The organism is Herbaspirillum sp. (genome assembly GCF_017744395.1).
Classification (GTDB): Bacteria; Pseudomonadota; Gammaproteobacteria; order Burkholderiales; family Burkholderiaceae_D; genus Herbaspirillum.
This window is the reverse complement of record NZ_JAGIBI010000003.1, coordinates 633,945-749,287: the sequence shown is the minus strand read 5'-3', so window position 1 is coordinate 749,287 and position 115,343 is coordinate 633,945. Positions and strand designations below refer to the sequence as shown.

Here is a 115,343-nt window from a genome sequence, read left to right as displayed (position 1 = left end):
CACCGGCTCCACCGCGGTAGGCAGGCTGCTGATGCAGCAATGCGCTTCCAGCATCAAGAAACTTTCGCTGGAACTGGGCGGCAACGCCCCCTTCATCGTGTTCGACGACGCCGACCTGGATGCCGCGGTCGAAGGCGCGATCGCGTCCAAGTATCGCAATGCCGGCCAGACCTGCGTCTGCGCCAACCGCATCTACGTGCAGGATGGCGTCTACGATGCCTTCGCCGCCAAACTGGTGGCGGCGGTACAAAAGCTGAAGGTGGGCGACGGCGTGGACAAGGACACCACGCAAGGGCCGCTGATCAATGAAAAAGCCGTACAAAAAGTCGAACAGCATGTCGCCGACGCCGTGGCCAAGGGCGCCCGCGTGCTGCTGGGCGGCAAGCGGCACGCGCTGGGCCACGGCTTCTTCGAGCCGACCGTGCTGGCCGACGTCACCCCGGCCATGCAGGTGGCGCGCGAAGAAACCTTCGGCCCGATGGCGCCGCTGTTCCGCTTCAAGACCGACGAAGAAGCCGTGGCGCTGGCCAACGATACCGAGTTCGGCCTGGCCAGCTATTTCTATTCGCGCGACATCGGCCGCATCTGGCGCGTCGCCGAAGGGCTGGAGTCGGGTATGGTAGGCATCAATACCGGCCTGATCTCCAACGAGGTGGCGCCCTTCGGCGGCGTCAAGCAATCCGGCCTGGGGCGAGAAGGATCGCACTATGGCATCGACGACTACCTGGTCGTCAAATACCTGTGCATGGGCGGCATCTGAATCGCCGCTGCTGAAACCGGAGCTTACCCGCGCCCCATCTTTTCCAGCAGCCCCGCCTTCACCTGCGGCCACTCGTCATCGATGATGGAAAAGCGCACCGAGTTGCGCTTGCGCCCGTCCGGCATGATGCGCTCATGGCGCACGATGCCTTCCTGTTTGGCGCCGATGCGCAGGATGGCGGCGCGTGAACGATCATTGAGCTCATCGGTGGTGAACTGCACGCGCACGCAGGCCATCTGCTCGAACGCCTGCCGCAACAGCAGGTACTTGGCCTCGGTATTGATGCCGGTGCGCTGGAAGGATTGCGCCAGCCAGGTATGGCCGATCTCCAGCTTGCGGTTGGCGGCTTCCATCTTCCAGTAGCGCGTGGTGCCGATGACTTTCCCGCCGGCGCGCTCGACGATCACGAACGGCATGACGGTGCCGGCCATGCGCCCTTCCAGCGCGACGGCAAGGTACTTGTCGATGGTCTTTTCGCCGGGCACCACCGTCAGCGTCATGTTCCACAACTGGCCGTCGGCCGCGGCCTCAAGCAAGGCCTGGCGATGCCCGGCCTCCAGCGGCCGAAGTTCGACGAGGGTGCCGGTCAACACCGGCTGCGGGGGCAAGAAAGCGGACATGCGGCTCCAGGCGAATATGAAACGATGACAGGCCGCCATGATGCCGCACCGGCTCCACGCATGCGATGGACAGATTGGCGCAAATGCGGACGCAACAGATGGCGGCTTGCCCCGCGGCGCCGCTCAGTGCGGCGGCAACGCCTGGATGAATTCCCCCAGTTGCCGCGCATAGAAACGCGCCATGCCGGTAGTACCGTGGCCGCGCGTCTGGGCGCTGGCCGGGATCAGCAGCAAGCGGGCATTGGGCATGTCCTTCAACGCCTCTTGCAGCAAGCCGGTTTCCGGCGGATTGCGTTCGTCGTCGGCGGAGTTGATCACCAGCAGCGGCACCTTGATCTTGGACAGACCCGGCATGGCGTTGTAGTCGGCCGACGAGCCCCACTGGTAGATGAAATCGTTGGCGTCGGCCGTCACCGGCGCGGCCAGGCGTTCCTCCGCCAGCTTGTCGGCCTGGGCATGGGTGCCGGCGATCTGCTGGTAGGCCAGCGTGCCGCCGTTGGTGCCGACCACGAACATGGCGTTGGCCAGGCGCAGCGACGGCGGCTGCGCGGTGTAGTTGCCGTTGTTCCAGGCCGGGTCTTGTTTGATCGACTCCACCAGCAGGCGCCGCATCATCCAGTTGCGGCTGGCCATTTCGTTGGGTTGCGAGGCCATCGGCACCAGGGCGTCGGCGAAGCCGGGATAGGTGCCGCCCCACAGCCAGGTCTGCATGCCGCCCATGGAATTGCCGATGATCAGGCGCAAGCGGCGGATGCCCAGGCCTTCCGTGAGCATGCGGTATTGCGCCAGCACCATGTCGGCGTAGTTGTACTGCGGGAAGGCGGCGCACAGGCCGTCCGAAGGCTTGCTCGACTTGCCCACGCCGATGCCGTCCGGGATCACGATGAAGTATTTGCTGGCGTCGAGCGGCTGGCCCGGCCCGAACAGCTCGCCGCCGAAGTCCTTGCCCAGCATGGCGCCTGCCGTTTGGTAAGTGCCGTGCAGCACCAGCACGGCCGGATTGTCGCGGTTGCCGATGGTGGTGTAATGCAGCCGCAGGTTGTCCAGCGACTGGCCGTCATGGAAGACGAACTTCGGCGCGACCCAGTCGCCCTCCACCGGCGCGGGATGGCCGGCCGCCCCCGCCGGCGATGAAGCCCCCAGGCCGATGGCGGCCGACGACATCAGGATGCCGGCAAAACGCCGGCTGCAGGAAAACAGGTTCATGGCAATCCTTGTAGGAAATTTCTGCTTGCGGAAAACGCCATCCTAACCGCGCTTCCCAAGCCGCGCAAAACTGCGGCGCAGCATCAGCCGACGTAAGCCATGGTGGCCTGCATCAGCGCCACCACCTTGCTGCCGCTCGCGGTGATCGCATGGACTTCGCCGCTGCAGACCGCCAGCGACTTCCCGGCATTCTGCACCCGGCCGATCGCCAGGAAACGCTCGCCGATGGCCGGGCGCATCAGGTTGATCTTGAATTCGACGGTGACGACCTCGCGCCCGGCGGGAGCCTGGGTCAGGGCGGCATAGCCGCAGGCGCTGTCGACGATGCTGGTGGTCGCGCCGGCATGCAGGTAGCCGTGCTGCTGCGTCAAGTGCCCGGAAAAAGGCAAGGCGATATGCACCTCCCCCGCGGTTATCGAAGCCAGCTCGGCGCCCAGCGTCTTCATCAGGCCCTGGGCGTTGAAACTGGCGCTGATCCGCGCCTCGATATCGCTCATCCGGATGTCTCCTTTTTATTTTTCAGGTATGAACCGCGCCGGTGAAGATGTAACAACTGTAAGACGCCGCTTACAAAATCTTGCAACCGGAATTTATCGGCCGTGTAAAGATCTACAGCATATCCGCCCGCGCTCGGATCGCCAAACCATCCGGTGCGCCGTGTCGGAGCTCCCTAACTTTCAGAAAAACGTCATCATGAAAACAATCCACAAAATGACCGTCGTTACCGTCACCCTCTGCGCACTGACCGTGTTGAGCGGCTGCAGCAACATGTCGCGCCGGGATAAGAATACCGCCATCGGCGCCGGCGTCGGCGCGGTGGCCGGCGCCATCCTGACCGGCGGCAGCGGCATCGGCACCGCCGGCGGCGCCGCGGTCGGCGGCGTGATCGGCCACCAGGTCGGCAGGTAATCCCCTCGCGCCGGCAGGCCGCTTCAAGGCACCGTCCGTACCGTCAGATTTTCCGGCTATACTTTCCCGCTTGAACAACACCGGCGGCGCCGGCGCTTCCCGCGCCCGGCGCCGCCGCGCATCGTCCCGGAATAAGGCTGGCATCCATGGCATTGACGCTTGAAGACATCGACCTGCTGTTCGACCGGCACGGCCACACGCAATACACCGGCGAACCCGTCACGCAACTGGAACACGCGCTGCAGACCGCCGCCCTGGCCGAACAGGAAGGCGCGCCGGCCAGCCTGATCGTGGCCAGCCTGCTGCATGACCTTGGCCACATGTTGGAAGACAATGGCGACACGCCGACCATGGCCGGCATCGACGACCTGCACCAGTACCGCATCCTGCCCTTCCTGCGCAACCTGTTCGACGAAGACGTACTGGCGCCGATCCGCCTGCACGTCGACGCCAAGCGCTACCTGTGCGCGGTCGACCCGGCTTATTTTTCGGCCCTGTCGGAAGATTCGGTGCGCAGCCTGAAGCTGCAAGGCGGCATCTTCGATGAGAAAGATGCGCAGGATTTCATCGCGCGGCCCTATGCCGCCGACGCCGTACGGCTGCGGCGTTGGGACGACCTGGCCAAGGATGCGCAGCGCGCCACGCCCGACTATGCGCACTTCTCTGGCTATTTCGCCCGGTGCCTGCGGGCATCCGCCTGACGGCGAACAGAACAGCCAAGCCCATCCCAGCAGCCGACGCGGAACATATCCGCGACTGTCAGACCTCGCCTGTCCCGCACTCCACCGGCAAGGCTTCCGCATGCCAATGCAGCATGCCGCCGGCCAGGTTGGCCACTTTCCCGAAACCGGCCTTGCCCAGCAAGGTACAGGCTTGCGCCGAGCGTACGCCCGAGCGGCATACCGCCACCACCGGCCGCTCGCGGTCCAGTTCGTCCAGCCGCTGCGGCAATTGCGACAGCGGCACCAGCCGCGCGCCGGCAAGATGGCCCAGGCGGTCGATGAATTCCGATTCTTCGCGCACGTCCACGATCTGCACCGCCGCCGCATGTTCCAGCAGCGCCATCGGCGCGATTTCCCAGATGCCGCTGAAGCGCAGGGTCAGCGGCGCCCAATCCGGCATATCCAGCGGCGGGGCGTCTCCCTCGGGACGGCCGCAGCGCAGATTGGCCGGCACCGCCTGCGCCATCAGCTTGGGATGCGGCAGGTTCAGGTTGTTCATATAACCGACGAAATCGCCGGCATCCACATCGCCGCCCAGGCGCGGATTGAACAGGCGCTCCTCGGCCACGCTGGTGACGGTGACGCCGCGGTAGTCATGCGCCGGGTACAGCAGGCAGGCATCGGGCAGCGTCAGGATCTGCTCCCGTACCGATGCAAACAATTGGCGCGGGTCACCCTGCTGGAAATCGGTGCGTCCGCAGCCGCGGATCAGCAGGCTGTCGCCGGTGAATGCCATGCTGCGGTCGTCCAGCACGTAAGTCAGGCAGCCGTTGGTATGGCCGGGCGTGGCGCGCACCTCCAGATGGCGCGTGCCGAAAGCGATGCGGTCGCCATGCCTGAGCGGGCGGTCCGCAAGCTCGGCGCCGGCCGCCTGCGCCACGGCGATGGCGCTGCCGCAACGCTGGTGCAGGCGCCAGGCGCCGGTGACGTGGTCGGCATGCACATGGGTGTCGAGCGTGGCCAGCAGGCGCAGGCCGAGTTCATCGAGCAGCGCCAGGTCGCGCGGGACCTGCTCGTAGACCGGGTCAATCAGCAGCGCTTCGCCGCCATCGCCGAGCAGGTAGGTGTAGGTGGACGAAGCGGCATCGAACAACTGGCGAAAGATCATGGTCGGTAGCGTGGAACTCAAAGCGTGAAAAGGACGCCGCGCAAGCGCGCGGCAGTCTTTTCATCATACCAAACCGCCCGGGCAACAAAACGCATGCGCCCGGCGCTCCCCAATCCCTCCTTCCGGACACAGTTCCGCGGGCGCCGCATTTTGTGTTTGACAAAGCCCGACTTAAGTCGCATTCTGTATACAGAACACGATAAATAGGCAATATGCCAACACAACCCGGCCATAACCAAGGAGACGAGCCATGCAACTTACCCCCCAGCAGCTCAAGGATTTCGATGAACTGGGCTACCTGTTCCTGCCCGAATGCTTCAACGCCGAAGAAGTCGCCCTGCTGAAGCAGGAAGCCGCCAATGTACTGGCGCAGCAGCGCCCCGAAATCTGGCGCGAGAAGAACGGCGCGCCGCGCACCGCCTTCGCCGCCCACACCTACAACGACGCCTGCAATATCCTGGCCTCGCATCCGCGCCTGGTGAAGCCGCTGCAGCAATTGTTCGGCGAAGAGGTCTACGTGCACCAGTTCAAGATCAACGCCAAGGCCGCCTTCACCGGCGAAGTCTGGCAATGGCACCAGGACTTCCCCACCTGGCAGGCCGACGACGGCATGCCGGAAGCGCGCGCGATGAACATCGCCGTGTTCCTGGATGAAGTGATGCCAATCAACGGCCCGCTGATGCTGGTGCCGCGCAGCCATAAGTCAGGCGCGCTCAAGTCCGAACACGACCTGGAAACCACCTCGTATCCGCTGTGGACGCTGGACCAGCCCACGGTCACCGAAATGGTGGAAAAGAACGGCATCGTCACCCCCACCGGCCGCGCCGGCGGCGTGCTGATGTTCCATGCCAACCTGGTGCACGGCTCGGCCGGCAACATCACGCCGTATCCGCGCCGCATCGTCTACCTGACGCTGAACGCGGTTTCCAATGCTATCCGCAAACCGACCCGCCCGGAATTCATCGCCCACCGCGACTTCACGCCGGTCAAACCCGCCAGCGACGACGCCCTGGTCCGCTACATCGGCAAGAAGGCGGCATAACGCATCCGTAAATGGCGGAAAAAACGGGCGCATGGCAAATTTGTCATGCGCCTGTTGCATTTCTGGGGCATCATCGCGCAACATCGTGCAGCGGCCTGGCACATATGCTCATCAGCTGGCAATCGCGGCCATCGCAGCCTATCCAATCAATACAAACGCCCCTGGACCGCCCATGGAAATCCTGCGCAACATCAATCTCGCGTCCCTGCTGGACACCACCATCAGCCTGACCGCCGCCTTCATCCTGGGCGGCGCGATCGGGCTGGAACGCCAATACCGCCAGCGCACCGCCGGCTTGCGCACCAATGTGCTGGTGGCGCTGGGCGCTGCCGTGTTCGTCGACATGGCCAACCGCATCGGCGGCCACGAAGGCGCCGTGCGCGTGGTGGCCTATGTGGTATCGGGTGTGGGTTTCCTCGGCGCGGGCGTGATCATGCGCGAGGAAGGCAATGTGCGCGGCATCAATACCGCGGCCACGCTGTGGGGCTCCGCCGCGGTGGGCGCGGTGGCCGGCGCCGACCTGATCCTGGAAGCCATCGTCGCCACCATCTTCGTGCTGGCCGCCAACACGCTGCTGCGCCCGGTGGTCAATACCATCAACCGCAAGCCGCTGGACGTGCCGTCGGTGGAAGTCACCAACACCCTGCACCTGATCGTCGACAGCGCGCACCAGAAGCACGTGCTGGCGCAGGTCAACCAGATGCTGGAACAAAGCCGCTATCCGACGCACGACCTGGAGGTGCGGCCCTTCACCGAAGACGAAGTGGAAATCGAAGCGACGCTGGCCGCCACCTCGGTCGACGGCGACGAGCTGGATGCCCTGATCGCCCGCTTCCAGGCGCTGCCGGCGGTCAAGCAGGCCTTCTGGAGTCCCAGCACGACCGATTGACGACAGCCGTTCGGGCCTAAGAAGCTAAGCCACGTTATAACAGCGCGCAGCGGTGCCGCCCCACACCTGCGTCTGCTCGGATGCCGACAGGCGCGTCTGCGCCCACTCCCTGACCACGCCCGCCACGCGCGCGTAGGACGCCGCCAGCAGGCATACAGGCCAGTCCGATCCGAACATCAGCCGCTCCGCGCCAAAAACCTCAAGCGCGGTGTCCAGGCACAGCACGATGTTTTCATAATCCTTTTGCCGCAGGCCGCGCACCCAGTCGGCCTCGGTCACCAGCCCCGACAATTTGCAGGCCACATGCGGCAACGCCCCCAGCGCGCGCAGTTCGCGCCGCCATTGCTGGTAGGCCTCCTCCCCTTTGCAGAACTCGGTCAGGGCCGGTTTGCCCAGGTGATCCAGCACCAGCCAGTGGGCATCGTGGCGCGCGCAGAATGCCTGGACCTCCGGCAACTGGCGCTGGTAGACCAGCACATCGTAGACCAGCCCCTGCCCTTGCAGCCAGGCCACGCCGCGGTTGAAGTCGGGTTGCGCGACGAAGGCGGCGACATCGCGCTCATCCTGAATCACGTGGCGAAACCCCAGCAACTTGTCGCGCCCCCACTCGCCGACATGCTCGGCCAATTGCGGGCTGGCGATGTCTTCCCAGCCGACCACGCCGGCAATGCGCGCATCCTCGCGCGCCAGCGCCAGCAGGAATCCGGTTTCCTCCCGCCCCGCGCGCGCCTGCACCGCGATCGAGGCATCCAGCCCTTCGGCCATGAGCACCGGATGGAATTCGCCGGGCAAGCGGTCCTGCGCCAGCAGCTCCATGCCCGGGCCGATCCACGGATAGTCTTCAGGGCGATAGCGCCAGAAGTGCTGGTGGGCGTCGATGCGTTGCGGTTTCATGATGGCCTTGAAACGGAGACGGTAAAAGGAAAACGGACGCGCAGGAAAACATCCGGCGCGTCCGCAAACACCGCGCTTAGTCGTACAGCACGGCAACGATCTTGGGATCGTCGATGTTGCTCTTGTCGTACCAGTAGAAGCCGGTATCGATGACCTTCGGCAGCTTCTCGCCCTTGATCGCCTTGACCGCGGCTTCCACGGTCTTGTAGCCGATGCCGACCGGATTCTGGGTGATGGCGCCGGCCATCTGGCCGTCGCGGATCGCGTCCTTCTGCTGCTTGCCGGAGTCGTAGCCGATGATGACGACCTTGCGCTTCATTTCCTTGGCGCCGTTGAGCGCGCCGATCGCCGAACCTTCATTGGCGCCGAAGATGCCCTTGAGCTTCGGATAGGCCTGCAGGATCGACTTGGTAACCTCGGTCGACTTCAGGTGGTCGCCGCCGCCGTATTGCACGCTGACCACCTTGATCTTCGGATGGGCCGACTTGATGCGCTCGACGAAACCGTCGCGGCGGTCGATCCCGGTGCGACTGGTCTGGTCGTGCGCGACCACCGCCACTTCGCCCTCATTGCCGATCAACTCGGCCATCTTGTCGGCGGCCAGCGCGGCGGCGGCTTTGTTGTCGGTAGTGGCGGTGGTGACCGGAATGTCGCTGTCAACGCCGGAGTCGAAGGCCACCACCGGGATCTTGGCGGCCTGCGCCTTCTTCAGCAGCGGCAGCGCGGCCTTGCTGTCCAGCGCGGCGAAACCGACGGCCTGCGGTTTCTTGGCCAGCGCGGCCGACAGCATGTCGATCTGCTTGTCGACCATGGCCTCGGTCTCGGGGCCTTCGAAGGTGACCTTGACCTTGTAGTCCTTGGCCGCCTGGTCGGCGCCCGACTTCACCGCCTGCCAGAACTGGTGCTGGAAGCCTTTCGAAATCAGCGGAATATAAGTTTCCTGCGCCATGGCGCCGCCGGATCCGACGGCGAAAGCCAGTCCCAGTGCGGCGCCGATGAGTTTGCTCTTGAACACGTTGAGTCTCCTTTTGTTATCGATGATGGGTGCCGGTCGCCCGGCGCGGATGAAACCGGTATTGCTCGGTCGTTGCGATCGCCCGGGCCGCTCACGCGCGCTGGCGGCGGCGCAGGATGTCCAGGTAGACGGCCAGGATGATGATCACGCCGGTCACCACCGTCTGCCACTCCTGCGCCACCGACATGATGCGCAGGCCGTTGACCAGCACGCTCATGATGAACGCGCCGATGATGGTGCCCAGGATAGTGCCGGTGCCGCCCGACAGCGAAGTGCCGCCGATCACCACCGCGGCGATCGCGTCCAGTTCATAGCCCTGGCCCAGCGCCGGCTGCGCCGAGTTCAGGCGCGAGGCGATGATCAGGCCGGCGATGCCGCAGATGGCGCCCGAGAAGGTGTACACCGAGACCTTCCAGAAATCCACCTTGACGCCCGACAGGCGCAGCGCCTCTTCGTTGCTGCCCAGCGCGAAGGTATAGCGGCCGAACACGGTCTTGTTGAGGATCACCGAGGCGGCGACGGCCACCAGGAACAGGATCAGCACCGCGTTGGGAATCGGCAGCGCGGGAATCAGGTCGCCGATCAGCGAGTCCTGGGCGATGGCCGAGAAGCCTTCGGTGTCGTTGAAATAGATCGGGCGCGTGCCGGAGATCACCAGCGACAAGCCTTTCAGCAGCATCATCATGCCCAGCGTGGCGATGAAGGGCGGCACCTTGAGCTTGGCGATCACCATGCCCGAGATCCAGCCCGACAGCGCGCCGAACAGCACCGCGGTCAGGATCCCCAGCGGCAGCGGCATGCCCCAGTTGGTCAGCACCACGCCGGTCATGACGGCGCAGAAGGTCATCATGGTGCCCACCGAGAGATCGATGCCGGCGGCGATGATGACGTAGGTGCAGGCGATCGCCAGCACGCCGTTGACCGCCGTCGACTGCAGGATGCTGACCATGTTGTCCACGGCCAGGAAATTGGGTGAGGCGAAGCTGAAGAACACCATCATCAGCAGCAGGCTGGCGAAGGCCAGCAGCTTCTGGCGCGCGGCCGGGTTGAAGAAACGGGCGCGCAATCCCGCGCCAGAGGAAGTCGGGTTGTCTGCCATGGATGCGGAAGCGGCGGTTGGGTTGGGATGGAGGTTGTTGGCCATGATCTGGTATCCGAAAATTATTGAACGACAGCCGATTCGCGCTGGGTGGCCAGCTGCATGATCTTTTCCTGGGTCGCCTCGGCGGCCGACAGCTCGCCGGTGACGCGGCCCTCGCACATCACCAGGATGCGGTGGCTCATGCGCAGCACCTCGGGCAATTCCGAAGAGATCATCACGATCGCCTTGCCCTGCGCGGCCAGTGCGTCGAGCAGCTTGTAGATTTCGCTCTTGGCGCCGACGTCGATGCCGCGCGTGGGTTCGTCGAAGAACAGGATGTCGCAGTCGCGCAGCAGCCACTTGGCGATCACCACCTTCTGCTGGTTGCCGCCCGACAGCAGGCGCGCCTGCTGCTCCACCGACGGCGTCTTGATCGCCAGCTGCCGCACATAGCCGCGGGCGGTCTCCCGGATGGCGCGCTCGTCCATGAAGCCGGCGCGGGTGAAACGCCCCATGCTGGACATGGCGATGTTGGCCTGCACATCCATTCCCACGGCCAGGCCGAAATGCTTGCGGTCTTCCGACAGGTAACCGATGCCGTGCGCCACCGCATCGGCCGGCGACTTGATCATGGCGCGCCTGCCGTGGATGAAGATCTCGCCCGCCTCCAGCGGATCGGCGCCGAAGATGGCGCGCGCCACCTCGGTGCGGCCGGCGCCCATCAACCCGGCGAAGCCGAGGATCTCGCCGCGCCGCAATTGGAAGCCGACGTCCCGGATCGCGCGGCCGCGCGACAGGCCGCGCACCTCCAGCACGACATCATTGCCCGAGGTGTCGGGCGGTACGCGCTGGGCGCCGTCGAGCTGGCGGCCGACCATCATGGCGATGATGCTGTCCATCGAAGTGCCCTCCATGGGCACCGTGGCGATGTACTTGCCGTCGCGCATCACGGTGACGCGGTCGGCGATCTGGCGCAGCTCGTCCATCTTGTGCGAAATGTAGACAATGCCCACGCCTTGCGCCTGCAGGTCGCGGATGATGCGGAACAGTTCCGCGATCTCGGCATTGTTGAGCGCCGCGGTGGGCTCGTCCATGATCAGCACGCGCGAGTCGAAGGACAGCGCCTTGGCGATCTCCACCATCTGCTGGCGCGCCACGGTCAACTCGCCCACTGTTGTGCGCGGGTCGAGGTCCAGCCGCATGCGTTCGAAGATGGCCGCGGCCTGGCGGTTCAGTTGCTCCTCGTCCAGGAACAGCCCCAGGCCCTTCCTCGGCTCGCGCCCGATGAAGATGTTCTGCGCCGCCGACAGGTGGCTCATCAGGTTCAGCTCCTGGTGGATGATGCCGATGCCCAGCGCCTGCGCGGCGCGCGGATCGCCGATCTCGACGGCGCGGCCGTCAAGCAGGATCTCGCCGCTGTCGCGCTGATAGACGCCCGAGAGGATCTTCATCAGCGTCGACTTGCCGGCGCCGTTCTCGCCCATGAGCGCGTGCACCTCGCCCGGCACCAGGTCGAACTGGCAGTCGTCCAGCGCCAGCACGCCGGGAAAGCGCTTGCTGACGTTGCGCAGGGCGATCAGCGGCGGCCGGGCCTGCTGCGTGTTGTTTGTCTCTTGATTGTGTTGCATGCTCACCTCGGATGCATTGCGGCTCTTCTGGGTAGCCGTCGATTTTTTATTTCCATCTGCCACATTTCGTCGTCCTGACGAAGGCCGGGACGACGGCTATTGATCGTCCTGCGTCGAAAGATCGAAGATCTTTTCCATCGCGATCCACTTCTGCCCCGCCGGCGTCCATGGCGTGGGCGCCTGGAAGCGCCACATCAGGTCTTCCCACTCGCGCACCTTCGGGTCGTTTTCCATCGCGTCGGCCATAGCCGACGCGTCATAAACCGCGTCGTCGGTTTCCATCACCATCGCCATGCGCGTGCCCAGGCGGTAAATCTCCATGCCGGTCACGCCATGCCGTTTCAGGTGTTGCGCGATCTCGGGCCAGATGCGGCGGTGATGCTGCTCGTACTGCGCGATCAGCGCGGGATCGTCCTTCAGGTCCAATGCCAGCAGATGTCGCATGGCGGCCTCAGCTCAGCGCGCGGTCGAGGTGGGTATACCCGCCGTCGACGAAAATCCATTGGCCGGTGGTATGCGACGAACGTCCCGACAGCAGGAACACCGCCATATCGGCCATTTCCTCGGAGGTGGTGAAGCGCTTGCCCAGAGGGATCTTGCTGGTGATGGCGTCCAGCTTTTCCTGCGGGTTGTCGAAGGTGGAGATCCACTTTTCATACAGCGGCGTCATCACCTCGGCCGGGATCAGCGCATTGACGCGCACGCCGTCGTTCAGCAGCGACGCAGCCCATTCGCGCGTGAGCGACAGTTGCGCCCCCTTGGCTGCGGTGTAGCCGCTGGTGTTGCCCTGGCCGGTGACGGCGGTCTTGGACGAGATGTTGAGAATGGCGCCGCGCGTGGCCTTCAAGTGCGGCACGCAGTAATGCGCCATCGTGTAGTAATGGACGAGGTTGCGTTCCAGCGAGCCGACGAAGGCGGCAGAACCGGCATCCAGGCCGACGCCGTCGTTGACGCCGGCATTGTTGACCAGGCCGTCCAGGCGACCGAAGCGCTTCACCGTCTCGGCGACGGCCTCGCGACATTTGGCGTCATCCTGCAGTTCAAGCTGGAACAATGCCGCGCGCGGCTGCAATTGCAGCAGGCGCGTCCAGAATTGCGGGTCGGGTTCGCTGCGCGCGAACACCACGGGAATGGCGCCTTCGGCCGCCAGTTGCAGCGTGATCGCGCCGCCGATGCCGGAAGCGCCGCCGGTCACGATCACCACTTTGTCTTGCAGGTTCAAATCCACTTCTGTCTCCGTTTGCTTGTTTTTTATTTGGCTTGCCGGGTGGATGCGCTTGCGGATTTGCTATCCGCGGAACAAGTATTGCTCCAGCGATTCCGGCTTCATCTCGATCGAGAATCCCGGCAGGCTGGGCGGCATGTAGGCCGCGTTCTTCACCACGCAGGGATCGACGAAATGCTCGTGCAGGTGATCGACGTATTCGGTCACCCGCCCTTCCTTGCTGCCCGAGATGCAGACGTAGTCGATCATCGACAAGTGCTGCACGTACTCGCACAGGCCCACGCCGCCCGCGTGCGGGCACACCACCAGCTTGTACTTGGCGGCCATCAGCATCACCGCCAGGATTTCATTGACGCCGCCCAGGCGGCAGGAATCGATCTGCACCACGTCGATGGCGCCGCGCATGATGAATTGCTTGAACAGCACGCGGTTCTGGCACATCTCGCCGGTGGCGACCTTGACCGCGCCGATGCCTGCGCGGATCTTGCGGTGCCCCTCGACGTCGTCCGGGCTGGTCGGCTCTTCGATGAACCAGGGCCTGGCGAAAGCCAGCTGGTTGACCCAGTCGATGGCCTGGTCGACTTCCCACACCTGGTTGGCGTCGATCATCAGTTGGCGGTCCGGCCCCAGCACTTCGCGGGCGATGGTGACGCGGCGCTTGTCATCGGCCAGGTCGCGGCCGACCTTCAGCTTCACGTGGTTGAAACCCTGGTCGATGGCCTCCTGGCACAGGCGGCGCAGCTTGGCGTCGTCGTAGCCCAGCCAGCCGGCCGAGGTGGTGTAGCAGGGATAGCCTTCCTGCTGCAGCGTGCGGATGCGTTCGGCCTTGCCGGCTTCCTTCTCGCGCAGCAGCGCCAGCGCCTCGTCGGGCGTGATGCAATCGGTGAGGTAGCGGAAATCGATGGCGCGCACCAGCTCTTCCGGCGACATGTCGGCCACCAGTTTCCACAGCGGCTTGCCTGCGGCCTTGGCCCACAAGTCCCAGGCCGCATTGACCACGGCGCCGGTGGCCAGGTGCATCGCGCCCTTGTCCGGGCCGATCCAGCGCAACTGGCTGTCGGAGGTGACATGGCGCCAGAAGCGGCCCATGTCGGCGGCGATCCATTCCAGTTCCTGGCCGACCACCAGGTGTTCCATTGCCTTGATGGCGGCACAGCAGATCTCATTGCCGCGGCCGATGGTGAAGGTCAGGCCATGGCCCTTGAGCTTGTCGTTGTCGGTGTCGAGGATGACGTAGGCGGCGGAGTAATCCGGATCCGGATTCATCGCGTCCGAACCGTCCAGCGATTGCGAGGTGGGAAAACGCACGTCGAGGACGCGCATGGCAGTGATCTTGGTCATCGTCAGTCTGTATAGGTTACCGGCGCCTGCCAGATAACTCACAAATGAAATTTATTTTTATATGTGAGTTACAGAGAATACTCGCTATTCTTCTTTGCCCATCACATCAAACCGATGATGTTTCTATCGTCATCGATATCAAAACAGAGATGCCAAAAGACGCGATCAAAAACAACCAGTAAAAAATACTTTTACAAATAAAATCTTCTGCCTTATAACTTCTTCTGAAATTTGCGGCGAAAAACACCTGCCATCCCGCCCGTCCCAGGCAATCCAAGACCATGCCCAGAACCCAAAAAATGACGACTCAGGAATCCGCCATCGCTCCAACCGCCGCCGACATCGACGACGCGGCCGCAACCGGTAGCGCCAGGAACCGCTATGCGGCCCCCGCGCTGGACAAGGGCCTGGATATCCTGGAACTGCTCAGCCGTTCCGAGCAAATGCTGACGCTGAACCAGATCTCCCGGCAGCTCGGCCGCAGCGTCAATGAAATCTTCCGCATGGTGGTTACGCTGGAGCAGCGCGGCTACCTGGTTGCCGACAACGACCACTACCGCCTCTCGCTGAAGCTGTTCGAACTGGCGCACCACCACCAGCCGATACGCTCGCTGGTCGGTACCGCGCTGCCGCACATGCGCGAGCTGGCCAACCGCGCCGTGCAATCGGCCCACCTGACGGTCTACGAAGCCGGCCGCGTGATCGTGGTAGCCCAGGTCGACAGCCCCGAGCGCTGGGCCTTCGGCCTCAAGGTCGGCGCGCTGGTGAGCCTGACCGACACCGCCTCCGGCCACGTGCTGCTGGCCTTCCGCGACGAGGCTGAACGCGCCCGCATGCTGGCCGACCACGTGCACATGGACGGCGAACAGGAAATCGAAACGGCGCAGTTGATGCGCCAGATAGAAGACACCCGCAAACGCGGCCACTCGCGCATGGAAAGCCGCCAGATCCGCGGCGTGGTCAACCTGTCCTATCCGGTCATGGGCGCCAACAACCGCATGCTGGCGGCGCTGAACGTGCCCTATATCGAACGCATCGACAAGAAGGTCAACCCCAGCCTGGACGAGGTGCAAGGCATCGTGCAGGAAATCTCGGCGCGGCTGTCTCGGCTGATGGGCGATTCCAGCTTCGGTTCCTAGGGCCTAGCCGTCAGCCGCCGAAGCGCACTTCCGGCAAGCCGCGCACATCCGCCAGCGGCACCGCGAACAGGGCGCCGGCCAAGGCGTCTTCGGCGCGCCGCTCGGCCGACATGCCCTCATGCGCCGTCGTGACATACAGCAAGTCGAGTTGCGCGCCGCCGAAGGCGACACAGCTCGGCTGCGCGGTCGGCACGTCGACGATATGGTCGATACTGCCGTCGGGCGCGAAGCGCACCACGCGCGATCCGCCCCATTGCGCATTCCAGACGAAGCCGTCCGCATCCACCGTCGAGCCGTCCGGGCTTCCCGGCTGGCCCGACAGGTCGGCGAACACGCGCTGGTTGGCGACGGCCCCGGTGCGCGTATCGTAGTCGCAGCACATGATGCGCTCCTGCAGCGTGTCGCAGTGGTACATCAGGCTGCCGTCGGGACTGAAACAGATGCTGTTGGAAATCGCGATGCCCGGCAACGGCAGGCGATCCAGCGTCAGGTCGGTATTGAGCCGGTAGAAGCTGGCGATCGGCTCGCGCCCGGCATCCTCGTTGAGCGTGCCGAATACGAAACGGCCCTGGCGGTCGCAACGGCCGTCGTTCAGGCGCGTGCCCGGCAAGTCGTCCTCGATGCGGCAAATCGGGGTGATGGCGCCGCTGGCCAGGTTGAAGAAGGCCAGCCGCGACTCCAGGCCAATCAGCAATTGTTCGGCGTCGGCGGTAAACGCAAAGCAGCACAGGCGCTCCGGCATACCCCAGCTACGCGTGGCGCCGCTGCCGGGATGGTGGTTCCACAGGCGGGAGGCATGGATATCGGTCCAGAACACCGACTGCGACCGCTCGCACCACAGCACGCCCTCGCCCAATTCATGGCCGCCATCGACCACCAGTTGCGCCTTCATCGACATATCCTCACATTACGTTAATCACAATCGCGCCTGCCCGCGTGCATCTTCCATACTTGCATGATATCGGCGGCAAGCAAAAAAGGGCAGGCTTGCGCCTGCCCTGAAACTACATCAAGACCACCTCAGGAAGGATTTACAACTTAACTTAGAACGAGTGCGCAATACCGAAGTAACCACCGGTCTGACTCAGGCCGGAGACGCCGGTATTGCCGCCGTTTTCCAGCGCGTGCGAAGCACCGGTGCCATTGCGGACAGTACCCACATCGACATACAGCAGCGTGCGCTTAGACAGGAAGTAATTGATGCCGGCCATGTACATGTTGGCATTGCCTCCACCATTGACACCGCCTTCGGCATTGTTCGCGCTCAGATGGAACAAGCCGCCGACCAATTGGAATTGCGGAGTCACATCGTAATTGGCGCCGACCCAGTAGTGGTTGGCCTTATCCGGTGCGCCGGCAGCTGCATCCGGTGCGCGCAGGTTTTCGTAACCCACAAACAGCTTCAGCTTGTCGAACTTGTAGGTACCGCCCAAGATAAATTCCTTGGAGTGATTCCAGATGTCGTCGTATGTGCCTACCTTGGCACCGGTCGCGTCGGTTCCGCTGCTACGTTTCACATCATAGATTGCGCGCAATTCCAGGCCATTCTTCTGGTAGACCAGGGAAATGCCATCCTTACGGCCATCGCCGCCATTGATGGTGCCCTGGTTGAAAGAACCTGCCTTTTCACCCAGGCTGGTCTGCAGCGTCGCAGAGAAGCCACCGAAATCCGGAGTCGTGTATTCAATCACGTTGCTGGCGCCAGGCCAGTTGCGGCCGTTAACCAGGGTAGCGGTGCCGATTGCTTGCTGGCCAGTCGGATCCAGGAACCAGATATCATTATTGATAAATAGGTTCTTACCGAACTTGAGAGAGCCGGCGGAGCTCGACGACAGGCCCACATAGGAACGACGATTGAACAGAGTGGAGGTTGAACCGGTATCGGTGCCATTGAAGGCGCCCTTGGTCGAATTAAAACCGGATTCCAGCAGGAAGAAGGCATTGGTGCCGCCGCCCAGGTCTTCCGTGCCCTTGAAACCGATCATGCTGGTACCCCATTGGTTGTTGGCGGCGCTCCACTTGGAGCCCTTGGTGCCATCCGGGTTGACCGCATTGGTCTGGAAATCGATGCCGGCAACCACACGACCATAGATGGTCACGCTGGTTTGCGCCTGCGCTTGTGCCGAAAATGCTCCCACCAGCGCGAGCGCGCACAGGGTCTTTGCTCCAGTAAAGGATGGCTTCACTTGCTTCATGAATAGTCTCCGTGGATATTGCTGTTTAGATTTTTTCGTCGGTGGGCTTGGTCGTGCAGGCTCGCACTCTTGACCGTCCGAACCTGACTCGATCCTGACAGTCTCCCAACTTTTTGTTTATGGTGCTGCCCGACCTACTCTGCTCATTCCCGGCGCTGCGTTCGTTTATTTTTGCGCGCTTGGAATGTGGCTAGATACTAAGTATTCGTGCCATGTCTTGCCAATGAATTCTTTCGCAATTCCGATATGCGATTTGATATCATCAATCGCAGCAGAAAACTTAACGTAAAAAAATCTAAAGCAAGCTTCCGCGAAAGCCTATGAAAAACAGTGACCCCAACTGGTTTCTTCGCGCGCGATTAAAGACACGCCAACTCCTGCTGTTAATCGCCCTCGACGACACTCGCAACATCCACCGCGCCGCCAGCGAACTGAACATGACCCAGCCGGCCGCTTCCAAGCAGCTGAAGGACCTGGAAGACATGCTGGGCGTCTCGCTGTTCGAGCGTTTGCCGCGCGGCATGCGGCCGACCATCTACGGCGAGGCGATGATCCGCCATGCGCGCATGGCGCTGACCAGCCTGTCCAAGGCGCATGAAGATATCGTGGCGCTGAAGTCCGGCCTGTCGGGCCAGGTGGATGTGGGCGTGATCCTGTCGCCGGGCATGGCGCTGCTGCCCCCGGCGATCGCACGCGTGAAGGAACAGGCGCCGATGCTGCGCATCGGCGTCGAGGTGGAAAGCAGCAACATCCTGCTGTCGCGGCTGCTGCACGGCGAGCTCGATTTCATCATCGGCCGCATCCTCGATGAAGAGGCCAAGCACGGCCTGGACTACCAGGAACTGGCCGACGAGCCGGTATGCGCGGTCGCGCGCGTGGGCCATCCACTGCACGCGCGCACCGACCTGAAGCTGTCGGAACTGGCCGGCGAGCCGTGGATCATGGCGCCCAAGGGCAGCATCCTGCGCGCGCGCTGCGACCAGATGTTCCGCGAGGAAGGCCTGGCGCCGCCATCCAACGTGGTCGACACCACCGCCATCCTGTTCATCACCAGCCTGCTGCAGCAGACCGACTTCCTGTACGCCATGCCGACCGAAGTGGCGCGCTATTACACCCAGGCGCGCCTGATGGATATCCTGCCGATCGAACTGCCCTGCCGCATGTCCGGCTTCGGCATCATCACGCGCCAGGACAACCTGCTGTCTCCCGGCGCCACCATGCTGCTGCAGGCGATCCGCGAAGTCGCGAAAATGATTTACTAAACGGCTGGAAAACACGAGGACAGCGCTTCTCGCGGCACATTATGCGGCCGGAAAACAACACTGCGGCGCAGAGTTTTATTAAGAAATGTAAGGAAGAGTAAGCGGCGCTGAAATTCCACTCACACGTCTCATCGCCGAATGAGGCTTGCGCGCCACACTTAATACATCGCACCGGAATCGAACGCCGCCAAAACAAAAAAGAGTCGCCACATGGCGACTCTTTTTTTCATTAGCAAGCCTTGGGGATATCAGTTCCGATATCCGGCAAACCGCATCACACCCATCCCGCGTCGACGATGAATTCCTGCGCCGTGCACATCGCACTGTCGTCGGCCGCCAGGAACAGCACCATGCGCGCCAGATGCCAGGGCAGCAGCTCGCCCGGCAGGCACTGGTTGCGCGCGATCGCCTGCTTGCCTTCCTCGTCCAGCCACAGCTTGATCTGGCGCTCGGTCATGACCCAGCCCGGCGTGACGGTATTGACGCGGATCTTGTGCGGACCGAGGTCACGCGCCAGGCCGCGGGTCAGGCCCAGGGTCGAGGCCTTGGCCGTGGTGTAGACCGGGAAGCCGCCGCTGGACTGGTGCCAGCTGATGGAACTGAAGTTGATGATGGAGCCGCCGCCGCGGCGCTTCATGCCCGGCACCACCGACTGCACGGCGAAAAACGACGGCCGCTGGTTGATGGCGATGCGGTCGTTCCAATAATCCAGGCTCACGTCTTCCAGCTTGTGGCGCTCATCGTTGGCGGCGTTGTTGACCAGCACATCGAAGTCGCCGACTTCACCTTGCAGCTCAGCGATGGTTTTCTGGAAACCGGGGATGTCGCGCAGGTCGCAGTGGCGGAATAGCGGTTTGGGGAAACCGGCTTGCGCCAGTTCGTTGCACAGCGCCTCGCTGGCATCCTTGGCGATATCGACGAACGCCACATGTGCGCCCTGCTCGGCGAAGGCGCTGACGATCGCCGCGCCGATGCCGGTGCCGCCGCCGGTGATGAAAACGCGCTTCCCCTTGAGGCTGGGGAAGCTCGCCAGTTGTACGTTACCGCTCATCTTTTCTCCTTGATGGCCGGCATCATGCCGATGCCGGCGCATTGTTCGATCGTTCTACAGAGTCTTGTCGCTTAGTGCGAGTGCTTGGGCACGGCGGCGCCGCGGCAACCGACCAGGAAGTCGAAGTCGCATCCCTGGTCCGCCTGCAGCACGCGGTCGACGTATAGCGACTGGTAGCCGCCGGCCATCGCCGGCTGCTGCGCGGCCAGCTTGGCGGCGCGTTCGGCCTGGCGGCGCGCCATCTCCTCATCGCTGATGTCCAGCTGCAGCTTGCCGGCATAGGCGTCGAGTTCGATGAAATCGCCGTCCTGCACGATGCCCAGCGGGCCGCCGGCGGCCGCTTCCGGCGCCACATGCAGGATCACGGTGCCGTAGGCGGTGCCGCTCATGCGGGCGTCGGAGATGCGCACCATGTCCTTGACGCCGGTGGCCAGCACCTTGGGCGGTAAGCCCATGTTGCCGACTTCGGCCATGCCGGGATAGCCCTTGGGCCCGCAGTTCTTCATCACCAGCACGCAGCTCGCATCGACATCCAGCTCAGGGTCGTTGATGCGTTCCTTGTAGTGCGCGAAGTCTTCGAACACCACGGCGCGGCCGCGGTGCTTCATCAACTCGGGCGACGCCGCCGACGGTTTCAGCACGGCGCCGCGCGGCGCCAGGTTGCCGCGCAGGATGCACATGCCGCCGTCCTCGATCAGCGGCTTGGCCAGCGGGCGCACCACTTCATCGTTATAGATCGGCGCATCCTTGACGTTGTCCCACATGGTCTTGCCGTTGGCGGTCAGCGCATCCGGGTGCGGCAACAGGTCAGCTTCACCCAGGCGGCGCATCACCGCCGGCAAGCCGCCGGCGTAATAGAACTCTTCCATCAGGAACCGGCCGGAAGGCTGCAGGTCGACGATGGTCGGCGTGCCGCGGCCGATGCGGGTCCAGTCTTCCAGTTCCAGGTCGACGCCGATGCGGCCGGCGATCGCCTTCAGGTGGATCACCGCATTGGTGGAACCGCCGATGGCGGCATTAGTGCGGATGGCGTTCTCGAAGGCCTTGCGGGTCAGGATCTTGGACAGCTTCAGGTCTTCCCACACCATGTCGACAATGCGCATGCCGGACAAGTGCGCGAGAACATAGCGGCGCGCATCGACCGCGGGGATCGCTGCATTATGCGGCAGCGACACGCCCAGCGACTCGGCCATGCAAGCCATGGTCGACGCGGTGCCCATGGTGTTGCAGGTGCCGGCCGAACGCGACATGCCGGCCTCGGCCGCCATGAAGTCATGGATGGTGATCTCGCCGGCCTTGACCTGTTCGGACAATTGCCACACCACGGTGCCGGAGCCGATGTCGCGGCCCTGGTGCTTGCCGTTCAGCATCGGGCCGCCGGTCACCACGATGGCCGGCACATCGACGCTGGCCGCGCCCATCAGCAACGCGGGCGTGGTCTTGTCGCAACCGGTCAGCAGCACCACGCCATCGATCGGGTTGCCGCGGATCGACTCTTCCACATCCATGCTGGCGAGGTTGCGCGTGAGCATGGCGGTCGGGCGCAGGTTGGATTCGCCGTTGGAGAACACCGGGAACTCCACCGGGAAACCGCCGGCTTCGATGATGCCGCGCCGCACGTGCTCGGCGATCTTGCGGAAGTGGGCGTTGCAGGGCGTCAGCTCCGACCAGGTATTGCAGATGCCGATCACCGGCTTGCCCTGGAACTCATGGTCGGGGATGCCCTGGTTCTTCATCCAGCTGCGGTACATGAAGCCGTTCTTGTCGGCGGTACCGAACCAGCCAGCCGAACGCAGCTTGCGGGACTTGTCTTTTTTGTCGTCACTGCTCATTGTGAATATCCAGATGCCTTGAAGTGGGATTCTTGCGCGGCAAACCGGCCTCCTGGCCCGCCCGCCGCCCTGCCGGCCTTACTTGTTCTTGTTGTAGACGTCGAAGCACACCGCCATCAGCAGCACGAAACCCTTGATCATCTGCTGGTAGTCGATGCCGATGCCCATGATGGACATGCCGTTGTTCATCACGCCCATGACGAAGGCGCCGATGACCGCGCCCATCACCTTGCCGACGCCGCCCGAGGCCGAGGCGCCGCCGATGAAGCAGGCCGCGATCACGTCCAGCTCGAAGCCCAGGCCGGCCTTCGGGGTGGCGGTGTTCAGGCGCGCCGCGAAGATCAGGCCGGCCAGCGCCGACAGGATGCCCATGTTGACGAAGGTGAAGAACGACACGCGCTCGGTCTTGATGCCCGACAGCTTGGCCGCCTTCTCGTTGCCGCCCACGGCGTAGACGCGGCGGCCCAGCGTGGTGCGGTTGGTGATGAAGGTATACAGCACCATCAGCGCGAACATGATGATGAGCACGTTGGGCATGCCCTTGTAGGTCGCCATCAGGTAGCTGAAGGCGATGATGGCGGCGGCGAACAGGCAGTTCTTGATCAGGAAGAACAGTTGCGGTTCGTCTTCCATGCCGTGCTTGGTCTGCTTGCGGCGGCCGTGGATCTTGACGCCGATCAGCACCACGGCGGCGATCACGCCGACGATCAGCGAGGTGGCGCGGAACTGCGTGTTATCGGTCAATTCGGGAATGAAGCCCGAGGACAGCATCTGGAACGCCGGCGGGAACGGGCCGAGCGACTGGCCCTGCAGCAGCGCCAACGCCATGCCCTTGAACACCAGCATGCCGGCCAGCGTGACGATGAAGGACGGGATCTTGAAGTAAGCGATCCAGTAGCCTTGCGCCGCGCCGATCACCGCGCCGGCGATGATGCAGACCACCGAGGCGGTGACGAAGTCCCAGCCGTAGTCCACCATCAGCACCGCCGCCAGCGCGCCGATCAGGCCCACCACCGAACCGACCGAAAGGTCGATGTGACCGGCCACGATCACCATCAGCATGCCCAGCGCCATGATCACGATGTAGCTGTTCTGCAGCACCAGGTTGGTCAGGTTCAGCGGACGCATCAGCGTGCCGTCGGTCATGATCTGGAAGAACGCCATGATCGCCACCAGCGACAGCAGCATGCCGTACTCGCGCATGTTGTTCTTCAGGAAGCCGGCGTAATCCTTCTTCTCGCCCTGGGCCGCGATGTCGCTGGCCGCCACCGGTTCGTTCTTGCTCATGTTCATGGTCTCCATTTTCAATTCCTCAAATCCTCTTGTTGCGCATGATGGCGCGCATGATGCTTTCCTGGCTGGCCTCTTCGCGCGGGAACTGGCCCACGAACTGGCCTTCGTTCATCACGTAGATGCGGTCGCACATGCCCAGCAGCTCCGGCATTTCCGACGAGATCATGATGATGCACTTGCCCTCGGCCGCCAGGCGGCTGATGATGTTGTAGATCTCGAACTTGGCGCCGACGTCGATGCCGCGCGTGGGTTCGTCCAGGATCAGCACTTCCGGCTGCGAGAACAGCCACTTGGAAAGCACCACCTTCTGCTGGTTGCCGCCCGACAGGTTGACCACCTTCTGCAGCACGCTGGAGCAGCGGATGCGCATCTGGCTCTTGAAGTCGGCCGCCACCTTGTATTCGCGCGCCTCGTCGATGACGGTGCGTTCGGCCACGCCGGCGAGGTTGGCCAGCGAGATGTTCTTCTTGATGTCTTCTTCCAGCACCAGGCCGTCGCCCTTGCGGTCTTCGGTGACGTAGGCGATGCCGTGCGAGATCGCCTTCTGGATGGTCGACAGGTCCACTTCCTTGCCATGCAGGAAGGCCTGCCCGGTGATTTTCTTGCCGTAGGCGCGGCCGAAGATGCTCTTGGCCAGTTCGGTGCGGCCCGAGCCCATCAGGCCGGCGATGCCGACGATCTCGCCGGCGCGCACGGTCATGTTGACGTCCTTGATCGCCAGGCGGTCATCCAGCACCGGATGGTGCACGCGCCAGTCGCGCACTTCGAAGATGACCTCGCCGAGCTGCGGGTCGCGCTTCGGATAGCGGTCGGCCATCTCGCGCCCGACCATGTGGGCGATGATGCGGTCTTCGCTGATCGGTTCGGCGCGGCAGTCGAAGGTATCGACCGTGGTGCCGTCGCGCAGCACGGTGATGGAGTCTGCCACCTTGGAAATTTCGTTGAGCTTGTGCGAGATCAGGATCGAGGAAATGCCCTGGGCCTTGAGCTCCAGCAGCAGCTCCAGCAGCGCATCGCTGTCGCTTTCATTCAGGCTGGCGGTGGGTTCGTCCAGGATCAGCAGCTTGACTTCCTTGGACAGCGCCTTGGCGATCTCGATCAGTTGCTGCTTGCCCACGCCCAGGCTGTTGACCAGCGTCAGCGGCGATTCCTTCAGGCCGACCTTGGCCAGCAGTTCCTTGGCGCGCACGTAGGACTGTTCCCAGTCGATCACGCCGCCGCGCGCCTGCTCGTTGCCGAGGAACAGGTTTTCCATCACCGACAGCAGCGGCACCAAGGCCAGCTCCTGGTGAATGATGATGATGCCCAGGTGCTCGCTGTCGCGGATGTCGCGAAAGGAACGCACGTCGCCCTTGTAGACGATGTCGCCCGAATAGGAGCCATGGGGATAGACGCCGGAAAGGACCTTCATCAGCGTCGACTTGCCGGCGCCGTTTTCACCGACGATGGCGTGGATCTCGCCTTCGCGCACGGCGAGGTTGACGTTGTTGAGCGCCTTCACGCCGGGGAAGGTTTTCTCGATGCTGCGCATTTCGAGAATGTTGTTCATGATGCTGACCTCTTGTTCTGCGCCTGCTTTTGAACGCAATAGTCCCGCACAGGGGCGGGACTATGCTGATTCATGCCTCATATTGAATCGAACGGCGGGCCGCAACACAAGGTTGCAGCCCGGCCGGCTTACTTGACCTGCGCTTCGGTATAGTAGCCGCTGCCGATCAGGACTTCCTTCCAATTGGACTTGTCGACCACCACCGGCTTCAACAGGAAGGAAGGCACGACCTTCACCCCGTTGTTGTAGGTCTTGGTGTCGTTGATCTGCGGCTGCTTGCCGCCCAGCACGGCGTCGACCATGCCGACGGTGACCTTCGCCAGTTCGCGGGTGTCCTTGAAGATGGTCGAATACTGCTCGCCGCGGATGATGGACTTGACCGAAGGCACTTCGGCGTCCTGGCCCGACACGTACGGGAACGGCTGTTGCGGGGTGCCGTAGCCGACGCCGCGCAGCGAGGACAGGATGCCGATCGAGATGCCGTCATACGGCGACAGCACCGCGTTCACCTTGGCGTTGCTGTAGTAGGCCGACAGCAGGTTGTCCATACGCGCCTGGGCGGTCGCGCCGTCCCAGCGCAGGGTGGCGACCTTGTCCATGCCCATCTGCTTGCTGCGCACCACCAGCTTGCCGCTGTCGATGTAGGGCTTCAACACCGACATGGCGCCGTTGTAGAAGAAGAAGGCGTTGTTGTCGTCAGCCGAGCCGCCGAACAGTTCGATGTTGAACGGACCCTTGCCGTCCTTCAGGCCCAGCGCCTTTTCCAGCGATTGCGCCTGCAGCACGCCGACCTGGAAGTTGTCGAAGGTGGCGTAGTAGTCGACGTTCTTCGAGCCGCGGATCAGGCGGTCATAGGCGATGACCTTGACGCCCTTGTCGGCGGCCTTCTGCAGCACGTCGGTCAGGGTGGTGCCGTCGATGGCGGCGATCACCAGCACCTTGGCGCCCTTGGTCAGCATGTTCTCGATCTGCGACAACTGGTTGGGGATGTCGTCTTCCGCGTATTGCAGGTCGGTGTTGTAGCCCTTTTCCTTCAGGACCTTGACCATGTTGTTGCCGTCGGCGATCCAGCGGGCCGAGGACTTGGTGGGCATGGCCACGCCGACCAGCGCCTTGCTCTGCGCGCTCACCTGTGCGCTGACGGACATCAGGGTGACGCCCAGGCCGAGCGCCAGCCCGGTCAATACCGATTTGATCTTCATGTTGTATGTCTCCAATTGATGAATGGCGTGTTGTTGTTCTCAAAACTCCGCCGCGACGACCTGAATGGTGCAGAAGCTGCAGGCAGGAACGCATGACGTCCCATGTTTTGCGGCCTCTACAATAATGTCTTTAACAATACATTTCTAATGATTTTTTAACCGCAACAGATATGTTTTTTAGTATGCCTCTCCCTATGTAAAGAAATATTAAGTTATCTCAACAAAGCTGCGCGGATCGGCGGTTTCAGCCCGCCGCGGCGGCCACCGGTTTGCCTCGCAAGGCGCCCAGCGCAATCACCCTTTGCGCCACGCAGAACACGAACAGCAAGGCGCCGATGAAGATCTTGGTCCACCAGGAACTGAGCGTGCCGTCGAACGCGATCAGGGTCTGGATCACGCCCAGGATGAGCACGCCGGTCAGCGTGCCGGCCACGTAGCCGTAGCCGCCGGTCAGCAGCGTGCCGCCGATCACCACCGCGGCGATCGCGTCGAGTTCGGCGCCCTGCGCGTGCAGGCCGTAGCCCGACAGCATGTAGAACGAGAACAGCACGCCGCCCAGCGCCGCGCAAAAGCCCGAGAAGGCATACACCAGCACCTTGGTGCGCCCAACCGGCAAGCCCATCAGCAAGGCCGACTGCTCATTGCCGCCGATGGCATACACGGCGCGCCCGAAACGGGTGCAATGCGCCAGCCAGATGCCCAGCGCCAGCATCGCCAGCGCCACCACCACGCTGGGCGAGATGAACAGCTCGCCGAACTCGATGCGGGTCTGCGACATGGCGACGAAGAAGGGATCGTCGATGGTGATGGAGTTGATGCTGATCAGGTAGCACAGGCCGCGCGCCAGGAACATGCCGGCCAGCGTGACGATGAAGGCCTGCAGCTTGAAGTAATGGATCAGTCCGCCCATGGCCGCGCCGAAGGCCGCGCCCAGCGCCAGCACGGCGGCGATGACCAGGATCGGGTTCCAGTGCGCGCTCTGCAGCAGCCACGCCGACACCATGGTCGACAGCGCCAGCACCGAGCCCACCGACAGGTCGATGCCGCCGGACAGGATGACGAAGGTCATGCCGATGGCCACCACCAGCAGGAAACCGTTGTCGATCAGCAGGTTCAGCATCACCTGCGGCGACAGGAAACCGTCATAGCCGGCCGCGCCCAGCAGCAGCATCAGCGCCAGCAGCGCTACCGTGATCGCCGAAGTGAACCACGGCGCCCGCGAAGCGCGGCGCAGGGAAACGATTGCATTCATGATTTGACAGCCTTGAAGATGCGGCGGAATTCCGGCGATTGCGACAGGCAGACCAGGAACACCACGATGGACTTGACCACCATGTTCACCTCGGGCGGCACGCCCAGCGAATAGATGGTATAGGTCAGGGTCTGGATGATGAGCGCGCCGATCACGCTGCCCACCAGGCTGAACTTGCCGCCGGCCAGCGAGGTGCCGCCCAGGGTGACGGCCAGGATGGCGTCCAGTTCCAGCAGCAGGCCGGCATTGTTGGCGTCGGCGCTCTTGATGTTGGAGGCCACCATCAGGCCCGCCAGCCCGGCGCAGAAGCTGCAGAAGATATAGACGAAGAAGATCAGCGCGGCGGTGCGGATGCCGGCCAGGCGCGAGGCCACCGGGTTGATGCCGACCGACTGGATGAACAGGCCCAGCGCCGTCTTCCTCATCAGCAGCGCCAGCAGCACGAACATGCCCAGCGCGATGTAGAGCGAGAACGGCAAGCCGAACAGGTAGCCGCCGCCGATGAAGAAGAACGGCTTGTAATAGACCGTGATGATCTGGCCGTCGGTCAGCAATTGCGCCAGGCCGCGCCCGGCCACCATCAGGATCAGCGTGGCGATGATGGGCTGCAGCCCGAGCGCCGCCACCAGCAGGCCGTTCCAGGCGCCGCACAGCAAGGCTGCGCCAACCGCCGCCGCCAACGCCCAGACCATCGGCACGTTGCTGACGTATTGCGAAACGCCGCCGACCACCACCATCTTGCCGCCGATCAGCAGCGCCGCGACCGCGCCGGAGATTGCGACCACCGCGCCCACCGAAATGTCGACGCCGCGCGTGGCGATCACCAGCGTCATGCCCAGCGCCGCCAGCATCAGCGGCGCGGCGCGGTTGACGATGTCGACCAGCGCGCCGTAGAGGTGGCCGTCCTTGATCTCCAGCCGGAAGAAGCCTGGCACCAGGAGCAGGTCGATCAGCAGCAATGCCGCCAGCGCCGCCAGCGGACGTAACAACGGATGGCGCGTCGCACGCGCCAGCAGCGCCTGCAAGCCGCTGTCGCCGGCCGCTTCGGGTATCAGTTTGGAATCCATGGATGCACTCATGCGGCCTCTCCCGCAATCACCTGCAGCACCGACTGCTCGTCGAGTTCGCCGCGTTGGTATTCGCCGCAGGCGCGGCGGTCGCGCAGCACCAGCATACGGTCGCTGCAGCGAAGGACTTCCGGAATCTCGGAAGAAATGAAAAGAATGGCCATTCCCTTGCGGCACATGGCGATCACGAAATCCATGATCTCCTGCTTGGCGCGCACATCGATGCCGCGCGTGGGTTCGTCCAGGATCAGCATGCCGGGGTCGGTCGCCAGCCAGCGCGCCAGCAGCGCCTTTTGCTGGTTGCCGCCGGACAGCGCGCCGATCGGCGTTTCCAGGTCGGCGGTCTTGATGCCGAGCCATTTCACGTAATCGGCGGCGATCTGGTTCTGGCGCTTTCTCGGCAGCACGCGGAACAGCCCCTGGCGCGCCTGCAGCGCCAGCACGATGTTCTCCCGCACCGACAGCTCCAGGATCGCGCCTTCCTTCTTGCGGTCTTCCGAACAGAAGCCGATGCCGGCGGCGATGGCGTCGCGCGGCGCCGCCAGCCTGACGCTCTTGCCGTCGACCAGCAGCGCGCCGCCGTCGGCCTTGTCCGCGCCGAACAGCAGGCGCGCCATTTCGGTACGGCCCGAACCGAGCAGGCCGCACAGGCCGAACACTTCGCCGCGCCGGATATCCAGGTCCTGCGGCGCCAGCATGCCCTTGCGGCCGAAGCCGCGCGCCTGCAGGAACAGCTCGCCCTTGCTATGGGCATCGGCCGACAGCTCCGCGGCCAGCGCGTCGGCGCCGGCTTCCACCTTGCGCTGGTCGACCGCGGTCACGCCGACCATCTTGTTGACCAGATCCAGGCGCGACAGCTCGGCCACCGGATACTCACCCTCGCGCACGCCGTTGCGCAGCACCGTGATGCGGTCGGAAATCTCGTAGGTCTGGTCGAGGAAGTGGGTCACGAACAGGATCGCCATACCCTGCTCGCGCAGGCGCCGCAGCACCTTGAACAGCTGCTGCACCTCGGCCTCGTCGAGGCTGGAGGTCGGCTCGTCCAGGATCAGCACCTTGGCCGACACCGACAGCGCGCGAGAGATCGCCACCATCTGCTGGATCGCCAGCGGATAGGACGACAACTGCGCGGTGACGTCGATATCGATCTGCAATTGCTGCAGCAGGCGGCGCGATTCGGCATGCACCGTCTTCCAGTCGATGCGGCCGAAGCGGGTCGGATAACGGCCGATGAAAATGTTTTCCGCCACCGAGAGATTGGGGCAGAGGTTGACTTCCTGGTAGACGGTGCTGATGCCCAGCTCCTGCGCCTGCAGGGTGGACGCCGGGGCGATCTCGCGGCCGTCCAGCGCGATGCGCCCGGCATCGGGTTCGTACACGCCGGTCAGCACCTTGATCAGGGTGGATTTTCCCGCGCCGTTCTGTCCCATCAGGGTATGCACTTCCCCCGGGAACAGGCGCAGGCCTACGTCAGCCAGCGCTTTGACGCCGGCGAATGCCTTATGTATACCGCTCAGTTCCAGCATGGGGCGCGCCTGCGCCCCGACAGCCATACTCATCGCGACTCCGTGAAAATGCGCGCAGCCGATGCGCGGGATCGCTTCCCGCACACCGGCCGCCCGCGCTCAAGCTCAATACTTGCGGTTCGGGAATTCCTTGGCCGCAACCTCGGCCGGGAACACGCCTTCTTCGGTAGTGATGCGCTTGGGCACTTCCTTGCCGGCCTTCACATCCTTGGCGATCTGCATCAGTTGCGGGCCCAGCAGCGGGCTGCATTCGACGGTGACGTTGATCTTGCCGGCCATCATGGCTTCGAACGCGCCCTTCACGCCGTCGATGGAAATGACCAGGATGTCCTTGCCCGGCTTCAGGCCGGCTTCTTCGATGGCCTGGATGGCGCCGATGGCCATGTCGTCGTTATGCGCATAGAGCACATTGATCTTCTTGCCGTCGGCCTTGAGGAAGGCTTCCATGACTTCCTTGCCCTTGGCGCGGGTGAAGTCGCCGGTCTGCGAACGGATGATCTTCAGGCGCGGCTCGGACTTGATGATTTCCTCGAAACCGGCCTTGCGGTCGATCGCCGGCGCCGAACCGACGGTGCCTTGCAGCTCGACGATATTGATGTCGCCGGCCGGCAGCGACTTGGCGCGCTCCAGCAGCCAGCGCGCGGCGCGGCGGCCCTCTTCCACGAAGTCGGAGCCGATGAAGGTCACGTACAGCGACTTGTCGGTGACATTGACGGCGCGGTCGGTCAGGATCACCGGGATCTTGGCGGCCTTGGCCTCGCGCAGCACGGTTTCCCAACCCGATTCGACCACCGGCGAGAAGGCGATCACGTCGACCTTTTGCGCGATGAAGGAACGGATCGCCTTGACCTGGTTCTCCTGCTTCTGCTGGGCATCGGCGAACTTCAGGTTGACGCCGGCCTGCTTGGCCGCATCCTTGATCGACACGGTGTTGGCGGTGCGCCATTCGCTTTCGGCGCCCACCTGCGAGAAGCCCATGGTCAGCGGCTTGTCGGCGGCGAATGCGGGCAGGCCCGCGACGGTGCCGCCCAGGCCCATGCAAATGGCTGCGCCCAGAAGCGCTCTTCTTTTGGTATTCATTGCTTGTCTCCGTTGGCTGGAAATCGTCCGATTCCCTTGTTATGTGCAAGAAATGCGTGCGCTGCGCCGGCGATACTTTTGACTTGTTCGAGATAAGGGCCGGCGACGCGGTCTCAAATTGCGGGGAAACCTCATCCCTTCAATTCGCGCTCAATATTAGGAGAGCAAAAAATATCCGGCCAATGAATTTTTGATGGAATCCGATATCGATTCGCGCATCGTTGGCCGGAACCGGATGCGATTTTCCCGCATGGATTTTGGCCCGAGAGCACTCACGATTTTGATATCGCTTGTGCGCTTTTTTTCATTATTCCGCGCCGAGGGCGGGTGATAGCATCGGCCTGTTTTTTTTGAAGCGCATCCGGTGAAGACAGGAGTGCGACATACCTTGAGCACTCGCCCTCTTCATGCGATGGCCTCCCGCGCAGCCGGCACACAATGCCTGAAGGCGCGGGCAGCATCCAATAACAACATACGAGACATCATGCCTTCCCGAGCAACCGACGCCACCCGTGCCGGCGCCCAGGCGCTGCCGGAAATCCATACACTGCAATCCGGCCGCCAGCGCCTGCGCGTCATGCCCGGCCTTGGCGGCAGCATCGCCGCCTGGGATTGGCACAAGGGCGGCCGTTGGCTGCCGCTGTTTCGCCCCTGGGACGGCCGTTCGCGCGACCTCTACAGCACCGCCTGCTTCCCGCTGGTGCCCTGGTCCAACCGCATCACCGAAGGCGGCTTTTCCGCCAACGGCACGCAGCATGCGATCAGGCCCAACCGCAGCGGCGAACCGTACCCGATCCACGGCGACGCCTGGCTGCAAGCCTGGCGCGTGGCGACGCAAGCGCAAGAGCGCATGACGCTGGAACTCGATTCCCGCTACCGGGACGGCAATCCTTACGCCTATCACGCCCGCCAGTTGTTCACGCTGCGCGAAAATTCGCTGGAGATAGAACTGCGCGTGACCAATGCCGGCGACGCGCCCCTGCCTTTCGGCCTGGGCCTGCATCCCTACTTTCCGAGCGACGCCAGGACGCGCCTGCAATTCCGCTCGCGCGGCGTATGGATTTCCGGCGCCGATCCGATCCCCACCGGTTTCACGCACCAGTTGCCGCCGAGCTGGGATTACAACCGCCCGGCGCCGGTGGATGGCCCGCTGATCGACAACTGCTACGAAGGCTGGGACGGCCTGGCCATGATCGAAGACCCTTCGCGCGGCCTGCGCCTGCAAATGCATACCCAGGACCGCAGCGGCTACACCCTGCTGTACCGGCCGCCGGGGCTGGGCTACTTCTGCCTGGAACCGATCACGCACCCGATCGACGCCTTCCACATGCCGAACCGCCCCGGCCTGATCGACCTCGCGCCGGGCGAAGACATGGTGTTGCTGACGCGCTTTTCAGTTTGCGACCTATAAGCCGGCGCAAAGAGATCCAATGAACCAAACGACCAAGAATGACTGCGCGCTGATCGCGCTGGACTGGGGCACCTCTTCGCTGCGCTGCTACCGCTTCGACGCGCGCGGCGAAGTGGCCGAGCGGCGCGGCCATCCGTGGGGCATCATGAACCTGCCCGCGGTGGGAGGCTCCGCCGTCAATCCTGAACTGGCCTTCCGCCACGCGCTGGAAGCGGCCTGTGGCGACTGGATGACCGCCGCGCCCGATGCGCCGCTGATCGCCGCCGGCATGGTCGGCAGCAAGCAGGGCTGGCGCGAAGCGCCGTACCTGACCGTGCCGCTGGCGCCCGACCGCATCGGCCGCAAGCTGCTGCGCATCGATACCGGCCTGGCGCGCCCGCTGCACATCGTTCCCGGCCTGCTGCAGGTATCGACGCTGCCCAACGTCATGCGCGGCGAGGAAACCCAGGTGATCGGCGCGCTGCAGCAGTGGCGCGAAGAAGAGTTGCTGATCGGCCTGCCCGGCACCCATTCGAAATGGGTACGCGTGAGTCACGGCCGCATCCAGCATTTCGATACCTTCATGACCGGCGAAGTCTACGGCGCCCTGTCGGCGCACACCATCCTCGGACGCACCATGCAAAAGCCCGACACGCCCGACGACGACGCCTTCCTGCGCGGCGCGCGGGTGGCGCAAAGCGCCGAAGGCCAGGCCGGCGTACTCTCCAACATCTTCAGCAGCCGCACGCTCGGACTGACCGGCGAACTGGCACCACAGGCGCAACCGGACTACCTCTCAGGCCTGCTGATCGGCCACGAGATCGCCGCGCTCAAGAATCTGGCCAGCCACCATCCGCAACGCATCGGCCTGATCGGCGACCCGGCCCTGTGCCGCCGCTACCGGCTGGCGCTGGACCTGTACGGCATGGGTCCGGTCAGCGTGGCCGAACATGCCACCGAGGCCGGCCTGTGGACGCTGGCGCAACACGCCGGCCTGCTCAACTGAGCACATCGACAAGGAACACATGAACAGCAACCCCAAGCTACTAGAAGACGCCCTGCGCCGCACCGGCCTGATCGCCATCCTGCGCGGCGTGCGCCACACCGAAGCCGAAGCCATCGGCGCGGCCCTGTATGAAAGCGGATTCCGCATCATCGAAGTGCCGCTCAACTCGCCCGAACCGCTGCTGAGCATCGCCGCGCTGCGCAAAAGCCTGCCGGCCGACTGCATCGTCGGCGCCGGCACCGTGCTCAAACCCGAACAGGTGGAGCAGGTCAAGGCTGCGGGCGGCGAACTGATCGTCATGCCGCACAGCGACGGCGCGGTGATCCGCGCGGCCAAGGAGGCCGGCCTGACCTGCGCGCCGGGCGTGGCCACCGTCACCGAAGCCTTCGCCGCGCTGGCCGCCGGCGCCGACGCGCTCAAGATGTTCCCGGCCGAACAGCTCGGCCCGCAGGTGGTCAAGGCCTGGCGCGCCGTGGTGCCGCGCCAGGTCGCGCTGCTGCCGGTGGGCGGCATCACGCCGCACGGCATGGCCGCCTTCCTCGAAGCCGGCGCCTCCGGCTTCGGCCTGGGTTCGGCGCTGTATTCGCCGGGCCTGCCGGCCGACGAGGTACGCCAGCGCGCGCAAGCCTTTGTCGCCGCGTGGAAAGCGCAGACCTGAATGTTTCTCGCCGCACAGCCGCGGCCTTTGCAAATTTTTCCTGAACGGACACACCCATGAAAATCACCAAGATCAGCACCTTCATCGTCCCGCCGCGCTGGTGCTTCCTGAAGATCGAAACCGACGAAGGCATCTCCGGCTGGGGCGAGCCCATCGTCGAAGGCCGCGCGCACAGCGTGGCGGCGGCGGTGGAAGAACTGTCCGACTACCTGGTCGGCAAGGACCCGCGCAATATCGAAGACCACTGGACCATCCTCTACCGCGGCGGCTTCTACCGCGGCGGCGCCATCCACATGAGCGCGCTGGCCGGCATCGACCAGGCGCTATGGGACATCAAGGGCAAGTCGCTGGGCGTGCCGGTGCACCAGCTGCTGGGCGGCGCGGTGCGCGACTCCATCCGCGTCTATTCGTGGATCGGCGGCGACCGCCCTTCCGTCACTGCCGAAGCGGCCAAGAACGCCGTGGCGCGCGGCTTCACCGCGGTCAAGATGAACGGCACCGAAGAACTGCAATTCATCGACAGCCACGACAAGATCGAACTGACGCTGGCCAATGTGCAGGCCGTGCGCGAAGCGGTCGGCCCCAACATCGGCATCGGCGTGGACTTCCACGGCCGCGTGCACAAGCCCATGGCCAAGGTGCTGATCAAGGAACTGGAACCGTACAAGCTGATGTTCATTGAAGAACCGGTGCTGTCGGAAAACTCGGAAGCGCTGAAGGAAATCGCCCACCTGACCTCGACCCCGATCGCGCTGGGCGAGCGCCTGTACTCGCGCTGGGACTTCAAGCGCATCCTGTCCGAAGGCTACGTGGACATCATCCAGCCCGACGTCTCGCACGCCGGCGGCATCACCGAAACCCGCAAGATCGCCGCCATGGCCGAAGCCTACGACGTCGCCCTGGCCCTGCACTGCCCGCTAGGCCCCATCGCCCTGGCCGCCTGCCTGCAGGTCGACGCCGGCAGCTACAACGCCTTCATTCAGGAGCAGAGCCTGGGCATCCACTACAACGAAAGCAACGACCTGCTCGATTACATCAAGGACAAGGACGTGTTCGCCTACGAAGACGGCTACGTCAAGATTCCGCAAGGCCCCGGCCTGGGCATCGAGATCAACGAAGAATACGTACGCCAACGCGTTGAGGTCGGCCACCGCTGGCGCAACCCGATCTGGCGGCACAAGGACGGCAGCTTCGCCGAATGGTGAAGCGCGTCCGCAACCTCTCCTCAGTAGTTCTTAGGGCCTATTGCCCTTCAATTTGCGAGATGCGTTGCCCCCAGAAGGCGTGATGGCAAGGCGCGCGGTAGAGCTGGTGGTGATACCACCAGTTCTACCGGGCAACGCGGCCAGCGCGCCTTCTGGGGGCAACCCTCCGGGAACGGCCATCAGGCGTCGCCTGCCGTTGTTGCGGCTCCTTGCCGTAGCGCCACTACGGCGCGTCGCCACGCCTAGGCAGACAACGCCTGATGACCGTTCGCACTCGCAAATTGAAGGGCAACAGGCCCTAGCCCGGTTCCAACTTTTGTTGGCCGGGCTTTTTTGTTGCTCGGATAGAATAGGGCGCTATTCGAGGGAAGATACCAACATGAGAAAAGTAAAACTGCGCAGCCCCGCCGAAATCGCCCAGGCGCGCGCGGCCGGGCAACTGGCGGCCGAAGTGCTGCAAGTGGTGGCCGAACATGTGAAAGCCGGCGTCACCACCGACGAGCTGGACCGCATCTGCCACGACCATATCGTCAAGGTGCAGAAAGCCAAGCCCGCCAACATCGGCTACCACGGCTTCCCCAAGACCATCTGCAGCTCGGTCAACGAGGTGATCTGCCACGGCATCCCGTCGCGCCAGAAGCTGCGCAACGGCGACATCGTCAACATCGACGTGGCGGTGATCAAGGACGGCTGGTACGGCGACTGCAGCCGCATGTATTTCGTCGGCCAGCCGGGCGCCGCCGCCAGGAAACTGGTCGAGACCACCTATGAGGCGATGTGCGCCGGCATCCGCGAGGTGCGCCCCGGCGCCACGCTGGGCGACGTCGGCCACGCGATCCAGTCGGTGGCGCAGCGCGATGGCTTTTCGGTGGTGCGCGAGTACTGCGGCCACGGCATCGGCACCATCTACCATGACGAGCCGCAAGTGCTGCACTACGGCCAGCGCGGCGCCGGCCTGCCGCTGAAGGAAGGCATGATCTTCACCATCGAACCGATGCTGAACGCCGGCAAGCGCCACACCCGCCAGCTCGACGATGGCTGGACCGTGATCACCGCGGACGGCTCGCTGTCGGCGCAGTGGGAACATATGGTGGTGGTGACAGCCGGCGGCTATGAAATCCTGACGCCGTGGCCGGACGGTTTCGGCGCCTATCCTGAGATGGCCTTGCGCACCTGAGCCGCGGGCGCGGCCATTGGATTTTTCCTACAGTGGTTTACCGCATGCGCCGACATCGGGCGCATGCGTCTTGTCGTAGCCTGCAATGTCTGGCAGCAACGCAAAGGAGATACGATGCCCGCATCCAGACAGTCCCGGCACGAGCGCCCCAGGCATTACGACACGCCATCGGAAGTGGCATTGGACGAGGCCAACGAGATGAGCTTCCCCAACAGCGATCCGGTCGCGACTTCCAACATCACGCGCATCAGGCAGGCGCCCGACATGGCGCCTGCCCGCACCGACCACCAGAACAGCAACCAGGTGAAACAGCCCGGCAAGGGCTGACCATTCCCTTCCCGCGTCCGCGGGCCCCCATCCAATGTCCGGGCGTCCCGGCCTTGCGCCGCCCCGGATTTTTCATTCATGGGAGATCGATATGGCAAACCGATTCAGCAACCTCAAGGTCGCCGTCCTGGTGACCGACGGTTTTGAGCAAACCCAGCTGCTGGAACCGAAGCAGGCGCTGGAAGCCGCCGGCGCGACGGTGCATGTCCTGTCGGACAAGCCCTCCGGCGTGCAGGGGGTCATGCATCTCGACAAAGGCCAGGTGGTCGCGGTCGACAACACCATCGACCAGGCCAGTTCCGACGACTATTCCGCCGTGCTGCTGCCGGGCGGCGCGGCCAACGGCGACGCGCTGCGCCTGCGGCCGCAGGCGCGCAGTTTCGTGCATGCGGCCAACATTGCCGAGAAGCCGATCGCGGCCATCTGCCATGGCGGCTGGCTGCTGATTTCCGCCGACCTGGCCAAGGGCCGCACCGTCACAAGCTGGCCCAGCCTGCAGGATGACTTCCGGCATGCCGGCAGCAAATGGGTCGACCAGGCGGTGGTGCGCGACAGGAACCTCGTCTCTTCGCGCCATCCGGCCGATTTTCCCGCCTTCAACGACGAGTTCATGAAACTGCTCGACGAGCAGCAGCAGCGCGAACTGCGCCAGCCCTTCACCCCGGCAGGGGCTGTCGGCGAGGTACGCGCCAATGCCGATGCCATTCCGCCGGTGAAGAAATTGTCATCCCATGGCACCGCCCCCGCGGCGCCTCCGCAGCACGAAGACGAAGCTTTCGCGATAGCCCTCGGCCAATCGCACCAGAGCGACGGATGAGGCCCGACGCTCGTGAAAATAAAAACGCCGCTACGCAAGGCTTCGTAGCGGCGTTTTCATGGGGCGGCCGAATTGCCGTTCAGGCCGGCACTATCTGGTATGTCCGGTCGAAGATCGACGCCGCAACGATGCCGTAATCGCCAGGCGCATATTGCAGCAGCCAGTCACCGGGATTTCCATGCAGGTGCTTGCCCGCGGCCGGGACATCAAGCTCCAGCGGCTGGTCGAGCCGCAATGCGAACACGTCGGCCGGCCGCTTGCGGTACTGCCCGTCCATCCCCGCCGCCGTCGGCGCGACCGGTTCGTAAGTCGCCAGGAATTTTTCCCGCGCGACCGGCCACTGCTCCCCTTGCACGCCCGTCAGCAACGCGTCGCCGGCGGCGTAAGCCACCGGCCCTTCAAGGGTATGGCAAACGCCGGATGCGGCCATCCAGCGCACGGCCACCGGCACCGGCAGCTTCCTCACGCGCAGCGCGGCCGGATGGCGGGCAAGGTCTGGGATGGGGGCGCTCAAGCCGGCATCTCCGTTTCCTGTACGCTGATCAGCGCCTTCCATTGCTGGTTCTCAGCGGACATGACCGAGGCCGCATCAAAGGCGATCTTGCGCAGGTAGGCTGAACTATCCCAGGTATTCGGCATGGCCTTGCCCTGTTCATTGTCGATAGCGGCCATCAGGGTGGCCAGGTTTTCCTCCGTCAGGTGCGAGGCTGCCGCCACGCGCGACAGCTCCAGCTTGGTCTGGATACCGTGCAGCGCGGCGGCCAGCGCCGGGAAGAATGCCGTCAGGTACAACAGCCATTCGGCCTCCTCATGATAGCCCAGCGCCGGCAGGATGAAGTGCAATACCACCCCGAGGAACGACGCCAGCACCAGATATCCGGACAAGGCATGCATGCCATGATGGCGGCAATGCAGGCGGTGCATGTTCTGCTCGTGATAGCTCTGCTGACCTTCGATCTTCTCCCGCAGCACCTGCACCATCTTGCCATGATCCTCCTGATGGTAGTTGTAGCCCTGCTCCCTCCCGGCCAGGCCATCCGTGGCCAGCGAGCGCTTGACCAGCCAGGCCTCTGCGTGGAGCAAGGAAAAACGATCGGCGATCCGGTCATACCGGAACAGCGGCCGGTAGCAGAACTCTCCCGCCGCCAGGAACGGTCGGGTCAGCGCCAGGCAGCGTAGTTGCTCGGCCAGGAAACGATGCCCCAGCCAGCGCAGATGCCATTTCCTGCGCGTAGCTCCCTTGAACAGCAGTACCACGCTGAGCAGGAAGCAGCCTTCGATGATGGGCCAGGCGATAGCGCCCAGCCCCTCATGTTCCACCCCCATGTGCAGCGCCCCGCTGACGGCCGCGAACACAGCCAGCGACGACAGCAGGTACAAGCTCCACACTACGCTGCGGTGCCGCCCCGCGGCCATATTGGCGCGACGGTCGCTCCACTCCTGCAGGCGGTGTCCGATGGCGAAGCGCGGCGCCGGTTCCGGCGCCGGAGCCGCCTTGAACAAATTCTTCAGCCGGGATGGCTTGCGCTCGAACAAGGCACTGAAGAACAGGTCGATCGCGCCCGCAGTCCGCCCCCACCAGGATCGTCCGCTATGCTCGCGCGCATAATGTTCCAGCGCCCGGGCATGCGCGCTCGCCTTGTCGGCACGCAAGTAGCGATGACGCGGCGGCAGGGATGGCGCCGTACTCAATGGATTAAGCCATTGCCGGATCACCGGCGTCAACGGATTGTCCAGCTCCGCCGAGAAGATGCTGCGCTCGCCGTGCGCCAATTGGGCATTGAACACCCGGTTGGTCAGGCGGAACAGCGTAGGCGCGTCCAGCCTGGATGCATCCACCTCGCGCAGCTTGCCTTGCAGGTCGATCCACAACACCGGAACGCCGCTTTGCAACGCCTGCTGGATCAACCTGACGACGCCGCCAGAACGCCCTTGCGGGTCATTGCCGTCCCACACCGCCAGCAGCACGTCGGCATGCGCCAGGGCAAAACGGTCGCGCTGCGCATAGACCGAGTCATCGGCCTTCAGCACCTCGGCCGGGCAACCGAAGCTGACCGCATGCGGCGCCAGCGGGTCGCCGCCGGCGAGCGCATCGGCCGTGACCACGCGCAGCGACAAGCCCAATTCCAGCGCCGCGCTTGCGGCGGCGGCATCAACGCCATCGGCGTTGCCGGTGATCACGCGCACTTCGCACGCGCCCGACGCATACAAGGAGCCGTCGAACACTTCGTCGGCCAGCGTGCGGTCGGCCTGCAGCGCGGCGAACTGCGCCAATACGCCTTTGAGCCGCGCCAACGGCACGTCGGGCTGGCCGCCCAGCCGGTCGGGGCGATGCCCCGCGACCAGGATGTTGCAAGTGCGCGTCAGTGCCGGGAAGGCTTCGGGTTGCTGCGTCATGATGATTGGTCCTTATTTTTATATGCGTGGCCGGGGACAGTCGTGCCGGCCGCCGGCCTGATGGCGTAATTGATGGTTGGAGTGGCGGAATACTGGCCGGCCCGCGGACTACCGTAGTTCACCGTATTTCCCGGTGTGGATGGCGCCTCCTGATACCCGCGACACTTGCGCAAGTTGTTCAGCGCCACGGCGATCAGCGGATGGTTGGCCGGCAACAGGGCGCGCCGCAACGCCAGGGATTGCTCATAGAACTGCAGCGCCTTGGCCTGCAATCCCTGCCGTTCATACAGCGTGGCCAGATTGTTCAGCGCCTGGGCGCGCCCGATATCGGTTTCAGCCAGCATCGACAAGGCATCGGTGAATAAGCGCTCGGCCTCCTGGAGTTTTTCCTGCGCCTGCCGGACCGAACCGAGATTGATGAAACAAACCGCCAATTGCGGCCGCATCCCGGCACCTCCCAGCCGCGCCAGCGTGACGGCTTCCTGCACGCAAGCTTCGGCCGGCTCCAGCTTGCCCGACTGCAGGTATGCCACGCCCAGGCCGTTGAGCGCATTGACCGTCAGCGGATGTCCGGCGGGCAAACCCTGACGGGCGATTTGCAGCGCGCGCTGCAGGTATTGCTCCGCCTGCTGGAACATTCTCTGGTCAGCATAGATCTGCCCCATGTTGCTCAAGATGGCGATTTTCCCGCCGGCATCGACATGCGATGTCGCCTCGTCAAGCGCCAACGTTTCTTCGAAACATTTCCTGGCGTCGTCGAGTCGGCCTGCGTCGAGATAGCAGACCCCGAGGTCGTTCAAGGCATCCCCGATCACCCGGCTGCCAGGAGGGAAACAAGCCCGGCCGAATTCAAGCGCCCGGTACAATGCCGCCTGGGCCTGCGCCATATCGCCCAGCTTCTGGAATTGCTTGCCGGTGGCATTCATGAAGCTGAACATCGCCACTTCCAATTCCAGCGGCACACGAGACGTCACCCCCGCGAAGCGGGCGCTCAATTTGTTGATGCCTTCAGTCAGCAATCTCAGCGCGTCGGCATTCCGGCCCAGCCCGTCATACACCTGGACCAGATTGAACAGTCCGGAAAAATAAGCGTCTTCGCTCTCGAGACCGTACTGCCGCCTCAGCGCCACGATGGCTTCCGACAACGGCAACTGGTCGGCATAGTAGGCCCAATGGTGCAATCGCACGGCCAGGGCGCCGGCACTATCGATGAGCATGCCGGCCGCCTTCGGCTCCACAGCGGCGCACATGTCCGCCAACCGGCGCGCCCAATCCTGGCCGATGACCGGCGTCGCCGCATCGATCGGCGGCGATGCCGAGCGCAGGATCTGCAATGCCGCCATCATCAGAGGGGCATCCTTGTCGCGCAGCAGCAATGCCGATTCCAACTGGCCCGCCACCTCCGCCAGTTCGTCCCGGCAAGCGCGTTCGGACGGCATCGCCTGCGCCAGCGCCACATGCTGATGCAGCCGCTCCGCGAAAGCGCGCGCCGTCGGCTGGCAAAAATAGGCGGCAAGTTTCCGGCGGGCGGCGGCCATATCCTCGCCCGACGGCTGCGCGCCGCGCGACAAGGCCAGATGCATCAGGCTTTCGCGGCCCTCGTTGCGCAGCAGGTAAGGCCGCAGCACCGCCAGCACCGGGCTCAGGAAAGCCGTCGGCAAACGTGGTTGCCCGCTTTCCGCGGACACCGGATCGGTGGGCGCTGCCAGCAGGTCGGCCAATTCGGTTTCGTCCAGCCCTTCCCGCGCCAATGCCAGCCACATCGCCAGTTCGGATGCCAGCCGCGGATGCGCCGCGTCGCCGTAGGTCGCATCCCAGCTGCGCAACTGGTACGCGAACAGGGCGTCGGCATCGTCGAAGGACAACAGCGATGCGATGTCGCCCATCAGGGTCTCGTGATGGCTATAGATGCGGATATCCTCCAGCACCATCTTCAGGTAAAGCGGAATCTCGGTGCGCGGGTGATTGGCCAGCAGGTCGACCTGCGCCGGCGCCAGCGCCTTGCGGTAGTTGGCGGTGAAGGCGTCGATCATCCTGGCGCGCTGGGAAGGCGCCAGCCGTTCCAGTTGATGCGCGGCGTAGCCCGCCTCCGAAGCATAGTCCTGCAACCCGCTGACGACCACGGCCACCCCGGCCGGCCAGTATTGCGCGGCCAGCGCCCGCAGCGCCTCGGCGCTGGCATCGAGCTGGTCGACGGCATCGACCAGCAGCAGGATCGGCGCCGCCAATGCGCGCTGCGCCGTGGCGAGCTCGCCGGCCAGGGCCTTCCATTTTTCCTCGTCGGTGGCATCGGCGAACGCATTGCCCTCATCGGCGGCGGATGCGCCATTGCGCTTGCGCAGGATGTCCAGCAGGTCGTCGCGCCACAACCCGATACCGCGCCCGCCATCGGCGCCGCAAAAGCGCGCATGCACCAGCGCCCCCGGAAACGCCTGCGGCAGCCAGCGCGCCAGGTCGGCCATGAAGGCGCTCTTGCCCGAGCCGGACGGCGCGGCGATGTACAGCAGTTCGCGCCGCTGCCCCTGCGATATGCGCGCCGGCTCCAACTGCGCGGCCAAGGCCGTGCGCACCTGCTCGCGCATGTCGACCAGCGGCACATAGGCTTGCAGGCGCGAAGCGGCAAAGCGGGCGTGTGACTGCGCGCGTTGCGCGACCGGATCGGGAACCTGGTCGGCCGGATAGCGCTCCTCCAGGCCCGCCAGCAGGATCGTGTAGATGCGCTCGCCGAATTCCTCCACGCTGCGGTAGCCGTCGAGATCGAGCATGCCGCTGTCGCGCAGTTGCTGCTTGAAACGCTCAAGACGGCCGCGGCCGTCATCGTAGAAATCAGCCTCCCTGACCGTAGCGGAGCTGTCGGCGGCTGCGCGGTAATAATGCGCGGTCAACGCCGGATCGCGCAGGAAGAAATGTGCCTGGGTAGGATTGGGCGAATGCAGGTGGTCGAGCACGCCGAACCGCATCTCCAGTTCGGTCACGCTGATGCCCTCTTCCAGGCCGGAACGAATCCGTTGGGCATAGCGTGAATCTGAATGGGAGTCCCAATAGGCGGCAAGGTCGGCGGCCTGCGGAATCCAGCCATAGCGCTCGCCCATGAAGCCGATGAAGAACGGCGGGTATTCGCGGCAGCGGTCGATCTCGGACAGGCAAATCTCCACCGTGCGACCGTTCTTGCTAGCCTCTTCGGTCACGCCCCAGCGCAGATCTATCTCGGTGAAGCCGACATTGCGCCCGGCGCAGTCCTGGCGGAAACGGGGGAACACCGTTTGCAGCAGGTAGTCGCGTTCCGCATCCATGTCGCGGAACGTCGATGAAAGAAAAACGCGAATTTCCCGATTCGCAGTCTCGAAGTTATCGTCCATTGCCATTGCCGGAAAAACCGGCTTGTCGTGCCGGCCTTGCGGCAGGCTATCTGATTCATCGGCAAGACGCAGTCCCTGGCCGGCAGTGGCTTCCACCGGCCCGGCATCATTCGATTCCAGGCGCTCCCCTCCAGGTGTCCCGTTCCCGCCTCCTTGTGTCTCTTTTATTGCGCCGGATCCGGCTCGTCCCCCTTATCCGGTTGCGCCTGTTCCTGTTTCGCCATCTCCGCCCGTATCAACTCCTGCAACTGCCGCTCGCCGATGAAGCGATGCAACGTGGCCGAGTCGCTGAAATCGCGCTCCATCTGCGCATCCCAGGCCTTGGCATGAAAATCGCCAAACCAGCCGGCAAAGCGACCGAGCGCTTCCGTGTCCAGCGCGGCGACGGCGTTTTTGGCGGCTTCCAGGGGATCGGTGGATGGCATGGTCAGTAATAAATTGGAACAGGCATATCTATCTGGCTCCAAATTTTACGACATATTCCTTTTCGTCAATATGACAACTGCGCCGCCCGCTCAGCCGCGAACCGCTTCGCGCGCGGCGCGAATCCGGCTGCAGCTGACGAAGGTGGCCACCACCGTCGCCGCCACAGCGACCCACAAGGCAAACCGGATCGCCATGGCATCTTCTGCCGCATTCATCTGCGCATGCCCCTGCGACATCGCCGCGGCCGCGTAGACCGACAGCACGATTCCCAGCAAGGCCGTCCCCAGGCACTGGCCGAAGGTGCGCATGATGGCCAGTACGCCGGAGGCATTGCCGCTGCGCTCGCGCGAGACGTTGCCCAGCATTTCGCGGTTGTTGGGGCTCTGGAAGAAACCGAATCCCATGCCGCATACCAGCGCGCGCCAGGCGATATCCCAGGCTTGCGCCTGATCCGGCAGCAAGGCCAGCAACGCCAGGCCGACGGCGAACAGGGCCAAGCCTGCGGTCGACAGCAAGGCCGGCGAATGGCGGTCGGCCAGGCGCCCGGCATGCGGCGCCACCAGCACGATGCCGATCGGCCAGGGCGTAAACAGCAAGGCGGACTCGAAGGCGCTGTAGCCATAGGCGTTCTGGAACAGGAAAGGCAGCGCGACGAAGGCGATGCCCTGCCCGACGAAAGAGACCAGCGAGGTCAGGGCCGCCAGCGAGAAGCGCTGCGAAGCGAAGATGTCCAGCGGCAGCAAGGGCTGCCGTGCGCGCCGCTGCACCCGCATGAAGGCCAGTGCCGCGGCGATGCTGGTCAGGCCGAGCCCGACGGCGCCCAGCAGGCCCCGCCCCTCTTGCCCGCCATGGGCGAGCTGCGCGCAAGCCTCGGCCGCCAGGATCATGGCTCCCATGGCGATGGCCGACAGCACCGCGCCGGCGAGGTCGAAGGGCTCGCGCGTAGGCACACGGGTCGCAGGAATGGCGCGCCATGACAGCCAGACCGCCGCCAGGCCCAGCGGCACGTTGATGGCGAACAGCCATTGCCAGCCCATGGCCGCCAGCAAGGTGCCGCCCAGCGCCGGCCCCACTGCCGTGGCGGTAGCGATGAGCACCGCATTGAGGCCGAGGATGCGCCCCAGCAGGCGGTTGGGAAACACCGTGCGATGGATCGCCGGCGCGATGCTCAGCATGGCGGCCGCGCCCAGCCCCTGCAGCACCCGCATGGCGATCAGCATCTCCACCGTCGGCGACAAGGCGCAGCCCAGCGAAGTCAGCGTGAATACCGCCAGCCCGGCGCTGAACAAGGCCCGGAAACCGACCCGGCCGGACAGGGAGGCGAAGATGGCCAGCGTCACCGCCGTGGCCAGCAGGTAGCCGTTGGCGACCCAGATCGAGGTGCCCACCGGCGCCCCCAGTTCGCGGGTGATCTGCGGCAAGGCCACATTGACGATGGTGCCGTCGAACACCGCCATCGTGGTGGCGATCATTACCGCGGCCATCGCCAGGCGGCGCTCGGCCCCCGGCAGCCCTTCATCTCCCGGCTGGTCTGAAAACAATTCCATGATCGGTCATCCTGTCGAACAATGATGCATAGACTATAGCGAGGCCGCAGCCATGGCAGAAGACGCATCGATTGCAATTGATACCTGCACCAAACGCCATATCTGCTAGGATGGAGCGCATGTCCGAACCCGACCTCAACCTGCTCATCGCCCTGGATGCCTTGCTGACCGAAGAAAGCGTGGCCGGGGCCGCGCGCCGCCTGGGGCTGAGCGCCTCGGCCATGAGCCGCACGCTGGCCCGGCTGCGCGACGAGGCGGGCGATCCCTTGCTGGTGCGCGCCGGACGCCGCATGGTGCTTACCCCCGGCGCCGTGGCCTTGCGCGAACGCACCCGCAACGTGGTGCACGAAGCGCGCTCGGTGCTGCGCCCCGCCACGCCGGCGCTGGACCTGGCGACGCTGCGGCGCACCTTCACCATCCGCGCCAATGATGGCTTCGTGGAAGCCCTGGGCGCGCGCCTGATCGGCGCCGTCCATGCCGAAGCGCCGCTGGTGCGGCTGTACTTCGCGCCCAAGGTCGACAAAAGCCCGGTTTATCTGAGAGAGGGAACGGCCGACCTGGAAATCGGCGTGGTCGACGCCATGGGGCCGGAAGTGCGCATACAAGCCCTGTATCGCGACCGCTTCGTCGGCGTGGTGCGCAGCGGCCATCCGCTGGCAAAGGGGAAGATGAGCCTGGAGCGCTACATCCAGTTCGGCCATGTCGCCGCCTCCCGGCGCGGGCAGCCCGATGGGCCGGTGGACGAGGCGCTTGCCGCGGTCGGCCTGAAACGCGATGTACTGGCCATGGTGCCAAGCTTTCCCGCCGCATTGGCGGTCGCACGCGACTCGGACCTGGTGGCGCTGATCCCGGCCTCCTACCTGAGCGCAGAACGCCTGGTCAATACCTTCGTGTTCGAATTGCCGGTAGCCACCGGGCAGATCACCATTTCGCAGATGTGGCATCCGCGGCTGGAACTGGACCCCGCGCACCGCTGGTTGCGCGAGGTGATGCGGAGAGTATGCCGTCGCACCGGATCACGGTGAATTCCCGGTAGGAATCCGACCGCAGGCAAAAACCGGTTAGCGCGTCAGGACGCGCTCATTGGCCTGCAGAACGCTCATCCGCCTCGGCATCAATCACCGCCTGCGCCGCCAGGGCCGCGGCATCCCGTTGCAAGGCCAGCATCTTGCGCTGCTCAATTTCCGCCAGGAGCTTTTCCTGGATCACGACCCGCTTGCAGGCCTTTTCGATCGCCTCGTACACCTTGATCTCCTGGAACGGCTTGATCACGTAGCCCTTGGCGCCCACCTTGAGGGCATCGAGCACCATCTTCTCCTGCCCGTGCGAAGTCACCATCACGATTTTCGCATCGGGGAATTCGCCGATGATGGCGCTGGTGGCCTCGATGCCGTCCATCTCGGGCATTGTGATGTCCATCGTCACGACATCGGGACGATATTTCCGATAGGCTTCGATCGCCTCCTTGCCGTTTGCCGCCGTCGCGATAATGCGGTGCCCCAGCGATTCCAGCATCATGCTGAGCTTGCGTACGGTGATAGCCGAATCGTCCACCACCATGATTTTCATTATTTCCATAGCCGCTGCTTTCCTAAAATAAAATCAATCTGCGTAATCCAGGCCATCGGTAAACAAGGCCATCGGTCCGATCAAGTCGACGTCCATGGTGCCGAACGGCGTGGCTATCCGGCGCTGGTAGAACATGGCGTTTTGCAGGCGCGGTATCGTCTTCACATGCTCCAGCACCACGGGCGGGGTGATCGGGATCCGGCGCGCGTCGAGCCGCTGGAAGTCGGCGGTACAGTGCCCCACCACGATATTGACGATCTCGCCCGCGGCATCTTTCCTGAGCTGCTCGACCTCTTCGGGAAGGATGTTCATCCCCTCGGTCATGCGTTCATACAGCGCCTGGATCAGGCCATCCTGGAAACTGAATGCGATGAACAGGTCGATCACGCCGCCCACGCCGATGCTTGCCGTCATGTCGCGAAAGGTCAGCGACTCGGCGTTGCCCGTTTGCGGCGGCAACAAGTCGGCCTGCATCGCAAACTCGGAGGCGAAATACCTGCATGTCTGCGTGAGCGCCGAGTCCATCACGCTTTCGATTTGCGGCAACACATTACCCATGGCTACGCTCCATCCCCGTCAATGGAAAGAGGCAGGACAAACCGGAACTCGCATCCCAAGCCCGCCCTCGAACGCACCGTGACCTGCCCGCCCAGCTTTTCCGTCTCGCTGCGGACGGCCGCCAATCCGACGCCTCGTCCGGCCAGCACGGTCACATCTTCCTGCGTACTGATGCTGTCCATGAAAACGAGATCGGCGACTTCCTCGTCGCTCAGATTGTCGACGCTGGCGATCCCGTTTTCCCGGGCCTTGCGCCGCAACCGCGCCACATCGATGCCGGCGCCGTCATCGGCAATCGTCAAACCGATCCTCGCACCTTCGGAACGGATCGTACAAGCGATCGTTCCCGCCTCATCCTTATCCTGCTCCCAGCGTGCCTCCGGCATTTCCAGCCCGTGGATCACGGCGTTGCGGAAAACATGCACCAACGATTGCAGGAAAGGCTTGTGGGCCTCCGGATCGATCCAGGCATCATCGCCGCCATCGATGGCCAGCGGCTTCACCTGCTTGTCCAGGCGCTGTGCGACTTGCCGGACCAGCCGGTCGTAGCTCATCAGGGAATCGGAGAGACGCACCTTGCGCAAGCGGATGATGTCGGCCAGCAAGCTCCTCACTTCAGCCGCGGCGGTGTCGATCGCCTCGCCGCGCAGCAGCCGCAGGGACAAGGCTTCAAGCGCGCGCACCTGCTCTTCTTTCAAGACCAGCGTACGCCCGCGCTGCATGAAGTCTTCGCCCAGCACGCCGCCCAATACCGCCAGGTCGGACTCGAATGCGTCACGGATCCCCTCAACATCAAGGCTTGCGGAAGACAGGTCCGCGCTACCCGACGACATCATGCCAGCCAGCGTCGATTCGACATCATGCAGCCGCTGGGGTGTCTTGGGGAAGCAAAACTGCCCCAGGATTCCCTTGAATGTGTGGATGTCACGGTATAGCTCGCGCACTTCCTGGCTGGATACCGCCTTGCCGTCCAATGGACAAGCCGCATGCCGCTTGAGGAATTCCCGAAACGTGTCGACCGCCTCAAAGAAGTTGCGGTTATCGGAGACCGCCGCGACGATCATCCTCAGGTGTTGCTGCTCCAGCTCCAATCGCGCGGAGATACGCCGCTCTTCGGTCATGTCGGTCAGGATCACCATGAAACGCATCGGACCGACAAGACGGTATTCCACGGCCAGTATCGTATCGCCGCGCTGCACCTCCCTGGGCAACAGGGACAGCATGCTGGCCCGGATATCCGGATCTTCGGTGGCCGCCACCGATGCGATCGTTTCGCGCATCAGTTCCGCCTGCGGCGAAGCGGGACCGAACAGCAACCCGGCCACCTCGCGCCCGGCGGGGGATACGCCCAGCATGGCCAGGCAGGCGCGGCTGAAATCCGGCAAAACGACCAGGTCGCCGGTGAACGCAAGAAAACCTTGACCGGAATTGTCGAGCAGGTTGACAACCTGCCGGGTCCTCCTCAACGCGCGCTGGCGCGCGCGTTGCCAGACATAAAACAGCGTCATGAACAGGAACAGCACAGTGGCGGTCGCCACCCGTTCGGGCCAGGTGAAAATGGCGACGGGGTCGACGAAACCAACCAGTCTCCAGCCGCCGGATGGATCCGACCAATCGATCGGCGCCGACAATACTTGAAGCTTGCTGCCGTTCCACTTTATGCGGCCGTCACTCTCCGCCGGAAGCAGCACCGGCGAAGACTTTTCATAGCTGATACCGGCACGCCGGCTATTCCTGGCCGCCTCCAGCTGCTCCTGCCCACCCAGCACTTTAAAACGCCATTCGGGAATGTTGACGGCAAAGATGATGCCCTCCGGCGATACCAAGGCTGTGGGCAACGGTTTCATCACATCGAGAAAGTGGTCGATCTCTTCGAAACCGAGCTTGGCCACGACAACGCCGACCGGCGGTTTTTCTATGGAATCGGCCAGGATAGGTGCGGATACATAGAAACCGCGCTTGCCGGAATTCGTTCCCAAGGCGGCATATACGGTCAGCTTGCCCTCCATGGCGCCGCTGAAATACGGACGCCAGCTGAAATCCTTGCCGACGATGCTGGGGATGCCGGGCGGAACGAGGTAGGACTTCACGATGCCGTCGGCGCCGATGACAAGCATCTCCTCGGCGCCAATGCTGGCGCGGATATAGGCCAGTCTGGCCAGGATCTGGGGATTGTCCTCGGACAAGACGCCTTGCGCGGTATCACGGAAGACCGAACTGGTCCCGGCGGTAATCATGGCCCCCTGCGCAATCGCCTTGCCCCGGATATTGGCCAGATGGATCGCCCGCTCGTCCAGGCGTTCCTGATAGCTCTCCATCCCTTGCATGACAATCAGGGACTGGATGCACCAGGTCAAGATAAGCGATGCGACCAGCGCAAGCGCGTACGGCATCCATTTTTTACCAACCGACATGCAAAGGCTCCATACAAGCAGACATGAGGAGACCACCCAGGGGCGATAAAACCTGGAAACACGGTGTCGGATAGCCGATCAATTGCATGCCCCCCAAGCGATAGGAATCGTTTTTTTTCGCAATGTATCATGAAGATAGATAAGCGACTTGCGAGAGAGCGCAGATTATGCCGCTACGGATAATTCCCCTGCAGAGAACCGGTCAGATGCCGCAACTCATCCAGCAATCTGCTCGCCGGCGCCGGCAATATCCCTTGGCGCCGCCGGAATGCCGTCAGGGTGCGCGGCGCATGCAAGCCGTCCACTGCGAGCGCATCAATCACGCCAGCCTTGCGTTCGGTATCGAACATCGGGCCGGACATCCAGCCCACGAATCCGCAACGCGCCACCAGGCTCTTGAGCACCGTGACCGAACGCGATTCGACCGCGATCTCAGGCATCGGCAGGCCGGCCTGGGCGAAGGTTTCCTTCACGTGCAGATAAGGCCCGGTCCCCTTGGGCGTCAATGCCCAGCGCTGCGTCAACGTATCCGCCAGGCTGATCTTTCCCCTCTCGCGCAGGGGATGGTCGCGTCCCGCCACCACATAGCTCAGATCGTTCCAGCGGCAGTCAGAGATGGCCGCCACGCCATCGGTTTCTGCGCCGGAGGTACTGAGGGCCAGGTCGATCTCATGCGTGAGCAAGCCCTCGACCAGACGATCCCACACCCCTTCGATGACCTCCACCCGCAGGTTCGGCCACTTGTCCAGTACGCCACGCACCGCCAGCGGCAACACCAGACTGGCAATGCTGCCCACCGCGCCCACCTTGATGACGCCCTTTGCCAGGCCGCGGATGGCATCCAGTTCTTCGCGCGCCTGACGGGCTTCGCGCTGCAACGAAACCGCGTGCGGCAATAGCGCCTGGCCCAGCGGCGTCAGGTGCATGCCCCTGGTGTGGCGCTCGAACAGCGCGCCGCCGACCGACTCCTCCAGGCGCTTGATGGCGCGGCTCAAGGCCGGCTGGGTCAGGTCGAGCACGGCTGCGGCGCGCCCCAGGCTGCCGGCCGAGACGATGGCACTGAACATTTCCAATTGCTGCAGGTTGAAGCTCAATGAGGTCTCCTGTTGATGGTGCGTGGTGCGAGGGTGTGCCGCGATGACCAGCCGGCATGACGCCAACACATTACCAAACGTTATGACTTTTATCCAATTTAGCAATTTTCAAAGAAGTCACGGGGTTACATACTGCCTGCCATCATCCACCCGGCCCGGCAGCTACGAGGCCTTCCACAGGATCCAATATGCAGGAGACGCAATCCCCCGCCATTACCGTGCGTGATGCCGTACTCGACCTCATGCGCCGGCTCGGCATGACTTCCGTATTCGCCAATCCCGGCTCAACCGAACTGCCGATGTTCCGCGACTTTCCGGCCGACTTCCGCTACGTCCTCGGCTTGCAGGAAGCAGTAGTGGTCGGCATGGCCGATGGCTACGCCCAGGCCAGCGGCAAGGCAGCCATGGTCAACCTGCACTCGGCGGCCGGGGTCGGAAATGCCATGGGCAATATCTTCACCGCCTTTCGCAATCGCACCCCGCTGATCATCACCGCCGGCCAGCAGGCGCGCTCCATCCTGCCTTTCGATCCCTTCCTGGCGGCCTCGCAGGCGACCGAACTGGCCAAGCCCTACGTCAAGTGGAGCATAGAGCCGGCGCGCGCCGCCGACGTCCCGCGGGCGCTGGCGCGGGCCTATCACATTGCCATGCAGGAGCCGCGCGGCCCGGTGTTCGTCTCCATTCCGGTGGATGACTGGGATCAACCTGCCGAGTTGCTTGCCGCCACCGAGGTCACCACCCGCAGCCGCCCCGAACCCGCCGCCATCGAAGCACTCGCGGCGGCGCTGGCCAGAAGCGAGCGCCCGGCCATTGTGGTCGGTGCGGAACTGGACCGCGCCGGGGCCTGGGATGAGGCGATCCGCCTGGCCGAAGCCTGCAGCGCGCGGGTGTTTGTCGCGCCGATGTCCTCGCGCTGCAGCTTCCCGGAAGACCATCGCCTGTTCGCCGGTTTCCTGCCTGCCATGCGCGAAAAGATCGTGCAGCTGCTGCACGGCCACGACCTGGTCTTCGCGCTGGGCGCCCCCGCCTTCACCTATCACGTCGAGGGCAGCGGCCCGCACCTGCCGCCAGGGGCGACGTTGTACCAGCTTATCGATGATCCGATTACCGCGTCCTGGACACCGGTCGGCACGGCCATCGTCGGCAATATCCGGCTCGGCCTGCAAGACCTGCTGGCGCAGATGGCGGGCCGCCCCGCGGCTGCCCGTCCGCTTCCGGCTCCCCGTCCCCCGCGTCCACGCGCCGAACCGGATGCGCCGATGTCGGCAGCCTTTGCAATGCAAACCGTGGCCGAGGTGCGTGCAGCAGAGGACATCGTGGTCGAGGAAGCGCCAGGCTCTCGTCCGACCATGCAAGCCTACCTGCCCTTTACACGCCCCGGCAGCTTCTACACCATGGCCAGCGGCGGCTTGGGCTATGGCATGCCGGCGGCAGTGGGCGTGGCGCTGGCAAGACCGCAGCAGCGCGTGATCGGACTCATCGGCGACGGCTCCGCCATGTACTCACCGCAAGCCATCTATAGCGCCGTGCAACTGCGCCTGCCCATCACCTTCGTGATCATCAACAATGCGCGCTACGCGGCGCTCCAGGACTTCGCGCCGGTCTTCGGCTTCGCTGCCGACGATGTGGTCCAAGGGACCGATCTTCCGGGCCTGGATTTCGTCGCGCTGGCGCAGGCAATGGGATGCCAGGGCGTGCGCGTGTGCGACCCCGCCGAACTGGCCTCTGCACTGCGAGTAGCCTTGTGTGCCAATGAGCCGCGCCTGGTGGAAGTGGTGGTGCGCTGAACCGGAAATCGTGAACTGAATACCGAGATAGAGACAACAGGAGGAGACCATGAACGAAGTCAACATGCTGATCAACGGCCAGCGCCGTTCCGCCACGGGCGACGCTTACTTCGAGCGGCGCAATCCGCTCGACCACAGCGTGGCCTCGCGCGCCCCGGCAGCCACCGTGGACGATGCGCGCGCAGCGGTACAAGCGGCAGCCAACGCCTTCCCTGCCTGGGCCGCCATGGGTCCCGGCGAGCGCCGAGGCTTGCTCGCCCGCGCCGCCGATGCGCTGCAAGCCCGTGCCGAGGCATTTGCCCAGGCCATGGCCGCCGAGACCGGAGCCTCTCATCACTGGGCCGCGTTCAATGTGCATCTGGCCGCCGACGGTCTGCGCGAGGCCGCGGCCATGACTACCCAGATCGCCGGCGAGATCATTCCTTCGGAGGTTCCAGGAAACCTCGCCATGGGCTTGCGCCAGGCCGCCGGCGTGGTGCTGGGCATCGCCCCCTGGAACGCACCGGTGATCCTGGGCGTACGTGCTATCGCCCTGCCGCTAGCCTGCGGCAATACCGTGGTCTTCAAGGGTTCTGAAATCTGCCCGGCGACCCATGGCCTCATCATCGAAGCCATCCAGGATGCCGGCCTGCCGCCGGGCGTGGTCAACTTCATCACCAATGCTCCGGAAGACGCCGGACGAATTGTCGAAGCCATCATCGCCGAACCGGCAGTGCGGCGGATCAATTTCACCGGTTCGACCCGCGTAGGCCGCATCATTGCCGGCCAATGCGCCAAGCATCTCAAACCCTCCGTGCTGGAACTGGGCGGCAAGGCGCCCTTCATCGTGCTGCACGATGCCGACATCGAAGTTGCCGTACAAGCCGCAGCCTTCGGCGCCTTCGCCAATTCAGGACAGATCTGCATGTCCACAGAGCGCATCATTGTCGACCAGCGCGTGGCCGATGACTTCGTCGCGCGGCTGGCAGCCAAGGCCCGCAGCCTGCCGCTGGGCGATCCGCGCCAGGGGCCGGTGGTATTGGGCTCGGTGGTGGACCTGGCCACCGTGCAACGCTGCAACGCCCTGATCGATGACGCACTGGCCAAGGGCGCAACCCTGGTCTGCGGCGGCAAGGCGGACAGCACGCTGATGCCGGCCACCCTGCTGGATCATGTGACGGCGCAGATGGATATCTATCGCGAAGAGTCCTTCGGACCGGTCAAGCCGATCGTGCGCGTCAAGGATGATGACGCCGCCATCGCCTGCGCCAACGACAACGAATATGGCTTGTCTGCGGCGCTGTTCAGCCGTGACGTCGCCCGCGCCCTGACCCTGGCGCGCCGTATCGAGTCCGGTATCTGCCACGTCAACGGAGCGACCGTGCACGACGAGGCGCAGATGCCCTTCGGCGGCGTCAAGGCCAGCGGCTTCGGCCATTTCGGCGGCAAGGCCGGGGTCGCAGAATTCACCGACCTGCGCTGGGTCACGGTGCAAACCACGCCGCGCCACTATCCGTTCTGAGCAAGACGGGATAACACGCGCGCGCAGATCCGGCGTTACCGATCACTACAACAATCGACAAAGCGGGCCGACACCTGCCGGACCCGCGCGTACAACCGAGGAGACCGCCATGAGGATGACACCCTGGCTTTTGCAGCACGACCACGATCCTGCCCGGATCGCTTCGCCCGTTCCCACCATCAGCGGCAGCCCTACCCGGGAGCGCACATGAGCACGCACGCCGCAAAACAAGGCCAGACCGTCGATATCGGACGCGTGCTGGATGAGGGCGCGTTTTCCGGCTTCCAGAAGCTGGTGGTTTGCCTGGCGGCGCTATCGATCGTCATGGACGGATTCGACGGGCAACTGATCGGCTTCGCCATTCCCAGCCTGATCAAGGAATGGGGGATCACGCGCAACGCCTTCGCTCCTGCGGTCGCCGCCGGCCTGGTCGGCATGGGCATAGGCAGCGCCTTTGCCGGCTTGTTCGCGGATCGCTTCGGGCGGCGCCTGGCCATCATCGGCAGCGTCTTCGTGTTCGGCCTGGCCACCAGCCTGATCTCGCTCTCCCCGGACATCGCCACCATTGCCATCCTGCGGTTCTTCGCCGGCCTGGGCATCGGCGGCGCCTTGCCCACCTCCACCACCATGACCGCCGAATTCAGTCCGGCCCGGCGACGTACGCTGGCGGTCACGGCCACCATCGTCTGCGTGCCGCTGGGCGGCATGCTGGCCGGTTTGTTCGCCAACCTGGTGTTGCCGCACTATGGCTGGCGCGGACTGTTCCTGCTGGGCGGCCTGTTGCCGGTGGCGTTTTCGGTGCTGCTGTGGTTCGTCATTCCGGAGTCGCCGCGTTACCTGGCGCGCCAGGCCCATCGCTGGGATGAACTGCGACGCCTGCTGCAGCGCATGTCCCGCGTAGTCGCTGCCGACACCCGTTTCAGCGATGCGCGCGAACAGACTGCGCAGCCGCGCGCCGGATTCGGCGCCCTGTTCGCCCACGGGCAGGCGCGCGACACCATGGCGCTGTGGATTGCCTTCTTCATGAACCTGCTGGCGGTCTATAGCGCCTTCAGCTGGCTTCCCACGATGCTGGCCGGAGAAGGCCTGAGTCCGTCGGTGGCCGGCAGCGGCCTGACGGCTTACAACATCGGCGGCGTCTTCGGGGCATTGCTGTGCGCCCTGATCATCGGCCGCTTCGGCTCGCGTGTGCCGATGCTGCTGTGCTGCCTGGCCGCCACGGCGACCGCACTGCTGTTGCGCAGCCTGGATGTGGGCAGCCAGACCACCCTGCTGGTGGTGGGAATAGGCTTGCACGGGCTCTTCGTCAATGCCGTCCAATGCACGATGTATGCGCTGTGCGCCCATATCTATCCGACCCAGGTGCGCGCCACCGGTACCGCCGCGGCGCTGGCCTTTGGCCGGCTGGGCGCCATCCTCAGCGCCTTTGCCGGCGCCATGGTGATCACCCGGGGCGGCGCCTCGGGCTACCTGGCCATGCTGGCAGGGGCGATGCTGTTCGTCTTTATCGCGCTGCTGTTGGTGCGCAAGCATATTCCCCGCGCAACGGCAGCCTCCGTGCATCTGAAAAAGGAACAACCGGCATGAACATTGCCATCGTCGGCGCCGGCGCCATGGGCGGTTTGTTTGGCGCGCGCCTGGCACTAAACGGACAGCAGGTCAGCTTCATCGAAGTCGCGCCGGCCACGATAGCGGCGATCGGCAGTAACGGCCTGGCCTTGATAGATGATAAAGGGACGCATACGGTCAGGGTGCCGGTCGATACGGCCGACGCCTTCCCGGAGCCGTTTGAACTGATCGTCTTTTTCACCAAGGGCTTCCATACCCGCAACGCCGCCCGCAGCGTGGCTCATCTGGTGGGGCCTGGAACCTGGGCGTTATCGGTGCAAAATGGCCTGGGCAATGCGGACATCATCGCCGAGGTGATTCCGCGCGAACGCATCATCGTCGGCATGACCAACTTGCCTGCCGACCTCAAGGCCGCCGGCGTGGTGCATAGCCATGGCGACGGCCAGGTCAGGATCTGGACGCTGTCGGGACAGAGCCGCCCGGAGGTGAGCCAAATCGCCGATATCTTAAGCGCCGCCGGTCTCAATTGCAGCGCAGACCCTCAGGTGCAACAGGCCATCTGGGAAAAGGTCGCCTTCAATGCGGCGCTGAACTCGGTATGTGCCGTCAGCGGCTGCAATGTAGGCGCGGCCGGATCGAGCGCTGAAGGCCGCAGCCTGGCGCTGCGCATCGCGGCCGAAACGGTGGCCGTCGCCCATGCGCTTCAGATCCCGGCCAGCCTGCCTCAGGTAGAGCAGGCGATAGCGCATGCATTCAAGATGCACGCAAGCCACAAGCCATCGATGCTGCAGGATATCGAAGCCGGACGGCAGACCGAAATTGACTTCATCAATGGCGCCGTAATCGAACAAGGGATCAAGCAAGGGATTCCGACCCCGACCGTGGCCGCACTGTATCAGTTAGTCAAAATGATGGAAGCGAATGCCGTTTGAAGAAAAGTGGCTGCCTCATCGAGGAAGCTTTTAAAAAGTCGGCAAGAAAGTAAATGATGGCAAAACCGGTCAATGTCGCTGACTACCGCACCTTGGCAAAGAAGAGGCTTCCCAAAATCGTCTTTGATTATCTCGATGGCGGCGCGGAAGATGAATTTGGATTGGATAGGAATCGTCGGGAATTCGATAACATTCTTTTCCGCCCGCGCCGGCTGGTCGATGTGAGCAAGCGGTCGATGGGCATCGACTTGCTTGGCAAGTGCATCAGCGCACCAATGGTGATTGCGCCGACAGGTCTTAACGGCATCTTCTGGCCGGATGGCGATATTGAACTTGCCAAGGCGGCGGCCCGCTTTGGCATTCCCTTTGCGCTCTCGACCGCGTCGACATCTTCTATCGAGGATGTCGCCCAGGCCTGCGATGGCGAGTTCTGGTTCCAACTCTATGTGGTCCATCGCAAGCTCGCCGAGTTGCTGGTAAAGCGTGCCCGGCATGCAGGCTGCACTACGCTGATTCTCACGGCCGATGTTGGCGTGAACGGCAAGCGGGAACGCGACATCCGCAACGGCTTCGGCTTGCCGATGAAATACAACATGAAAACAGTCGCAGATGGAATCTTGCATCCGCGCTGGACCTGGAACCTGCTGACCAAAGGGATGCCCCAGCTGGCAAACTTCGCAAGCGAACAGATTCAGGATGCCGAGATGCAAGCGGCCTTGCTGAAGCGCCAGATGGATGCCAGTTTTTCATGGGCGGACCTCGCCCGGCTCCGGGACATGTGGCCGCACAAATTGCTCGTCAAGGGGCTCACCCGGGAGGACGACGTTGCCCGCTGCACTTCGCTGGGCGTGGACGGCGTGATCATGTCCAACCATGGGGGACGGCAACTCGATAGCGCCATTGCCCCCATTCAAGCCTTGCCTCAAGCGGCCGCGGCGACATCACTTCCCATCCTTGTCGATAGCGGTGTTCGGCGTGGTGCAGATATCGTGAAGGCGATAGCGCTTGGTGCGGACGCTGTATTTCTTGGCCGGGCCACCCTGTATGGCTTGGCCGCACGCGGTTACGAGGGCGTCATGGAAGTGCTTGATCTTCTCAAATCCGAGATAGACACGACCTTGGCGCAAATCGGCTGTGCCGATATCAAGGCGTTGTCACGAGACTATCTCCTTGACGAAGCAAACATCGGCAAGCGCTGAACGCAAATCCCCTCGCCTTATCTGTGAGCCAAGATATCAAAGCATTACAAAGATGCTTTCAAGCCATTGATTTAAAAGGGGAATAGCATTCTTTTGTCAGAAACCCTTTAAGTCTGAACTACGAATCCAGTAGCCACGCGGCCTGTTCAACTTCAAATTCAATAAAGTCTGAATTCGAGATTCATTTAAGTCTGAACTTTCCCGCATCTTGTTCATTTAACTCTGAACTTTCCTCGTATCGGATTGGGCTATCGTCGCAGCTAGCTCCGGAGTCGAATTGAAGAAGCCGCCCGAAAGCGGCTTCTCAAATTGCCCGAATTCACGGACTCAATACAGTCGACACTGATCCAGAGCAAGCAAGTTATCCGTCCACTTTCCGTCAGCGTATGTTCGGATGAACGGACGACGCCCAGCCCCAGGGTTCACCACGCCAATCATCGCTTGATTGCCAAGCCAGTCGGCCACATAAAAAGTGTCCGTTCTTGAGTTAATCCGCTGGATAACATCTTCGACGGTGAGCTGTTTCATTGGCCAAGCGGGATTACCAACATGGGTGATGTGCTCATGCGGGGAATTCACGTTTGGTTTGGTAATGCAGGTAACGAGACAGTTAGCCATACAAAATCCTCCATGCTTAGGATGCTGTCGCATGAAGGCCTAGCTGCTGAGCGCCAGCAACTAGGTGCTTGAATTTCCGGCGTCATGCGACCAAACGCCGAATCCTGTTGGACGTTCTAGCGGCTTTTCCTGGACTGGGATATCGCTGAAGCAGCCAGTGTTTTTGTAGTGCTGCTGGACTTGACGCTGAGAAGCGCATTAGAAGCCTTCGCTTCCATCACTTTCCCGGTGACTTTTGAATTGCCTGTCTGGGACAGAACACTGCCTGCCAAACTGCGTTGAATTGCGGAGGAAGAAGAACTGCCCAGTACTCGAGCAGCGGTGGATGCCACATTTTTGCCGGTAGATTTATTTGCCATTGCCGCCTCCTTGGAGAGTTAATGCAATATAAACAAAGCACCACAAACAACTAGATACAGAAGACAATATTAAAATTCAACTAGATATAGTACTGTACAAACATACACATGAACTGTCAATAGCTGTAGCCGTTTGCGCAACACTTGATTTTTTCCCGTCCCCAAGCCGCTAGGAAGCATCGACGCGTATCAAGACCACAAGGGGGATCTCTTTCAAGAAGTGGAGAGAACTGCTTCGGTTCGAAGCACTGATATGCAATTGCAAAGTGGGTCTATTGGCCGCCGCAGTTTGAGGAGAGATCCCGGATTTGCTTGACCCAGCTAACATGGCGAAAGACCTGTTGCACTTAGCATTCCGGTTTAACGGTGGGTCAAAACTTTATGCAATCTCACAACCATTCCAGAACGTAAGTTTTAATCGAAAAGAATGTGGACCATGCACGAAAGACTCAAGAACCGACCTTACGCTCTGAAACAAGCAATTTCACAGCTGCTGATCAGCGCGATAAATTTTTGTATCACTAAAATAACTGGGATTCTGCCTCAAGATATTCAGCAAGCAGTGCGAAATAGAATTCGCCATTGGTATCGCAGACAAAGGCTCGTTTGGCTTTTCATGGGGAGAAGTTATCGAATCTATTGTGTGGCGTTCGCCATGACTTTTATCTATGTTGTCGTCATATTTCTGTCTTCACAATCTCATTTGGTTCCTTGGTTGCTTTTCGGCTGTGCACCTCTTTATGCAGCCGCGTTGGTGACATGGTCGATCCCGGTAATCCAAAAATTCAGTTCTAGCTGGTGGGGGAAATGGATCTTCGTCGTCGCGAATGCTTTCGTGCTGATTTTCTCTACTATCAAGGCACGAGAGGTTGTCCAACAGGCTTTACTTTTTCCGCCTCAGTACTTTGATTTGACCGTTGCTCTAGTGGCGCTGCTTGCTTACATACCTGCGGTTCTAGCCGTATCGATGATCGTTATCGGCGGTTTAGCCGTCCCATTCGTTCTTCTTTGGCTAACGGCAGAATTAATTCCCATGACAATAGCTAGCATACTGAATTCTCCCATCCTTCTCCCAGTGTACCGTTCACACCGAGGTCGCCGCGCACGGACTCGCGTTACCAAACTGATTTTCTCCATTGCCGGCGCTATTTCAATTCTCTTTTTTTCCCAAGAGCTCGAAGGCTACACAACAAAGATACTTAACAACGGCGCAAAAGCAATTCGTATGTTTGCTTACCGTGCTGACTTTCAACCTCCGGGACACTACCCCGGCGTGCCGTGCAAGGGGAAGATTCGCCTAATGGATAACGGGGTTATCGCGATCGCTACATTGGCGGATAATGATGTTTTGATCGAAAGGAAGATATTCCCGGAAGGGCCCAACTTAGAAGTTGATTGTTCAATGCAACAATGAAATTCACGCATATCGGCAGATGGATCTAAAACGCCAGTAACATTGGAAGAAAAAGCAGGACAGTTTCTCATTCTGAGAAATCGTATCACTGCATTGGTGAGAAATTTATAAAAAATTTCTCAAAGAAATCAGTACCGGTAGAACATCGAACTAATCTTGCACCAACAGGCGAAAATCTCTAAGGAAGGAAAGTAAATTCAATTACTCTCCATTCTGGCATATCCCTTGTTCAATCCATTTAGAGAGATTAGCGTGCTTAGCCATTGCTTCCATAAGCACGGCAATCCAGTTATTGGTTCCATATACCTTAAATCGCTCGAGCGCCCTCCTATTAAGAAAGTCTCGCGCATCAACGCCACCAGTTTCTAAGAAGACGCCGCAGTCAGCTATTATTTCTGCGACCTCATCATTGCCACCATCATCATATCTTTCTATCAATTTCAATTTAGAGAAATGACTTTTAATGAGCTGCCAGGAGGCATCCTCGATATCGTCCGGTCTATCCAATGAGAATGTTGCACCTACTCCTGCGAGTGCAGGATCTTCATATAAGGTCACAACGACAAAACGACGATCCGGTATTTCGTCCGAATAGGCATGCAAATATTGACGCGTTCCCGCTGCAGACAACCAGTCATCGTCTTTGATTGAATTGCAAATCGAACAGCAAGGAACAAGATTCGGTGCATAAACTGCATATTCTGGGAACTTCACCCCTGGAAGATAATGATCAAATGTTCGAGGCAATGTGGTTGCGCACATTGGGCAATACTTAAGCAGGCGTTTGGGTTGCGCATCTTTGATCGCCTTCTTCAGATCCCTTAGTGGCTTCGTTGTCCCCCCATAGCAAGATCGCAATAAATCGCTACTAACAATTGCATCATCGTCGCTTTCAAGCGCCGATAAATTTTGATTCTCCACTGCGTCAGCGTAATCTACATATCGCCGCTCAATCAGCTCTTGCAACTCATTCAAACTCGCTCGCGTGTCACGATGTTTTTTGTCCCTAATTGCCTCATACCACTCGAGATAGGAAGGTTCAGTTGGTAATACCGTAAGTTTCTTCACTTCTTCTTTGCTTTCTGATCATATAGAGCAAGCAAATACGCCTGTGCATTCAAACTAAGTCCAAACTCAAACCGAGCCATTACATCCTTAGCTGCTTCCCTTTCTGCAAGATCCTTGAGAGTCTCCCGATAAACGTTTTTCACTTCAAACGTTTCAAACACATGTTTGGTTAGCTCAGAGACACTCTCTCCGAAACTCTCAATAGTCAACGGACTTGCGGTCGTAACATTCTCGTATCGCTCAAAAACCAGAACACGCTTCGCTGGTATCTCCTGAATGACGACAGGAGAATGTGTTGCAACAATTGCATAAGAATCAAACGATTCTAATATCTCTGAAAGAACCAAAAATAAACTAGCGACCGCATTGGGATGTAGATGTGTCTCTGGTTCGTCAAATAGAACCAGGGAATTTGGCTGAATCCAAGCAAGCAATGCCGTTACAAAATGGGCCAAGATGGACTGACCGGAGCTGAGCAACGATAAAGCACTATCATCCGTAAGTGATTCATCAATCTCGGCCTGTAGGCTCACCGTAAGTTCGTCGCTGAGATCTCCTAGAATTGCTTGCATGTAGCGAGTCCAGTCTGACTGCTTTCCCCGCTGCCGAATGCGCGCAAGATTGGCTTTGTATGCCTCAATCAATGACGCACGTGACAACCCTCCTTTTTCGTTTCTGATACCGCAATACACATAGCTGCTAGAGCTATCTTGAGCCGGTCGTTTGAAACGATCAAAAGCGCTATATGAGATGGTAATAATTCGAGTGAACAAAGGACGGCCAGCCGGAAACCGATCTTCTCGCTCTGATAATTTTTCTGCAGATGCTCGTGAAATTTGTGCCAAGTCTGCACCCAGACTAGCGAGAAACCGCGTCTTCCCTACCGCATTCCGCCCGACAATACCCACTATCCGCCCCGGAACAGGGTCTTTGCGATCGAACGGAAAAATCGCCTCAACCTGAGTTTCTGCGCCTTCAATTGAACCGATATAGGTGAAATCGAGTCTTTCGTTGATTTTTTCACCTGAAGCCAAAGAACGGCCAAATCGACGAGCGCGATATGCAACATTCTCACGCATCATTGCATTGCGAAAAGCAGTAGTCGGTTCGAACTCTGTCGCAAATGCGGGCCGCCAAGCGATGTCGCGCATCGCATCTAGAACCGCTCCCGCGTCATCCTCCATGAGGTTATGAAGACGTTGATAGTAGGCTTCCGTTTGGCCCAGTGAAATGAATCTGTCGTCAAGCTCAAGAAATTCTTTATCAAGTTTGGTAGTCGCGAGAATAGCGATAGGACCCTCGTCCGCTTTTTTTCGCTGGAGTATCTTGACCTTCCCTATGTTCGTGGAAGTCCCGTCTTCATCCAAATAACTGAGACGAAATTGCACACTGTAACCATAGTCATCCCAATCGTCGGTCGTCAGGATGAAAACCGGACGAGGTCTAGATGGCGTGCCTGCGTTATGTGCACGAACCAAAAATTGAATTCCCAATTTCGCCCCTTTTTTTGTAGAATTTTTTAGAGCTGAAGACATGTCAGCAACGACTTATATCTCACATCAAACTACCACTTATGTTGCAAAGAAATGACTACTTATTCTTTACGAAATTACGAGGGCACTTTTCTAATAAAGCGCGCATCACCATTGCGGATCGCATCGCTGAAACACGCTGAAAATCATCTCCTTTGTGACTATTTCCAAAATCACATACCCCTTTTATCACAATACTTTGGCTGTCCAATTCGTTGAGTTCCGAAGCAGCATAGATAGCATATGCCTCCATATCTAGGGATAAAACTTTTCGATGCTGTTTCCGTATTTCACCCATGGTCTGAGCTGATGCCACAACACTCAGACCGGAAACCATTGGCCCAAAATGCAAGGCCCATTTCCCCTCAATATCTTGAGGGAAGTATTCCCGCGTATAAGGAACAGAAAACTGAGAATCACTCGCGAGTATGCGTAGATCAGCCAGGGTCTTCTGGCTAGCTCTAAACGGCTCGGGAGAAGCCGACAATTCTGCCCCATGTTCCCCTTCAACGATCTTCCCACCTTGCCACTCCCAACTTTGTGTGGCAACAATAACATCGCCCAGCGCCACCTCTTTCTCGTACCCAGCACATATGCCCACCATTGCAATCAATCGAGGCTCATACTGTTTCAGAAATTTACTTGCAAGGATCGCCGCTGCTGTTAAACCCATTTGCCAAGAATAGCCAGCAGCAACGCGCACCTTCCCGGCGCTTGTATGAATCTCTCCTTCCCAGCATAACGTCTTTGAATCCAATGGACGTGGCCCCTTTAACTCAGGAAAAACCTTTCTCACAGCGTCAAATTCAGGAGAATTTAGTGCTGTCAAAATGACGACATCGGCAGATTCTGTCCGATGCTCTTCAGCTTTTTTTAACTCGCTTACATGAGTAACGAAGTAACTGAGAGAGTCTGCCCATTCTGTGCTTGTCGGCGAATACGAAAGGAGAACCCATCCTTGCCTATGGAAGCGTCGAGCTGCCGATTCAAATAGCCGTTCTACACCTGAGACTCCCACAATGTAACGAGGAGTTTTCAGACTGCTTTCTGCCTGCAGTGAGTCCAATAACGCGATACCTCCAGCATCATCCGGATCTTGATCCGGACGCATCGGAACCCGAACATCCAAGATCAGAAGATCAAATGTAGTTTCCTCTAGCTGCGTGCTAGCCTCCAACACGGAACTAGATTTTATTATCTCCAAATCCACAGATGACGCATCGCGAATTACGCCCTCAATGCGCCCGGCTTTCCCTCGTTCATCCTCAAGAATTAATACTTTCATTCTACAAACCATTTTCCGACAACATTTTCTTTATCGATTCTTTCCAATCATCTGAATTCGGTCTGTATTGCACTAAACCTAAAAACTGCGATCCAAATTCATCATTGAGTAAACTGCGTAACGTACCAATGTCAACGACTCGAGACCCCTGCTCTAACGCTTCAAACTGGGTTATGACGATAACTGGCATATGTACGCGTACCATCCTCGCGTAACGAAATACGGCTACGCCGCCTAAACCTTGGGCGCCGTCGGTTCCATCGTCATAGTTTGGAATTGCCATATCTAAAAAAAGAGCACCTGCATCAATCTCGTCAATTAGATCGGTGGCACTTGACACAGAGGCGGCGACTGACACGTTCTTCCATTGCAATTCTTGGGTCAGAAAGTCAAAGATCTTTCGTCTTTTGAATTCATCATCTTCCACTAGTATCGCGTTCCGAAGCATCCTAATCCTCCACAAGGGATCTCAATTTCCCAGCGAATTGTAGTTCCACTCTAAATTTTCTATCTGCGGTTACCTCAAATTTAGCGCCACCATTCGCACCAATACCGTTGGCCACACGAGCCAACTTGATAAGCCCGCTTTTCCCCTCCGTGACCAATTCCTTCGAAGACCGATTTGAAATCCGCGCCTTAATATCATCCAAGTTCCGCTGGATCTCCCCCAAATCTTTGCTCATCGATATTGGGCTAGCAACAGAAATCTCAATTAGGCCATTATCCTCAACAGACGGCTCAAGGCTTACGTTCAAATCCAATACCGCTTGCTTTGTTAAACCGGAATGCTGATAGACATTATCAAAAATAATAAAAAGGGCATCCGTGATTCGAGGAATATATGAGGATGCGAAATGAACCTCTTCGTCTTTTGTCCTATCTGAGAACAGGATTTCATAGTTGGGCCGGGCTTTAGCGAAAAGCTTGAGCCCAAGCTCCAGTATTTGAGAGAAGCTAAGTGTTGTATCACTCACAGCATGTTCTCGAACCTCAAACCAAGCTTTTACCATCTTGATTGCTTCTTGCAACCCACGCGTAGCCTCGTTAATTGCCGAAATGATTTTTGCCCGATCATTATCAGACAGACCACATGCATTTACTTCGAAACGCAGGTTGTTAAACATCTCCTCACTGGATCGCAGAACATTGGTATCAATGTAAGCCTGCACTTCCCCTAAAGAGAGATTGAGCGCTGCCTGAAATGCTTCCCAAACTGAATCAAAGAATTCGTCAAAGCTTTTCGCACTTTCCCATTCCGCATGGAACACATCCCATGCCAACCCAGGAATACCGGGTGTGAATAATCCGCTGGGCTTTACCTCACTCTTAACTTGCAAGCGTTCCGTACGCAAATCTTCGACCATCTCATCAAATTTCTTCTGGAAAGACTCGAAGACCTGTAAAAGACCTTCAATGCAATCCTCATTCGACGACGATAGCGAGGAGTACCAGTGGCGACTCAGCTCATCACCTTTGATAGACAGCCCCTGGCCGACAATTTTCTGGCGCTCCAGAGGGGCCCTTAAATAACCCGCCAGAGAACCATGCCTAATGCGCAGACTCAGGAAGTGATCAAGTCCATCATCCTCTTTAATAAAACATTTTGTGAATATTGCAGATCCCATCGAGAAAATTGGATCCTTATTCCGAATCTCCGACTTATTCCTGGAATCTACCTCTCCATTTTTTGAATCGATATTTCTGAGAGACTCTTCAAGCTCGCTGACCGATGGAGCAATTTTTGCGATCCGTGTTTTCCGCAACCGAAGATATTCTTCAGCATATGTATCGCGCGCCCACTTCTTAATGCTATCGACATCCACATGAATGCGAATATTTTCAATGTCTCGTTCTGCATTCTTAATGTCGTTCCCCTGAAGAATTTCACGCATCTCTCCGAGTATCGAATCAATATTTTCCTTATCCAAATCCAACAGATTGGCGCAAACGTCAAGGCGACTTCTTTCTATGTCCTCTACGGTTCGAAGAAAACCAACTAAACGCAGATTCTTCGACGTCATAATTTCTCGGATTACGAAAATTATCTTTTTCGACGACTCGAACTTATGCAATAACTCGACAAGAGAAAAGCACTTGTTCTCCGCCAGTATCTTTTTACAAGCGAACTCCAGATTAAATCTACGACGTGACTCGCGCTCACCTGCCGACGCAAAATACAAGCCAATTAACCGATCAATTGGATCAAATCCTGCCAGATCTGCCCATTCATCCTCTTCAGAAAAGATGTCTTCAAATGGCAAGGAGAACGCGAACCCTGGGTTTCTTACTGCCAAATCTACAGACAAAGAGAGAGCCGCCCCTATATCACCACACGCCAACATGGCAGAAATCTTGAGTAGTTCAATGCCATGACGAGGCAAATCGGAGGGGCACGTGAGGGACAACACCTCCTCATGCATCAGCTCTTTATCTTGAGCGGAAAGCCGAGAAGAAATTGAGATGTATTGATTGCCAACGTCGGAGAATGAGCTGTATATCGCGGCCCAAGGCAGGCTCCTTGCAAAAAGCTCATGCCGCTCAGCACCATACACTGGGGGCAGCATTGACGAAGAGCGATATTGAACATACATCTCGTCACCCAACGCCGGCCTAAAGAAGCCCTCAAGCCAGGACGCGATGCTATCTGCCCATGGTAAGAAGCGGTTCTTGGAGATAAATGAGTGAAGTTGGTGATAACAAGCTTCAGCCTCCCCGGATCCATCCACAAAATTCTCGACCACTTCAAGCAACTGCCTTTCAGTAGAAGTAAGGGCGACGCTCTCGATATTCGAATTTTTGTAGTACCCGAATGCAAGTAAAAATACTTTTTCAATATCTGGAAAATTATTAGTATCAATTCTTTGCAAAAAATCGGGGTCATTGATTTGGGCCAAGTTGGCTCTATGGAGTGCGACTATCCGCAAATCACCAGCTACCAACAGAGGCCTTGTCGCAGCGCACAGCGCCACATGATCGACTAAATCTGAACTGAAGCACTGCGCGGCGATAGAGACCGCTACCAACGACTCATATGCATCAACGTAGCTATACGCCGAGCAAAAGCAAAGATAGTCACTGAGGCAATCTACCTCATCAAATTTCCATCTCAAAAAAAACTGCAGAAAGTTCGACAACGGACTACTTTTAATCCCTTGCAAGTGTGGCTCCAGGCGGCGTTCAAAACCCGCCATACTAGATTTCTCGTTGTATAAATCTGAGAGCTGATAGGTCAAGAATGCCAACACGGATTTCGGTGCTGCCCTTTGTACTTCCTCTAGGAGATCCGCTATTTTTTCGCCACCGGACTCTGATCGGGAATAACATGCAATATATGCTTGGAATGACCAAAGCGAGACTCCGTGGCTTCTAACATGACCATCAATTATCTCTTCTGCCAGTAAAAGATTGCCCTCATTGAAGGCTGCTACAAGAGCGTTCACACTATCCAGATGAGAAGAAATTTTTTTCTTCAGGTCTTTTAATTGAGAGGAAACCCAATGAATTTCCTGAAGAAATGACACGCCCGTTAGAGGACCAAAAACTCTGAAATCTTGAAGTTTTCGCGCTCTATCTGGAATCAAGCCATTGTCACCACCAGGCCTAGCACGCCTAGCTTTGGAAATTAGGGAATCAAATTGGGTGACGGGAGTTTTCTTACGAAAGTCTCCTAGTTGCCGCGTAAAAGCATGGCGCCTGTTCGCGACTTTTCTAAATGCCTCAAGTATCTTGTCAGCCAAGACCTGCTCCCCCTATAGCTTCTTGTTTAATTTATTCGCAGTCATTTATGATCAACGGTGCAAAATATTTGATCAATTCTCAACATATTATCAAATCAAAAATAACTTGATTGTTGATTTACTCGCAGAATCGACCCTCTCCATTTGACCCACCTTCCATTGCCTTCCGAAGGCTGCCACGCGGTCATAAGACCCTTCATATCCCAGCTCCCTTAAGTCCAGGAACATCTGTTTCAGGGTTCGTCTCTGCTTTCGCGATTTGACTGCCTCAGCGCTGAGCCAGGCTGAAAGTCGAGGCGCGAATTCATCTAGGGCACTGGATGATTGCCTTGAGGGGTAGGAAGGCTCGATCGCTCCAGATCGGATATAGCGACGAACCGTGTTTCGAGAGATGTCCAGCCGGCGGGAGATTTCCCTGATCGAGATGCGATCGCGGATGTACCAGCGTCGAATAATTCCAAGCAGGGCCACGTCTATCACTCCGTTCTCCCGCTCGCTGTGATGAGCAGGATTGTGGTCTAAACATGGGTCAACTTAGGATGCAAATTTCCGGGGAAAGTGGCTCAGTTTTCGATGCAACTCAACAAAAGAGATCAAATATTTGACCAGGGCACTTGATATAGCAATTCGAGATTCAGGCTGGTTTGAACCGAAAAAGGGTAAAGCGTCTATGCCATCTGGCTTAGCGCTTAAACGTTGCCTTTTGGAAACACGAATTTCAACCGGAAAGTTCAGAGTTAAATGAACAAAGTTCAGACTTAGCTGAATTCCGACATTTATGAGCGCGGACACCAACCCCGCCTTGAAAATTCTAACCTCCATCCCTATACTTAGCACTCGTCACGGGAGAGTGCTAACAATCCTTCCTGGCTTATACCCCTTTTTCATGCGGTGACATTTGCTGCATTTGGAAGAAAAACCATTGCAGCCTTCGCCGCAATCGAACACTAACCTATTGAAATTTAAGGAGTTCTCATGAATCTTCGCCCTTTGCACGATCGCGTTATCGTCAAGCGCCTCGACCAGGAAACCAAGACCGCTTCCGGTATCGTCCTGCCTGACGCAGCCACCGAAAAGCCTGACCAAGGCGAAGTGCTGGCTGTCGGCGGCGGCAAGATTCTGGACGACGGCAAGGTTCGTCCGCTGGCAGTGAAGGTCGGCGACCGCGTCCTGTTCGGCAAGTACTCCGGCCAGGCTGTGAAGGTCGATGGCCAAGAACTGCTGGTCATGCGTGAAGAAGACCTGTTCGCCGTCGTCGAGAAGTAATTCCGGCGCGCGGCCTCTATATAGACAGGGCCGCCGGCAGCACGATATCTCGCCGGCCAGTCCGGCGACATGAATTCAACCGAATTTCTGGAGAATCCAACATGGCAGCAAAGCAAGTTATTTTCGGCGATGAAGCACGCGCCAAGATCGTCAACGGCGTCAACATCCTGGCCAACGCGGTCAAGGTTACCCTGGGTCCCAAGGGCCGCAACGTGGTGCTGGAGCGCAGCTTCGGCGCCCCGACCGTGACCAAGGACGGCGTTTCCGTCGCCAAGGAAATCGAACTGAAGGACAAGCTGGAAAACATGGGCGCCCAGCTGGTCAAGGAAGTCGCTTCCAAGACCTCCGACAACGCCGGTGACGGCACCACCACCGCAACCGTGCTGGCACAAGCGATCGTTCGCGAAGGCTTCAAGTACGTTGCAGCAGGCTTCAACCCGACCGACCTGAAGCGCGGTATCGACAAGGCCGTCGGCGCCATCGTCGGCGAAGTCAAGAACCTGGCCAAGCCCACCACCACTTCCAAGGAAATCGCCCAGGTCGGCTCGATCTCGGCCAACTCCGACGCGGACATCGGCGACATCATCGCCAAGGCCATGGAAAAGGTCGGCAAGGAAGGCGTGATCACCGTGGAAGACGGCAAGTCGCTGGAAAACGAACTGGATATCGTCGAAGGTATGCAATTCGACCGCGGCTACCTGTCGCCGTACTTCATCAACAACCAGGAAAAGCAGATCGTCGCTCTGGACAATCCGTTCATCCTGCTGTTCGACAAGAAGGTTTCCAACATCCGTGACCTGCTGCCGGTGCTGGAACAAGTCGCCAAGGCCGGCCGCCCGCTGCTGATCATCGCTGAAGACGTCGAAGGCGAAGCGCTGGCAACCTTGGTGGTGAACAACATCCGCGGCATCCTGAAGACTGCCGCCGTCAAGGCTCCTGGCTTCGGCGACCGCCGCAAGGCCATGCTGGAAGACATCGCCATCCTGACCGGCGGCCAAGTGATCGCCGAAGAAGTCGGCCTGACCCTGGAAAAGGCTACCCTGGCTGAACTGGGCCAAGCCAAGCGCGTTGAAATCGGCAAGGAAAACACCACCATCATCGACGGCGCTGGCGAAGCCGCTGCCATCGAAGCACGCGTGGCGATGATCCGCACCCAGATCGGCGAAGCCACTTCCGACTACGACCGCGAAAAGCTGCAAGAGCGCGTGGCCAAGCTGGCCGGCGGCGTTGCACTGATCAAGGTTGGCGCTGCCACCGAAGTCGAAATGAAGGAAAAGAAGGCCCGCGTCGAAGACGCGCTGCACGCTACCCGCGCAGCCGTTGAAGAAGGCGTCGTGCCTGGCGGCGGCGTGGCCCTGCTGCGCGCCCGCGCCAACGTCAAGGACCTGAAGGGCGACAACGCCGACCAGGAAGCCGGCATCAAGATCGTGCTGCGCGCGATCGAAGAGCCGCTGCGCCAGATCGTGTTCAACGCCGGCGACGAACCGTCGGTGGTGATCAACAAGGTGCTGGAAGGCAAGGGCAACTTCGGTTACAACGCCTCCAACGGCACCTACGGCGACCTGGTGGAACTGGGCGTGCTGGATCCGGCCAAGGTGACCCGTTCGGCGCTGCAAAACGCTGCCTCCGTGGCTTCGCTGATCCTGACCACCGACGCACTGGTGGCAGAAGTGGCTGAAGACAAGCCGGCCGGCATGCCTGGCGGCATGGGTGGTATGGGCGGCATGGGCGGTATGGACGGCATGATGTAATAGCCGCCGGCCCGCTGGCCGCTGCCTCACGCGGCGGCCTACGACCGAAAAAAAATCCCCGCATCGGCAACGATGCGGGGATTTTTGTTTGCGGCGCCGAGTTGTATCAGCGCCGGCGCGCCTCCAGCCATTCGAATACCAGCATCCCGGCCAGCATCGCCAGCACGAAGGCGATCGCCTTGCCCTCTCCCATGCCCAGCGCCACCAGCGCCGGCCCCGGACAAAAGCCGGCCGTGCCCCAGCCGATCCCGAACAAGGCGCTGCCGGCCAGCAGGCGCGGCGTGATGCCGGTGGCGGCCGGCAATTGCATGGGCAAACCCAGCAAGGAAAGCTTGCGCCGGCGCGAGACGGCGAAGGCGAACATCCCCACGCCGATGGCGCCGGCCATGACGAAGGCCAGCGACGGATCCCAGATGCCGGCCAGGTCGAGGAAGCCCAGCACCTTGGCCGGATCGGCCATGCCGGACAGCATCAGGCCCAGGCCGAACAGCAGGCCGGCGAGAAAAGAAACGATCAATGTCGGCACACGCATCTCAGCCTCCCAGCACATGCCGCAGCACGAACACGGTGACGAACCCGGCCGCCATGAAGGTCGCCGTCGCCACGATGGAGCGCAACGCGCCGCGTGAAATCCCGCATACACCATGGCCGCTGGTGCAGCCGCCGGCATAGCGGGTGCCGAGGCCGACCATGAAGCCTGCCGCGATCACCGTCGGCCAGCCGGCATCGATGTGCAAGGGCATGCGCCAGCCGAAGGCTGCCGCGGCCAACGGTGCGGCCACCAGGCCGGCGATGAAGGCGGCACGCCAGGCGCGCTCGCCGGCGGCGGCGCGCAGCAAGCCGCCGAGGATGCCGCTGATGCCGGCGATGCGGCCGTTGAACAGGATCATGGCTGCCGCCGCCAGGCCGATGGCGACGCCGCCGGCCAGCGAGAATAAAGGCGTGAAATGCGCCCAGTCGATATGCATGGGAAATTCCCGTAGTCGGATCAGGCTGACATTATAGAAAGCTGCGCGGCATCCGCCCAACAACGAAACAGCCCGCGTCCGGAAAGGGACGCGGGCCGTGCTGCGGAACTACGAATGAAGCGTCAGGCGCGCATCAGGCGCGCCGCCATCCAATCAGAACGAGTGGATGATGCCGGCATTGACGGCATTCTGGCTGCTGTCGGCGCCAGGCGCCTGGCTGCTGGTCACGCCCGGGCTGTAGGTGTCGCTTGCATGCAGGTTGCGGTAGACCGCATACAGGCTGGTGCGCTTGGACAGCGCGTACTTGGCGCCCAGGTTCAACTGCAGCAGGCGGCCGTTGGAAGCGCCGATGAAGCTGGCCTTGGTGTACTGCACCGCGCCCAGCAGGGACAGCGCCGGGGTCAGGCTATAGTTCACGCCGACGTCGAAGATGTCGTTCTTCTCGTTGTTCACGCCGCCGACCAGGAACTGGCCGGTGCCGTCAGCCGCGTAGCTGGCAGCCGATGCGGCGGAGAACGAGGAAGCCGAACCGGCAGTCGCCAGCGGCAGCTTCACGCGCGACCACGAGCCGTACACCTTGGCCGGGCCGAACTGGTAGGAACTGGCCAGGGTCCAGGTCTTCAGGCAAGTATCGCCCGCCGAACCGGCGCCGTTGCCGCAAGTGGTGGCGTTGCCGGAGTTGACGTCGCTGGAAGCCACGGTACCGGCCTTCTTGGCCTGGAAGTAAGCCACGCCGACGTTGAACGGACCGTTGGAGTATGCGCCGCCGATGCCGAAGGATTGGCCCGAGGTGTTTTCGCCGGCTTGTTCGCCGAAGCCGTAGATCAGGCTGCCGTAGAAACCGTTGACGTTGGGAGTGTTGTAGCGGATCGAGTTGTTGACGCGTTCGCCGTTGGTACGGTCAAGGTCGCGTGCGTGGACCTGGCTGACCATGCCGCCGAAGTCGGCGACCGAAGTGAAGGAGGAGATATCGTCGGTGAAGTCCTTCTGGCGGCCCAGCAGCACGGCGCCGAAGTTGCCCGACAGGCCGACGGTGGCGGTACGGCCGAACAGGGTGTTGCCTTGGGCTGCTTGGCCGTTATCCAGCGTGAAGCCGTTTTCCAGGTTGAACAGCGCCTGCATGCCGCCGCCCAGGTCTTCGGTGCCCTTGAAGCCGATGCGCGAACCCTTGATCGCACCAGAGTCGACGCCGACGCGATTGCCGTTGCCGGTACCGGTGGTTGCCACCTTGCTGTTGTACGACAGGCTGGCGTCGATGATGCCGTAGATGGTGACCGAGCTTTGCGCATGTGCGACGCCGGTGAAGGCGCCCAGCACTGCCAGTGCCAAGAGGGACTTTCTCATGAGGAACTCCAATGGTTGTTGAATTGCTGTTTGATTGTTGGCGACACCACCGCCCGGAGTGATTCCGGCAGTAGCAACGCCCAAGCTTCCAGAAAGAAACATCAAGAAGACTTAATTTATTTAATCAAAATTTATTTTCACAAACAATTTAACTTTGTATTTTTATGAATTTATACAAATTTATGTCTCATTAATACAACTATCAACAAGAAGAGGATCTGCAATAAAAAATGCCGACTCGCGATTCACCCGGCAGCTTGGGAACAAGAAACGATGCAAATAAACAACACATTGTTTCCCTTTCCAGCGAGGAATGCGGTCGGCAAAAACCTGCGGAACCTGGCTGGCGCAAGGAAAACGCCACCCCGCCCCGCAGGAGGACAAGCCTGGAAAATGGGCCTCTCACATGAACACCCGCCCCAGCCTGTCCACGCGACCGGAGCTGCATGGACTGCTGTTCCAGGCTTGCCGCAAGAAAGCGGCATCGGCAGGCAGTTCAGCAATCAATAATGGAAGCGGCACTGGTGCACGACGATACGGTCGCGCAAGCGCTCGAACACCAGCCGGTGTTCGGATGACAAGCGCACCGAACGCAGGCCCTGCAAGCGCAGCGGCAAGACCGACACCTGCTGCGCCGGCAGGCTTTGTCCATCGCGCAGGCAACGCAGCAGGCGGGCGATGCGCCGCGCCAGCGCGCTGTCCTGGCGGCGCCAGAAAGCGAAGTCTTCCTGGGCCAGGGGCGTCATCAGCAGTTTCATTCCACCTCCGGTTCGGACAGGAAATCGGCGCGCAACTGCTGCAGGCTGCGCAGCAGGCGGTCCGCATTGATATCGGTGGCGAACAGGTGGGCCGCATCCTGCATGGCCCGCCAGACCGACTCCCGGACGATGACCAGGTTTTCGCCGCCATCACGGGTGACGACTACCTCGTCGATATCGGCCAGCTCCATCAGGTCGGGCAGCTGGTCGGCTAATTGTTTGGCGCTGAAGGAATACATCGGGTCCCCTTGTTTCATCAACGGCAGGCGGGCATGCCTGATGCCCGCCCCTTGGATGCTGGCCGCCGGGCGGCCCGCCATCAATAGCCGCGATAGAGGCCCTGCGGATCGGGATGCTTCTGGTACTCGACCAGTTCGGCCTGCACTTGCGCGCGGGTCTTGGCGGAAACGAACGCGGGCAGTTTCGGATAGTCGGCGTCGCTGACGGTGAGCAGCCCCTGGGCCCGGGCCGCCTTCAGTTCTTCAACCACCTGCGCACGCGTCTTGGTGGAGACGAAAACGGGCTGCCTGGGATAGTCATAGTCGGACACGCTGAGGCTGCCATCGGCACGCGCCTGCTTCAGTTCTTCGATGACCTGGGCGCGGGTCTTGCCTTGCATGCCCTGGGCTGGGGCGGAAACGTTTTGTGCCAGCACGGCGCCGCTTGTGGCGGCCAGTGCGAAGGCGAAGAGGAGATGACGGGTATTCATTTTTTGCTTTCTTACTCTACATACGGCTTGATGCAAATTTGATCTTGTTCGGCGCCCCGCTGCATTTGCATGAATCGGCATAAGGCGCTGGTAGCTCCGGGATATCCAGAAGAACGTGTCTGTCATCCGGGCTGCAAACGAACTTTAGTCTTTGCGAAAACATGAAAAAACGCCGCTACCCGAAAGTGATAATTTCAAAAACAGAAACAATAAAGCTATTGACGAGCCCGACTCGTATTTTCGGAACGGCGGAAGAAGATGGATGGGGAAAGGAGAAGAAAAGGCCCGGATGAAAAAAAACCGGCAGGCATCGCCGCCGGCTCACCGAAGGCAGTCCCGCCATGCGGGAAAAAGCGTCTTTCCGGCATGGGCCGCCGCAATGCAAACCCTTGCCGGGTCTGGCTTGCGGCACACCCATCAGATGTTTGGGTTATATCGATAAGCGAAAATTTATTTTCCCCTTATAACCCCACCGCCTTAAAATAGCGGCTTCTTATAAAAATATCGATGGCAGTGGAGACTTGTGGTTTTGTCCCCGCCTGCGGCGCCTGAATCCATCAGGAAGGCGCCCATGGCGGCGGGTCGGAAGCACGGGCCCGCTGCCATTTCTATTCCCATCATGATCGAAATCCAAGCTGTTACCCAGCGCTTCGGCAGCGTCGAAGCGGTGCGCAATGTCGATCTGTCGATCCGTAAGGGCGAAGTCTTCGGCATCATCGGCCGCAGCGGCGCCGGCAAAAGCACGCTGGTGCGCACCCTGAACCTGCTCAACCGCCCGACATCCGGTCGTATCCTGCTCGACGGCCAGGACCTGACCGCCCTTTCCGCCAACCAGTTGCGCGAGGCGCGCCGCGGCATCGGCATGATCTTCCAGCACTTCAACCTGCTCTCCTCGCGCACGGTGTACGACAACATCGCGCTGCCGCTGGAACTGGCCGGCAAGTCCAAGGCCGAGATCGCCAAGAAGGTCGAGCCGCTGCTGGAACTGGTCGGCCTGTCGGCATTGAAGAACCGCTATCCGGCGCAGATCTCGGGCGGCCAGAAACAGCGCGTGGGCATCGCCCGCGCCCTGGCCAACGATCCCAAGGTGCTGCTGTCGGACGAAGCCACCTCGGCGCTGGACCCGGAAACCACCCGCTCGATCCTGGAACTGCTGCGCAAGATCAACCAGGAACTGGGCCTGACCATCGTCCTGATCACCCACCAGATGGAAGTGATCAAGGTCATCTGCGACCGCGTGGCGGTGATGGAAGCCGGCCAGGTGATCGAACAGGGCGAGGTGCTGGAGGTGTTCCGCCAGCCCAGGCATGAAGTCACCCGCGCCCTGATCGGCGACGTGATCGCCCACGAACTGCCCAAGGGCGTGGTGGAGCGCCTGCGCGCGCGCCTGGCCAATGCCGAGGCGGGAACGGGAACCGACCACCTGTTCCGCTTCGCCTTCACCGGCTCGGGCGTGGACCAGCCGCACCTGTCGGAAGCGGTGCGCCGCTACAGCCTGGACTTCAACATCCTGCACGGCCAGATCGACGAGATCCAGGGCCAGGCCTTCGGTTCGCTGGCGATCCTCGCCAACGGCACCCAGGAGAACATCAACAATGCAATGCAATACCTGCGCTCGCAGGGCGTCGTCGTGGAGGAGCTGAACCATGTCATCTGAACTGATCGATCTGTTCATCAGCTCCTTCGGCGAAACCCTGATGATGGTCGCCATCTCCGGCGTGCTGGGCTCGCTGCTGGGCGTACCGCTGGGCATCGCGCTGCACCTGACCGAGCGTAACGGCATCCTGCCCAACGTGGCCTTCAACCGCATCGCCGGCCTCCTGGTCAACGCGGTGCGTTCGACGCCCTTCATCATCTTGCTGGTGGCGGTGATTCCGTTCACGCGCTTCTTCGTCGGCACCTCCATCGGCACCGCCGCGGCGATCGTGCCGCTGACCATCGCCGCCGCGCCCTTCATCGCGCGCCTGGTCGAATCAGCCCTGCGCGAAGTCGACCACGGCCTGGTGGAAGCGGCCCAGGCGATGGGCGCGAGCACCTGGCAAATCATCTACAAGGTCTTGGTGCCCGAGGCATTTGCTGGTATCGTCGCCGGTCTCACGATCACCTTCGTCAGCCTGGTCGGCTATTCGGCCATGGCCGGCGCGATCGGCGGCGGCGGCCTGGGCGACCTGGGCATCCGCTACGGCTACCAGCGCTTCCTGCCGGAAGTGATGGTGGCGGTGGTGCTGATCCTGATCGTTTTCGTGCAGTTGGTGCAATCCCTGGGAGACCTGCTGGTGCGCAAGCTGAGCCACCGCTAAAAGCGGAAGCCGCAGCGCGCAGTGTTGGAAACAAACCGCAGCTACCCGCTGCGACTATTACAAAAGCTTGAAAGGAAAGTCATGAACCGTCGTCAGTTGATTCAATTCTTCGCAGGCCTGGGCGCCGCCGTATCTCTTGCCAGCCTGATCTCCGCGCCCGTGCAAGCGCAGGACAAGCCGATCAAGATGGGCGTGACCGCCGGTCCGCACGCCGAGATCATGGAGCAGGTCAAGAAGCTGCTGGAAAAAGACGGCGTGAAGATGCAGATCGTCGAGTTCACCGACTACATCCAGCCCAACGCGGCGCTGGCCGGCGGCGACCTGGATGCCAACTCCTACCAGCACCAGCCCTACCTGGATGCGCAGATCAAGGACCGCGGCTACAAGTTCATCAGCGTGGGCACCACCATCACCTTCCCGATGGGCGTGTACTCCAAGAAGGTCAAGTCCTTGAACGACCTCAAGCAAGGCGCCCGCGTCGGCGTGCCCAACGACCCGACCAACGGCGGCCGCGCGCTGCTGGTGCTGCAAGCCAAGGGCGTGATCAAGCTGAAGGCCGACGCCGGCCTGAAGGCCACCCCGCTGGACATCGTCGAGAACCCGAAGAAGGTCAAGATCGTCGAACTGGACGCCGCCCAACTGCCGCGTTCGCTGGATGACTTCGACGCCGCCGTGATCAACGGCAACTTCGCCGAGTCCGCCGGCCTGTCGCCGACCAAGGACGCCATCGCCGTGGAAGCCTCGACCGGCCCCTACGCCAACGTGCTGGCCATCCGCGCCGCCGACAAGGACAAGCCCTGGGTCGCCAAGCTGGTCAAGGCCTACCACAGCCCGGAAGTGAAGAAGTTCGTGCTGGAAAAGTACAAGGGTTCCGTGATCACCTCCTGGTAATCGCCTGAAACGTCCGGTTCCGCCGGACGCTTGCCCAATAAAAAAGCCACCGCAAGGTGGCTTTTTTGTTGCGCCGTCGCCGCGCTTTAATCCTGCCGCCCGCGATGGTCCGGCGCGTTGCGCCAGTCGTACTCTTCCTCTTCTTCCTCGTCGTCTTCGGCCAGCGCATCCGGATTGTCGGTGGACTGGTAATTGGCCAGCAGTTCGGCGCGCGACTCCGGCGTCTCCAGCGAGATGCGGCCGAGCGCGCCGCTGCGGTAATCCTGCAGGAAGGTGTGCGCGGCCTTCTCGAAATCGTAGTCGCCGCCCTTGAGGCGGAAGCCGCGCTTGGCCGCCACGCCCTCGACCACCGCCACGCCGTCCATGCCTTCGGTCTGGAAGCCGTAGCGCGCCTTGAGCAGTTGCGGATAGCGCTGCAGCAGCAGGTCGGCCAGGAAGGTCGCGACCTCTTCCTCGATCAGCGCGTTGCTGCCCACCGCGTGGCTGGCGGCCAGCATCAGGCCGTCGCTGGGGTGTTCGATCTTGGGCCACAGCATGCCGGGGGTATCGGTCAGAACCATGTTGTTGCCCAGGTACAGGCGCTGCTGGGTCTTGGTCACGGCCGGCTCATCGCCCACCGCGGCCACGCGCTTTTTCAGCAGCGCGTTCATCAGCGTGGACTTGCCCACGTTGGGAATGCCCATGATCATCATGCGCAGCGGCTTCAGGGCCGTACCGCGGTGCGGGGCGACCTGCAACGCCAGCTTGGGCACGCGCGCGACGTCGGAAGGCTTCTTGCACGACAGCGCCACCGCGGTCACGCCCTTCTGGCTGTTGTAGTGATTGATCCAGGCCTGGGTCGCGGCCGGGTCGGCCATGTCGGTCTTGTTCAGGATCTTCAGGCAGGGCCGCTGGCGCGCATTGCGCAGCTGCTCGATCATCGGGTTGCAACTGGCCTGGGGCAAGCGGGCGTCGACCACTTCGATGACCAGGTCGACCTTCTCCATTGCCTCGGCCGCCTTCTTGCGGGCGGCGTTCATGTGGCCAGGGAACCATTGGATGGACATGCGGATTCTTCTTTCTTGCGCTTTTATTTGGGTAAGCCGTTATTTTAAGGCTTGTGCAGGCATCGCCCCCAAAAAAAGAACCCGCCGCGCAACAGATGCGGGCGGGTTTCTCTGCCGACGCGGGGTTCAGGCGCCGCCTGCCGCCAATTGCCTTTTGACAACCCCGACAAAACGCCACACCAGCCACAGCGCCAGCGCATAGGCCAGCGCCATCATGCCGAAGGCCAGCGGGTTGCGCACGCTCCAGCCCTCGAAGGTATGCAGCACCGCGCCCATCACCGCCACCCCGACCAGCGCGCCGATCTGGCGGTTGGCGTTGAGCGCGGCGGCGGCGCTGTTGGCGTGGGCGCGGCCGGCGACCTGCATCACCACCGCGGTCATGGCGGGGATGGCGGTGCTCACGCCCAGGTTGGCGGCGGCGCAGACCAGCGCCAGCAGCCAGTAAGGCGTATCTGGCGTGAAGCGCATGGCCAGCGCGGTGAACACCGCCCCCACCGACAACCCCAGCAACAGCGGCACGCGCGGCCCCCAGTGGGCCGACATGCGGCCGGACATGATGTTGCCGAAGAAGATCACCACCATCATCGGCACCAGTTGCAGGCCGGTATGCAGCGCATCGGCGCCGCGCCCTTGCTGCAGGAACAGCGCCAGGTAGAACAGGTTGCCGTACACGCCGAAGTTGATCAGGAAACCGATGCCGTTGGCCGCCGCGAACTGCGGCGTGGCGAACAAGGCGCGCGGCAGCAGCGGCGCGATGCCGCGCAGTTCGTGGCGTACCAGGGCGGCGGCGGCGAGCAGCGCCGCCACCGCGCCGGCGACGATGCGCGCCGAGCCCCAGCCGTAGACCGGCCCCTGGATCAGCACGAAGGACAAGGCCGCCAGCATGGCCACTCCGACCACATGGCTGTACAGGTTGAGCGCGCGCTCGTGGCGCGGTACGTGGGGAATCAGGCGGCGCGCCATCCACAGGCCGAACACGCCGACCGGCACGTTGATCAGGAACACGCTGCGCCAGCCCAGCCAGTGGACCAGCACGCCACCGGCCAGCGGACCGACCGCCGCCGCCACGCTCACCGTGGCCGACCACACGCCCAGCATGCGGGCGCGCACGCGGTCATCCGCATAGATGTGGGTCAGCAGGCTCAGCGAACTGGGCATGAAGAAGGCCGCGCCCAAGCCCTGCAACAGGCGCGCCGCCACCAGGCAAGCGCCGTTGGGCGCGGCCCCGCACAGCGCGGAAGCCAGCACGAACAGGAACAGGCCGAGCAGGTAGAGCCGGCGCCCGCCGAAGCGGTCGGCCAGCGCGCCGCCCACCATCAGCATGGCCGCGAAGGTGAGCGTATAGCCGTCGACGATCCAGACCAGGGTCGACAGCGGCGCGTCCAGGCTGGCCGAAATCTCGGACAGGCCGACGTTGACCACGGTCACGTCCAGCATGGCCATGATGAAGCCGATGGCCAGCGCCACCAGCGGCAAGATGCCAGCGCGGCTTGCCGCCGTGGCGGGGGAAGCGACAACGGCGGGATTGGAACATTGCACGGATGACATGGGATTCTTTCTGCGATGGCGCGGCATGCGCGCGATGGACGGATTGTAGGCTTCCGCCTTGATGCAATAAATAGGTATAACATCGGCACAGTGATGCAAATTTGCATACCCCGAAGACTGAAGAGGCGATATGACGGCAGCGATGGATTGGGACAATGCGCGGGTATTCCTGGCGCTATACCGCAAGGGCACCTTGCGCGCGGCGGCTGAACAGCTGGAGATCGACCAGGCCACGGTAGGCCGGCGCCTGGCGGCGATGGAGAAGTCGCTGGCGGCGCGCCTGTTCCTGCGCACGCCCTCGGGCTACGTCCCCACGCCTGCCGGTGAACTCGCCGCCGGCGCCGCCGAGCGCATGGAGCAAGGAGCCGAGCAGTTGCTGCGCCAGATGCAAGGCATCGACGAGCGCCTGTGCGGCGTGGTGCGCCTGGCCGCCACCGACAGTGCTGCGCGCCACCACCTGATACCGGCCCTGCAAAAACTGCGCGAGGCGCATCCGAATATCCGCGTGGTGCTCTCCACCTCGACCCAGATCACCAACCTGACCAAGCGCGAAGCCGACATCGCGGTACGCACCGTCCGCCCCGACAGCCCCGACCTGATCGCGCGCCACCTCAAGCGCCTGCACACCGGCATCTATGCCTCCAAGGCCTATGTCAAGAAGCGTGGCCTGCCCGAACCCGGCAGCGCGCTCAAGGGGCATGACGTGGTAGCCTACCAGCGCGCGCTGGCGCCGCACATGGCCGACCAAGTTTGCGGCGAATCCAGTGCCAATGCCAATGTCGCGATGGAAGTGAGCAACGGCCTGATGCTGGCCGAATGCGTCCTGGCCGGGATGGGACTGGGTGAGTTGCCCGAGCATGTGGGCGATTCCATGCCCGGCCTGGTGCGCATCTGGCCCGAGCGCAATGCGCCGTACGACATGTGGCTGGTGCTGCACAGCGACCTCAACCGCACGGCGCGGGTGCGGGCGGTGGCCGATGCCATCATCGCGGCTTACGAGGCCGCTTGAGTGGCGGCTACCGCATCGTCCACGCTCAAATCGATGATGTCGGAAGGCGGCAGGCCGGCAATGTCGGCCCGCTTCAGGATTTCCTGCACTGAACTCTTCAGCCGCGCCAGCAGGAGGCGCTTGCCCGCGGCATGGACAAACCCGGCGAAGTCGCGCAGGGCTTCCAGGCTGGAACTGTCCAGGTCGGGCGACTCCTCCAGGCTCAGGATGATGGCGTTGACCGGCTGCGCCGCATCGTTGATGCGCTGGCGCGCCTGGCCGAGTATTTTCTCGGCATTGGCGAAGAACAAGGGTTCTTCCGGGCGGAAGATCAGGATGCCCGCGACCGGGAGCGCTTCGGGATGCAGGTCGATGCGCACGAAATCGTGCCCCTTGCCGAGCCGCCCGAGAACGGACAGCCGCGAATCGGCAAACCGCCGCAGCATCATCAGGATGCTGATGCCGATCGCGGCCATCAGCCCGTCCAATACGCCCAGCAGCAAGACGCCAAGCACGGCGGCAACCACGACGAGCCGGTCCCGGCGCCATTGGAAGTAAGGGCGCAAGGCCGCGGGCTTGAGCGTATGGCTCACCGCATGGATGACGATCGCGGCCAAGACAGGCTCCGGCGTCAATGCGACCCAGGGCAGCAGCACCATGACTACGACCAGCACCGCGATCGCGGCGATCGCTCCCGCCCAGCGCGACGTCGCGCCGGCGGCCTCATTGGCCGATGTGGCGGAATAGCCCGCGCCGACGGGAATGCCCTGCAGCAGGCCGGAGAAGACATTGGCCGCCCCCAGCGCCAGCAGATCGCGGTTGGGCGCCACGGTATCGCCGTGCTTCATCGCGAAGCTGCGTATCGAACCATACGATTCGGCGTAGAGGATCAGCACCATCGCCACTGCCAGTTCGGCGAGCTGCACCCAGTCGGTGCGGGCCAACTGCGGCCATGTGAGTGCCGGCCGTTGCAGGACGATGGGGCCGACCAGGCCGACGCCATACTGGGACAGCTCCAGCCAGCGGCTGGCCGCGATCCCCAGCGCGATGACGATCATCGCGCCCGGCACGCTCTTCATCCTGGCAAACAAAAACAGCAGCGCCAGCGCGATCGCCCCGACGGCCAAGGCAACCGGATTCCAGGCGCCGACCTGGCCAAACAACTCGGCAACGAGCGGCATCAGTCCGCCATGCGCGGGATGCACGCCGACGACCTTGGGCAGTTGCTTGACGATGATGACGATCGCCAGGCCGAAAGTGAAGCCGCGCATGACCGGCTTGGCGATGAAGTCGGTGATGTTGCCCATGCGCGCCATGCCCGCTATCAGGAAAAGCACGCCGGTGAGAATGACCAATCCTGCCGCCAGCACCATGCGGTGCGCCGGATCGCCGCCGGCCATGGTTGCGGTCGCCGCCGCCAGCACCGCGGCCGACGAAGAGGTGGCCGAGACGATGGCGAAGCGGCTGGAGCCCAGCATGGCGTAACAAGCCAGCCCGGCGAGCAAGGCGATGATGCCCATGTGCGGCGGCAGGTTGGCGATGCTCGAATAGGCGACCGCTTCCGGCAGCAGCAGGCCGGCCAGCGACAGGCCCGCGAGAAGATCGCTGGCGCGGGTTCCTCCTGCGGTAGCGGAGGCCGTGGCGAATAGGCGCATTTATTCCAGCTCCGCCAGCACCTTCAGGTGCGCCACTACGCTACGCCCCAGCGCCGACAGGTTGTAGCCGCCCTCCAGGCAGCTGACGATGCGGCCCTGCGCATGCTCCCTGGCGACTTGCATGATCTGGCGCGTGATCCAGGCATAGTCGGCCTCGACCAGCCCCATCTGCCCCATGTCGTCCTCGCGGTGGGCATCGAACCCGGCCGAGATGAAGATCATCTGCGGCCGGTGCGCATGCAGCGCCGGCAGCCATTTTTCCGTGACCAGCTGGCGCACCGCGTTGCCGTCGGTATAGGCCGGCACCGGCACGTTGACGATATGCGCTTCGGCCGGCTCGGTACCCGAGAACGGATAGAAAGGATGCTGGAAAAAGCTCGCCATCAGCACCCTCGGGTCGTGCGCGAAGGCTTCTTCGGTGCCGTTGCCGTGGTGCACGTCGAAATCCACCACCGCCACCCGCTCCAGCCCGTGCACGTCCATGGCATGGCGCGCGGCGATGGCGACGTTGTTGAACAGGCAAAATCCCATCGCCTTGCCCGGCGTGGCATGGTGGCCGGGCGGGCGCACCGAGCAAAAGGCGTTGTCCAGCTCGCCGGCCAGCACCGCGTCGGTCGCGGCCACCGCCGCGCCGGCCGCGCGCAGCGCCGCCTGCCAGCTATGGCGATTGAGCAGGGTGTCGCCGTCGATGGAGTAATACGCCTCGCCCGACAGCGCCAGCGCGTGGCTGTGCTCGCGGATGGCGTCGACGGCGGCGGCGCTGTGGATGCGTTCTAGTTCGGCCGGGTCGGCCAGCGGGGCGTCGCGGCGGTCGAGGAACTGGTCGATGCGGCTGGCGATCAACTGGTCCTCGATGGCCTGCAGGCGGGCCGGCGTCTCGGGGTGCCAGTCGCCCATTTCATGGCGCTGGCAGTCGGGGTGCGTATAAAAGGCGGTAGTCATTGTTGCTTTTCTGTCTTGTCTGTCTCTTGAGGCTAGTGTACATCCCATGCACCGGCAAAGGGGGCAAAGGACGGACGGCGTGATGGGATATACTTGGGCGCTGTTTCGCCCCCTCCGTCCAGATTGCCGCCTCATGCCGCTCACATCGCTTCGCCGCCTGCCCGCCCTGACTTCCGCCCTGCTGTTTTCCGCCCTGTGCGCCCTGCCGCCGGCCTTGCATGCCGAATCGCCGAAGCAGCCCGCCAAGAGCAAGTCCGTCAAAGACAAGAAGGCGGAAAAGAAGGCCCCTGCCAAGAAAAAGGCAGCGCCGGAAGACCAGGGCGAATTCGTCAAATTCAATGAATGGAAGGAAGGCGCGCAGTTCATCGACGAGATGGTCCAGCGCAACGGCTTCGACCGCGCCGAACTCAACAAGCTGCTGGCGCAGACGCGCTATCTCGACACCGCCATCCAGCTGATCAAGCCCGCGCCCAGCAACAAGCCCAAGAACTGGGCCGCCTACCGCGCGCGCTTCATTGAACCGGTGCGCATCAACGCCGGCGTCGAGTTCTGGAACACCTACGGCGTCGCCCTGGCGCGCGCCGAGGCGCAATACGGCGTGCCGATGGAAATCATCGTCGGCATCATCGGCGTGGAAACCGTCTACGGCCGCAACACCGGCAACTTCCGCGTGATGGACGCGATCACCACGCTGGCCTTCGACTACCCCAACACCCCCAACCGCGAAGCCCGCATGGCCTTCTTCCGCGGCGAACTGGAAAACACGCTGCTGCTGGCGCGCGACGCCGGCATCGACCCGTTCTCGCTGCGCGGCTCCTACGCCGGCGCCATCGGCTGGGCCCAGTTCATGCCGGGCAGCATCCGCGAATACGCGGTCGACTTCGACGGCGACGGCAAGATCGACCTGCGCAATTCGCCGGTCGACGCCATCGGCAGCGTGGCCCACTACCTCGCCGTGCACGGCTGGCAGCGCGGCGAACCGGTGGCCTTCCCGGCCACGGTCTCGGCCGACAACCGCCAGTGGGAAGGCATGCTGAACCAGGGCCTGGAAGCCAAATACACCGAACAGCAATTGCAGGCCGCCGGCGTGACCGTCAGCGCGCCCACCTTGCCGGCCGGCATGCGCTTCGGCCTGGTCGACCTGCAAAACGGCACCAACCCGACCGAATACTGGCTGGCGACCAACAATTTCTTCGCCATCACGCAGTACAACCGCAGCTACTTCTATGCGATGTCGGTGGCCGAACTGGGCCGCGCCGTCGCCGCTGCGCGCAACAACCGCTGATCCAATAACAAATGGCGCCGGGCAACGCATCCGGCGCCTCACTACCTCACCAAGATGAAACGTATTACTCCCTTGGCATCGACGCTGATGCTGACCCTGGCCGGGACCTCCCTCGGCCTTGCCAACGCCGCCCGCGCCGCCGATGGCCGCAATCAATCCGGCGACGCCCTGCCCACGGTGAATGTCACCGCCAGCGGCGCCCGTTCAGCCGCCATCGCCGGTTTCGACGAGGCGCCGCTGCTCGACACGCCGGCCTCGGTAGCGGTGGTCACCGCCCAGCAGATGCGCGACCAGCAGTCGCGCCTGCTGTCGGACGTGATCAAGAACGACGCCTCGATCGGCGAGAACTACGCGCCGGTGGGCTATTACGAAAACTTCAGCATCCGCGGCTTCACGCTCGACCCGGCCAGCGCCTACCGCATCGACGGCCTGACCGCGGCCGGCGAGCAGACCATCGCGCTGGAGAACAAGGAGCGCGTGGAATTCCTGAAAGGCGTGGCCGGCCTGCAGGCCGGCGTGGTCGCCGCCGGCGGTCTGGTGAACTACGTCACCAAGCGCCCGGCCGACGTGCGCTCGGTGGTGCTGGGCACCGACTCCAACGGCTCGCGCTACCTCGCCACCGACCTCGGCGCCCTGTTCGGCGAACAGAAGCAGTTCGGCCTGCGCATCAACGCCGCGCATGAAGACATCCATTCGTACGTCAGCAACGCCGACGGCTGGCGCGACTTCGCCTCGCTGGCGGCCTCCTGGGCCATCAGCTCACGCACCCTGCTGCAGTTCAATGCCGAATACCAGCAGAAGGCGCAACGCTCGGTAGCCGGCTACCAGTTGCTGGGCGGCGCCACGATCCCCGCCGGCGTCTCGCCTTCGACCATGCTCACGCCGCAATCCTGGGCGCAGCCGGTGCGCGACACCTCGCTCAACTACAGCCTGCGCCTGGATACCGAATTCAACAGCGACTGGCGCGGCTATATCACCGCCGGCCGCAGCCGCGCGGTGATCGACGATTACCTGGCCTTCCCGTATGGCAGTGGCGGGGGCGCTTCGCCGTATTTCGCCGCCAACGGCGATTTCGATGTCTACGACTATCGCAGCCCGAACGACGACCGCCGCAACGACGAAGTACAGGCGGCCGTCATCGGCAAGTTCGCTACCGGATCCGTGCGCCACGAATTGACGATGGGCGCGGCCATGTCGCGCCGCGTGGTGGACAAGTCCGACGGCATCAGCAGCCTGGTCGGCAGCGGCAACATCTATACCGGCACGCCGGCGCTGCCGCCTTCCGCCGACATTCCCGGCCCCTCCTACCGCAACCTGGACAGCCGCCAGAAGGCCTTGTTCTTCAGCGACCGCCTGCAGTTCTCCGAGCGCTGGCAAGCCATCGCCGGCGGCCGCCAGGTGTGGCTCGACGAAGATGCGTTCAACAGCGACGGCAGCGTTGCGCGCCATACCAACCGCAACATCTTCCTGCCGCAACTGGCGCTGATTTTCAAGCCGCAGCCGGACATGTCGCTCTACGGCAGCTATGCCGAGACGCTGTCGCTGGGCACCTCGGCGCCGTTCTGGGTCAGCAACTACCCGACCACGCTGCCGCCCTCGGTGGCGCGCCAGCTGGAAGCCGGCGTCAAAGTCGACGTCACGCCCGACCTGAACCTGACCGCCGCGCTGTTCCGTATCCGCAATGCCTACGAATACCAGCAGCCCGACAACAGCCCCGCCGGCTTCACCTATGTGCAGCAAGGCCGGCAAACCAACACCGGCATCGAACTCGGCGCCAGCGGCAAGCTCACGCCGCGTCTGCAGGTCGGCGCCAGCATGGCCGTCACCCGGGCGCGCGCCAGCGATACCGGCACCGCCGCCTACGATGGCCAGCAAGCCGTCAACGTGCCGCGCCTGCGCAGCGCCGTCTACACCGACTATGCGGTGCCCGGCGTGGAAGGCCTGAACGTGATGGGCAGCTGGCTCTACAGCGGCAGCAAGCCGGCCATCCGCGACGGCAGCGCGAGCCTGCCGGCGGTGCATGTATTCAATGCCGGCCTGCGCTACAAGCTACGCGTGGGAGGACACCTGACGACGCTGCGCCTGAACGTCGACAACCTCTTCGACAAGCGCTACTGGAAGGACTCCGGCCAATACCTGGGCGACAGCTACCTGCACCTGGGCGCGCCGCGCACCGCGCGGCTGTCGCTACAATACGATTTCTAAGAATCAGGAAAAACAGGTTCCAAGCATCATGGAAGCGGCTTCCCACCACCTCACACGCGCCATCAGCCACGGCATGGGCACCGAAACGGTGATTTCGGACTGGCCGGCGCTGACCTCGGCCGAGGTGGCGCGCCTGCTGCGGCATTACCCGCAGGCCGGCAAGCTGCAGCGCCTGGAGTGGCACAGTCCGCGCCCGTTCTCGGCGGCCTGCGTGGTGCATACCGATGCCGGCGAGATTTTCGTCAAGCGCCACCATGTACGGGTGCGCGACGTCAATTCGCTGACCGAGGAACACCGCTTCGTGGCCCACCTGCACGCCCGCGGCCTGCCCGTCAGCGTAGCCTTGCTGACCGAGGACGGCGCCAGCGCGCTGGCCGATGAGCATTGGACTTATGAAGTGTTCTGGCTGGCGCCGGGTGTGGACCTGTACCGCGACGCCCTCTCGTGGACGCCGTTCTCCAGCCGCACCCACGCCTATTCGTCCGGCGCCATGCTGGCGCGGCTGCACCAGGCCTCGCAGGGTTACGATGCGCCGGCGCGCGCCGCCCGGCCGCTCATCTGCAGCTTCACGATCTTCTCGCAGGAAGACCCGCTGCGCCCGCTGCAAGCCTATATCGAACAGCGCCCGGCGATTGCCGAATACCTGCGCGAGCGCCCCTGGCGCGGCGAGGTGGCGCAGCACCTGCTGCCTTTCCACACGCGCCTGAAACCCTACCTGGATGAGATGACGCCGCTGTGGACGCACAACGACTGGCACGCCTCCAACCTGCTGTGGAGCGACGGCAGCGCGCTGGCGCAGGCGCACACGGTGCTGGACTTCGGCCTGTCGAACCGCACTTGCGCGCTGCACGACGTGGCCACGGCGATCGAGCGCAACATCGTGGAATGGCTGGCGATCCCGCACCGGCCCGACCAGTTGATCCACCTCGACCTGCTCGATGCGCTACTGGACGGCTATGCCTCGCTGTCGCCGCTGACGGCGCGCCAGACGCGCGCGCTGGCGGCGCTGCTGCCGCTGGTGCATGCCGAGTTCGCGCTGGCCGAACTGGGCTACTTCCACGGCGTCACCCATTCGCAGCAGAACGCCGCGCTGGCGTACGAAACCTATCTGCTGGGGCATGCCGCCTGGTTCAACGGCGCCGAGGGGCAGCGCCTGCTCTGCCACCTGGAACGGCGGGCCGAGGCATTGGAACGCAAGTAGAGCTCAAGCAAAATCCTTGATCGTCTCCGGCTCGATCAACACCATATTTTCATTGGCGCCCAGCCATACCTGCCCGTCCTGGATAGTGCATTGCAATTGCATCGTGCGCTGCGCCAATGCCGCCAGCGCCTGGCTGGCTTCGGCCGGGATATTCACTACCTTGAGGTTCTTGGCGCGCTCAACGCGGCTGCCGGTCTGGTTCCACCAGATGTTGGAAACGCTGCTGTAGCTATAGACCAGCACGCGTTCGGCACGGCCGCAGGCCTTGAGGATGGCGCGGTCGTCGGGCTGGCCGACTTCGATCCACAGGTCGATGGCGCCGGTCAGGTCCTTCTGCCACAGGTCGGGCTCATCGGTATCGGACAAGCCCTTGCCGAAGGCCAGCGCCTCGCTGGCATTGAGGGCGAAGGCCAGCACCCGGATCATCATGCGCTCGTCGGTCTCGGACGGATGGCGCGCGATGGTCAGCGCATGGTTTTCGTAATAGTGCCGGTCCATGTCGGAAATCTGCAGGTCGGCTTTGAAGATGGTGGATTTGAGCGCCATGAAGGAAATCTTGTCGTCTACTGGAGGTGCTGCGGCGCAATCGCCGCCGCCGAAGGTTGGCAAGCATAGCCGATCCGCGCGGCAAATGGGCGGCGACTTTCGCGCCGCGGCGGCCATGCGACAATATCGTATGGACAACCCACCTTCCCCCCGCAGCGACGCCGACGTCATCGCCCTCACCCAGGCCTGGCTGGAACAGGCCGTGATCGGCCTGAACCTGTGCCCGTTCGCCAAGGCCGTACACGTCAAGAAACAGATCCGCTACCAGGTCAGCCATGCCACCGAATGGGACGCGCTGTCGGCAGAGCTGGAGCAGGAACTTGAATTATTGGCGAGCACCGATCCCGAGCAGATCGACACCACCTTGCTGGTCATTCCACTCGCATTAACGGATTTCCTGGAATACAACGACTTCCTGGACTGGGCCGACCGCATCCTGGTGCGCCTGGAACTCGATGGTGAACTGCAGATCGCCAGCTTCCACCCGGCCTACCAGTTTGCCGATGCCGAGCCGGACGACATCGAGAACTACAGCAACCGCTCGCCTTTCCCCATCCTGCATCTGTTGCGGGAAAGCAGCATCGACCGGGCAGTCGCCGCCTACCCCGATGCCAGCGCAATTTTCGAGAAAAACATGGCTACCTTGCGGAAACTTGGCCTGTCTGGCTGGAATGCCCTGCCGTTTGTCGTGTCAGATAAACAACCCTAACAAATCCCAAAAAAATACTGTTAATATCTGTTACAAATTCGAGATGTGTTTCTGCAACTATTGTGGAATAGTATTTTCTGACCCTCATGAATTTTGTGCAATTATTTCTATATAGACATAGAATTAGCTCTATAACGTAGAGAAACCAATTGCGCCGGTCAGAGAACCCGATGCCGGTTTTGATGTTGTTCTTTGATAGGACTAGTCGATATCTTGCAGAAAAAAGGTCCGGTACCTTGGCCTCAGATAGAGTTAGTCGCGTTTTGCAGTTCTACCAACAATTAATAATGCTTAGGCGCTCAAGCCTTCACAAACATCTGCATAATGGAACGTCCCAATCATGACTACAACTACCGATACTGCTGAAACCAATTCCATTTCCGACAACGTCAACTACGATCCGAACCACCTGCTGGATGCGTTGATCGAAAAGCTGCACCTCAAGAACGACGCCGCCTTGTCGCGCGCCCTGGAAGTGGCGCCGCCGGTCATCAGCAAGATCCGCCATCGCCGCCTGCCGGTGGGCGCTTCGCTGCTGATCCGCATGCACGAAGTCAGCGAACTGTCGATCCGCGAACTGCGCGAGCTGATGGGCGACCGCCGCGAGAAATTCCGCATCAGCGACAAGCAATTCAAACCGAAGCCAGGCGCTCCCGCAGCCGCGCCGGCTTCCGGCAACGCCGAATAAAAAAACGGAGCCTCGGGCTCCGTTTTTTGTTAACGCTATGCATCGATAAGCCGCGCCGGCGCCAACGCCGGGCGGCTTTTCCGCTTTATCAGGCCGGAAACACGCCGGTCGACAAATAACGGTCGCCGCGGTCGCACACCACGAAGACGATGGTCGCGTTCTCCACCTGGTGCGACAGGCGCACCGCCACCTCGCAGGCGCCCGCGGCCGAGATGCCGCAGAACAGCCCTTCGGTCACCGCCAGCTTGCGCGCCATGTTCTCGGCCGCGGCCTGGCTGACCGACTCGGTCTGGTCCACGCGCGACTTGTCGAAGATCTTGGGCAGGTAGGCTTCCGGCCATTTGCGGATGCCGGGAATGGACGAACCTTCTTCCGGCTGCGCCCCCACTATCCGTACCTCCGGGTTCTGCTCCTTCAGGTACTGCGACACGCCCATGATGGTGCCGGTGGTACCCATGGCACTGACGAAGTGGGTGACCTTGCCCTGGGTATCGCGCCAGATCTCGGGACCGGTGGTCTCGTAATGCGCCAGCGGGTTGTCCGGGTTAGCGAACTGATCGAGGATCAGGCCCTGGCCTTCCTTCTGCATCTGCTCGGCCAGGTCGCGTGCGTATTCCATGCCGCCGCTCTTGGGCGTGAGCACGATCCTGGCGCCGTAGGCCGCCATGCTCTGGCGGCGTTCTTCGGAGAGGTTTTCCGGCATCAGCAGCACCATCTTGTAGCCGCGCATGGCGGCCACCATCGCCAGCGCGATGCCGGTGTTGCCGCTGGTGGCCTCGATCAGGGTATCGCCCGGCTTGATCTGGCCGCGCGCCTCGGCGCGGGTGATCATCGAATAGGCGGCGCGATCCTTGACGGAACCGGCCGGATTGTTGCCCTCCAGCTTGCCGAGGATGATGTTGTTGCGGCGCTTGGCCTCTTCACCGCCAATGCGCGGCAACTGGATCAGCGGCGTATTGCCGATGGTGGACTCGATGGTCGGATAAGGCATCTTGGGATTTCCTTGCGCGATCCGGGTCGGACCGGTCTTTGGTCGAAAGGAGCATTTTAATATGACTCTTTATCATGTGCCGGCAGGCGAACCCAATAAGATGCTTATATAGATATAGCCAATTCATTTAAGCCCGCGCTCCGCTTCCCACATGGCCTACACTGGGCACAAGGATCGCCGATGGCCAGGCACGGAGACAGCATGCACACCCATGAAATCGCCAACCAGGTTCCCGACCTGAAGGATTACAACCTCTACGCCACCGACCCCGCCTTGGGCGAAGGCGTCCGGCGCGAGGCCGCCGGCTGGCATGCCTGCGCGCTGACCAGCCTCGGCGCCGAGCTGGGCAGCGCCGACGTGCTGGAGCTGGCCGAGCTGGCCAACCGCCACACGCCCGAACTGCAAACCCACGACCGCACCGGCCACCGCATCGACGTGGTCAACTTCCATCCGTCCTGGCACACCCTGCTGGGCCTGCTGCGCCGCGCCGGGCTGCATGCCCTGCCCTGGATCCAGCCCGGCGACGGCGCCCACGTGGCGCGCGCCGCCGGCTACTTCCTGCATGCGCAGGTGGAAGCAGGGTCGCTCTGCCCCACCACCATGACCTTCGCCGCCATTCCGGTGCTGCAGCAGGAACCGGCGCTGTTCGAGCAATTGCGCGCGCCGCTGTTCGCGCGCGAGCATGACGGCCGCGACCTGCCCATCCAGCAAAAGCGCTCGATCCTGGTCGGCATGGGCATGACCGAGAAGCAGGGCGGCTCCGACGTGCGCAGCAATGCCTCCATCGCCATGCCGATGGACATGCAGGCGCAGGGACGCGGCGCACCCTACCTGCTGTCCGGCCACAAATGGTTCTTCTCGGCGCCGATGTGCGACGCCCACATGATGCTGGCGCGCACCGAGAATGGCCTGTCCTGCTTCTTCGTGCCGCGCTGGCTGCCCGACGGCGGCAAGAACCCGATCCTGATCCAGCGCCTGAAAGACAAGCTGGGCAACCGCTCCAACTCCAGCAGCGAAATCGAATTCGCCGAAGCGCTGGGCATCATGGTCGGCGACGAAGGGCGCGGCATTCCCACCATTATCGAGATGGCCAACCATACGCGCCTGGATTGCGTCATCGGCAGCGCCGCGCTGATGCGCCAGGCGCTGGTGCAGGCGCTGCACCATGCGCGCCACCGCAGCGCCTTCGGCCGCCGCCTGGCCGAGCAGCCGCTGATGCGCAACGTGCTGGCCGACCTGGCGCTGGAAAGCGAAGCCGCCACGCTGCTCATGCTCAAGCTGGCGCATGCCTTCGACGCTCCGGACGACCCGCTGGCGCGCGCCTGGAAACGCATCGTCACGCCCGCCGCCAAGTTCTGGATCTGCAAGCGCGCGCTCGAATTCACCGGCGAATGCATGGAAGTATGGGGCGGCAACGGCTACGTCGAGACCGGCCCGATGGCGCGCCTGTACCGCGAAGCGCCGGTCAATTCGATCTGGGAAGGTTCGGGCAACGTGATGTGCCTGGATGTGCTGCGCGCCGTCGAACGCGAAGCGCAAGGGTTCGCCCTGCTGCTGGAAGAGCTGCGGCAAGCCGCGGCCGGACATGCGCTGCTGCAACAGCGCGTGGATGCGCTCAAGGCGATGCTGTCGGCGCCGCCGGAACAGCGCGAAGCGCTGGCGCGCCGCTTCGTGCAGCAACTGGTCTTGGCGCTGCAAGGCATGCTGATGCTGCGGCACGCCCCCGCCGCCAGCGCCGACGCCTTCCTGGCCGGACGCTGCGAAGCCGATGGCGGCCGTGTGTACGGCACCCTGGGCGCGGCGACGGCAGCCGCGCAGGAAGGCATCTTGCTTCGGGCATGGCCGCAGGCTGCCTAAGCGTTTCCCCGCACCAGCAATTCGAACAGATCCGCCGTCCCCATCTGCCCGCCCTTCAACATCAGCTCGATGCCGTCCAGGTGGACAGTGTCGGCATGCGCGCGGCACAGCGCCACGCCGGCAGACACATTGCCGAGATAAGACAGCCCCCAGATATCGAGCGCCTTCAAGGCATAGCTGGAGGTATCCCCGCCCGCCACGCCCACCCGCGCCAGGGGATGCGCCTGCAGCAAACGGCGCAGCAATTCTCCGCAGGCCTGGGCCAGGCGCTGCGATGCGCCGGCATCAGCCAGCAGTTGCCGTTCGCCTTGCGGCCCGGCGGTGCAGGCCAGCATGTTGCGGCCCCCGCGCAGACCGGCGGCGATATCGGCGATGGCCGCCTCCATGTAATGCATGTCGCCATCGACGAGGCGCTGCGGATCGAGCAACAGCTTGTCGTAAGAGTGCGCCGCGCCGACCTGCATCGCAGTCATCGGTGAAAGGCTGCCGGCCAGCACAAAGACCGGGCCTGTCGCGGCGCAGATCCGTGCGGCATCAATCGGCGCGGCCGGCGGCAACCATCCCTGATGGCGCCACCATGCGGCCAGGCTTTGCACCACGCCGCTGGCGCCGATGACCAGCAATTCCCGCTGCAAGGCGCGCTGCCAGATCACGCTGCCGATGACGGCCAGGTCGCCCTCGCCCGCAACGTCGAACAGCACCGCATCGGCGCCGCCATCCAATGCCGCATCGACATGCCGGTCGAGCTGCGCCGGCTCGGCGTACAGCGGATAGTGCAAGCCGGTCACAACCAGTTCCTGCAATCGGAGATGCGCGCGTATGTCCGCCTCGTGCATTGGCGTGACCGGATGGCGAGACATGGTCGAATGGCGGTCGATGCGCACCACCTCCCCGCCCGCCTTTTCCGCCGCGTAAAGCTGGCTGAACAGGCAGAAGCGCCGCAGGTTGGGCTGGCCGCCGACGATCGGCACGAAACGGTTGGCGATGCGCCGCCGCCAGATGCGCAAGGCGGCGCCGATGCTGCCGATGTGCGGCGCGCTGTCGAAGGTGGAGCAGATCTTGTAATGCGTCACCGGCGCCCGCAAGCCGCTGAAGAAGGCGGCCACCGGCTCCAGCTCGTCCTCCATCTGCCGCGCATCCATGGCGCGCGCGGCGCCGGCGATGCCCAGGCAATCCAGTTCCCCCGCCGCGCGCAATTGCGTCGCTCCCGGCACGCGCAAGAACAGCAGGCTGCGCAAACCGGCCAGCGATGCGGTGGCCAGCGTGTCGGTGGCGCCGGTGAAGTCGTCGCCGTAGAAGGCGATCTTGGGCCGGCCGTCGAGGAAACGCGTATTCACGTCACTTCAGCCTGGCGCCATAAAAGGCGATGGCGCGCCGCAGTTCCGGCGCATGCCGGGCGTACTCGTCCAAACCGATGCCGGCGCGCGCCGCCTCCCATGCCTGGCGCAGGCTGGCCACGCCGGCGGCGGCGCCGTCCGGATGCGCCAGGATGCCGCCGCCGGACAGGAAGATCACATCGCTGCTGCCGACGGCATCGAAAGTGGGCCGCACGGTGCCGGCCCATTGCCCGTTGGAGAACACGGGCATGACGGCGTCGTCGCCGGCCATCGGCGCCAGGCAGGCGCGGGCCGCATCGATCACCTCATCGTTGAATTCGGAGAACTTGCCGTTCAGGCCATGCACGTGCAGATGGTCCACCCCGGCCAGGCGCCACATCGCCTGATACGCCGCGAAGGACATGCCCAGCAGCGGCTCGCGCGACATCATGCCGAAGCCGTTGCGATGCCCATGCAGCGCCAGCGGAGTACTGCGGCGCAGGCTTTGCACGGCGGAAAAGCCGCACCAGTTCAGCCCCACCATCACGCAGCTCCCGCCCTCATGCTCGACCAGTTCGGCATGGCGGCGCATGGCGTCCAGTTCATCGGTGATGTTGAAGGCGACCATCACGCGGCGCCCGCTCTTGTCCTGGTAATCGCGCACGCGGCGCATGACCGCCTGCACCCGTTGCCGCAGCGGCGCATGGCCTGGGTTGGCGCACACTTCATCGTCCTTGATGAAGTCGACCCCGGCCTCGCACAGCCGCCCCGCCAATGCCGCCGTTTCCTCCGCCGAGAGGCCGACGTTGGGCTTGATGATCGTGCCCAGCAGCGGCACATCGTCGACGCCAAGCAGCCGGCGCGTGCCGGCGATGCCATGCCGCGGCATGTCGAAGCTGCGGCGATAAGCCGGCGGCAACGCCACATCCAGCAAGCGCAGGCCGGTGACTTCGCCCAGGTCGAACAGATTGCCGGCGACGGTGGCGGCCAGTGTCGGCAGGTTGGGGCCGACGTTCTCCACCGGGAATGAAATGCGCACGCGCGCGCGCCGATAAGGGCCGCCGATCCGCTGGCGCTGCTGCCATGCGTTGGGCAGGCTGGCTTCGGCGACCGTCTCCAGCTCGTCGATCGCCGTCACCACGGCGCGCGCGCGTTCGCGCAGCTGGTCGGTCTCGCCCTCGACCCGGACGAAGGTGCCGCAGGACTGCTCGCCCGCCATCACCTCGGCCACCTGGGCTGGATCGAGCGGCGTCTCGATCAGGTAGTCGGCGATGAAGCGGCTGCCGTCGGCCGGCAATTCCTGGTGTGCGGAAACCATCGTCACATCTTGCTCAAGTCGGGGAAGGCGCGCACCGGTTCGCGGCCGTCCCACTGCTCGGCCGCCTCGCGGATGATGCGGAATACCTTGCCCTTGGGGCCGGCCACTTCCGACAATTCGATCACGGTGCCGGGATGGTATTCGGTCTCGAAATAGACGAAACGGCCGCGCTCGCCCACCTCGCCGCTCATGCCGACCTTCCATCCCTGGTCGAGCAGGCTTTGCAGGTCGCGGTCGAAATCCTCGGTCCAGTACGCCAGGTGCTGCAGGCCGGTGCGCCCGCCCCGCATGAAGTCGCGGTACATCGATGGCGTATCGCTGCGCTGCTGGATCAGCTCCACCTGCACGCCGCCGGAATTGGCCAGCGCCACCGAATTGTGGATGTCGTAGGCCTCGCCCTTGTAGCGGTAGTTCTTCAGCGGCACGCGCTCCATGTAGTAGAACGGCCCCACGCCGAGCACCTCGGTCCAGTATTTCATGGCGGCTTCGATGTCTTCCACCACGTAGCCAAGCTGTTTGATTTCTCCGAGAAACCGGCTCATGTTTTCCTCTTGCGTCTGTTACGCCTATTGCGTCTGATTGGTGTTTTCCCGCGGCGATGTTGCGGACAGGTCAGGCCAGCTTGCCGGTGTATTTTTCCAGCAGGCCCCAGGCCTCCTCCCCGAACTTCTTGTGCCACTCGGCATAGAATCCGGCGCTGCGCAGCTTGGCGCGGAAGGCGTCGTTGTCGACGCTGTTGAACTGCAGTCCCTTGGCCTTCATGTCGGCCACCAGCGACTCGTTGAGCGCCTTGACGTCGGCGCGCTGCTTCAGGCCGGCCTCGTTGATGTTGCGCGTGACGATCTCCTGCAGGTCCCTGGGCATGCGCTCGAACGACTTCTTATTGCCCATGAACCAGAAACCGCTCCAGACATGATTGGTCATCGAGCAGAACTTCTGCACCTCATAGAACTTCACGGTAGCGATCACCGCCAGCGGATTTTCCTGCCCCTCCACGATCCTGGTCTGCAGCGCGGAATACACCTCGGCGAAATTGATGCTGGTGGGCGAGGCGTCGAAGCCGCGGAACAGCGAGGTCGCCAGCGGGCTGGGCGGCACGCGCAGCTTCATGCCCTTGAAATCCTCCGGCTTGGCGATCGGGCGGGTGCTGGTGGTGACCTGACGGTAGCCGTTGTCCCAGCACTTCTCGAAGGCGAACAACGAAGTCTTGGCCGCCAGCTCGCGGCGCACGTAGGCGCCCAGGTCGCCGTCCATCGCCGCCCACACCTGGCTGTAATCGCGGAACGCGAAGCCGACGCCGCTGATCTGCCCGGCCGACACCAGCGTGCCCAGCACTTCCGGCGAGATGGTGAAGAAATCGATCGCGCCGGAGCGCACCTGCGACAGCATGTCGGTATCGGTGCCGAGCTGGCCGTTGGAGTAGACCTGCAGGTCGACCCGTCCCTTCGATTCGGCGGCGATCTTTTCCGCCATTTCCTTGGCGCGCACATTCATCGGATGCGTCATCGGCAGGTTGTTGCCGTACTTCAGCGTGAACTCGGCGGCATGCGCCGAAGTACCGTACAAGCCGGCGGCCGCGGCGGCGGATGCGACCGAGGCGTGCTTCAGAAAATCGCGGCGGCTGGAACGGAAGGTCTGTTCGGACTTGCTCATCGTCGTCTCCTTGGTATTGTGCACGGCGTCGGCCGCCGCCTGTTTTGATGATGTTTTTTGATTCGATTTGATTTAGACTTTTTCGCACACCACATGCAGGCAATTCAGTCGAATCAAGGCATGGCGCAGAATATCGCCGTCGAATCCAAGCGGTCAAAGCAGTTTTTTGATGGTTTTTGATGCAACAAGACTCCCCCCACAAGCCATGTCCGACAAACCCCGCAACACCTCCTCCAGCCGCGCGCGCGTCACCGATATCGCAGCCGCCGCCGGCGTCTCCACCGCCACGGTCGACCGCGTGCTGAACCAGCGCCCCGGCGTGCGCGTGGCGACCATGCAAAAAGTGATGAAGGCCGCCGCCGCGCTCGACTACCTGCCCGAATCCGACCTCTACAAGGCGATGCAGCCGCGCCCCATGCAACTGGTATTCCTGCTGCCGCCGCGCAGCAACCGCTACATGCAGATGCTGGGCGACTACATCGGCTTCGCCGAAGACCATCTCGCGCCCTTCAACGTGCGCTGCAAATGCCACCACATCGAGGGCTTCAACCCGCGCGTGCTGGCGCAACGCCTGCTGCACTACGGGCGGCAGGCCGACGGCGTGGCCTTCATGGCGCTGGAACATCCGCTGGTGCGCGAAGCGGTCAATACGCTGGCCGAGGAAGGCGTGCATGTGGTGACGCTGATTTCCGACCTCTCCAATTCGCGCCGCGCAGCCTATGTCGGCATGGACAACCGCGCGGCCGGACGCACCGCCGGCTACCTGCTGGCGCGCTTCCTGAGCCGCGACGTCACGCATCCCGGAAGCGGCCGCCAGCCCGGCAAGATCGCGATGATCGCCGGCAGCCTCAGCTACCGTGGCCACGAGGAAAGGGAGATGGGATTCCAGCACGTGCTGGAAGAGATGTGCCCGCAAGTGCAGGTGGTCGGCCTGCGCGAAGGCCACGATGATGCCGACGCCAACTACAAGCAAGCGCGGCTCCTGCTGGAGCAGTATCCGGACCTGGCCGGCATGTACAACATCGGCGGCGCCTCCGACGGCGTCGGGCGCGCCCTGAAGGAATGCGGGCGCGACCAGAAGGTGGTGTTCATCGGCCATGGCCTCACGCCCGACACCCGCGGCCTGCTGATCGACGGCACCATGGACGCGGTGCTGACCCAGCATCCGCAGAACATGGTGATGAACTGCGTGCGCATCTTCAGCAACCTGCGCGAACGGCGCGATGCGCTGGCCGGCGTGGAAGCGGTGCGCATCAGCGTGGTCCTGCGCGAAAACCTGCCCTGATGGAGTTCAGGAGGGCAGCGCCGGCATCCAGGGATTGCGCTCGCCCCATGCCACGAAAAGCTTGCCGCGGCGCGAACGAATGCGCCGCTTACGCAAGCTGGCGTAGACCAGTTCGGCAAGCGTGCGCTGCTCGGCGTCGCTCATCTTGAGCGAGAAGCGGTACATCCTCAGCAGCATCAGCGCATTGTTCATGAACGCCAGGTCGGCCGCTTCACTGCGCGCAAGCGCCGCCAATTGCTCCGCCAGGGCCAGTACGCGGGCGCCGATGGCATTGTCGGCCGAAGGCACGTCGGGCTTGAGCGGCGGCAATTCCTGCATCTCCTGCAAGCTGATCCGGTAGAGCGTGTAGCGGTAATCAGATTCGAGCGATGCTTCATCGCCGGCGCGTTCATCGATGCCGACGCCGGCAAGGCCGGCCAGCAATTTTTCCAGCGCGGAAAAACCGACAGCATGGCCGCGCTCATCCCCCGCGCTCCAGCCGCCGCCGCGCGGGCTGAGCAGCCAGGCCAGGAAGGCATGGTCCAGTTGCGTATCGCGCGCCGCGCGGCTGCCCAGCATGCACCGGGCCAATGCGATGTCGTCGCTGCTCATGCGGGCGTATGCGGGGCTGCCGGCAACGCCGGCAGCCGTTTCCCCGGCGGGCGCATGCCCGTCATCGGCGCGCAACAGGCGATAGGCGGCGAGGTCGTCGGCCAGCGCATCCACTTCCTCCAACGGCACGCCATTGGCGGCAGCGTAGACATAGGCGTCGGCCAGATAACGCCGGTCGCCCAGGGACAGGAAATCGCGGTTCTGCAGCGACAGGCCGGCGCGCCTGGCGACCGCCGGCTCATCCTCGCGCCGCGCCACGCCGAACACGCGCTGCAACAGCACCATGTAGGCATCGCCCGGCACCGCGCGCACGATGCTGGAGACCGGCAGGATATCCACCAGCTTCGGCGCCTGTGCGATCAGTTCCAGTGCCGATGGCGTGACGCGCGGCAGCACCAGCCCGCGGATGACGCCGCCGGCCAGCGCCAGCGGACCGGCAGGCAGCACCAGCGACTCCAGCATATGCACCAGGTCGGCCTGCTGTTGCGGCGGCAACGGCGATGCCGGCTGCAAGCTGTCCAGCGCCAGGTATTGCTGCATCAGTTGCGCATAGTTGGGCGGATAGGCGGTGCGCTCCAACGGCGACAGGCTGGCGTAGAACGCCAGGCCGGCTTCGATCACCGGGCGCCAGTCGCCGGTGGTCAGCGCGCGCTGGAATACCGGCGCCCAGAAGCGGTTGTCCAGTTCGGTGCGCTGGTTGGCGGCGGCGTAGCGTTCGTTGACGGTATAGGCGCCGCTTTCGTCGTAGACGATGGCCGACAGTTCGGCGCGGCTGAGGCCGGCGAAGGGATTGGGAGCGCGGCCGTACAGGGACTCAGTCGCTTGCCCGGCTTGCTTGAGACGGGCCGGATCGGCCGAGTCCGGGCGCTCGCGGTCGGCTTGCGCGACGGCGTCGGCGCCATGGCGTGCCGCCACCAGGCGCGCTTCGATCGCGTGGAGCGTGGCGCGCGTGATGGGAAGCGGATCGGAGGCCGGGCCAGCGGACGGTGCGGCCTCCATCGCCGGCTGCGCTTGCGCGGCGGCCGCCGCGTCGACCACGCTGGCGAACGCGGCCAGCATGCGGCCCTGGGCCGACAGCGTCAGCGTGACGCCGTCTTCAGGCGCCGCCTGCACCGCCCTTTCAGCGCCCCGGGCATCGCTGTCGCCGTTGCTTGCCGATCCTTGCGAAGCGAAGCGCGGCAGCGCCTCCTGCGCCGCCACCGTGATATCGGTTTCAATAGCCATGTCATCTCCCTTATCGGGATTCTCATGACCTGATTACGGACGCTGGCGAATAATCTTTACAGTTGCAAAGGCGGCGGCAGGAAAATGATCGGCGAAATGATCGGCGAAATGATCGGCGATATCCCGGAGCAATGTTGCCGGCATGCATTTACGAACCGCCGCGTATCGGATCACGCTGCCACTTTCCTTCTATAGCGCCTGACCATCAGCGACATGGAAAAGCAGATGACGAAATACACCGCGCCGGCCACGAACAGCAGCTCGATGATGCGGCCGTTGCGCTCGCCGATGCTATAGGCGCGCCCGAAGAAATCGGCCAGCGCGCTGACGTACACCAGGGAGGTGTCCTGGAACAGCACGATGCCCTGCGTCAGCAGCAGCGGCACCATGTTGCGGAAGGCCTGCGGCAGCACCACCAGGCGCATCGTCTGCGGGTAGGTGAGGCCCAGCGCATAGGCGGCGCCGAACTGGCCGCGCGCCACGCTGCCGATGCCGGCGCGGATGATCTCGGAATAGTAGGCGGCTTCGAACAGCGAGAAGGCCACCAGCGCCGAAGTCATGCCCAAGTCGTTGGCCGGCGACAGGCCGAACAGCTTTTGCAGCAACTGCGGCACGATCAGGAAAAACCACAGCAGCACCATCACCAGCGGGATCGAACGGAACAGGTTGACGTAGCCCGCCGCGAACCATTGCAACAGGCGATGGCGCGACAAGCGCATCATCGCCAGCAGCGTGCCCCACACCATGCCGAAGGCGATCGCCACCAGCGTGATCTTGAGCGATACCAGCATGCCGTCGCCCAGTACCCTGATGGCGGCCGGCGTGACGGCGCTGAAGTCGAATTCGTAGGCCATTTGCCGTCCTCCCTTATTTCCCGCCCACCATGCCGGGCAGGCTGGTTTTGCGTTCGAGCAGGCGCATGAACACCATGACGCAGATATTGATCAGCATGTAGGCCAGCGTGACGGCGATGAACGCCTCATACGGCTGCGCGGTGTAGTCGACCAGTTGGCGCCCCTGCGCGGCCAGTTCCAGCAGGCCGATGGTGGACGCCACCGCCGAGTTCTTGAAGATGTTGAGGAACTCCGAGGTCAGCGGCGGCAGCACGATGCGAAACGACATCGGCAGCAGCACGAAGCGGTAGGTCTGGCCCAGCGTCAGGCCCAGCGCCAGCCCGGCGCCCTTCTGGCCGCGCGGCAGCGATTCGATGCCGGCGCGCACCTGTTCGCACACGCGCGCCGCGGTAAACATCCCCAGGCACAGCGTGGCCATGGAGAATTGCTGCGCCATCGGCGGCATGGCCTTGATCGTGTCGCCGAAAGGCAGCAGTTCCGGCATGGCGAAATACCAGATAAAGATCTGCACCAAGAGCGGCACATTGCGGAACAGTTCCACGTAGCAGGCGGCGAAACCCGAGAGCAGCCGGTTGGGCAAGGTGCGCATGATCCCAAGCAAGGTGCCCAATACCAGCGCCAGCACCCAGGCCGACAAGCCCAGCGCCACCGTCACGCCCAGGCCCGACAGCAGCCAGTCGAGATAGGACTGGCCGGCGTTGGGCTGCTGCAGGAACACCGACCATTGCCATTGGTATGCCATCGCTCTTTCTCCGTGCTCTGGTATTTCCCGGCGCTCAGCGCGCCGGTTCCGCGAAGGGCAGGTCGCCCTCGCCCTGCCCTTCGGCGCGCATGCCGAAGGTGTTGAGCGTCATGGCCACCAGCGCGTAATAGCCCAGCAAACCGACCAGGTTGACCACCACCGGCAGGCCGAACAGCTCACAGGCCTCGGCATAGGTGGCATCCGAGACGCGCTTGCCGCGATACAGTTCGCCGGCAAACTGCCACACCACGCGCTCGTCGCGCAACGTGAATTGCGGCGTCTCGCCTCGCCGGATCTGCTCGGCCAGCGCCGGCGCCAGCCCCGCTTCAATGGCGATCGGCAGGTGGATATGCCACTCCGCCTGCGACTGCCAGCAGGCCGCCGTCGTCAGGATGGCCAGCTCCGACAGCCGCAGCGGCAGGCCGGTGTCGTAGCGGCAGAACGCGCCCAGCCGCTGCGCCAGCTCGCCCAGACGCGGGCTGTGGATCCAGGCCACGAAAGGACCGTTGAGGTTCTTGCGCGGCCCGGCCAGGATGGCGTCGAGCATGGCGATCTGGTCCGGCGCCATCTGTTCACGGGAGATGGCGGGCAGGCGTGGCGGCTGAGTCATAGGCGTTTCCTTATGCGATTGAGTGCGACAGTCTGTACTCAATCCATCGGCTTGTCGCTGGGAGTGGCGTACAACGCAGAAACGGTCTCGGACATCGGGAAATTGAAACTGACGTTCTTGGGCGGAATCGGGAAGGTGAACCACTTGGCGTAGATCTTCTTGATCTCGCCGCTCTTCATCAGGCCGCCCAGGGTGTCGTCGACCAGTTTCTTGAACTGCGGATCGTCGCGGCGCACCATGAAGGCATAGGGTTCGGCGCCGAAGGGGTTGCCGGTCAATACCCAGTCGCCGGGCTTTTGCGCGGTGGTGCGCGCGCCGGCCAGCAGCACGTCATCCATCACGTAGGCCGCCACGCGGCCGGACTGCAGGATCAGGAACGCTTCGCCATAGTCCTTGGCGCTCTGGACCTGCATGTTCATCTTGCGGTGCTCGTTGAGGTTGCGCAGCAACTGTTCGGACGTGGTGCCGGCATTGGTCACGACCGCCTTGCCGGCGAGGTCCGGGAAGTCCTTGATGCCGCTGTCGCGCCTGGTCAGGATGCGGCTGCTGGCAACGAAGAAGTTGGTCGCGAAGGAGACCTGCTGCCAGCGGCTCTTGAGGTTGCTGGTGACGCCGCATTCCAGGTCGATGGTGCCGTTCTGCAGCAGCGGCGTGCGGTTCTGCGAGGTGACCGGCACCATGCGCACTTCCAGCTTGGGGGCGCCGATCCTGGCCTTGACCGCATCGATCACCTTGTCGCACAGGTCTTGCGAATAGCCGATCACCTTCTGGTTTTCATCGTAATAGGAAAACGGGATCGAGCCGGTGCGATGGCCGATGGCGATCAGGTTGGCATCCTTGACCTTTTGCAGGGTCGGTCCGAGCGCGGCGTCGGCGGCGCGGGCGTGCAGCGGCAGTACGGCAAACAGGACAGACAGCATGGCGGCCGCCGGTGCGGCCAATGTTGCTAGACGTTTCATCGTTACCCCTCCTTGGAAAATTCAAACCCGGCGCGGCCGGTAGGCTTCGGCAATCAGGCAGCGGCCACCGCGGCCGCGACCGCATCGGCAAGGCGCTCGACGATGCGGTCGATGTCTTGCCGGGTGGCGATGAACGGCGGCGCCAGCAGGATGTGGTCGCCGCTGCGGCCGTCGATGGTGCCGCCCATCGGATACACCAGCAGTCCACGCTCCATCGCCTCGGCCTTGACGCGCGCATGAGTGCGCAGCGCCGGATCCAGCGGCGCCTTGCTGGCGCGGTCGGCCACCAGTTCGACGCCGACGAACAGGCCGCGGCCGCGGATGTCGCCCACGTTGGCCTGCTCCGCGAAGCGCTCGCGCAGCGCGGCGCGCAATTGCTCGCCGCGCTGGCGCACGTTGTCCAGCAGCCGCTCTTCGCGGATCACCTGTTGCACGGCGATGGCGGCGGCGCAGGCGGTGGCGTGGCCGATATAGGTGTGGCCATGCTGGAAGAAACCCGAACCCTGCAGCACGGCTTCGTAGATGCGGTCGCTGCAGATCATCGCGCCGATCGGCTGGTAGCCGCCGCCCAGGCCCTTGGCGATGACGACGATGTCGGGCTGCACGCCGTCTTCCTCGCAGGCGAACAGGTAGCCGGTACGGCCCATGCCGGACATCACTTCATCCAGGATCAGCAGTACGCCGTACTTGTCGCACACGGCGCGCATCTTGCGGAAATAGTCGGCCACCGGCGGCACCGCGCCGGCGGTGGCGCCGACCACCGTCTCGGCGACGAAGGCGGCCACCTGGTCCGCCCCCAGCGACAGGATCTTCTGTTCCAGCTCGTCGGCCAGGCGCTGCACGTATTGCGCGTCGCTCTCGCCGTCCCGGCGTTCGCGGTAGGCGTAGCAGGGTGAGACGTGATGCGCCTCGATCAGCAGCGGCATGAACATTTCGCGGCGCCAGGCGTTGCCGCCGATGGCCAGCGCGCCCAGCGTGTTGCCGTGGTAGCTCTGGCGGCGCGCGATGAAATAGCGGCGCTGCGGCTGGCCCGATTCCACGTGGTACTGGCGCGCCAGCTTGAGCGCCGCTTCCACCGCCTCGGAGCCGCCGGAGAGGAAGTAGACGTGGTTGAGCGAACCGGGCGCGACGTCAGCCAGCATCGCCGCCAGCTCTTCCGCCGGTTCGGTGGTGAAGAAGGACGTATGGGCGTACGCCAATTGGCCGGCCTGCCTGCGGATCGCCTCGACCACGCGCGGATGGCCGTGCCCCAGGCAAGACACCGCGGCGCCGCCGGAAGCGTCGAGGTAGCGCTTGCCGTCGCGGTCGACCAGCTCCATGCCCGCGCCGGCGACGGCGACGGGCAGCTTGCCGCGGGGATTACGGTGGAAAACGTGCGTCATGCAGGAGCCCTTCCATTCATTGGTTGCGCTGTTGGCCGCAACGGCGCGTTTCACGACAAACCACTACGGCAACATACGTTGCAGATTCAATTTGAAACGCAATATAGATGAACGGAACAGCCAATGCAACATATGTTGCACAATAATTTTAAAATGATTTTTTTGGTGCAATTGCAGCATTTTCCCGGTGCAGGAAATACCCGCCGGCACGCTAATGGCGCACAGCCGCCGCCGCATGCGGCATCGCTATGCAGCAAAGGCGGCCAACGGGGCCAGGAAAAGCGGAAGGTTCGGGAAACGCGGCTTACTTGGTCACGTAGGCGCCGGTGCGGTGCAACGCCTCTTCTGCCAGTTCGATGCGCTTGACGGCCTTGTCGTCCTCGATGGAAATGACCAGCTCGATCAGGCTCTCGGCCACCGCCGTGGCGGCCGCCATCGAGGGGAAGAAGGAAGTGCTCTCATGCGAGAACAGGATGCAGTGGTCGGCCTTGAGCGCGATCGGCGCCACCGCGCTGTCGGTCAGCGCGATCAGCCTGGCCCCGGCTTCCTTGGCGGCGGCGGCCACGCGCACCGCTTCGGCCGAATAAGGGGCGAAGCTGATAACCACCACCGCATCCTGCGCGGCGAAGGCGCGCAGTTCAAGGTCGATCGACCCTTCGCTGCCGCGCACCAGCGAGACCGAGGTGCGGAACAGCCGGTACAGGTAATGCAGCAGGAATGAAATGGAAAATGCCGCCCGGAAGCCGGCGATATGCACATGGCGTGCCTTGGCCATGGCGCGCGCGGCGGCCAGCATGCGGTCGGCGCTCTTGGGTTCGGAGGCGTCCAGGTTGGCCCGCTGCGCGGCGAACAGCTCGGCCACCAGGTTGTCGCTGTTGCTGCGGCGGACGATGCTCTTGGCCTTGAAGGCATAGGCTTTGGGATCGCCCGCCAGGCGCTCGACGAACAGCGCGCGCAATTCGGCCCAGCCGGCAAAGCCCAGGTATTGCGCCAGCCGCACGAAGGTCGACGGCTGCACTTGCGCCTTCTGCGACAGCGCGCGCATGGTCGATACCGCGACCTCGCCCGGATTGTCCAGCAGGAAAGCGGCCCCGGCCTGGAACTGCGGCCGCATGTCGGTAAAACGTTCGCGGATCGATGCTTCCAGCGCGTGGAAGGTCTGCGGCGGGGGGGCGGTATTGGGCATCGACGTCGGCCGGATATCAGGATGAGGACCCGCCGATGGTAGCAAACAATCGGCGGGTACGGCGCAACATTTGTTGCAAACCCCTTGCCGCCGGCGGAGCGCTCAATCCGGCTGCGCGCCGGATACCATGCGCCGCTTTTCCTGCCGCTGCAGGTATTGATGGGGCGACGCCCGCAATGCCTTGCGGAACATGTTGCCGAAGGCGCTCTGGCTCTTGTAGCCGAGCGCCTGCGCCACCGCCCCGACCGCTTCGCCGTTGGACAGCCGCACCAGCGCTTCGCTCAGGTGTACCTGCTGCACCCAGTGCCTGAATTGCAGCCCGGTCTCCTTCGGGAACAGGCGGATCACCGTGCGCACGCTGGCGCCGCCGACGTCGGCCCAGTCCGCCAGGGCGAACTGCCGCCCCGGGTCGGCCAGGATGGCTTCGCAGATCGCCACCAGGCGCCGGTCGCCGGGCCAGGGGATCTCGATCGGGATGGCCGGCGCGCGCGCCAGTTCGGACAGGATCAGTTCGGCCACATGGCCGCCGCGGCTGCCGGCCGCGTAATCGTTCGGCTCGGCCAGCAGCGCCAGGATCAGTTCGCGCAACAGCACCGACACTTCCAGCAGCCGGCAGCGCTCGCCCAAGGCGCCGGCCGCTGCCGATGCGATATACAGCGTGCGCATGCTGACATTGCTGAGCATGCGGATCTCATGCGCGACATGCGGCGGCACCCACAGCGCCCGCTGCGGCGGCACCACCCAGACGCCCTGCGGCGTACGCACCTGCATCACGCCCTCGACCGCGTACAGCAGTTGCCCGCGCGGATGCGAATGGGCGCTGAGCAAATCGCGGTAAGCCAACTCGCGGGCGAACGCCACCACTGGAACCGGTATCGTTTGCAGCGCGTCGGCTTCGCGACTGGGACTGACGGTGCGTAATTTGGCCGTCATGGCATTTAATCGACAATATTTGTCATTAGTAGTAATAGGTGCCAATGATACGCTTGCGCATCCTTCCTCCACAACCCAAGACGCTCGCGCAATGACAACCGATACCACGACAGCGGCCCCGTCCCACACCGGCGCCGCCTCCCCCTCCTCCGCCAACGCCGTCCATGCGGCCCAGCCGCTGGTCATGAGCATCATCCTGGCCGCCGGCGGCGCGCACCTGATCAACGACATGATCCAGGCGCTGCTGCCCTCGATCTATCCGATGCTCAAGGACGGCTACGGCCTCTCCTTCACCCAGGTCGGCCTGATCACGCTGACCTTCCAGGTCACCGCTTCGCTGCTGCAGCCCTGGATCGGTATGTACACCGACCGCCATCCCCAACCCTGGCTGCTGCCCAGCGGCGCGGTCGCCACCCTGGTCGGCATCGTGCTGCTGGCCATGGCCGGCAGTTTCCCGGCCTTCCTGCTGGCGGCGGCGCTGATCGGCATCGGCTCCTCGACCTTCCACCCGGAAGCCTCGCGCATCGCGCGCATGGCCTCGGGCGGGCGTTTCGGCCTGGCGCAATCGACCTTCCAGGTCGGCGGCAATGCCGGCTCCGCATTCGGCCCGCTGCTGGCGGCGGCCATCGTCGTGCCCTACGGCCAGGGCAACGTGGCCTGGTTCGTGCTGCTGGCGGTGCTGGCCATCATCGTGCTGTCGCTGGTGTCGGGCTGGTATCGCCGCCACCTCGCCGCCAACAAGGGCCGCGCCAAGCCGCGCCCGGCCCAGGCGCTGCCGGCCTCGACCGTGCGGCGCGCGCTGCTGGTGCTGGCGCTGCTGGTGTTTTCCAAGTACTTCTACATGGCCAGCTTCACCAGCTATTTCACCTTCTACCTGATCGACCGCTTCGGCCTTTCGGTGGCCAGCTCGCAGCTCTACCTGTTCCTGTTCCTCGGCGCGGTGGCGGTCGGCACCTTTGTCGGCGGCCCCATCGGCGACAAGATCGGCCGCAAGCTGGTGATCTGGATTTCCATCCTCGGCGCCGCGCCGTTCGCGCTGCTGCTGCCGCATGCCAACCTGTTCTGGACCGGCGTGCTGTCGGTGGTGATCGGCCTGGTGATCGCGTCGGCCTTCTCGGCCATCGTGGTGTATGCGCAGGAACTGGTGCCGGGCAAGGTGGGCATGATCGCCGGCGTGTTCTTCGGCCTGATGTTCGGCTTCGGCGGCATCGGCGCCGCCTTGCTGGGCCACCTGGCCGACTTGTACGGCATCGCCTGGGTCTATGGCCTGTGCGCGTTCCTGCCGCTGGCCGGCCTGCTCACGGTGTTCCTGCCGAACCTGAAGGAAGGGCCGATCTGAGTTCTTCCGCGCGGATGCAAAAAGGGCAGCCCAGGCTGCCCTTTTTTTTTTGCAACGGCCAGATGCCTGGCCGGTTCCTTGCTCACGACATGGAGTGGGATTGCGCCCCCATTCCGCCCTTAAGTTTCGCTTAATGTTCGACGCCTAGAATAGCGGCCATTGGGGTCTCCTCTTTCCCCCGGTCCGCCGCAACGACATCCGGTGGACCTTTCTCCGGCCCGCGCTCAATCGCGGGCCGTTTTTTTATTCCCGGCCGTCGCCGCTTGCGCCATGGCGCTTGGGTTGCCCCAGGCGCTGGGCGCGGTAGATGCCGGTGTGGCCGGAGAACAGGTAGGCGGTCACGCAGGCCAGCGCGGCGAACGGCCCGATACCGGCGCCGAACAGTTCGATCGCCATCACGGTGGACGCCAGCGGGGTATTGGCCGCGCCGGCGAACACCGCCACGAAACCGAGCGCCGCCAGCAGCGGGAACGGCAAGTGCAGCAAAGGCGCCAGCGCATTGCCGAACGTGGCGCCGATATAGAACAGCGGCGTCACCTCGCCGCCCTTGAACCCGGTTCCCAGCGAAGCCACGGTAAACGCCCCTTTGGCCAGGAAGTCCCAGGGCGCCAGCGGTTGCTGGAAGGCTTGCACGATGGTATCGATGCCCAGGCCGACATAGCGTTGCGTGCCGCAGGCCCATACCGCGGCCGCCACCACAATGCCGCCGATAAGCGGGCGCAGCGGCGCGTAGGCCACGCGCTTTTTCATCAGGGCCGACAATGCGTGGGCGCCATGCGCGAAAGCCATGCCGGCCAGCCCGAACAGCGCCCCGGCGGCGATCACCGCCGCCGCGCTCCACAGCGCCACCGGCGCGGCGGCATCCATGGCGTAATGGGTATGGTGCACGCCCCAGGCCAGGCCGACCTGGTCGGCGGCGATCGCCGCCACGAAACAGGGCAGGATGGCGTCGTAGCGCATGCGCCCGATGGCCAGCACTTCCAGCCCGAAGATCGCCCCCGCCATCGGCGTGCCGAACACCGACGAGAAGCCGGCGCTGATGCCGGCCATGAGCAGGATGCGACGGTCTTCCTGGCGCAGGCGGAACACGTGGGTCAGCTGGTCGGCCAGCGCGCCGCCCATCTGCACCGCGGTTCCCTCGCGCCCGACCGATGCGCCGAACAGGTGCGACACCACCGTTCCCACCAGCACCAGCGGCGCCATGCGCAGCGGCACCACCTTGGCCGGGTCGTGGATCTCGTCGATCAGCAGGTTGTTGCCGGCTTCGACCGATTTGCCGGCGCGCAGGTAGATCCAGCCCACCGCGAAACCGGCCACGGGCAGCAGCCACAAGAGCCAGGGATGGGCCTCGCGCGTGCGCGTGGCGAGGTCGAGCGAATACAGGAAAAAGGCCGAGGCGCTGCCGGCCAGGAAGGCCACCAGCGAGGCGATGAGGCACCATTTGCCGACATAGGGCAGCAGGCGCAGCGGTTCGGGGAGCTTGGAAGTGTTCATGTCGCAGGTGTTGGGGGAAAACCAGCCTGGCCGACAGGAACGTAAAGATGCTTCAGGCGCGTGCCCGCAGCCCCGGTCGTCCAGGTATCCGCAGGCATCATCAGCCCCGGCGGATGCCGGCGGCGGTTCGGGGAGGAATGCCATCTCCGGCGCGCATGGTAGCAAGTTTCACCGGCCCCGGCAATCGCCCGGCGCCGGCCCCGCCCGTTCCCTTCCGGGCTGCCATATGAGATGATTGGTCCGTGGCAATCCCGGAGGCGGAGCGCACGCATTTCCTCTCCCGGCACGATAAAGACCGATCTACCTTTTCCCCCGGCCGCCGGAGGAAACAAGCACAGACATGCTGAAGAAAATCAAAGTGAAGGAACTTGTCCTGGGGATGTATTTCGCCGGCTTCGACGATGCCGCGTGGATGCACCACCCGTTCTGGAAAAACAAGTTCCTCATCAAGAGCCCCAGCGAACTGCAGCAAGCCCGCGCCAGCGGCATCGCCTGCTGCTGGATCGACACCGCCAAGGGCCTCGACGTCGCCGCCGCGCAAGAGGACGAAAGCGTGCCGGACGAACCCGAAGCCGCCGCGGCTCCCGCACCGCAAGCGCCGGAGCTTGACCCCGAGCTGGTCAATGCGCAGGCGCTGTGCGCGACCGCCAAGAAGGCGACCCAGGCCATGTTCGCCGAAGTCCGCATGGGCAAGGTGCTGGACATGGAGCGCTGCGTCTCCGTGGTCGAGGAGATCGCCAGTTCGGTGATGCAAAGCCCCAATGCGCTCATGAGCGTGGTGCGCCTGAAACTGGCCGACGAATACACCTATCTGCACTCGGTGGCGGTATGCGCGCTGATGGTGGCCCTGGGCCGCACCCTCGGCCTGGATGAGACCTCCTGCCGCGAAGCCGGCCTGGGCGGCTTCCTGCACGACATCGGCAAGGCCTTCATTCCGCACGACATCCTCAACAAGGCCGGCAAGCTGACCGACGAAGAATTCGCGATCGTGCGCAAGCACCCGGAGCTGGGCTACAAATACCTGAGCCAGGATCCCAACGTGCCCGACTACGCGCGCAACGTCTGCCTGTACCACCACGAAAAGATCGATGGCACCGGCTACCCGGAAGGCCTGCGCGGCGGCGCAATCTCGCTGTACGCCCGCATGGCGGCCATTTGCGACGTGTATGACGCGCTCACCTCGGAGCGCCGCTACAAGCACGCCTGGGACCCGGCCGAAACGATCTCCACCATGGCTACCTGGAACGGCCACTTCGACCGCGCCATGTTCCTGGCCTTCGTCAAGACGCTGGGAATCTACCCGGTGGGTTCCATCGTCAAGCTGGAATCGGGGCGCACCGGCTTCGTCATCCGGCAAAACGACAAGGACCTGACGCGCCCGGTACTGAAGGTATTCAGCTACAACGACAATCGGGCAATCAGCGACACCGAGATCCTCGACCTGATGGCCACCCCTGACGCCGACAAGATCGTCGCCCGCGGCGGGGAAGAGTGGGCACGTGTGAGCCATCTCGACTCCATGCAGTTGCTGAGCACGCGAGCGCTGTCCTGAACCGTGGCGCACACTGCCGCCGCACATGAAAAAGCCCGCTTGCGCGGGCTTTTTCTTTACCATCGTACGTTATCGAATGCGTATCTCGACAAACCGGTTACGCGGCTCCGGCACGCCCTTCTTCTCCGGTACGCGCGGCTCGCGCGAGCCCTTGCCCACGACCTCGATGCTCAGCGGCTCGATCTTGGCGCGGATCAGTTCGCGCTCCACCAGGCGCGCGCGGCGCACCGACAGCGACTGGTTGACGGCATCGCTGCCGATGTTGTCGGCATGGCCCACCAGGATGAATTCGCCGGCCGGGAATTTGCGGAACTCCTGGATAGCCTCTTCCAGCAGCTTGCGCGAATCCGGCGTCAGGCGGTCGCTGCCCAGTTCGAACAGCAGCTCATAGCTGCGCGGCCGCAGCGGCAGGTTGGCCATCACCGGGCCATAACGCGACTGCACCTCGGTTTCGGTCCAGGTGCGCGGCTTGCCTGCCTTGCCACCGGTGGTCTCGACCCCGGCGTAGGGCTGGGCCAATGCCGTCTCGCTGGACGCGGTCTTGACCACGATGCTGCTGGACGAGCCGTCCTGCTGCGGCAACAGCACGAAGTGTTCCTTGGGTCCGGCGCAACCGGCCAGCGCCAGCAGGGCCAGGCACAGGAGGAGCAGCTTATTCATCGGCCACCTCCACGATGAAGTCGGTGCCGCGGATGCCGATAGTGGCCGTCGGCGTGGCCACCTGCTGGCGCTCCGGCGTGTGCTTGCCGATCAGGCCCGAGACGTAGCGCAAGGTACCCTTGGCCACGCGCACGGCGACGTTGCCCTCGCCTGAGCTCTCATTGAATTTGAAGTCTTCCAGCACGAAGCTGGTCTTGGGACCGAGCGACATCAACGTGTCGTCGCGCAGGGTGATGCCGGCCGCCGCATCGGCGGCGGTGACGACGCGGTCGCCGGCATACAGCTTGTCGCCGACCTGGGCGGGCAGCTTCTGCTCCTGCCGCTGCACCTGCACATCGCCGCGCACCACTTTCAAGATGCCGGAGAAGCGGGGAGGCTCCTGCGCCTGGGCGCCGGATACGGCGCCCGTGAACGCCAATATTGCCGCTATGGCAACGGCCGGCAATTGGCAAACGAATCCCGAAACAGGCCTCGACTGCATGAGATGTCCCTCTTCCGATGTACTGATTGATCGATATCGCTGGTACGACGCCATCCAGGCCCGGCATGGCGCGAAAGGGGATTATAGGCACAATTCCGCATGGAAATGATGCGCTGGGACAATAATTGCCCGGCCACCACCGAAACGCCAGATCAGCGGATGCCGAAACGGCGATCCAGCGACCATGCCCCGCCGCCGCGCGCCACCAGCAACAACAACAGGCCGGCCCATGACAAGTGCGTCGGCCATGCATCCGGATAGACGAAGATTTCGATCACCGCCGTCATCCCAAGCAGCGCCAGCGCCGCGCCCCGGGTGAACAAACCCAGCACCAGCAGCAGCGGGAACAGGTGCTCGGCATAGGCGGCCAGGTGGGCGGCGATGTCCGGCGGCACCAGCGGCAGGCGATATTCCTCCTGGAACAGCGCATAGGTGCCGTCCTTGATCGTCAGGAAACCGCTGACCTTGGTACGGCCGGAGAGGAAGAAGATCGCGGCCATCGCCACGCGCGCCACCAGCGCCAGCAGCGAATCGCCGATCAGGCGTTGCGCCAGGCCGGCGCCGCGCGACCACAGGGACTCCCGGCTGCGGCCCGCAGCGTCGGCGCGGGTCAGGGGATGGTGATTCATGTTCATGTCGTTCTCCATCAGTGAAAAGAAGTGAAGGCGCCGGCCTGTACCAAACCGCCCAGCATGGCGGCCGCATCCAGCCCCGGCTCGCGCTCCAGTGCCAGTCCGGCGGCGGCGGCCACGCCCATGCCGTCACGGCAGGCGTCGAGAAAACGGCAAGCCCCCGGACCGATGGCCTGCCACTGCACCTGGCCTTGCGGCCGGGTCAGCAACGCCCCCTCGCCGCGCCATGCGAGTTCAGCCTGCAACTCGGCATCCAGCCGGCGGTTGGCATCCCAGATCGAATAGATCGGATACGCCGCCTCCCAACGCCAGCGCGCCGCCGCATGCGGCGCCAGGCATATGTCCCGCCCGGCCGCCAGCGCGGCGTGCAAGCCGGCGGCATCGAGCGGCGCATCGTCCGCCGCCAGGTGCGACTCGGTCCAGCAACGGTCGAGCCTCGCCACGCCCGGCAAGTAAGGCAGTTCGCGCGCTTCTTCGGCACTTTCGAGGAAATCCGGGAAGCCGTGGCCATAGGCGATCAGGCAGGCGTCGCCGGGCATGTTCCCGCGCGCATAGGCCAGCGCCGCGCCCTGGAACCACGGCTCGCCGACCAGCCGCAGCACCGCCGGATAGTTGGCCGCCAGGGCATCGGCGCAACCCTTGAAAATCGTGTTGCGGTAGACCGCGAAAGCCGGCTGCGCCGACAGGGACGCCACCAGCGGATCGGCGCTTTCCCCATGCCAAACGGCATGCAGGAACTGGCGGTAATAGTCTTGGCTATTCACGATGCGCACTCCTCATGCACCTGTCCGACGGTGGCCAGCATGTCCTGCGCGATACCGCGCTCGGCCAGCAATTCATCGAAAGCCGGGACATTGCCGTCGCGCTCGATCAGCGTCGGCCGCGGGCCGATGCGCGCCAGCAGTCCGAAATACAGCTCCCACACGGGCGGCGCCACCGCGGCATCGTGCGAATCGACCAGCAGGCCGGGCAAGCCGCGGTCGCTGCTGTGGCCGGCCAAATGGATTTCCTCGATGGCGTCTGCCGGCAATTGCGCCAGGTAGGCGGCCGCGTCGATGCCCAGGTTGGCCGCGCTGACATGCACGTTGTTGACGTCCACCAGCAAGCCGCAGCCGGTGCGGCGCACCAGCTCGCCCAGGAACTCGGGCTCGCTCCACTCGTGGCAATCCATGTGCAGGTAATGGGAGGGGTTTTCCAGCGCGATGCTGCGCTTCAACGCATCCTGCGTACGCCCGATGTTGGCCGCCAGCCGCGCCAGGGTTTCGCCGGTGCGCGGCACCGGCAAGAGATCAGGGTAATAACGGCCATCGGCGCGCGACCAAGCCAGATGCTCGGACACCAGCACCGGCTCGACGCGCGCGGCCAGCCTGGCCAGCCGTTGCAGGTGAGCGGCGTCCGGCGCATCCGGTCCGGCCAGCGACAGCGACACCCCGTGCAGCGCCACCGGATGACGGCTGCGCACGGCGTCCAGCCAGGCCAGCCGCGGGCCGCCATCCATCATGTAGTTCTCCGGATGGACCTCGAACCACAAGCCCGGCGCCGCGCAGGACAGCGCCGCATCGAAATGCTGGGGCTTGAGGCCGAGGCCGGCGCCGGCCGGTACGGGGTGCGCGTTCATTTGCCAGGTCCGGTTCAGATCGGCTTCAACGAA

Annotated in this window: 104 protein-coding genes, 2 pseudogenes and 1 riboswitch (2 of these 107 cut by a window edge); of the genes and pseudogenes, 36 read left to right on the top strand and 70 right to left on the bottom strand. The window is 62.7% G+C overall.

What is annotated here, in order from left to right:
• On the top strand, positions 1-760 hold the 3' portion of the coding sequence (gene gabD / locus J7548_RS12200) for an NADP-dependent succinate-semialdehyde dehydrogenase (RefSeq protein ID WP_290974850.1). 695 nt of this gene lie to the left of the window's left edge; the window shows 760 of its 1,455 coding nt (coding positions 696-1,455); the start codon falls outside the window, past its left edge; its stop codon occupies positions 758-760.
• A gap of 23 nt (positions 761-783) precedes the next feature.
• Here gabD and J7548_RS12195 read toward each other — a convergent pair whose 3' ends face one another.
• The 3 genes from J7548_RS12195 to J7548_RS12185 all read right to left on the bottom strand — a co-directional run bounded on the left by J7548_RS12195 (position 784) and on the right by J7548_RS12185 (position 3,083).
• Complete coding sequence (locus J7548_RS12195) at positions 784-1,380, bottom strand: GNAT family protein (RefSeq protein WP_290974849.1); 597 nt, start codon at positions 1,378-1,380, stop codon at positions 784-786.
• Positions 1,381-1,503: 123 nt separating this feature from the next.
• Complete coding sequence (locus tag J7548_RS12190; RefSeq protein WP_290974848.1) at positions 1,504-2,586, bottom strand: alpha/beta fold hydrolase; 1,083 nt, start codon at positions 2,584-2,586, stop codon at positions 1,504-1,506.
• A gap of 83 nt (positions 2,587-2,669) precedes the next feature.
• Positions 2,670-3,083, bottom strand: coding sequence for a PaaI family thioesterase (locus J7548_RS12185; RefSeq protein WP_290974847.1), 414 nt, complete (start codon positions 3,081-3,083; stop codon positions 2,670-2,672).
• 196 nt (positions 3,084-3,279) lie between these two features.
• On the opposite strand from J7548_RS12185, the gene J7548_RS12180 reads away from it, so the two are divergent.
• On the top strand, positions 3,280-3,495 hold the full coding sequence (locus tag J7548_RS12180) for a glycine zipper 2TM domain-containing protein (protein ID WP_366005346.1): 216 nt from the start codon (positions 3,280-3,282) through the stop codon (positions 3,493-3,495).
• A 146-nt stretch (positions 3,496-3,641) separates the two neighbouring features.
• Positions 3,642-4,196, top strand: a complete 555-nt coding sequence (locus J7548_RS12175; protein ID WP_290974846.1) for a phosphonate degradation HD-domain oxygenase — start codon at positions 3,642-3,644, stop codon at positions 4,194-4,196.
• Between the two features lie 58 nt (positions 4,197-4,254).
• Here the strand turns inward: J7548_RS12175 and J7548_RS12170 are convergent, their stop codons facing one another.
• Positions 4,255-5,325 carry an MBL fold metallo-hydrolase gene (locus J7548_RS12170; RefSeq protein WP_290974845.1) on the bottom strand — a complete coding sequence of 357 codons (1,071 nt, stop codon included), beginning with the start codon at positions 5,323-5,325 and terminating at the stop codon, positions 4,255-4,257.
• 250 nt (positions 5,326-5,575) lie between these two features.
• Between J7548_RS12170 and J7548_RS12165 the strand changes: the two genes are divergently transcribed.
• Positions 5,576-6,367: a phytanoyl-CoA dioxygenase family protein gene (locus tag J7548_RS12165; protein WP_290974844.1), complete on the top strand. Its 792-nt coding sequence runs from the start codon at positions 5,576-5,578 to the stop codon at positions 6,365-6,367.
• A 172-nt stretch (positions 6,368-6,539) separates the two neighbouring features.
• Positions 6,540-7,256, top strand: coding sequence for an MgtC/SapB family protein (locus J7548_RS12160; RefSeq protein ID WP_290974843.1), 717 nt, complete (start codon positions 6,540-6,542; stop codon positions 7,254-7,256).
• Positions 7,257-7,280: 24 nt separating this feature from the next.
• On the opposite strand, the gene J7548_RS12155 is transcribed toward J7548_RS12160, so the two are convergent.
• From J7548_RS12155 to J7548_RS12125, 7 genes are all read right to left on the bottom strand, one after another.
• Positions 7,281-8,150 carry an amidohydrolase family protein gene (locus J7548_RS12155; RefSeq protein WP_290974842.1) on the bottom strand — a complete coding sequence of 290 codons (870 nt, stop codon included), beginning with the start codon at positions 8,148-8,150 and terminating at the stop codon, positions 7,281-7,283.
• Between the two features lie 76 nt (positions 8,151-8,226).
• Positions 8,227-9,165 (bottom strand): ABC transporter substrate-binding protein, encoded by a 939-nt coding sequence (locus J7548_RS12150; protein ID WP_290974841.1) that lies wholly within the window; start codon positions 9,163-9,165, stop codon positions 8,227-8,229.
• A 91-nt stretch (positions 9,166-9,256) separates the two neighbouring features.
• Positions 9,257-10,309, bottom strand: a complete 1,053-nt coding sequence (locus tag J7548_RS12145; protein ID WP_290974840.1) for an ABC transporter permease — start codon at positions 10,307-10,309, stop codon at positions 9,257-9,259.
• Positions 10,310-10,326: 17 nt separating this feature from the next.
• Positions 10,327-11,874: a sugar ABC transporter ATP-binding protein gene (locus J7548_RS12140; protein ID WP_290974839.1), complete on the bottom strand. Its 1,548-nt coding sequence runs from the start codon at positions 11,872-11,874 to the stop codon at positions 10,327-10,329.
• Between the two features lie 96 nt (positions 11,875-11,970).
• Positions 11,971-12,318 (bottom strand): L-rhamnose mutarotase, encoded by a 348-nt coding sequence (locus J7548_RS12135; RefSeq protein ID WP_290974838.1) that lies wholly within the window; start codon positions 12,316-12,318, stop codon positions 11,971-11,973.
• 7 nt (positions 12,319-12,325) lie between these two features.
• Positions 12,326-13,102, bottom strand: a complete 777-nt coding sequence (locus J7548_RS12130; protein ID WP_290974837.1) for an SDR family oxidoreductase — start codon at positions 13,100-13,102, stop codon at positions 12,326-12,328.
• A gap of 60 nt (positions 13,103-13,162) precedes the next feature.
• Positions 13,163-14,440 carry an L-fuconate dehydratase gene (locus tag J7548_RS12125; RefSeq protein ID WP_290974836.1) on the bottom strand — a complete coding sequence of 426 codons (1,278 nt, stop codon included), beginning with the start codon at positions 14,438-14,440 and terminating at the stop codon, positions 13,163-13,165.
• 281 nt (positions 14,441-14,721) lie between these two features.
• On the opposite strand from J7548_RS12125, the gene J7548_RS12120 reads away from it, so the two are divergent.
• On the top strand, positions 14,722-15,579 hold the full coding sequence (locus J7548_RS12120) for an IclR family transcriptional regulator (RefSeq protein ID WP_290974835.1): 858 nt from the start codon (positions 14,722-14,724) through the stop codon (positions 15,577-15,579).
• Between the two features lie 10 nt (positions 15,580-15,589).
• Here the strand turns inward: J7548_RS12120 and J7548_RS12115 are convergent, their stop codons facing one another.
• Complete coding sequence (locus tag J7548_RS12115; RefSeq protein WP_290974834.1) at positions 15,590-16,471, bottom strand: SMP-30/gluconolactonase/LRE family protein; 882 nt, start codon at positions 16,469-16,471, stop codon at positions 15,590-15,592.
• Between the two features lie 151 nt (positions 16,472-16,622).
• A complete protein-coding gene (locus J7548_RS12110; RefSeq protein WP_290974833.1) occupies positions 16,623-17,774 on the bottom strand; it encodes a porin in 1,152 nt (383 codons plus the stop codon).
• A gap of 320 nt (positions 17,775-18,094) precedes the next feature.
• Between J7548_RS12110 and J7548_RS12105 the strand changes: the two genes are divergently transcribed.
• Positions 18,095-19,036 (top strand): LysR family transcriptional regulator, encoded by a 942-nt coding sequence (locus J7548_RS12105; protein WP_290974832.1) that lies wholly within the window; start codon positions 18,095-18,097, stop codon positions 19,034-19,036.
• A 274-nt stretch (positions 19,037-19,310) separates the two neighbouring features.
• Here the strand turns inward: J7548_RS12105 and J7548_RS12100 are convergent, their stop codons facing one another.
• From J7548_RS12100 to J7548_RS12060, 9 genes are all read right to left on the bottom strand, one after another.
• The gene (locus J7548_RS12100; protein WP_290974831.1) at positions 19,311-20,087 is read right to left on the bottom strand and encodes an SDR family oxidoreductase; all 777 of its coding nucleotides are present in this window, start codon (positions 20,085-20,087) and stop codon (positions 19,311-19,313) included.
• 71 nt (positions 20,088-20,158) lie between these two features.
• Positions 20,159-21,919 carry an IlvD/Edd family dehydratase gene (locus tag J7548_RS12095; protein WP_290974830.1) on the bottom strand — a complete coding sequence of 587 codons (1,761 nt, stop codon included), beginning with the start codon at positions 21,917-21,919 and terminating at the stop codon, positions 20,159-20,161.
• Positions 21,920-21,997: 78 nt separating this feature from the next.
• Positions 21,998-23,221 (bottom strand): multiple monosaccharide ABC transporter permease, encoded by a 1,224-nt coding sequence (gene mmsB / locus J7548_RS12090; protein ID WP_290974829.1) that lies wholly within the window; start codon positions 23,219-23,221, stop codon positions 21,998-22,000.
• A 10-nt stretch (positions 23,222-23,231) separates the two neighbouring features.
• Positions 23,232-24,761, bottom strand: a complete 1,530-nt coding sequence (gene mmsA, locus J7548_RS12085; protein ID WP_290974828.1) for a multiple monosaccharide ABC transporter ATP-binding protein — start codon at positions 24,759-24,761, stop codon at positions 23,232-23,234.
• Positions 24,762-24,889: 128 nt separating this feature from the next.
• Positions 24,890-25,963 carry a multiple monosaccharide ABC transporter substrate-binding protein gene (chvE, locus tag J7548_RS12080; RefSeq protein WP_290974827.1) on the bottom strand — a complete coding sequence of 358 codons (1,074 nt, stop codon included), beginning with the start codon at positions 25,961-25,963 and terminating at the stop codon, positions 24,890-24,892.
• A 244-nt stretch (positions 25,964-26,207) separates the two neighbouring features.
• On the bottom strand, positions 26,208-27,215 hold the full coding sequence (yjfF, locus tag J7548_RS12075; protein ID WP_290974826.1) for a galactofuranose ABC transporter, permease protein YjfF: 1,008 nt from the start codon (positions 27,213-27,215) through the stop codon (positions 26,208-26,210).
• Positions 27,212-28,294 carry an ABC transporter permease gene (locus J7548_RS12070; protein ID WP_290974825.1) on the bottom strand — a complete coding sequence of 361 codons (1,083 nt, stop codon included), beginning with the start codon at positions 28,292-28,294 and terminating at the stop codon, positions 27,212-27,214. The genes yjfF and J7548_RS12070 overlap by 4 nt, the downstream gene beginning before the upstream one ends.
• On the bottom strand, positions 28,291-29,841 hold the full coding sequence (locus J7548_RS12065; protein ID WP_290974824.1) for a sugar ABC transporter ATP-binding protein: 1,551 nt from the start codon (positions 29,839-29,841) through the stop codon (positions 28,291-28,293). The genes J7548_RS12070 and J7548_RS12065 overlap by 4 nt, the downstream gene beginning before the upstream one ends.
• Before the next feature lie 72 nt (positions 29,842-29,913).
• On the bottom strand, positions 29,914-30,888 hold the full coding sequence (locus tag J7548_RS12060) for an ABC transporter substrate-binding protein (RefSeq protein WP_290974823.1): 975 nt from the start codon (positions 30,886-30,888) through the stop codon (positions 29,914-29,916).
• Positions 30,889-31,372: 484 nt separating this feature from the next.
• On the opposite strand from J7548_RS12060, the gene J7548_RS12055 reads away from it, so the two are divergent.
• The 7 genes and pseudogenes from J7548_RS12055 to J7548_RS12025 form a co-directional block, all read left to right on the top strand.
• On the top strand, positions 31,373-32,299 hold the full coding sequence (locus J7548_RS12055) for an aldose 1-epimerase (protein WP_290974822.1): 927 nt from the start codon (positions 31,373-31,375) through the stop codon (positions 32,297-32,299).
• 19 nt (positions 32,300-32,318) lie between these two features.
• Positions 32,319-33,284 carry a 2-dehydro-3-deoxygalactonokinase gene (locus tag J7548_RS12050; RefSeq protein ID WP_290974821.1) on the top strand — a complete coding sequence of 322 codons (966 nt, stop codon included), beginning with the start codon at positions 32,319-32,321 and terminating at the stop codon, positions 33,282-33,284.
• A 19-nt stretch (positions 33,285-33,303) separates the two neighbouring features.
• Positions 33,304-33,942, top strand: a complete 639-nt coding sequence (locus J7548_RS12045; protein WP_290974820.1) for a 2-dehydro-3-deoxy-6-phosphogalactonate aldolase — start codon at positions 33,304-33,306, stop codon at positions 33,940-33,942.
• Between the two features lie 56 nt (positions 33,943-33,998).
• Entirely contained in the window at positions 33,999-35,147 is a 1,149-nt protein-coding gene (dgoD, locus tag J7548_RS12040; RefSeq protein ID WP_290974819.1) for a galactonate dehydratase, read from the top strand.
• A gap of 379 nt (positions 35,148-35,526) precedes the next feature.
• Entirely contained in the window at positions 35,527-36,324 is a 798-nt protein-coding gene (gene map, locus J7548_RS12035) for a type I methionyl aminopeptidase (protein WP_290974818.1), read from the top strand.
• Between the two features lie 114 nt (positions 36,325-36,438).
• Entirely contained in the window at positions 36,439-36,651 is a 213-nt protein-coding gene (locus J7548_RS12030) for a hypothetical protein (RefSeq protein ID WP_290974817.1), read from the top strand.
• 91 nt (positions 36,652-36,742) lie between these two features.
• Positions 36,743-37,270, top strand: a pseudogene (locus tag J7548_RS12025) (type 1 glutamine amidotransferase domain-containing protein); the annotation flags it as partial.
• Between the two features lie 277 nt (positions 37,271-37,547).
• Here J7548_RS12025 and J7548_RS12020 read toward each other — a convergent pair.
• From J7548_RS12020 to J7548_RS12000, 5 genes are all read right to left on the bottom strand, one after another.
• Positions 37,548-37,982 carry a PGDYG domain-containing protein gene (locus J7548_RS12020; RefSeq protein WP_290974816.1) on the bottom strand — a complete coding sequence of 145 codons (435 nt, stop codon included), beginning with the start codon at positions 37,980-37,982 and terminating at the stop codon, positions 37,548-37,550.
• On the bottom strand, positions 37,979-39,865 hold the full coding sequence (locus tag J7548_RS12015) for a hypothetical protein (protein ID WP_290974815.1): 1,887 nt from the start codon (positions 39,863-39,865) through the stop codon (positions 37,979-37,981). Before J7548_RS12015 ends, J7548_RS12020 begins: the two co-directional genes overlap by 4 nt.
• Positions 39,862-43,224: a tetratricopeptide repeat protein gene (locus J7548_RS12010; protein ID WP_290974814.1), complete on the bottom strand. Its 3,363-nt coding sequence runs from the start codon at positions 43,222-43,224 to the stop codon at positions 39,862-39,864. Before J7548_RS12010 ends, J7548_RS12015 begins: the two co-directional genes overlap by 4 nt.
• A 164-nt stretch (positions 43,225-43,388) precedes the next feature.
• Positions 43,389-43,649, bottom strand: coding sequence for a hypothetical protein (locus J7548_RS12005; RefSeq protein ID WP_290974813.1), 261 nt, complete (start codon positions 43,647-43,649; stop codon positions 43,389-43,391).
• A gap of 90 nt (positions 43,650-43,739) precedes the next feature.
• On the bottom strand, positions 43,740-45,197 hold the full coding sequence (locus J7548_RS12000; RefSeq protein WP_290974812.1) for a DHA2 family efflux MFS transporter permease subunit: 1,458 nt from the start codon (positions 45,195-45,197) through the stop codon (positions 43,740-43,742).
• Positions 45,198-45,316: 119 nt separating this feature from the next.
• Here J7548_RS12000 and J7548_RS11995 point away from each other — a divergent pair, with 119 nt between their 5' ends.
• On the top strand, positions 45,317-46,222 hold the full coding sequence (locus J7548_RS11995; RefSeq protein WP_290974811.1) for a LysR family transcriptional regulator: 906 nt from the start codon (positions 45,317-45,319) through the stop codon (positions 46,220-46,222).
• 55 nt (positions 46,223-46,277) lie between these two features.
• On the opposite strand, the gene J7548_RS11990 is transcribed toward J7548_RS11995, so the two are convergent.
• From J7548_RS11990 to J7548_RS11975, 4 genes are all read right to left on the bottom strand, one after another.
• Complete coding sequence (locus J7548_RS11990; protein WP_290974810.1) at positions 46,278-46,775, bottom strand: response regulator; 498 nt, start codon at positions 46,773-46,775, stop codon at positions 46,278-46,280.
• Positions 46,776-46,799: 24 nt separating this feature from the next.
• Complete coding sequence (locus tag J7548_RS11985; protein WP_290974809.1) at positions 46,800-47,324, bottom strand: chemotaxis protein CheX; 525 nt, start codon at positions 47,322-47,324, stop codon at positions 46,800-46,802.
• A gap of 2 nt (positions 47,325-47,326) precedes the next feature.
• Complete coding sequence (locus tag J7548_RS11980; protein WP_290974808.1) at positions 47,327-49,738, bottom strand: ATP-binding protein; 2,412 nt, start codon at positions 49,736-49,738, stop codon at positions 47,327-47,329.
• Between the two features lie 173 nt (positions 49,739-49,911).
• Positions 49,912-50,832, bottom strand: a complete 921-nt coding sequence (locus J7548_RS11975; protein WP_290974807.1) for a LysR family transcriptional regulator — start codon at positions 50,830-50,832, stop codon at positions 49,912-49,914.
• Positions 50,833-51,020: 188 nt separating this feature from the next.
• Between J7548_RS11975 and mdlC the strand changes: the two genes are divergently transcribed.
• The 5 genes from mdlC (at position 51,021) to J7548_RS11950 (ending at position 57,820) form a co-directional block, all read left to right on the top strand.
• Positions 51,021-52,619 carry a benzoylformate decarboxylase gene (gene mdlC, locus J7548_RS11970; protein WP_290974806.1) on the top strand — a complete coding sequence of 533 codons (1,599 nt, stop codon included), beginning with the start codon at positions 51,021-51,023 and terminating at the stop codon, positions 52,617-52,619.
• A 49-nt stretch (positions 52,620-52,668) separates the two neighbouring features.
• Entirely contained in the window at positions 52,669-54,120 is a 1,452-nt protein-coding gene (locus tag J7548_RS11965) for an aldehyde dehydrogenase (protein ID WP_290974805.1), read from the top strand.
• 207 nt (positions 54,121-54,327) lie between these two features.
• Positions 54,328-55,707: an MFS transporter gene (locus J7548_RS11960; RefSeq protein ID WP_290974804.1), complete on the top strand. Its 1,380-nt coding sequence runs from the start codon at positions 54,328-54,330 to the stop codon at positions 55,705-55,707.
• A complete protein-coding gene (locus tag J7548_RS11955; protein WP_290974803.1) occupies positions 55,704-56,621 on the top strand; it encodes a 2-dehydropantoate 2-reductase in 918 nt (305 codons plus the stop codon). The genes J7548_RS11960 and J7548_RS11955 overlap by 4 nt, the downstream gene beginning before the upstream one ends.
• 56 nt (positions 56,622-56,677) lie before the next feature.
• Positions 56,678-57,820, top strand: a complete 1,143-nt coding sequence (locus J7548_RS11950; RefSeq protein ID WP_290974940.1) for an alpha-hydroxy-acid oxidizing protein — start codon at positions 56,678-56,680, stop codon at positions 57,818-57,820.
• 327 nt (positions 57,821-58,147) lie between these two features.
• On the opposite strand, the gene J7548_RS11945 is transcribed toward J7548_RS11950, so the two are convergent.
• Positions 58,148-58,438, bottom strand: a complete 291-nt coding sequence (locus J7548_RS11945; RefSeq protein ID WP_290974802.1) for a DUF3892 domain-containing protein — start codon at positions 58,436-58,438, stop codon at positions 58,148-58,150.
• Positions 58,439-58,554: 116 nt separating this feature from the next.
• Complete coding sequence (locus tag J7548_RS11940) at positions 58,555-58,797, bottom strand: hypothetical protein (RefSeq protein WP_290974801.1); 243 nt, start codon at positions 58,795-58,797, stop codon at positions 58,555-58,557.
• Positions 58,798-59,233: 436 nt separating this feature from the next.
• Between J7548_RS11940 and J7548_RS11935 the strand changes: the two genes are divergently transcribed.
• Positions 59,234-60,211 carry a hypothetical protein gene (locus J7548_RS11935; RefSeq protein ID WP_290974800.1) on the top strand — a complete coding sequence of 326 codons (978 nt, stop codon included), beginning with the start codon at positions 59,234-59,236 and terminating at the stop codon, positions 60,209-60,211.
• Positions 60,212-60,412: 201 nt separating this feature from the next.
• Here J7548_RS11935 and J7548_RS11930 read toward each other — a convergent pair whose 3' ends face one another.
• The 6 genes and pseudogenes from J7548_RS11930 to J7548_RS11905 all read right to left on the bottom strand — a co-directional run.
• On the bottom strand, positions 60,413-61,279 hold the full coding sequence (locus J7548_RS11930; protein WP_290974799.1) for a hypothetical protein: 867 nt from the start codon (positions 61,277-61,279) through the stop codon (positions 60,413-60,415).
• On the bottom strand, positions 61,276-62,814 hold the full coding sequence (locus J7548_RS11925; protein WP_290974798.1) for an AAA family ATPase: 1,539 nt from the start codon (positions 62,812-62,814) through the stop codon (positions 61,276-61,278). The genes J7548_RS11930 and J7548_RS11925 overlap by 4 nt, the downstream gene beginning before the upstream one ends.
• Positions 62,815-62,869: 55 nt before the next feature.
• On the bottom strand, positions 62,870-64,096 hold the full coding sequence (locus J7548_RS11920; protein ID WP_290974797.1) for a hypothetical protein: 1,227 nt from the start codon (positions 64,094-64,096) through the stop codon (positions 62,870-62,872).
• A gap of 1 nt (position 64,097) precedes the next feature.
• The gene (locus tag J7548_RS11915; RefSeq protein ID WP_290974796.1) at positions 64,098-64,523 is read right to left on the bottom strand and encodes a hypothetical protein; all 426 of its coding nucleotides are present in this window, start codon (positions 64,521-64,523) and stop codon (positions 64,098-64,100) included.
• Between the two features lie 22 nt (positions 64,524-64,545).
• Positions 64,546-67,833: a hypothetical protein gene (locus tag J7548_RS11910; protein WP_290974795.1), complete on the bottom strand. Its 3,288-nt coding sequence runs from the start codon at positions 67,831-67,833 to the stop codon at positions 64,546-64,548.
• 156 nt (positions 67,834-67,989) lie between these two features.
• Positions 67,990-68,313: pseudogene (locus J7548_RS11905) on the bottom strand (helix-turn-helix domain-containing protein); the annotation flags it as partial.
• 495 nt (positions 68,314-68,808) lie between these two features.
• On the opposite strand from J7548_RS11905, the gene groES reads away from it, so the two are divergent.
• Positions 68,809-69,099 (top strand): co-chaperone GroES, encoded by a 291-nt coding sequence (gene groES, locus J7548_RS11900; RefSeq protein ID WP_290974794.1) that lies wholly within the window; start codon positions 68,809-68,811, stop codon positions 69,097-69,099.
• Positions 69,100-69,200: 101 nt separating this feature from the next.
• Positions 69,201-70,850 carry a chaperonin GroEL gene (gene groL / locus J7548_RS11895; RefSeq protein ID WP_290974793.1) on the top strand — a complete coding sequence of 550 codons (1,650 nt, stop codon included), beginning with the start codon at positions 69,201-69,203 and terminating at the stop codon, positions 70,848-70,850.
• A 106-nt stretch (positions 70,851-70,956) separates the two neighbouring features.
• Here groL and J7548_RS11890 read toward each other — a convergent pair whose 3' ends face one another.
• From J7548_RS11890 to J7548_RS11865, 6 genes are all read right to left on the bottom strand, one after another.
• Entirely contained in the window at positions 70,957-71,376 is a 420-nt protein-coding gene (locus J7548_RS11890; protein ID WP_366005326.1) for a DUF6691 family protein, read from the bottom strand.
• Positions 71,377-71,383: 7 nt separating this feature from the next.
• Entirely contained in the window at positions 71,384-71,818 is a 435-nt protein-coding gene (locus J7548_RS11885) for a YeeE/YedE thiosulfate transporter family protein (RefSeq protein ID WP_290974792.1), read from the bottom strand.
• Positions 71,819-71,971: 153 nt separating this feature from the next.
• Positions 71,972-73,162: a porin gene (locus J7548_RS11880; RefSeq protein ID WP_290974791.1), complete on the bottom strand. Its 1,191-nt coding sequence runs from the start codon at positions 73,160-73,162 to the stop codon at positions 71,972-71,974.
• 503 nt (positions 73,163-73,665) lie between these two features.
• The gene (locus J7548_RS11875) at positions 73,666-73,920 is read right to left on the bottom strand and encodes a type II toxin-antitoxin system YoeB family toxin (RefSeq protein ID WP_290974790.1); all 255 of its coding nucleotides are present in this window, start codon (positions 73,918-73,920) and stop codon (positions 73,666-73,668) included.
• Positions 73,917-74,159, bottom strand: a complete 243-nt coding sequence (locus J7548_RS11870; protein WP_290974789.1) for a type II toxin-antitoxin system Phd/YefM family antitoxin — start codon at positions 74,157-74,159, stop codon at positions 73,917-73,919. Before J7548_RS11870 ends, J7548_RS11875 begins: the two co-directional genes overlap by 4 nt.
• Before the next feature lie 80 nt (positions 74,160-74,239).
• Positions 74,240-74,629, bottom strand: coding sequence for a DUF4148 domain-containing protein (locus J7548_RS11865; protein WP_290974788.1), 390 nt, complete (start codon positions 74,627-74,629; stop codon positions 74,240-74,242).
• A gap of 619 nt (positions 74,630-75,248) precedes the next feature.
• Here J7548_RS11865 and J7548_RS11860 point away from each other — a divergent pair.
• From J7548_RS11860 to J7548_RS11850, 3 genes are all read left to right on the top strand, one after another.
• Positions 75,249-76,286, top strand: a complete 1,038-nt coding sequence (locus J7548_RS11860) for a methionine ABC transporter ATP-binding protein (RefSeq protein WP_290974787.1) — start codon at positions 75,249-75,251, stop codon at positions 76,284-76,286.
• The gene (locus tag J7548_RS11855) at positions 76,276-76,929 is read left to right on the top strand and encodes a methionine ABC transporter permease (RefSeq protein ID WP_290974786.1); all 654 of its coding nucleotides are present in this window, start codon (positions 76,276-76,278) and stop codon (positions 76,927-76,929) included. Before J7548_RS11860 ends, J7548_RS11855 begins: the two co-directional genes overlap by 11 nt.
• A gap of 81 nt (positions 76,930-77,010) precedes the next feature.
• Positions 77,011-77,820 carry a MetQ/NlpA family ABC transporter substrate-binding protein gene (locus J7548_RS11850; protein ID WP_290974785.1) on the top strand — a complete coding sequence of 270 codons (810 nt, stop codon included), beginning with the start codon at positions 77,011-77,013 and terminating at the stop codon, positions 77,818-77,820.
• Positions 77,821-77,906: 86 nt separating this feature from the next.
• Here the strand turns inward: J7548_RS11850 and ylqF are convergent, their stop codons facing one another.
• Positions 77,907-78,866, bottom strand: a complete 960-nt coding sequence (gene ylqF, locus J7548_RS11845) for a ribosome biogenesis GTPase YlqF (RefSeq protein WP_290974784.1) — start codon at positions 78,864-78,866, stop codon at positions 77,907-77,909.
• Between the two features lie 126 nt (positions 78,867-78,992).
• A complete protein-coding gene (locus J7548_RS11840; RefSeq protein ID WP_290974783.1) occupies positions 78,993-80,414 on the bottom strand; it encodes an MFS transporter in 1,422 nt (473 codons plus the stop codon).
• A 142-nt stretch (positions 80,415-80,556) separates the two neighbouring features.
• Between J7548_RS11840 and J7548_RS11835 the strand changes: the two genes are divergently transcribed.
• Positions 80,557-81,423 carry a LysR family transcriptional regulator gene (locus J7548_RS11835; RefSeq protein WP_290974938.1) on the top strand — a complete coding sequence of 289 codons (867 nt, stop codon included), beginning with the start codon at positions 80,557-80,559 and terminating at the stop codon, positions 81,421-81,423.
• Here J7548_RS11835 and J7548_RS11830 read toward each other — a convergent pair.
• Positions 81,408-83,057: a SulP family inorganic anion transporter gene (locus J7548_RS11830; protein WP_290974782.1), complete on the bottom strand. Its 1,650-nt coding sequence runs from the start codon at positions 83,055-83,057 to the stop codon at positions 81,408-81,410. The two genes, J7548_RS11835 and J7548_RS11830, sit on opposite strands and share 16 nt — an antisense overlap.
• Positions 83,058-83,999, bottom strand: coding sequence for a histone deacetylase family protein (locus J7548_RS11825; RefSeq protein ID WP_290974781.1), 942 nt, complete (start codon positions 83,997-83,999; stop codon positions 83,058-83,060). It lies immediately after the preceding gene.
• Positions 84,000-84,132: 133 nt separating this feature from the next.
• On the opposite strand from J7548_RS11825, the gene mltB reads away from it, so the two are divergent.
• From mltB to J7548_RS11810, 3 genes are read left to right on the top strand one after another with little or no spacing between them, the layout of a single operon-like run.
• Entirely contained in the window at positions 84,133-85,284 is a 1,152-nt protein-coding gene (gene mltB, locus J7548_RS11820; protein WP_290974780.1) for a lytic murein transglycosylase B, read from the top strand.
• A gap of 54 nt (positions 85,285-85,338) precedes the next feature.
• The gene (locus J7548_RS11815; protein ID WP_290974779.1) at positions 85,339-87,489 is read left to right on the top strand and encodes a TonB-dependent siderophore receptor; all 2,151 of its coding nucleotides are present in this window, start codon (positions 85,339-85,341) and stop codon (positions 87,487-87,489) included.
• A 28-nt stretch (positions 87,490-87,517) separates the two neighbouring features.
• Entirely contained in the window at positions 87,518-88,690 is a 1,173-nt protein-coding gene (locus tag J7548_RS11810; RefSeq protein WP_290974778.1) for a phosphotransferase, read from the top strand.
• Positions 88,691-88,693: 3 nt separating this feature from the next.
• Here J7548_RS11810 and J7548_RS11805 read toward each other — a convergent pair whose 3' ends face one another.
• A complete protein-coding gene (locus J7548_RS11805) occupies positions 88,694-89,236 on the bottom strand; it encodes a YaeQ family protein (RefSeq protein ID WP_290974777.1) in 543 nt (180 codons plus the stop codon).
• 130 nt (positions 89,237-89,366) lie between these two features.
• Between J7548_RS11805 and J7548_RS11800 the strand changes: the two genes are divergently transcribed.
• Entirely contained in the window at positions 89,367-89,945 is a 579-nt protein-coding gene (locus J7548_RS11800; RefSeq protein ID WP_290974937.1) for a DUF1415 domain-containing protein, read from the top strand.
• A 340-nt stretch (positions 89,946-90,285) separates the two neighbouring features.
• Entirely contained in the window at positions 90,286-90,633 is a 348-nt protein-coding gene (locus J7548_RS11795) for a hypothetical protein (protein ID WP_290974776.1), read from the top strand.
• Positions 90,634-90,721: 88 nt separating this feature from the next.
• On the opposite strand, the gene cysM is transcribed toward J7548_RS11795, so the two are convergent.
• Positions 90,722-91,624 carry a cysteine synthase CysM gene (gene cysM, locus J7548_RS11790; protein ID WP_290974775.1) on the bottom strand — a complete coding sequence of 301 codons (903 nt, stop codon included), beginning with the start codon at positions 91,622-91,624 and terminating at the stop codon, positions 90,722-90,724.
• A gap of 201 nt (positions 91,625-91,825) precedes the next feature.
• Between cysM and J7548_RS11785 the strand changes: the two genes are divergently transcribed.
• Positions 91,826-93,481, top strand: coding sequence for an isovaleryl-CoA dehydrogenase (locus J7548_RS11785; RefSeq protein WP_290974774.1), 1,656 nt, complete (start codon positions 91,826-91,828; stop codon positions 93,479-93,481).
• Here J7548_RS11785 and J7548_RS11780 read toward each other — a convergent pair.
• From J7548_RS11780 to J7548_RS11765, 4 genes are all read right to left on the bottom strand, one after another.
• Positions 93,478-94,818 carry a four-carbon acid sugar kinase family protein gene (locus J7548_RS11780; RefSeq protein WP_290974773.1) on the bottom strand — a complete coding sequence of 447 codons (1,341 nt, stop codon included), beginning with the start codon at positions 94,816-94,818 and terminating at the stop codon, positions 93,478-93,480. The genes J7548_RS11785 and J7548_RS11780 overlap by 4 nt on opposite strands.
• 1 nt (position 94,819) lies before the next feature.
• Positions 94,820-96,115: a ribulose-bisphosphate carboxylase large subunit family protein gene (locus tag J7548_RS11775; RefSeq protein WP_290974772.1), complete on the bottom strand. Its 1,296-nt coding sequence runs from the start codon at positions 96,113-96,115 to the stop codon at positions 94,820-94,822.
• A 2-nt stretch (positions 96,116-96,117) separates the two neighbouring features.
• On the bottom strand, positions 96,118-96,657 hold the full coding sequence (locus tag J7548_RS11770; protein ID WP_290974771.1) for a VOC family protein: 540 nt from the start codon (positions 96,655-96,657) through the stop codon (positions 96,118-96,120).
• A gap of 70 nt (positions 96,658-96,727) precedes the next feature.
• Positions 96,728-97,768 (bottom strand): TRAP transporter substrate-binding protein, encoded by a 1,041-nt coding sequence (locus tag J7548_RS11765; RefSeq protein WP_290974770.1) that lies wholly within the window; start codon positions 97,766-97,768, stop codon positions 96,728-96,730.
• Positions 97,769-97,973: 205 nt separating this feature from the next.
• On the opposite strand from J7548_RS11765, the gene J7548_RS11760 reads away from it, so the two are divergent.
• Complete coding sequence (locus J7548_RS11760) at positions 97,974-99,053, top strand: LacI family DNA-binding transcriptional regulator (protein ID WP_290974769.1); 1,080 nt, start codon at positions 97,974-97,976, stop codon at positions 99,051-99,053.
• A gap of 6 nt (positions 99,054-99,059) precedes the next feature.
• On the opposite strand, the gene J7548_RS11755 is transcribed toward J7548_RS11760, so the two are convergent.
• The 8 genes from J7548_RS11755 to J7548_RS11720 all read right to left on the bottom strand — a co-directional run bounded on the left by J7548_RS11755 (position 99,060) and on the right by J7548_RS11720 (position 107,534).
• Positions 99,060-100,868 (bottom strand): hypothetical protein, encoded by a 1,809-nt coding sequence (locus J7548_RS11755; protein WP_290974768.1) that lies wholly within the window; start codon positions 100,866-100,868, stop codon positions 99,060-99,062.
• A 170-nt stretch (positions 100,869-101,038) separates the two neighbouring features.
• The gene (gene gltK / locus J7548_RS11750) at positions 101,039-101,722 is read right to left on the bottom strand and encodes a glutamate/aspartate ABC transporter permease GltK (RefSeq protein WP_290974767.1); all 684 of its coding nucleotides are present in this window, start codon (positions 101,720-101,722) and stop codon (positions 101,039-101,041) included.
• Positions 101,723-101,735: 13 nt separating this feature from the next.
• Complete coding sequence (locus tag J7548_RS11745; protein ID WP_290974766.1) at positions 101,736-102,464, bottom strand: amino acid ABC transporter permease; 729 nt, start codon at positions 102,462-102,464, stop codon at positions 101,736-101,738.
• A gap of 34 nt (positions 102,465-102,498) precedes the next feature.
• Positions 102,499-103,074, bottom strand: coding sequence for a carboxymuconolactone decarboxylase family protein (locus J7548_RS11740; protein WP_290974765.1), 576 nt, complete (start codon positions 103,072-103,074; stop codon positions 102,499-102,501).
• Positions 103,075-103,112: 38 nt separating this feature from the next.
• Positions 103,113-104,033 (bottom strand): transporter substrate-binding domain-containing protein, encoded by a 921-nt coding sequence (locus J7548_RS11735; protein WP_290974764.1) that lies wholly within the window; start codon positions 104,031-104,033, stop codon positions 103,113-103,115.
• Between the two features lie 53 nt (positions 104,034-104,086).
• Complete coding sequence (locus J7548_RS11730; protein WP_290974763.1) at positions 104,087-105,415, bottom strand: aspartate aminotransferase family protein; 1,329 nt, start codon at positions 105,413-105,415, stop codon at positions 104,087-104,089.
• A 304-nt stretch (positions 105,416-105,719) separates the two neighbouring features.
• Entirely contained in the window at positions 105,720-106,601 is an 882-nt protein-coding gene (locus tag J7548_RS11725; protein WP_290974762.1) for a MurR/RpiR family transcriptional regulator, read from the bottom strand.
• Positions 106,602-106,703: 102 nt separating this feature from the next.
• Complete coding sequence (locus tag J7548_RS11720) at positions 106,704-107,534, bottom strand: helix-turn-helix transcriptional regulator (RefSeq protein WP_290974761.1); 831 nt, start codon at positions 107,532-107,534, stop codon at positions 106,704-106,706.
• A 91-nt stretch (positions 107,535-107,625) separates the two neighbouring features.
• Here J7548_RS11720 and J7548_RS11715 point away from each other — a divergent pair, with 91 nt between their 5' ends.
• Positions 107,626-108,873, top strand: a complete 1,248-nt coding sequence (locus J7548_RS11715; protein WP_290974760.1) for an MFS transporter — start codon at positions 107,626-107,628, stop codon at positions 108,871-108,873.
• Positions 108,874-109,116: 243 nt separating this feature from the next.
• Here the strand turns inward: J7548_RS11715 and J7548_RS11710 are convergent, their stop codons facing one another.
• Positions 109,117-110,367 (bottom strand): voltage-gated chloride channel family protein, encoded by a 1,251-nt coding sequence (locus tag J7548_RS11710; RefSeq protein WP_290974759.1) that lies wholly within the window; start codon positions 110,365-110,367, stop codon positions 109,117-109,119.
• Between the two features lie 84 nt (positions 110,368-110,451).
• A riboswitch (Fluoride riboswitch) is annotated at positions 110,452-110,524 on the bottom strand.
• Positions 110,525-110,707: 183 nt separating this feature from the next.
• On the opposite strand from J7548_RS11710, the gene J7548_RS11705 reads away from it, so the two are divergent.
• On the top strand, positions 110,708-111,919 hold the full coding sequence (locus J7548_RS11705; protein WP_290974758.1) for an HD-GYP domain-containing protein: 1,212 nt from the start codon (positions 110,708-110,710) through the stop codon (positions 111,917-111,919).
• A 69-nt stretch (positions 111,920-111,988) separates the two neighbouring features.
• Here J7548_RS11705 and J7548_RS11700 read toward each other — a convergent pair whose 3' ends face one another.
• The 6 genes from J7548_RS11700 to J7548_RS11675 form a co-directional block, all read right to left on the bottom strand.
• Positions 111,989-112,579 (bottom strand): OmpA family protein, encoded by a 591-nt coding sequence (locus J7548_RS11700; RefSeq protein ID WP_290974757.1) that lies wholly within the window; start codon positions 112,577-112,579, stop codon positions 111,989-111,991.
• Complete coding sequence (locus J7548_RS11695; RefSeq protein WP_290974756.1) at positions 112,572-112,997, bottom strand: FecR domain-containing protein; 426 nt, start codon at positions 112,995-112,997, stop codon at positions 112,572-112,574. The genes J7548_RS11700 and J7548_RS11695 overlap by 8 nt, the downstream gene beginning before the upstream one ends.
• A gap of 215 nt (positions 112,998-113,212) precedes the next feature.
• Positions 113,213-113,689, bottom strand: a complete 477-nt coding sequence (locus J7548_RS11690) for a DoxX family protein (protein WP_290974936.1) — start codon at positions 113,687-113,689, stop codon at positions 113,213-113,215.
• Between the two features lie 17 nt (positions 113,690-113,706).
• Positions 113,707-114,456, bottom strand: coding sequence for a DNA-binding domain-containing protein (locus J7548_RS11685; RefSeq protein ID WP_290974755.1), 750 nt, complete (start codon positions 114,454-114,456; stop codon positions 113,707-113,709).
• Entirely contained in the window at positions 114,453-115,310 is an 858-nt protein-coding gene (locus J7548_RS11680) for a DUF692 domain-containing protein (RefSeq protein ID WP_290974754.1), read from the bottom strand. Before J7548_RS11680 ends, J7548_RS11685 begins: the two co-directional genes overlap by 4 nt.
• 14 nt (positions 115,311-115,324) lie before the next feature.
• Positions 115,325-115,343, bottom strand: partial view of a DUF2282 domain-containing protein gene (locus J7548_RS11675; RefSeq protein WP_290974753.1) — the end only. The gene runs 260 nt beyond the window's last position; 19 of the gene's 279 nt are visible here — the last part of the coding sequence; the start codon falls outside the window, past its right edge — the gene reads right to left on this strand; it ends in the stop codon at positions 115,325-115,327.

Bases quoted from the DNA above. Each gene is read 5' to 3' on its own strand.
- J7548_RS12195 (WP_290974849.1), bottom strand. From the start codon at position 1,380: ATGTCCGCTTTCTTGCCCCCGCAGCCGGTGTTGACCGGCACCCTCGTC.
- J7548_RS12190 (WP_290974848.1), bottom strand. From the start codon at position 2,586: ATGAACCTGTTTTCCTGCAGCCGGCGTTTTGCCGGCATCCTGATGTCG.
- J7548_RS12185 (WP_290974847.1), bottom strand. From the start codon at position 3,083: ATGAGCGATATCGAGGCGCGGATCAGCGCCAGTTTCAACGCCCAGGGC.
- J7548_RS12180 (WP_366005346.1), top strand. From the start codon at position 3,280: ATGAAAACAATCCACAAAATGACCGTCGTTACCGTCACCCTCTGCGCA.
- J7548_RS12175 (WP_290974846.1), top strand. From the start codon at position 3,642: ATGGCATTGACGCTTGAAGACATCGACCTGCTGTTCGACCGGCACGGC.
- J7548_RS12170 (WP_290974845.1), bottom strand. From the start codon at position 5,325: ATGATCTTTCGCCAGTTGTTCGATGCCGCTTCGTCCACCTACACCTAC.
- J7548_RS12165 (WP_290974844.1), top strand. From the start codon at position 5,576: ATGCAACTTACCCCCCAGCAGCTCAAGGATTTCGATGAACTGGGCTAC.
- J7548_RS12160 (WP_290974843.1), top strand. From the start codon at position 6,540: ATGGAAATCCTGCGCAACATCAATCTCGCGTCCCTGCTGGACACCACC.
- J7548_RS12155 (WP_290974842.1), bottom strand. From the start codon at position 8,150: ATGAAACCGCAACGCATCGACGCCCACCAGCACTTCTGGCGCTATCGC.
- J7548_RS12145 (WP_290974840.1), bottom strand. From the start codon at position 10,309: ATGGCCAACAACCTCCATCCCAACCCAACCGCCGCTTCCGCATCCATG.
- J7548_RS12140 (WP_290974839.1), bottom strand. From the start codon at position 11,874: ATGCAACACAATCAAGAGACAAACAACACGCAGCAGGCCCGGCCGCCG.
- J7548_RS12135 (WP_290974838.1), bottom strand. From the start codon at position 12,318: ATGCGACATCTGCTGGCATTGGACCTGAAGGACGATCCCGCGCTGATC.
- J7548_RS12125 (WP_290974836.1), bottom strand. From the start codon at position 14,440: ATGACCAAGATCACTGCCATGCGCGTCCTCGACGTGCGTTTTCCCACC.
- J7548_RS12120 (WP_290974835.1), top strand. From the start codon at position 14,722: ATGCCCAGAACCCAAAAAATGACGACTCAGGAATCCGCCATCGCTCCA.
- J7548_RS12115 (WP_290974834.1), bottom strand. From the start codon at position 16,471: ATGAAGGCGCAACTGGTGGTCGATGGCGGCCATGAATTGGGCGAGGGC.
- J7548_RS12110 (WP_290974833.1), bottom strand. From the start codon at position 17,774: ATGAAGCAAGTGAAGCCATCCTTTACTGGAGCAAAGACCCTGTGCGCG.
- J7548_RS12105 (WP_290974832.1), top strand. From the start codon at position 18,095: ATGAAAAACAGTGACCCCAACTGGTTTCTTCGCGCGCGATTAAAGACA.
- J7548_RS12100 (WP_290974831.1), bottom strand. From the start codon at position 20,087: ATGAGCGGTAACGTACAACTGGCGAGCTTCCCCAGCCTCAAGGGGAAG.
- J7548_RS12095 (WP_290974830.1), bottom strand. From the start codon at position 21,919: ATGAGCAGTGACGACAAAAAAGACAAGTCCCGCAAGCTGCGTTCGGCT.
- mmsB (WP_290974829.1), bottom strand. From the start codon at position 23,221: ATGGAGACCATGAACATGAGCAAGAACGAACCGGTGGCGGCCAGCGAC.
- mmsA (WP_290974828.1), bottom strand. From the start codon at position 24,761: ATGAACAACATTCTCGAAATGCGCAGCATCGAGAAAACCTTCCCCGGC.
- chvE (WP_290974827.1), bottom strand. From the start codon at position 25,963: ATGAAGATCAAATCGGTATTGACCGGGCTGGCGCTCGGCCTGGGCGTC.
- yjfF (WP_290974826.1), bottom strand. From the start codon at position 27,215: ATGAATGCAATCGTTTCCCTGCGCCGCGCTTCGCGGGCGCCGTGGTTC.
- J7548_RS12070 (WP_290974825.1), bottom strand. From the start codon at position 28,294: ATGAGTGCATCCATGGATTCCAAACTGATACCCGAAGCGGCCGGCGAC.
- J7548_RS12065 (WP_290974824.1), bottom strand. From the start codon at position 29,841: ATGAGTATGGCTGTCGGGGCGCAGGCGCGCCCCATGCTGGAACTGAGC.
- J7548_RS12060 (WP_290974823.1), bottom strand. From the start codon at position 30,888: ATGAATACCAAAAGAAGAGCGCTTCTGGGCGCAGCCATTTGCATGGGC.
- J7548_RS12055 (WP_290974822.1), top strand. From the start codon at position 31,373: ATGCCTTCCCGAGCAACCGACGCCACCCGTGCCGGCGCCCAGGCGCTG.
- J7548_RS12050 (WP_290974821.1), top strand. From the start codon at position 32,319: ATGAACCAAACGACCAAGAATGACTGCGCGCTGATCGCGCTGGACTGG.
- J7548_RS12045 (WP_290974820.1), top strand. From the start codon at position 33,304: ATGAACAGCAACCCCAAGCTACTAGAAGACGCCCTGCGCCGCACCGGC.
- dgoD (WP_290974819.1), top strand. From the start codon at position 33,999: ATGAAAATCACCAAGATCAGCACCTTCATCGTCCCGCCGCGCTGGTGC.
- map (WP_290974818.1), top strand. From the start codon at position 35,527: ATGAGAAAAGTAAAACTGCGCAGCCCCGCCGAAATCGCCCAGGCGCGC.
- J7548_RS12030 (WP_290974817.1), top strand. From the start codon at position 36,439: ATGCCCGCATCCAGACAGTCCCGGCACGAGCGCCCCAGGCATTACGAC.
- J7548_RS12015 (WP_290974815.1), bottom strand. From the start codon at position 39,865: ATGACGCAGCAACCCGAAGCCTTCCCGGCACTGACGCGCACTTGCAAC.
- J7548_RS12010 (WP_290974814.1), bottom strand. From the start codon at position 43,224: ATGGACGATAACTTCGAGACTGCGAATCGGGAAATTCGCGTTTTTCTT.
- J7548_RS12005 (WP_290974813.1), bottom strand. From the start codon at position 43,649: ATGCCATCCACCGATCCCCTGGAAGCCGCCAAAAACGCCGTCGCCGCG.
- J7548_RS12000 (WP_290974812.1), bottom strand. From the start codon at position 45,197: ATGGAATTGTTTTCAGACCAGCCGGGAGATGAAGGGCTGCCGGGGGCC.
- J7548_RS11995 (WP_290974811.1), top strand. From the start codon at position 45,317: ATGTCCGAACCCGACCTCAACCTGCTCATCGCCCTGGATGCCTTGCTG.
- J7548_RS11990 (WP_290974810.1), bottom strand. From the start codon at position 46,775: ATGGAAATAATGAAAATCATGGTGGTGGACGATTCGGCTATCACCGTA.
- J7548_RS11985 (WP_290974809.1), bottom strand. From the start codon at position 47,324: ATGGGTAATGTGTTGCCGCAAATCGAAAGCGTGATGGACTCGGCGCTC.
- J7548_RS11980 (WP_290974808.1), bottom strand. From the start codon at position 49,738: ATGTCGGTTGGTAAAAAATGGATGCCGTACGCGCTTGCGCTGGTCGCA.
- mdlC (WP_290974806.1), top strand. From the start codon at position 51,021: ATGCAGGAGACGCAATCCCCCGCCATTACCGTGCGTGATGCCGTACTC.
- J7548_RS11965 (WP_290974805.1), top strand. From the start codon at position 52,669: ATGAACGAAGTCAACATGCTGATCAACGGCCAGCGCCGTTCCGCCACG.
- J7548_RS11960 (WP_290974804.1), top strand. From the start codon at position 54,328: ATGAGCACGCACGCCGCAAAACAAGGCCAGACCGTCGATATCGGACGC.
- J7548_RS11955 (WP_290974803.1), top strand. From the start codon at position 55,704: ATGAACATTGCCATCGTCGGCGCCGGCGCCATGGGCGGTTTGTTTGGC.
- J7548_RS11950 (WP_290974940.1), top strand. From the start codon at position 56,678: ATGGCAAAACCGGTCAATGTCGCTGACTACCGCACCTTGGCAAAGAAG.
- J7548_RS11945 (WP_290974802.1), bottom strand. From the start codon at position 58,438: ATGGCTAACTGTCTCGTTACCTGCATTACCAAACCAAACGTGAATTCC.
- J7548_RS11940 (WP_290974801.1), bottom strand. From the start codon at position 58,797: ATGGCAAATAAATCTACCGGCAAAAATGTGGCATCCACCGCTGCTCGA.
- J7548_RS11935 (WP_290974800.1), top strand. From the start codon at position 59,234: ATGCACGAAAGACTCAAGAACCGACCTTACGCTCTGAAACAAGCAATT.
- J7548_RS11925 (WP_290974798.1), bottom strand. From the start codon at position 62,814: ATGTCTTCAGCTCTAAAAAATTCTACAAAAAAAGGGGCGAAATTGGGA.
- J7548_RS11920 (WP_290974797.1), bottom strand. From the start codon at position 64,096: ATGAAAGTATTAATTCTTGAGGATGAACGAGGGAAAGCCGGGCGCATT.
- groES (WP_290974794.1), top strand. From the start codon at position 68,809: ATGAATCTTCGCCCTTTGCACGATCGCGTTATCGTCAAGCGCCTCGAC.
- groL (WP_290974793.1), top strand. From the start codon at position 69,201: ATGGCAGCAAAGCAAGTTATTTTCGGCGATGAAGCACGCGCCAAGATC.
- J7548_RS11885 (WP_290974792.1), bottom strand. From the start codon at position 71,818: ATGCATATCGACTGGGCGCATTTCACGCCTTTATTCTCGCTGGCCGGC.
- J7548_RS11880 (WP_290974791.1), bottom strand. From the start codon at position 73,162: ATGAGAAAGTCCCTCTTGGCACTGGCAGTGCTGGGCGCCTTCACCGGC.
- J7548_RS11875 (WP_290974790.1), bottom strand. From the start codon at position 73,920: ATGAAACTGCTGATGACGCCCCTGGCCCAGGAAGACTTCGCTTTCTGG.
- J7548_RS11870 (WP_290974789.1), bottom strand. From the start codon at position 74,159: ATGTATTCCTTCAGCGCCAAACAATTAGCCGACCAGCTGCCCGACCTG.
- J7548_RS11865 (WP_290974788.1), bottom strand. From the start codon at position 74,629: ATGAATACCCGTCATCTCCTCTTCGCCTTCGCACTGGCCGCCACAAGC.
- J7548_RS11860 (WP_290974787.1), top strand. From the start codon at position 75,249: ATGATCGAAATCCAAGCTGTTACCCAGCGCTTCGGCAGCGTCGAAGCG.
- J7548_RS11855 (WP_290974786.1), top strand. From the start codon at position 76,276: ATGTCATCTGAACTGATCGATCTGTTCATCAGCTCCTTCGGCGAAACC.
- J7548_RS11850 (WP_290974785.1), top strand. From the start codon at position 77,011: ATGAACCGTCGTCAGTTGATTCAATTCTTCGCAGGCCTGGGCGCCGCC.
- ylqF (WP_290974784.1), bottom strand. From the start codon at position 78,866: ATGTCCATCCAATGGTTCCCTGGCCACATGAACGCCGCCCGCAAGAAG.
- J7548_RS11840 (WP_290974783.1), bottom strand. From the start codon at position 80,414: ATGTCATCCGTGCAATGTTCCAATCCCGCCGTTGTCGCTTCCCCCGCC.
- J7548_RS11835 (WP_290974938.1), top strand. From the start codon at position 80,557: ATGGATTGGGACAATGCGCGGGTATTCCTGGCGCTATACCGCAAGGGC.
- J7548_RS11830 (WP_290974782.1), bottom strand. From the start codon at position 83,057: ATGCGCCTATTCGCCACGGCCTCCGCTACCGCAGGAGGAACCCGCGCC.
- J7548_RS11825 (WP_290974781.1), bottom strand. From the start codon at position 83,999: ATGACTACCGCCTTTTATACGCACCCCGACTGCCAGCGCCATGAAATG.
- mltB (WP_290974780.1), top strand. From the start codon at position 84,133: ATGCCGCTCACATCGCTTCGCCGCCTGCCCGCCCTGACTTCCGCCCTG.
- J7548_RS11815 (WP_290974779.1), top strand. From the start codon at position 85,339: ATGAAACGTATTACTCCCTTGGCATCGACGCTGATGCTGACCCTGGCC.
- J7548_RS11810 (WP_290974778.1), top strand. From the start codon at position 87,518: ATGGAAGCGGCTTCCCACCACCTCACACGCGCCATCAGCCACGGCATG.
- J7548_RS11805 (WP_290974777.1), bottom strand. From the start codon at position 89,236: ATGGCGCTCAAATCCACCATCTTCAAAGCCGACCTGCAGATTTCCGAC.
- J7548_RS11800 (WP_290974937.1), top strand. From the start codon at position 89,367: ATGGACAACCCACCTTCCCCCCGCAGCGACGCCGACGTCATCGCCCTC.
- J7548_RS11795 (WP_290974776.1), top strand. From the start codon at position 90,286: ATGACTACAACTACCGATACTGCTGAAACCAATTCCATTTCCGACAAC.
- cysM (WP_290974775.1), bottom strand. From the start codon at position 91,624: ATGCCTTATCCGACCATCGAGTCCACCATCGGCAATACGCCGCTGATC.
- J7548_RS11785 (WP_290974774.1), top strand. From the start codon at position 91,826: ATGCACACCCATGAAATCGCCAACCAGGTTCCCGACCTGAAGGATTAC.
- J7548_RS11775 (WP_290974772.1), bottom strand. From the start codon at position 96,115: ATGGTTTCCGCACACCAGGAATTGCCGGCCGACGGCAGCCGCTTCATC.
- J7548_RS11770 (WP_290974771.1), bottom strand. From the start codon at position 96,657: ATGAGCCGGTTTCTCGGAGAAATCAAACAGCTTGGCTACGTGGTGGAA.
- J7548_RS11765 (WP_290974770.1), bottom strand. From the start codon at position 97,768: ATGAGCAAGTCCGAACAGACCTTCCGTTCCAGCCGCCGCGATTTTCTG.
- J7548_RS11760 (WP_290974769.1), top strand. From the start codon at position 97,974: ATGTCCGACAAACCCCGCAACACCTCCTCCAGCCGCGCGCGCGTCACC.
- J7548_RS11755 (WP_290974768.1), bottom strand. From the start codon at position 100,868: ATGGCTATTGAAACCGATATCACGGTGGCGGCGCAGGAGGCGCTGCCG.
- gltK (WP_290974767.1), bottom strand. From the start codon at position 101,722: ATGGCCTACGAATTCGACTTCAGCGCCGTCACGCCGGCCGCCATCAGG.
- J7548_RS11745 (WP_290974766.1), bottom strand. From the start codon at position 102,464: ATGGCATACCAATGGCAATGGTCGGTGTTCCTGCAGCAGCCCAACGCC.
- J7548_RS11740 (WP_290974765.1), bottom strand. From the start codon at position 103,074: ATGACTCAGCCGCCACGCCTGCCCGCCATCTCCCGTGAACAGATGGCG.
- J7548_RS11735 (WP_290974764.1), bottom strand. From the start codon at position 104,033: ATGAAACGTCTAGCAACATTGGCCGCACCGGCGGCCGCCATGCTGTCT.
- J7548_RS11730 (WP_290974763.1), bottom strand. From the start codon at position 105,415: ATGACGCACGTTTTCCACCGTAATCCCCGCGGCAAGCTGCCCGTCGCC.
- J7548_RS11725 (WP_290974762.1), bottom strand. From the start codon at position 106,601: ATGCCCAATACCGCCCCCCCGCCGCAGACCTTCCACGCGCTGGAAGCA.
- J7548_RS11720 (WP_290974761.1), bottom strand. From the start codon at position 107,534: ATGACGGCCAAATTACGCACCGTCAGTCCCAGTCGCGAAGCCGACGCG.
- J7548_RS11715 (WP_290974760.1), top strand. From the start codon at position 107,626: ATGACAACCGATACCACGACAGCGGCCCCGTCCCACACCGGCGCCGCC.
- J7548_RS11710 (WP_290974759.1), bottom strand. From the start codon at position 110,367: ATGAACACTTCCAAGCTCCCCGAACCGCTGCGCCTGCTGCCCTATGTC.
- J7548_RS11705 (WP_290974758.1), top strand. From the start codon at position 110,708: ATGCTGAAGAAAATCAAAGTGAAGGAACTTGTCCTGGGGATGTATTTC.
- J7548_RS11700 (WP_290974757.1), bottom strand. From the start codon at position 112,579: ATGAATAAGCTGCTCCTCCTGTGCCTGGCCCTGCTGGCGCTGGCCGGT.
- J7548_RS11690 (WP_290974936.1), bottom strand. From the start codon at position 113,689: ATGAATCACCATCCCCTGACCCGCGCCGACGCTGCGGGCCGCAGCCGG.
- J7548_RS11680 (WP_290974754.1), bottom strand. From the start codon at position 115,310: ATGAACGCGCACCCCGTACCGGCCGGCGCCGGCCTCGGCCTCAAGCCC.